Source organism: Natrinema salaciae (assembly GCF_900110865.1).
In the GTDB taxonomy this organism is placed as follows: Archaea; Halobacteriota; Halobacteria; order Halobacteriales; family Natrialbaceae; genus Natrinema; species Natrinema salaciae.
Map to the genome: position 1 here is coordinate 172,619 of NZ_FOFD01000005.1, position 114,303 is coordinate 286,921.

General features: G+C 61.5%; 106 protein-coding genes and 11 pseudogenes (2 of these 117 only partly in view). 50 read left to right on the top strand and 67 right to left on the bottom strand.

Going from position 1 to position 114,303, the window contains the following annotated elements; genetic code table 11:
• Positions 1-218 carry the 5' end (the start) of an MFS transporter gene (locus BMX07_RS17565; RefSeq protein ID WP_090620383.1) on the bottom strand. 1,003 nt of this gene lie to the left of the window's left edge, so only the first 218 of its 1,221 coding nucleotides appear in the window; its start codon is at positions 216-218; its stop codon lies beyond the left edge, outside the window.
• A 151-nt stretch (positions 219-369) separates the two neighbouring features.
• Between BMX07_RS17565 and ddh the strand changes: the two genes are divergently transcribed.
• The 6 genes from ddh to BMX07_RS17595 all read left to right on the top strand — a co-directional run bounded on the left by ddh (position 370) and on the right by BMX07_RS17595 (position 7,120).
• On the top strand, positions 370-1,299 hold the full coding sequence (gene ddh, locus BMX07_RS17570; RefSeq protein ID WP_090620384.1) for a D-2-hydroxyacid dehydrogenase: 930 nt from the start codon (positions 370-372) through the stop codon (positions 1,297-1,299).
• 141 nt (positions 1,300-1,440) lie between these two features.
• A complete protein-coding gene (locus BMX07_RS17575; RefSeq protein WP_090620385.1) occupies positions 1,441-2,610 on the top strand; it encodes an acyl-CoA dehydrogenase family protein in 1,170 nt (389 codons plus the stop codon).
• A gap of 108 nt (positions 2,611-2,718) precedes the next feature.
• On the top strand, positions 2,719-3,891 hold the full coding sequence (locus tag BMX07_RS17580) for an MFS transporter (protein ID WP_090620387.1): 1,173 nt from the start codon (positions 2,719-2,721) through the stop codon (positions 3,889-3,891).
• 178 nt (positions 3,892-4,069) lie between these two features.
• Entirely contained in the window at positions 4,070-4,762 is a 693-nt protein-coding gene (locus BMX07_RS17585; RefSeq protein WP_175480187.1) for a cysteine dioxygenase family protein, read from the top strand.
• Positions 4,763-5,675: 913 nt separating this feature from the next.
• The gene (locus tag BMX07_RS17590) at positions 5,676-6,671 is read left to right on the top strand and encodes a ParA family protein (protein ID WP_090620391.1); all 996 of its coding nucleotides are present in this window, start codon (positions 5,676-5,678) and stop codon (positions 6,669-6,671) included.
• On the top strand, positions 6,668-7,120 hold the full coding sequence (locus BMX07_RS17595; protein ID WP_090620393.1) for a DUF7970 domain-containing protein: 453 nt from the start codon (positions 6,668-6,670) through the stop codon (positions 7,118-7,120). The genes BMX07_RS17590 and BMX07_RS17595 overlap by 4 nt, the downstream gene beginning before the upstream one ends.
• 1,026 nt (positions 7,121-8,146) lie before the next feature.
• Here BMX07_RS17595 and BMX07_RS17600 read toward each other — a convergent pair.
• Both BMX07_RS17600 and BMX07_RS17605 read right to left on the bottom strand, forming a co-directional pair.
• Positions 8,147-9,793 carry a thiamine pyrophosphate-binding protein gene (locus BMX07_RS17600; RefSeq protein WP_090620395.1) on the bottom strand — a complete coding sequence of 549 codons (1,647 nt, stop codon included), beginning with the start codon at positions 9,791-9,793 and terminating at the stop codon, positions 8,147-8,149.
• A 176-nt stretch (positions 9,794-9,969) separates the two neighbouring features.
• Positions 9,970-11,646, bottom strand: a complete 1,677-nt coding sequence (locus tag BMX07_RS17605; protein WP_090620397.1) for a Na+/H+ antiporter NhaC family protein — start codon at positions 11,644-11,646, stop codon at positions 9,970-9,972.
• A gap of 413 nt (positions 11,647-12,059) precedes the next feature.
• On the opposite strand from BMX07_RS17605, the gene BMX07_RS17610 reads away from it, so the two are divergent.
• From BMX07_RS17610 to BMX07_RS17645, 8 genes and pseudogenes are all read left to right on the top strand, one after another.
• Positions 12,060-13,592 carry an aldehyde dehydrogenase family protein gene (locus BMX07_RS17610; RefSeq protein ID WP_090620399.1) on the top strand — a complete coding sequence of 511 codons (1,533 nt, stop codon included), beginning with the start codon at positions 12,060-12,062 and terminating at the stop codon, positions 13,590-13,592.
• A gap of 145 nt (positions 13,593-13,737) precedes the next feature.
• Complete coding sequence (locus BMX07_RS17615) at positions 13,738-14,538, top strand: IclR family transcriptional regulator (RefSeq protein WP_090620401.1); 801 nt, start codon at positions 13,738-13,740, stop codon at positions 14,536-14,538.
• Positions 14,539-14,835: 297 nt separating this feature from the next.
• Entirely contained in the window at positions 14,836-15,036 is a 201-nt protein-coding gene (locus BMX07_RS17620) for a hypothetical protein (protein ID WP_090620403.1), read from the top strand.
• 43 nt (positions 15,037-15,079) lie between these two features.
• Positions 15,080-16,036 carry an arginase gene (gene rocF, locus BMX07_RS17625; RefSeq protein WP_090620405.1) on the top strand — a complete coding sequence of 319 codons (957 nt, stop codon included), beginning with the start codon at positions 15,080-15,082 and terminating at the stop codon, positions 16,034-16,036.
• 1,107 nt (positions 16,037-17,143) lie between these two features.
• Positions 17,144-18,466, top strand: a complete 1,323-nt coding sequence (locus tag BMX07_RS17630; protein ID WP_090620407.1) for an aminotransferase class III-fold pyridoxal phosphate-dependent enzyme — start codon at positions 17,144-17,146, stop codon at positions 18,464-18,466.
• Positions 18,467-18,573: 107 nt separating this feature from the next.
• A complete protein-coding gene (gene gdhB, locus BMX07_RS17635; protein ID WP_090620410.1) occupies positions 18,574-19,863 on the top strand; it encodes a glutamate dehydrogenase GdhB in 1,290 nt (429 codons plus the stop codon).
• Between the two features lie 224 nt (positions 19,864-20,087).
• Positions 20,088-20,632: pseudogene (locus tag BMX07_RS17640) on the top strand (transposase); the annotation flags it as partial.
• A 362-nt stretch (positions 20,633-20,994) separates the two neighbouring features.
• On the top strand, positions 20,995-22,134 hold the full coding sequence (locus BMX07_RS17645) for a tyrosine-type recombinase/integrase (RefSeq protein ID WP_090620412.1): 1,140 nt from the start codon (positions 20,995-20,997) through the stop codon (positions 22,132-22,134).
• Positions 22,135-22,851: 717 nt separating this feature from the next.
• On the opposite strand, the gene BMX07_RS17650 is transcribed toward BMX07_RS17645, so the two are convergent.
• Positions 22,852-23,790 (bottom strand): dihydrodipicolinate synthase family protein, encoded by a 939-nt coding sequence (locus tag BMX07_RS17650; RefSeq protein WP_090620702.1) that lies wholly within the window; start codon positions 23,788-23,790, stop codon positions 22,852-22,854.
• A 197-nt stretch (positions 23,791-23,987) separates the two neighbouring features.
• On the opposite strand from BMX07_RS17650, the gene BMX07_RS17655 reads away from it, so the two are divergent.
• From BMX07_RS17655 to BMX07_RS17660, 3 genes and pseudogenes are all read left to right on the top strand, one after another.
• On the top strand, positions 23,988-25,175 hold the full coding sequence (locus BMX07_RS17655) for a UxaA family hydrolase (RefSeq protein ID WP_090620414.1): 1,188 nt from the start codon (positions 23,988-23,990) through the stop codon (positions 25,173-25,175).
• A pseudogene (locus BMX07_RS25795) lies at positions 25,172-25,480 on the top strand (UxaA family hydrolase); the annotation flags it as partial. The gene BMX07_RS17655 and the pseudogene BMX07_RS25795, both read left to right, overlap by 4 nt.
• Positions 25,481-25,549: 69 nt before the next feature.
• Positions 25,550-26,614: pseudogene (locus BMX07_RS17660) on the top strand (UxaA family hydrolase); the annotation flags it as partial.
• A 72-nt stretch (positions 26,615-26,686) separates the two neighbouring features.
• On the opposite strand, the gene BMX07_RS17665 reads toward BMX07_RS17660, so the two are convergent.
• The 5 genes from BMX07_RS17665 to BMX07_RS17685 form a co-directional block, all read right to left on the bottom strand.
• Positions 26,687-28,882 (bottom strand): ABC transporter ATP-binding protein, encoded by a 2,196-nt coding sequence (locus BMX07_RS17665; RefSeq protein WP_090620418.1) that lies wholly within the window; start codon positions 28,880-28,882, stop codon positions 26,687-26,689.
• Between the two features lie 2 nt (positions 28,883-28,884).
• On the bottom strand, positions 28,885-30,003 hold the full coding sequence (locus BMX07_RS17670; RefSeq protein WP_090620420.1) for an ABC transporter permease: 1,119 nt from the start codon (positions 30,001-30,003) through the stop codon (positions 28,885-28,887).
• A complete protein-coding gene (locus BMX07_RS17675) occupies positions 30,000-30,992 on the bottom strand; it encodes an ABC transporter permease (protein WP_175480188.1) in 993 nt (330 codons plus the stop codon). Before BMX07_RS17675 ends, BMX07_RS17670 begins: the two co-directional genes overlap by 4 nt.
• A gap of 175 nt (positions 30,993-31,167) precedes the next feature.
• On the bottom strand, positions 31,168-31,362 hold the full coding sequence (locus BMX07_RS17680) for a hypothetical protein (protein ID WP_090620424.1): 195 nt from the start codon (positions 31,360-31,362) through the stop codon (positions 31,168-31,170).
• Between the two features lie 82 nt (positions 31,363-31,444).
• Positions 31,445-33,259 (bottom strand): ABC transporter substrate-binding protein, encoded by a 1,815-nt coding sequence (locus tag BMX07_RS17685; RefSeq protein ID WP_090620426.1) that lies wholly within the window; start codon positions 33,257-33,259, stop codon positions 31,445-31,447.
• Positions 33,260-33,517: 258 nt separating this feature from the next.
• On the opposite strand from BMX07_RS17685, the gene BMX07_RS17690 reads away from it, so the two are divergent.
• Complete coding sequence (locus tag BMX07_RS17690) at positions 33,518-34,282, top strand: SDR family NAD(P)-dependent oxidoreductase (protein WP_090620428.1); 765 nt, start codon at positions 33,518-33,520, stop codon at positions 34,280-34,282.
• A 48-nt stretch (positions 34,283-34,330) separates the two neighbouring features.
• Here the strand turns inward: BMX07_RS17690 and BMX07_RS17695 are convergent, their stop codons facing one another.
• On the bottom strand, positions 34,331-35,317 hold the full coding sequence (locus BMX07_RS17695; RefSeq protein ID WP_090620430.1) for an LLM class flavin-dependent oxidoreductase: 987 nt from the start codon (positions 35,315-35,317) through the stop codon (positions 34,331-34,333).
• 164 nt (positions 35,318-35,481) lie between these two features.
• Positions 35,482-39,264 (bottom strand): fibronectin type III domain-containing protein, encoded by a 3,783-nt coding sequence (locus BMX07_RS17700; RefSeq protein ID WP_394328398.1) that lies wholly within the window; start codon positions 39,262-39,264, stop codon positions 35,482-35,484.
• Between the two features lie 844 nt (positions 39,265-40,108).
• On the opposite strand from BMX07_RS17700, the gene dgoD reads away from it, so the two are divergent.
• The gene (gene dgoD, locus BMX07_RS17705) at positions 40,109-41,284 is read left to right on the top strand and encodes a galactonate dehydratase (protein ID WP_090620433.1); all 1,176 of its coding nucleotides are present in this window, start codon (positions 40,109-40,111) and stop codon (positions 41,282-41,284) included.
• 209 nt (positions 41,285-41,493) lie between these two features.
• Here dgoD and BMX07_RS17710 read toward each other — a convergent pair whose 3' ends face one another.
• The 3 genes from BMX07_RS17710 to BMX07_RS17720 form a co-directional block, all read right to left on the bottom strand.
• Entirely contained in the window at positions 41,494-43,221 is a 1,728-nt protein-coding gene (locus BMX07_RS17710; protein ID WP_090620435.1) for an RICIN domain-containing protein, read from the bottom strand.
• Between the two features lie 296 nt (positions 43,222-43,517).
• Complete coding sequence (locus BMX07_RS17715) at positions 43,518-44,246, bottom strand: ThuA domain-containing protein (protein ID WP_090620706.1); 729 nt, start codon at positions 44,244-44,246, stop codon at positions 43,518-43,520.
• A 165-nt stretch (positions 44,247-44,411) separates the two neighbouring features.
• Positions 44,412-45,347 carry a dihydrodipicolinate synthase family protein gene (locus tag BMX07_RS17720; RefSeq protein ID WP_090620437.1) on the bottom strand — a complete coding sequence of 312 codons (936 nt, stop codon included), beginning with the start codon at positions 45,345-45,347 and terminating at the stop codon, positions 44,412-44,414.
• A gap of 785 nt (positions 45,348-46,132) precedes the next feature.
• Between BMX07_RS17720 and BMX07_RS17725 the strand changes: the two genes are divergently transcribed.
• Complete coding sequence (locus BMX07_RS17725) at positions 46,133-47,374, top strand: mandelate racemase/muconate lactonizing enzyme family protein (protein WP_090620439.1); 1,242 nt, start codon at positions 46,133-46,135, stop codon at positions 47,372-47,374.
• 59 nt (positions 47,375-47,433) lie between these two features.
• On the opposite strand, the gene BMX07_RS17730 is transcribed toward BMX07_RS17725, so the two are convergent.
• Entirely contained in the window at positions 47,434-48,366 is a 933-nt protein-coding gene (locus BMX07_RS17730; protein ID WP_090620708.1) for a dihydrodipicolinate synthase family protein, read from the bottom strand.
• A gap of 249 nt (positions 48,367-48,615) precedes the next feature.
• Here BMX07_RS17730 and BMX07_RS17735 point away from each other — a divergent pair, with 249 nt between their 5' ends.
• The 3 genes from BMX07_RS17735 to BMX07_RS17745 all read left to right on the top strand — a co-directional run bounded on the left by BMX07_RS17735 (position 48,616) and on the right by BMX07_RS17745 (position 51,178).
• Positions 48,616-49,749, top strand: coding sequence for a mandelate racemase/muconate lactonizing enzyme family protein (locus tag BMX07_RS17735; protein ID WP_090620442.1), 1,134 nt, complete (start codon positions 48,616-48,618; stop codon positions 49,747-49,749).
• Between the two features lie 81 nt (positions 49,750-49,830).
• Positions 49,831-50,289 (top strand): universal stress protein, encoded by a 459-nt coding sequence (locus tag BMX07_RS17740; protein WP_090620444.1) that lies wholly within the window; start codon positions 49,831-49,833, stop codon positions 50,287-50,289.
• Between the two features lie 49 nt (positions 50,290-50,338).
• A complete protein-coding gene (locus BMX07_RS17745) occupies positions 50,339-51,178 on the top strand; it encodes an NAD-dependent epimerase/dehydratase family protein (protein ID WP_090620446.1) in 840 nt (279 codons plus the stop codon).
• A gap of 133 nt (positions 51,179-51,311) precedes the next feature.
• On the opposite strand, the gene xacF is transcribed toward BMX07_RS17745, so the two are convergent.
• Positions 51,312-52,766: a 2,5-dioxovalerate dehydrogenase gene (gene xacF, locus BMX07_RS17750; RefSeq protein ID WP_090620448.1), complete on the bottom strand. Its 1,455-nt coding sequence runs from the start codon at positions 52,764-52,766 to the stop codon at positions 51,312-51,314.
• A 186-nt stretch (positions 52,767-52,952) separates the two neighbouring features.
• Between xacF and BMX07_RS17755 the strand changes: the two genes are divergently transcribed.
• Positions 52,953-53,264, top strand: a complete 312-nt coding sequence (locus BMX07_RS17755; protein WP_090620451.1) for a hypothetical protein — start codon at positions 52,953-52,955, stop codon at positions 53,262-53,264.
• A gap of 104 nt (positions 53,265-53,368) precedes the next feature.
• Here the strand turns inward: BMX07_RS17755 and BMX07_RS17760 are convergent, their stop codons facing one another.
• The 3 genes from BMX07_RS17760 to BMX07_RS17770 all read right to left on the bottom strand — a co-directional run bounded on the left by BMX07_RS17760 (position 53,369) and on the right by BMX07_RS17770 (position 56,621).
• On the bottom strand, positions 53,369-53,803 hold the full coding sequence (locus BMX07_RS17760) for a PPC domain-containing DNA-binding protein (RefSeq protein ID WP_090620710.1): 435 nt from the start codon (positions 53,801-53,803) through the stop codon (positions 53,369-53,371).
• A 119-nt stretch (positions 53,804-53,922) separates the two neighbouring features.
• Positions 53,923-54,987 carry a Gfo/Idh/MocA family protein gene (locus BMX07_RS17765; RefSeq protein ID WP_090620453.1) on the bottom strand — a complete coding sequence of 355 codons (1,065 nt, stop codon included), beginning with the start codon at positions 54,985-54,987 and terminating at the stop codon, positions 53,923-53,925.
• Between the two features lie 83 nt (positions 54,988-55,070).
• Positions 55,071-56,621 (bottom strand): glycoside hydrolase family 28 protein, encoded by a 1,551-nt coding sequence (locus BMX07_RS17770; protein WP_090620712.1) that lies wholly within the window; start codon positions 56,619-56,621, stop codon positions 55,071-55,073.
• A 692-nt stretch (positions 56,622-57,313) separates the two neighbouring features.
• On the opposite strand from BMX07_RS17770, the gene BMX07_RS17775 reads away from it, so the two are divergent.
• The 4 genes from BMX07_RS17775 (at position 57,314) to BMX07_RS17790 (ending at position 62,218) form a co-directional block, all read left to right on the top strand.
• Positions 57,314-58,087: an IclR family transcriptional regulator gene (locus BMX07_RS17775; protein ID WP_090620455.1), complete on the top strand. Its 774-nt coding sequence runs from the start codon at positions 57,314-57,316 to the stop codon at positions 58,085-58,087.
• Between the two features lie 185 nt (positions 58,088-58,272).
• A complete protein-coding gene (locus BMX07_RS17780) occupies positions 58,273-58,638 on the top strand; it encodes a hypothetical protein (protein WP_090620714.1) in 366 nt (121 codons plus the stop codon).
• A 162-nt stretch (positions 58,639-58,800) separates the two neighbouring features.
• On the top strand, positions 58,801-60,702 hold the full coding sequence (locus BMX07_RS17785) for a DUF8034 domain-containing protein (protein ID WP_090620457.1): 1,902 nt from the start codon (positions 58,801-58,803) through the stop codon (positions 60,700-60,702).
• Between the two features lie 145 nt (positions 60,703-60,847).
• Positions 60,848-62,218, top strand: coding sequence for a hemolysin family protein (locus tag BMX07_RS17790; RefSeq protein ID WP_090620459.1), 1,371 nt, complete (start codon positions 60,848-60,850; stop codon positions 62,216-62,218).
• 857 nt (positions 62,219-63,075) lie between these two features.
• Here BMX07_RS17790 and BMX07_RS17795 read toward each other — a convergent pair.
• Genes BMX07_RS17795 through BMX07_RS17805 form a run of 3 tightly spaced genes read right to left on the bottom strand, consistent with a single transcriptional unit; the run spans position 63,076 to position 65,891 of the window.
• A complete protein-coding gene (locus BMX07_RS17795; RefSeq protein WP_090620461.1) occupies positions 63,076-63,744 on the bottom strand; it encodes an FmdE family protein in 669 nt (222 codons plus the stop codon).
• Between the two features lie 21 nt (positions 63,745-63,765).
• Complete coding sequence (locus BMX07_RS17800; RefSeq protein WP_090620463.1) at positions 63,766-65,661, bottom strand: heavy metal translocating P-type ATPase; 1,896 nt, start codon at positions 65,659-65,661, stop codon at positions 63,766-63,768.
• 14 nt (positions 65,662-65,675) lie between these two features.
• A complete protein-coding gene (locus BMX07_RS17805) occupies positions 65,676-65,891 on the bottom strand; it encodes a heavy-metal-associated domain-containing protein (protein WP_090620465.1) in 216 nt (71 codons plus the stop codon).
• Positions 65,892-66,044: 153 nt separating this feature from the next.
• Between BMX07_RS17805 and BMX07_RS17810 the strand changes: the two genes are divergently transcribed.
• Entirely contained in the window at positions 66,045-66,560 is a 516-nt protein-coding gene (locus BMX07_RS17810; protein WP_090620467.1) for a winged helix-turn-helix domain-containing protein, read from the top strand.
• A 69-nt stretch (positions 66,561-66,629) separates the two neighbouring features.
• Here BMX07_RS17810 and BMX07_RS17815 read toward each other — a convergent pair whose 3' ends face one another.
• The 4 genes from BMX07_RS17815 to BMX07_RS17830 all read right to left on the bottom strand — a co-directional run bounded on the left by BMX07_RS17815 (position 66,630) and on the right by BMX07_RS17830 (position 70,824).
• Entirely contained in the window at positions 66,630-67,493 is an 864-nt protein-coding gene (locus BMX07_RS17815; RefSeq protein ID WP_090620470.1) for an ABC transporter permease subunit, read from the bottom strand.
• A complete protein-coding gene (locus BMX07_RS17820) occupies positions 67,490-68,410 on the bottom strand; it encodes an ABC transporter ATP-binding protein (RefSeq protein WP_090620472.1) in 921 nt (306 codons plus the stop codon). Before BMX07_RS17820 ends, BMX07_RS17815 begins: the two co-directional genes overlap by 4 nt.
• A 203-nt stretch (positions 68,411-68,613) precedes the next feature.
• Positions 68,614-69,525, bottom strand: a complete 912-nt coding sequence (locus BMX07_RS17825; RefSeq protein WP_090620474.1) for an ArsR/SmtB family transcription factor — start codon at positions 69,523-69,525, stop codon at positions 68,614-68,616.
• Positions 69,526-69,987: 462 nt separating this feature from the next.
• Positions 69,988-70,824, bottom strand: a complete 837-nt coding sequence (locus BMX07_RS17830; protein WP_090620477.1) for an RNA ligase family protein — start codon at positions 70,822-70,824, stop codon at positions 69,988-69,990.
• A gap of 371 nt (positions 70,825-71,195) precedes the next feature.
• Here BMX07_RS17830 and BMX07_RS17835 point away from each other — a divergent pair, with 371 nt between their 5' ends.
• From BMX07_RS17835 to BMX07_RS17850, 4 genes are read left to right on the top strand one after another with little or no spacing between them, the layout of a single operon-like run.
• Entirely contained in the window at positions 71,196-72,308 is a 1,113-nt protein-coding gene (locus tag BMX07_RS17835) for an amidohydrolase family protein (RefSeq protein ID WP_090620479.1), read from the top strand.
• Positions 72,305-72,667 carry a Rieske (2Fe-2S) protein gene (locus tag BMX07_RS17840; RefSeq protein ID WP_090620481.1) on the top strand — a complete coding sequence of 121 codons (363 nt, stop codon included), beginning with the start codon at positions 72,305-72,307 and terminating at the stop codon, positions 72,665-72,667. Before BMX07_RS17835 ends, BMX07_RS17840 begins: the two co-directional genes overlap by 4 nt.
• A gap of 7 nt (positions 72,668-72,674) precedes the next feature.
• Positions 72,675-73,070: a hypothetical protein gene (locus BMX07_RS17845; RefSeq protein ID WP_090620483.1), complete on the top strand. Its 396-nt coding sequence runs from the start codon at positions 72,675-72,677 to the stop codon at positions 73,068-73,070.
• On the top strand, positions 73,070-73,657 hold the full coding sequence (locus BMX07_RS17850) for a GNAT family N-acetyltransferase (protein ID WP_090620485.1): 588 nt from the start codon (positions 73,070-73,072) through the stop codon (positions 73,655-73,657). The genes BMX07_RS17845 and BMX07_RS17850 overlap by 1 nt, the downstream gene beginning before the upstream one ends.
• Here BMX07_RS17850 and BMX07_RS17855 read toward each other — a convergent pair.
• From BMX07_RS17855 to BMX07_RS17915, 15 genes and pseudogenes are all read right to left on the bottom strand, one after another.
• Complete coding sequence (locus BMX07_RS17855) at positions 73,646-74,392, bottom strand: class I SAM-dependent methyltransferase (RefSeq protein ID WP_090620487.1); 747 nt, start codon at positions 74,390-74,392, stop codon at positions 73,646-73,648. The two genes, BMX07_RS17850 and BMX07_RS17855, sit on opposite strands and share 12 nt — an antisense overlap.
• A 64-nt stretch (positions 74,393-74,456) precedes the next feature.
• Complete coding sequence (locus BMX07_RS17860; RefSeq protein ID WP_217643705.1) at positions 74,457-75,578, bottom strand: mandelate racemase/muconate lactonizing enzyme family protein; 1,122 nt, start codon at positions 75,576-75,578, stop codon at positions 74,457-74,459.
• Between the two features lie 162 nt (positions 75,579-75,740).
• Entirely contained in the window at positions 75,741-76,052 is a 312-nt protein-coding gene (locus BMX07_RS17865) for an AzlD family protein (RefSeq protein ID WP_175480189.1), read from the bottom strand.
• Positions 76,045-76,782, bottom strand: a complete 738-nt coding sequence (locus BMX07_RS17870; protein ID WP_090620492.1) for an AzlC family ABC transporter permease — start codon at positions 76,780-76,782, stop codon at positions 76,045-76,047. Before BMX07_RS17870 ends, BMX07_RS17865 begins: the two co-directional genes overlap by 8 nt.
• Before the next feature lie 112 nt (positions 76,783-76,894).
• A complete protein-coding gene (locus BMX07_RS23885) occupies positions 76,895-77,245 on the bottom strand; it encodes a winged helix-turn-helix domain-containing protein (protein ID WP_139210947.1) in 351 nt (116 codons plus the stop codon).
• 449 nt (positions 77,246-77,694) lie between these two features.
• Positions 77,695-78,984: an outer membrane protein assembly factor BamB family protein gene (locus tag BMX07_RS17875; RefSeq protein ID WP_090620494.1), complete on the bottom strand. Its 1,290-nt coding sequence runs from the start codon at positions 78,982-78,984 to the stop codon at positions 77,695-77,697.
• Positions 78,977-80,149 (bottom strand): outer membrane protein assembly factor BamB family protein, encoded by a 1,173-nt coding sequence (locus BMX07_RS17880; RefSeq protein ID WP_245742149.1) that lies wholly within the window; start codon positions 80,147-80,149, stop codon positions 78,977-78,979. Before BMX07_RS17880 ends, BMX07_RS17875 begins: the two co-directional genes overlap by 8 nt.
• A gap of 205 nt (positions 80,150-80,354) precedes the next feature.
• The gene (locus BMX07_RS17885) at positions 80,355-80,693 is read right to left on the bottom strand and encodes a DUF8158 family protein (protein WP_090620497.1); all 339 of its coding nucleotides are present in this window, start codon (positions 80,691-80,693) and stop codon (positions 80,355-80,357) included.
• A gap of 21 nt (positions 80,694-80,714) precedes the next feature.
• Positions 80,715-81,227, bottom strand: coding sequence for a PIN domain-containing protein (locus BMX07_RS17890; RefSeq protein WP_090620499.1), 513 nt, complete (start codon positions 81,225-81,227; stop codon positions 80,715-80,717).
• Positions 81,228-81,530, bottom strand: a complete 303-nt coding sequence (locus BMX07_RS17895; RefSeq protein WP_090620501.1) for a hypothetical protein — start codon at positions 81,528-81,530, stop codon at positions 81,228-81,230.
• Positions 81,531-81,601: 71 nt separating this feature from the next.
• Positions 81,602-81,968: pseudogene (locus BMX07_RS25225) on the bottom strand (DUF7558 family protein); the annotation flags it as partial.
• A gap of 8 nt (positions 81,969-81,976) precedes the next feature.
• The gene (locus BMX07_RS17905) at positions 81,977-82,267 is read right to left on the bottom strand and encodes a DUF8069 family protein (protein WP_090620503.1); all 291 of its coding nucleotides are present in this window, start codon (positions 82,265-82,267) and stop codon (positions 81,977-81,979) included.
• Positions 82,268-82,488: 221 nt separating this feature from the next.
• Entirely contained in the window at positions 82,489-82,659 is a 171-nt protein-coding gene (locus BMX07_RS24610; protein ID WP_175480190.1) for a hypothetical protein, read from the bottom strand.
• A 33-nt stretch (positions 82,660-82,692) separates the two neighbouring features.
• A complete protein-coding gene (locus BMX07_RS17910) occupies positions 82,693-83,091 on the bottom strand; it encodes a type II toxin-antitoxin system death-on-curing family toxin (RefSeq protein WP_090620505.1) in 399 nt (132 codons plus the stop codon).
• Between the two features lie 81 nt (positions 83,092-83,172).
• Positions 83,173-83,531, bottom strand: a pseudogene (locus BMX07_RS17915) (DUF7437 domain-containing protein); the annotation flags it as partial.
• Between the two features lie 249 nt (positions 83,532-83,780).
• Between BMX07_RS17915 and BMX07_RS17920 the strand changes: the two are divergent.
• Entirely contained in the window at positions 83,781-84,077 is a 297-nt protein-coding gene (locus tag BMX07_RS17920) for a hypothetical protein (RefSeq protein ID WP_175480191.1), read from the top strand.
• Positions 84,078-84,797: 720 nt separating this feature from the next.
• Here BMX07_RS17920 and BMX07_RS25230 read toward each other — a convergent pair.
• A pseudogene (locus tag BMX07_RS25230) lies at positions 84,798-85,121 on the bottom strand (hypothetical protein); the annotation flags it as partial.
• Positions 85,122-85,148: 27 nt separating this feature from the next.
• Entirely contained in the window at positions 85,149-86,012 is an 864-nt protein-coding gene (locus tag BMX07_RS25235; RefSeq protein ID WP_139210949.1) for a winged helix-turn-helix domain-containing protein, read from the bottom strand.
• Between the two features lie 130 nt (positions 86,013-86,142).
• Here BMX07_RS25235 and BMX07_RS24620 point away from each other — a divergent pair, with 130 nt between their 5' ends.
• On the top strand, positions 86,143-86,292 hold the full coding sequence (locus BMX07_RS24620; protein WP_175480181.1) for a hypothetical protein: 150 nt from the start codon (positions 86,143-86,145) through the stop codon (positions 86,290-86,292).
• A gap of 24 nt (positions 86,293-86,316) precedes the next feature.
• On the opposite strand, the gene BMX07_RS17930 is transcribed toward BMX07_RS24620, so the two are convergent.
• From BMX07_RS17930 to BMX07_RS17940, 4 genes and pseudogenes are all read right to left on the bottom strand, one after another.
• Complete coding sequence (locus BMX07_RS17930) at positions 86,317-87,369, bottom strand: M23 family metallopeptidase (protein WP_139210951.1); 1,053 nt, start codon at positions 87,367-87,369, stop codon at positions 86,317-86,319.
• A gap of 217 nt (positions 87,370-87,586) precedes the next feature.
• Positions 87,587-87,718: pseudogene (locus BMX07_RS24625) on the bottom strand (DNA-binding protein); the annotation flags it as partial.
• A pseudogene (locus tag BMX07_RS25695) lies at positions 87,713-87,838 on the bottom strand (PemK-like protein); the annotation flags it as partial. The pseudogenes BMX07_RS25695 and BMX07_RS24625, both read right to left, overlap by 6 nt.
• Positions 87,835-88,194 carry a MarR family transcriptional regulator gene (locus tag BMX07_RS17940; protein WP_090620514.1) on the bottom strand — a complete coding sequence of 120 codons (360 nt, stop codon included), beginning with the start codon at positions 88,192-88,194 and terminating at the stop codon, positions 87,835-87,837. The gene BMX07_RS17940 and the pseudogene BMX07_RS25695, both read right to left, overlap by 4 nt.
• 584 nt (positions 88,195-88,778) lie before the next feature.
• On the opposite strand from BMX07_RS17940, the gene BMX07_RS17945 reads away from it, so the two are divergent.
• Positions 88,779-89,495, top strand: a complete 717-nt coding sequence (locus BMX07_RS17945; protein ID WP_090620516.1) for a helix-turn-helix domain-containing protein — start codon at positions 88,779-88,781, stop codon at positions 89,493-89,495.
• 183 nt (positions 89,496-89,678) lie between these two features.
• Positions 89,679-90,413: an aspartate/glutamate racemase family protein gene (locus tag BMX07_RS17950; protein ID WP_090620518.1), complete on the top strand. Its 735-nt coding sequence runs from the start codon at positions 89,679-89,681 to the stop codon at positions 90,411-90,413.
• Between the two features lie 43 nt (positions 90,414-90,456).
• On the opposite strand, the pseudogene BMX07_RS25700 reads toward BMX07_RS17950, so the two are convergent.
• From BMX07_RS25700 to BMX07_RS17980, 7 genes and pseudogenes are all read right to left on the bottom strand, one after another.
• Positions 90,457-90,585 (bottom strand): annotated as a pseudogene (locus tag BMX07_RS25700) (ParA family protein); the annotation flags it as partial.
• Positions 90,585-91,305 (bottom strand): annotated as a pseudogene (locus BMX07_RS17955) (hypothetical protein); the annotation flags it as partial. The pseudogenes BMX07_RS17955 and BMX07_RS25700, both read right to left, overlap by 1 nt.
• A gap of 93 nt (positions 91,306-91,398) precedes the next feature.
• Complete coding sequence (locus BMX07_RS17960; protein ID WP_342708181.1) at positions 91,399-91,611, bottom strand: helix-turn-helix domain-containing protein; 213 nt, start codon at positions 91,609-91,611, stop codon at positions 91,399-91,401.
• Between the two features lie 200 nt (positions 91,612-91,811).
• Positions 91,812-92,315: a peroxiredoxin family protein gene (locus tag BMX07_RS17965; RefSeq protein WP_090620522.1), complete on the bottom strand. Its 504-nt coding sequence runs from the start codon at positions 92,313-92,315 to the stop codon at positions 91,812-91,814.
• Between the two features lie 467 nt (positions 92,316-92,782).
• Entirely contained in the window at positions 92,783-93,481 is a 699-nt protein-coding gene (locus BMX07_RS17970) for a DUF63 family protein (protein WP_139210953.1), read from the bottom strand.
• A gap of 82 nt (positions 93,482-93,563) precedes the next feature.
• Positions 93,564-93,902 carry a thioredoxin family protein gene (locus BMX07_RS17975; RefSeq protein ID WP_090620526.1) on the bottom strand — a complete coding sequence of 113 codons (339 nt, stop codon included), beginning with the start codon at positions 93,900-93,902 and terminating at the stop codon, positions 93,564-93,566.
• A gap of 139 nt (positions 93,903-94,041) precedes the next feature.
• The gene (locus tag BMX07_RS17980) at positions 94,042-94,536 is read right to left on the bottom strand and encodes a redoxin domain-containing protein (protein ID WP_090620528.1); all 495 of its coding nucleotides are present in this window, start codon (positions 94,534-94,536) and stop codon (positions 94,042-94,044) included.
• A 250-nt stretch (positions 94,537-94,786) separates the two neighbouring features.
• Between BMX07_RS17980 and BMX07_RS17985 the strand changes: the two genes are divergently transcribed.
• The 5 genes from BMX07_RS17985 to BMX07_RS18005 all read left to right on the top strand — a co-directional run bounded on the left by BMX07_RS17985 (position 94,787) and on the right by BMX07_RS18005 (position 99,055).
• Complete coding sequence (locus BMX07_RS17985) at positions 94,787-95,260, top strand: hypothetical protein (RefSeq protein WP_245742152.1); 474 nt, start codon at positions 94,787-94,789, stop codon at positions 95,258-95,260.
• Positions 95,261-95,436: 176 nt separating this feature from the next.
• Entirely contained in the window at positions 95,437-96,429 is a 993-nt protein-coding gene (locus BMX07_RS17990; RefSeq protein WP_090620533.1) for a sulfite exporter TauE/SafE family protein, read from the top strand.
• A gap of 151 nt (positions 96,430-96,580) precedes the next feature.
• Positions 96,581-97,441 (top strand): SDR family oxidoreductase, encoded by an 861-nt coding sequence (locus BMX07_RS17995; RefSeq protein WP_090620721.1) that lies wholly within the window; start codon positions 96,581-96,583, stop codon positions 97,439-97,441.
• Positions 97,434-98,471, top strand: a complete 1,038-nt coding sequence (locus BMX07_RS18000) for a patatin-like phospholipase family protein (RefSeq protein WP_090620535.1) — start codon at positions 97,434-97,436, stop codon at positions 98,469-98,471. Before BMX07_RS17995 ends, BMX07_RS18000 begins: the two co-directional genes overlap by 8 nt.
• Positions 98,472-98,485: 14 nt before the next feature.
• On the top strand, positions 98,486-99,055 hold the full coding sequence (locus tag BMX07_RS18005; RefSeq protein ID WP_090620538.1) for a carboxymuconolactone decarboxylase family protein: 570 nt from the start codon (positions 98,486-98,488) through the stop codon (positions 99,053-99,055).
• 21 nt (positions 99,056-99,076) lie between these two features.
• Here BMX07_RS18005 and BMX07_RS18010 read toward each other — a convergent pair whose 3' ends face one another.
• From BMX07_RS18010 to BMX07_RS18035, 6 genes are all read right to left on the bottom strand, one after another.
• Positions 99,077-99,592 carry a hypothetical protein gene (locus BMX07_RS18010; RefSeq protein WP_090620541.1) on the bottom strand — a complete coding sequence of 172 codons (516 nt, stop codon included), beginning with the start codon at positions 99,590-99,592 and terminating at the stop codon, positions 99,077-99,079.
• A 54-nt stretch (positions 99,593-99,646) separates the two neighbouring features.
• Positions 99,647-101,008: a dihydrolipoyl dehydrogenase family protein gene (locus BMX07_RS18015; RefSeq protein WP_090620543.1), complete on the bottom strand. Its 1,362-nt coding sequence runs from the start codon at positions 101,006-101,008 to the stop codon at positions 99,647-99,649.
• 359 nt (positions 101,009-101,367) lie between these two features.
• On the bottom strand, positions 101,368-102,162 hold the full coding sequence (locus tag BMX07_RS18020; RefSeq protein ID WP_090620545.1) for a DUF547 domain-containing protein: 795 nt from the start codon (positions 102,160-102,162) through the stop codon (positions 101,368-101,370).
• Positions 102,163-102,287: 125 nt separating this feature from the next.
• A complete protein-coding gene (locus BMX07_RS18025; protein WP_245742153.1) occupies positions 102,288-103,268 on the bottom strand; it encodes a prenyltransferase in 981 nt (326 codons plus the stop codon).
• Positions 103,269-103,377: 109 nt separating this feature from the next.
• Positions 103,378-103,980 (bottom strand): hypothetical protein, encoded by a 603-nt coding sequence (locus BMX07_RS18030; protein WP_090620549.1) that lies wholly within the window; start codon positions 103,978-103,980, stop codon positions 103,378-103,380.
• On the bottom strand, positions 103,977-105,059 hold the full coding sequence (locus BMX07_RS18035; protein WP_090620551.1) for a DUF3179 domain-containing protein: 1,083 nt from the start codon (positions 105,057-105,059) through the stop codon (positions 103,977-103,979). The genes BMX07_RS18030 and BMX07_RS18035 overlap by 4 nt, the downstream gene beginning before the upstream one ends.
• A 211-nt stretch (positions 105,060-105,270) precedes the next feature.
• Here BMX07_RS18035 and BMX07_RS25245 point away from each other — a divergent pair, with 211 nt between their 5' ends.
• Both BMX07_RS25245 and BMX07_RS25705 read left to right on the top strand, forming a co-directional pair.
• Entirely contained in the window at positions 105,271-105,486 is a 216-nt protein-coding gene (locus BMX07_RS25245) for a putative ATP-dependent zinc protease (RefSeq protein ID WP_245742154.1), read from the top strand.
• A gap of 91 nt (positions 105,487-105,577) precedes the next feature.
• A complete protein-coding gene (locus BMX07_RS25705; RefSeq protein ID WP_175480182.1) occupies positions 105,578-106,837 on the top strand; it encodes a plasmid stabilization protein in 1,260 nt (419 codons plus the stop codon).
• A gap of 65 nt (positions 106,838-106,902) precedes the next feature.
• Here the strand turns inward: BMX07_RS25705 and BMX07_RS25800 are convergent.
• Positions 106,903-106,986: pseudogene (locus tag BMX07_RS25800) on the bottom strand (DUF7559 family protein); the annotation flags it as partial.
• On the opposite strand from BMX07_RS25800, the gene BMX07_RS18050 reads away from it, so the two are divergent.
• Entirely contained in the window at positions 106,974-107,441 is a 468-nt protein-coding gene (locus BMX07_RS18050; protein WP_090620553.1) for a cupin domain-containing protein, read from the top strand. The pseudogene BMX07_RS25800 and the gene BMX07_RS18050 sit on opposite strands and share 13 nt — an antisense overlap.
• A 29-nt stretch (positions 107,442-107,470) precedes the next feature.
• Here the strand turns inward: BMX07_RS18050 and BMX07_RS18055 are convergent, their stop codons facing one another.
• On the bottom strand, positions 107,471-107,887 hold the full coding sequence (locus BMX07_RS18055; protein ID WP_090620555.1) for a CoA-binding protein: 417 nt from the start codon (positions 107,885-107,887) through the stop codon (positions 107,471-107,473).
• Positions 107,888-108,259: 372 nt separating this feature from the next.
• On the opposite strand from BMX07_RS18055, the gene BMX07_RS25260 reads away from it, so the two are divergent.
• From BMX07_RS25260 to BMX07_RS18065, 3 genes are all read left to right on the top strand, one after another.
• Entirely contained in the window at positions 108,260-108,583 is a 324-nt protein-coding gene (locus BMX07_RS25260) for a hypothetical protein (protein ID WP_245742156.1), read from the top strand.
• A 26-nt stretch (positions 108,584-108,609) separates the two neighbouring features.
• Entirely contained in the window at positions 108,610-108,756 is a 147-nt protein-coding gene (locus BMX07_RS25265; RefSeq protein WP_245742157.1) for a hypothetical protein, read from the top strand.
• 207 nt (positions 108,757-108,963) lie between these two features.
• On the top strand, positions 108,964-109,617 hold the full coding sequence (locus BMX07_RS18065) for a MaoC/PaaZ C-terminal domain-containing protein (RefSeq protein WP_090620557.1): 654 nt from the start codon (positions 108,964-108,966) through the stop codon (positions 109,615-109,617).
• Between the two features lie 348 nt (positions 109,618-109,965).
• Here the strand turns inward: BMX07_RS18065 and BMX07_RS18070 are convergent, their stop codons facing one another.
• The 3 genes from BMX07_RS18070 to BMX07_RS18080 all read right to left on the bottom strand — a co-directional run bounded on the left by BMX07_RS18070 (position 109,966) and on the right by BMX07_RS18080 (position 111,404).
• Positions 109,966-110,442 (bottom strand): universal stress protein, encoded by a 477-nt coding sequence (locus BMX07_RS18070; protein WP_090620560.1) that lies wholly within the window; start codon positions 110,440-110,442, stop codon positions 109,966-109,968.
• Between the two features lie 147 nt (positions 110,443-110,589).
• Complete coding sequence (locus tag BMX07_RS18075; protein ID WP_090620562.1) at positions 110,590-110,958, bottom strand: hypothetical protein; 369 nt, start codon at positions 110,956-110,958, stop codon at positions 110,590-110,592.
• Between the two features lie 14 nt (positions 110,959-110,972).
• Positions 110,973-111,404, bottom strand: a complete 432-nt coding sequence (locus BMX07_RS18080; RefSeq protein ID WP_090620564.1) for an HTH domain-containing protein — start codon at positions 111,402-111,404, stop codon at positions 110,973-110,975.
• 276 nt (positions 111,405-111,680) lie between these two features.
• Between BMX07_RS18080 and BMX07_RS18085 the strand changes: the two genes are divergently transcribed.
• Together BMX07_RS18085 and BMX07_RS18090 are read left to right on the top strand one after the other, a co-directional pair.
• Complete coding sequence (locus BMX07_RS18085; protein ID WP_090620566.1) at positions 111,681-112,055, top strand: winged helix-turn-helix transcriptional regulator; 375 nt, start codon at positions 111,681-111,683, stop codon at positions 112,053-112,055.
• A gap of 110 nt (positions 112,056-112,165) precedes the next feature.
• On the top strand, positions 112,166-113,425 hold the full coding sequence (locus BMX07_RS18090; protein WP_090620568.1) for an MFS transporter: 1,260 nt from the start codon (positions 112,166-112,168) through the stop codon (positions 113,423-113,425).
• 151 nt (positions 113,426-113,576) lie between these two features.
• Here BMX07_RS18090 and BMX07_RS18095 read toward each other — a convergent pair whose 3' ends face one another.
• The gene (locus BMX07_RS18095; RefSeq protein ID WP_090620570.1) at positions 113,577-113,933 is read right to left on the bottom strand and encodes a DsrE family protein; all 357 of its coding nucleotides are present in this window, start codon (positions 113,931-113,933) and stop codon (positions 113,577-113,579) included.
• Positions 113,934-114,124: 191 nt separating this feature from the next.
• A protein-coding gene (locus BMX07_RS18100; protein ID WP_090620573.1) for an SRPBCC family protein crosses the window boundary here: on the bottom strand, positions 114,125-114,303 show its final stretch. 292 nt of this gene lie beyond the right edge of the window; 179 of the gene's 471 nt are visible here — the last part of the coding sequence; the start codon falls outside the window, past its right edge; the stop codon is at positions 114,125-114,127.

Consider the following 114,303-nt stretch of genomic DNA (forward strand, 5'->3'; position numbering starts at 1 on the left):
GCGAGGAACAGCACCGTCAGCAGAAGGCCGGCCGTCGTCAGATCGAGTCCGTAGACCGACCGGAGGGAGGGGACCATCACCGGGTAGATCATCCGGACGCCGATCGAGAGGAACCAGCCGCCGGCGACTCCGGTCAGTATCTTCCCGCGTCCGCCGCTCCAGAGGTCGGCCGCGCCGGTTCTGGCCGCAGAGAGGGTCCCGAAGAGATTCGATTCCACGAGGAATCGGTTCCCCGCTGGCCACGATAAGGATTCTGCTCTGGAGCGACGACGCGTCGATCGGACCGCCGTCGGGCGTCGTTCGCGGCGACTCGAGGCCCGGTTCCCACCCCCGCAGAAGAGTAATGGGATCGCCGTCCCTGCAGTCGCCATGGCAGTCGAACTCGAACGACTCGGTATCCAGCAATCCGTCGACGCGATCTTCCCGCCGGCGGAACTCGCGACCGACCTCTCTGTCCTGCCGGTCGAGGTAACGGTCGTCGACGAGGCGGAAATCGCGGGCTGCGACGCGGTCGTCACGCGCAACCACTTCGAGGCGCTGTTCGACGTCGAGTGGGTTCACTCGACGCAGGCCGGCGTCGATCGCTTCCCGCTCGAGGCCTTCGCCGAGGCGGGCGTCGCGCTCACCAACAGCACCGGCATTCACGGACGAACGGTCGGCGAGACCGTCGCGGGGTACCTGCTCGCGTTCGCCCGTCGGCTGCACGACCAGCTCGCCAGCGCGACGGAACGGCGCTGGGAGCGCCCGGCGTGGGACGAGGCGTTCACGCTGCCCGGCACGACGGCCTGCGTCGTCGGGACGGGGACGCTCGGCCGCGGCATCGCTGACGTGATCGGGTCGCTCGGCGTCGAGACGGTCGGCGTCCGGCGGTCCGACGAGCCGCTCCCCGAATTCGAGGCGATGTACGCGGTCGCCGATCTCGAGCGGGCGATCGCCGACGCGGACTTCGTTATCGCCGCCGTCCCGCTGACGGAGACGACCCGCGGACTCTTCGGCGCGGCGGCGTTCGAGCGCATGCGATCGGAGGCGTACTTCGTCAACGTCGCTCGCGGCGCGGTCGTCGACGAACCGGCGCTGATCGACGCGCTCGAGGCCGGTCAGATCGCCGGTGCCGCGCTCGACGTCTTCGAGACCGAGCCGTTGCCCGAGGCGTCCCCGCTGTGGGAGATGGACGAGGTCGTCGTCACGCCGCACGCGGCGGCGTACACCCGCGACTACTATCGCGACGTGGGCGAGCTCGTCCGGGACAACGTCGGCCGACTCGAGCGCGGCGAGGCGCTGGCCAATCGGGTCGTCTGATGCCGATCGGTACCGCTCGACCGGCGTCGAACGGCGGTCGCGCCGCCGCGCGCTCGAGGGGGATGCTGCACGTTCGCTCCGACTCACGGACTGGACCAGTCGCGGGGGAAACGTTTAGCTGGCAGACGAGAAACACCGGCTATGGACTTCGAGCTGTCCGACGAACAGCGGCTGATTCGCTCGCAGGTGCGCGAGCTCTGCGACGAGTTCGGCGACGACTACTGGCGCGAGATGGACCTGAATCACGAGTATCCCGTCGAGTTCTTCGAGGCGTTCGCCGACGACGGTTGGTGCGGAATCACGATCCCCGAGGAGTACGGCGGGCAGGGATACGGCGTCCAGGAAGCGTCGCTGGTCCAGCAGGAGATCGCCCGGTCGGGGGCCGGGATGGCGGGCACCTCGATCACCGCTCACCACACGTTCAGCACGGAACCGCTCGTCGCGTTCGCCGACGAGGAGCACAAGGAGCGGTACCTCCCGGAGATTGCCGACGGCGCGGTCCAGGTCTGTACGGGCGTGACCGAACCCAACGCGGGGACGGACACCTCGCGAATCGAGACGACCGCCGAGCGACAGGGGGACGAATACGTCGTCAACGGGCAGAAGATCTGGACGTCGAAGGCCCAGGAGGCGGACGTCATCATGGTTCTCGTTCGGACCGAGCCGCGCGAATCGACCGATCGGTTCGGCGGCCTGACGCTCTTTTTCACCGACTTCGATCGCGATGCGGCCGGCGTCGACGTCGCCGAGATTCCGAAGGCGGGACGCGGGGCGTCGGACTCGAACGAGGTCTGGTTCGACGACTTCCGGGTCCCCGCCGACGACCGAATCGGGGAGGAAGGGGCGGGGTTCCGGTACCTCCTCCGATTCGCGAACACGGAGCGGATCGCGCTCGCGTCGAACGCCGTCGGCGTCGGACAGGCGGCAATCGAGAAAGCGGCCGCGTACGCCGACGATCGGGTCGTCTTCGGCAACCCGATCGGTTCCTATCAGGCGGTCCAGCACCCGCTGGCGGACTCGTGGGCCAAACTCGAGCAGGACGAACTGATGGTTCGGAAAGCGGCCTGGCTGTACGACGCCGACCGCGACTGCGGTGCCGAGGCGAACGCGGTCAAGCTTCGGGCGAGCGAGGACGCGCTCGAAGCCTGCGAGCGCGCCGTCCGGGCACACGGCGGCATGGGGTACGCGAGCGAGTACGACGTCGAGCGCTACTGGCGGGAGACGATGATCAACGTCATCGCGCCGATCTCCAACGAGATGGTGAAAAACTACATCGCGGAACACGTCCTCGGCCTTCCGAAGTCGTACTGACCCCGTTTCGGCTCCCCCGTCGCCGGCCGTCGGCTTTGCCGGAAAATCCACACTCATGGTGTCGACCCGAGTGGCCCCATCCATGTCCGGAGCGACGCGTGAGTGCCGATGACGTGGCGATACAGACACACGGTACTCGCGCTCTGTACGTTCGCGTTTTTCGCGACGATGGTCGCTCGGCTCGCGATCAGCCCGCTCGTCCCCGCGATCACCGACGACTTCAGGATCGGCAACACCGTCATCGGCATCGCACTCACGGGTATGTGGCTGGCGTACGCGGTGATGCAGTTTCCCAGCGGGATCCTCGCCGATCGGTTCGGCGAGCGATCGATCGTTCTCCTATCCGTCGGCGGGACGACCGTGATGAGTCTCCTCCTCGCGGTGTCCCCGTTCTACGCCCTGTTCGTGCTCTTCGTGATCGGACTCGGCGGGGTCGCCGGCCTCCACTACAGCGCCGCGACGACGCTTCTCGATCGGACCTACGAGAACCTCGGCTTCGCCATCGGCGTCCATACGATTGGCTCGTCCGCGGCGGGGTTGATCGCACCGGTCGCCGTCGCGTGGCTCAGCGTTCGGTACGGATGGCGTCCCGCCATCGCGTTCGGTGCCGCGATCGCGGCCCCGATCTTCCTGCTGTTCCTCTGGCGAATCCGTCCAGTCGATCCGCATCGGCCCGACCAACCCCTCCGGGAACGGCTGAAACTCCGGGAACTCACGACGATTCTGGGGAAACCGGAGATCGCGTTCACCGTCGTCATCGCGTCGGTCGGCGCGTTCGTCTGGCAGGGGACGGCCTCGTTCCTGCCGACGTTCCTCGTCGAACACCGCGGTCAATCGCCGACGACCGCCGGCGTCGTCTTCTCCGCGTACTTCGTCGTTCAGTCGCTCGTCAAGCCCGGAATCGGCTCGCTGTCGGATCGCTTCGGCCGGGACGTAACGACCTTCGGCTGTATGCTCACTAGCGTCGCGGGGCTGGCCCTGTTCGTCGCCGTTCCCGGATTCGTGGGCGTCGCCGGCGGCGTCGTGCTGATCGCGAACGGGTTGAGCTGGGCGGTCGCCGTGGAGCCTCGCTTCATGGACAACCTGACCGACCAGGAGCGCGGTGCCGGCTTCGGGCTCGTTCGGACGACGTACCTGTCGATCGCTTCGCTCGGCTCGGTCGCAGTCGGACTCTTCGCCGACCTCTTCGGCTGGGCCGTCTCGTTCGGCGTCCTCATGCTGCTCCTGACGTTCGTGGCCGTCGCGCTGGCCGTCAACTGGACGTTCGGTCTCGGCTACTGATCGGCCGACTTCGTCCCGACTCTCGTCGATACCAACCGGGCACTCGAGCGCCCGTCGGCTCGAGCCGCCGTCCCACCGAACGGTCTCCCGCCGAGACGAGTTCCGATCGAGTCGAAGCTACTGCGATGGCCGATCGAGGGGTGTGCTTATGCCCATTGATCACAAGTACCAATCCACGATGGCATCATCGAACGCGAACCCCGAGCCCGAATTCGTTTCCGACAGCGAACGACTCCGGGAGTTCGTCGACACCGTGAAGGCGACCGCCAACGAGCACGAATCGATCCCGGCGCTTCTCGAGGCGTTGGAGGAACCGTTCGAGGCCCTTCTCGCCGCCGACGGCTGGCTCGACCAGCGATATCAGCAGCTGCCCTCGGAGGAGATGGACGACAGCGGAAACATGGGCGACGATATCGCCCAGTGGCTGTTGTACCGGGAGGGAAACAAACTGTCGCTGTTCACCCTGGTCCTGCCGCCGGGTGCTTCGACGCCGGTACACGACCACCTAGCGTGGGGGCTCGTCGGAATCTACGGCGGCACCCAGCGGGAGGATTTCTACCGCCGCGTCGACGGGGCGACCGACGACGGCGAGGCGGAACTGGAACGGATTCGCACCGAGCAGATGGAACGCGGGGACTACTACGAACTGGTCCCGCCGAACAACGACATCCACTCGGTTCAGACTACGTCGGACGAACCCAGCGTGAGCGTTCACCTGCTTGGAGCCGACGTCGGCTGTATCGAACGGCACGCGTTCGACGCTGCGGAGGGAACGGTCGAACTCTTTCATTCGGGGTATACGAACGTCGAGTGCGAGGACGTCTTGGATACACCCACCCCAGAGCACGATCACGATCACGTCCACCTCTAGATCACGACCGATCTCCTGAGGGGTGAGTTTCTTCGCTGGCTGATGGGGCTCTCACTCAGGTACCCGTTTCGAACGGCTGTAACAGATAGTTCTAACAGAGGTACATAACAGATGTATATAACAGAACTGGGGTGGGCGAGTATCACCGCTAACAGTCTCGTTGCGGTGGACTCGGGTCTCTGTTATCGGGTTCCATACGACATGTCTGTGACGGACGACTGTAACAGATGTCTGTCACGATCCGTTGAGGCTGAAAACGCGGTCATCACGCACCACCGACCGGCAGTTCGTTGCGTTGTTCTGCCCATCTGTACCGGATTTCACTAACATACATCTGTTACATATATCTGTTACGGACAAATACAACAGACAAACGTAACAGATATTTATAACCGAGTGCTGTGCCGGGTCTCTGTCGGTAACGGCCGTCGATCCATACAGGTCCGAACGTCTGTGATAGATTCACTCAACAGATATCTGTAACAGACGTCTGTGACGGACAACCGTGGCGTATATTCGTACCGGGGGACGCGGTCGAACGGTCCGCTAACGGCAGTCCGGTCGAACTGGGCTGGTTCTCTGTGGCACACCTTTCTGATCGATGTCTGTAATGAAGTCCTGTAATAGACATCTGTATAGAATACCTGTAATAGATCGCTGTAATAGAATACTGTCGCAGAACGCTCGCTAACGGAGATGCGCGATAGGAATGCGGCAGCCGGCTGTCATCGGCGAACGGTTCGATTCGGCCCAGTCTCGAGCACGGCCCGCGCTATGCAGCGTCCGATCTTCCGGCCCCTCATTCTGATCGCACGCGGTCTCATTACAGATGTCTGTTACAGATATCTGTACTGGACATCAATGCCGACTCTCTGAAACAGATTTATGTACATGCTGCCTGTACTGTCTCTCTATGATCACAGTCGTCGTCTACTCCGAATCGGGCGGAACGTTCAAAACCACTACAACGGCGAACCTCGCGGTCAGCTTCGAGCGGATGGGGCTGGACGTCTGCGTGATCGATCTCGACCCGCAGGAGGGCAACCTGACGAGCCTGTTCGACGTGGGCGAACACCGAAGCGATCCGGACGCCGACAATCTGGTCAAACACATCCTCGAGATGCCCGACGGCGAGTTCGACGATCTCATCGAAACCTCGGACGAGGGCGTCGACGTGATCCCGAGTCACGACATGCTCGGCGATTTCACCTCGAACCTCGAGCAAAAGATCGCCTACGAAACGGGGATGAAGAACATGAGCAAAGCGGAGTTCCCGCGATACGAGCTCCTCTACGACCTGCTCTGGAACGAACAACAACTCAACGAGGAGTACGACGCCATCCTCATCGACCCCAACGCTCGAGCGGAGGACCTGTTGTACAACTCCATCTACGCCATGCGGACGCTGGTCGCCCCGGTGAAACCGGCCGGGAAAGGCAACCTGAGCCTCGAGGGACTCGACGAACTCGTCGGAAATATGGAGACCCGCCTGGACATCGAGGTCGGGCTGTCGTGCGTCGTTCCGTCCGGCGTCGGCCAGACGAACGCACACCAGCAGTACTCCGAGCAGTTCAAGAACACCGACGAGTTCGCGACGCCGGTCGCGATTCCGGATCGGGAGAGCCTGATGGATACGATGTGGGAAGCGCGCGGCTCCGCGTACAAAGTGATCGAGGAACGGTGGAAGACGCTCGAGCAAGACGGCGAAATGGTGAGCGAGCCCGGACAGCGTCGGATCCGCGACCGCGAACTCGAAACCGCTCGCGATATCTACGAACTGGCCGCGTTCGTCGCGACCGAGACGTTCGGCGTCGAGATCGAGCCGAAACTGACGCTCGACATCGCCGACCACGGCGCGCGATCGTTTGAGATCGGTGCGGGTGACGAACCCGAGGTGACTGTGCGATGAAGGACGGCGCTGGCAACCTCGATTTCGGCCAGAGCGACGACTCGACGGCGGCCACCGACTCCGAGCCGTCGGACGGCTCCTCGAGTGGCGACGGCCAGCAGGACAGCGACCGGTCGCCGTCCTCGGAATCGTCGCCGGCCCGGCCCGCCGACCGGGCGGAAGCACAGTCGACGGCTCCCGACGACTCGTCGGCGGACGAACACAAGTACCCGTATTTCGTCCGCCGGAGCAAGGTTCTCGACGAGCGGGACGAACGGATCGAGGCGCACCTCCGAACGGAAGTCACCGACCGGGAGTCGGACTTCCGGAGCGCGCTCGCCGACGAACTCGAGACGAACGACGATATTCCGAAATCCGACGCGCGGGAGTTCGCCCTGAAGTACGCCTTCGAGAACCCGGCGGGAGTCGCGGAACTGATGCGTGACGAAGGGTTCGGCGAACTCGACTAGAAACGAACGCACTTTTCCACGTTGAGCTCGATTCAACGCGTACAACCGCACTTGCTGAGATGGTTCTGCGTGAACTGTGAGAGAAATATGATATTGACGGTGCCGTGTTTTTCGTCGATTCAGCACCGTTGCTCGAAGCTGCATTCCATCATCTTGGACTCAGATTTGAGACGAAAACATGGAAATTGGAATGTTATCGAACATGTATACAAAAATATGTCTCAGCGAACTTCCCAATTTGGAAATCATTCAAGAAACGCTGATCCAGCAACTGCTGAGACATGGTTACAGAGCTACGTGTACTGTTGGAACCAGCTAATTTGAACACTGCCAGCCGTCCGGGTCCAAACGTACAGGCCGACCAGCCCCAATACCCACGGTTGCGATCCGCGACTCCCTTCGTGTGGAATACGTCTTTCCGCTGTCCCCCTTTGCGGTCGTGTCGCGGTAATCCTCGTCGGTGTCCTCGCCGACTCAGCGATCGCTGGGCCGCGGTCTATAGCCGGCTCCGCTGCTTGTCGGTCCGACTCACGGTTTCATCGAGTACACTGCGGTCAGACTGTTGCCATTAGGTGGCTGTCACGTCTCTCTCTGTAGCCGATCGTGTTCCGTCGTCCGTGCCTGTTCACTGCCGAAATCTATCCTACAGAAACAGTATTTGAAACCGATATGTTCGTATTCACACCCGACGCTCCGCTTGCCTCTCTTCTCCCCGTGTCTGCTCACGTGCCACACCATCGAGTTCGCTGTGAAGACCGGACCCGCTGACGCGGTCGAGTGCCGACTGGCCGGTACGAATTTCACCGCTTGCGCCGTCGAATGCCACTTCGACCAGTGCCAGTTCGACGTGCCCACTCGTATCCGTTCCCACGAGGTCGAGGGTCGACCTGGTATCGGTACCGATCCTGCCGACCCGCCGTCCTAACCGTTCGAGACGCGTTAGCCGGAGATGGGCCAGTGTCGAAATCGAACGGGAGCGGTAAGCCGGGGGACCGACGACGAACCCTCCGGGTCTCGTGTCGGTCGTCACTCTGCACTCATCCAGTCGCTCGCCTGTGGCTCCGACGGATCGGTGGGGACCTGAACGAGAACCGGTTCGTCCGCCGCGATTGCGGACTCGACCGCCGACCGAATCTCGGTTGGGCCTTCGGCGTACTCACTCCGCATTCCCATACTCTCCGCGAGTGATATGAACGAAATCGGCGCGTCGCTCCAGTTGTACTCCCTGTCGGAGAGCTCGTAGTCCCGCCCTGCCTGATCGCTGATAATCGCGTAGTCCTCGTTCGTGAACACGACGACCGTAATCGGAACGTTCTCCGCGACGGCCGTGTGGAGTTCGTGGACGCACATCAGTAGCCCGCCATCGCCGGTGAGTACGACGACATCTTCTTCGGGATTGGCGATCTGTGCACCGATCCCTGCCGGCAGACCGGTCCCCATCGTCGCCCACGACCCCGGGTTGACATACGACCGTGGACCGGCGGCCGCAAAGACGTTGAGCGCCCAGACGCGAAACCCACCGGCATCGACGGAGACTACTGCGTCCCGCGGAACGGCTTCCCGGACGCTCTCGAGTGCGCTCACCGATGTCAGCGGTGGCGACGAGTCCCGGAGTGCTTCGAGACGGTCGCTCGTCGCTTCCCGGACTGCCGCTGCCCGTCCTGTCCCGTCGCGGGCGCGAACCTCTCGATCTGCGAGTGTCGCCTCGATCTTCGACAGCGCCATTCCGGCATCGGCGATGATGCCGACCGTCGGATCGTAGCCGTTCCCGAGATCGGCAGTGTCGAGCGTCACGTGGACGAGATCCTCGGGAAGTTCGACGCTCCAGGTCCGAGTCGCGACCGCGTCGAAGTCCGTCCCGACCGCCAGTGCGGCGTCGGCAGTAGCGAGACAGTCGAGGAGTTCGGGGGACGCACTGCCGGAGAGCGTTCCGGCGACGTATCCGTCGGGATCGTCAGGTAGAACGCCTTTGCCCTTGTATGTCGTCACGATGGGTGCCTCGAGTCGGTCGGCTAGCCGTCGAAGCGAGTCGCTCGCGCTCGCGGCACGGACGCCGCCGCCGGCAACGATTACTGGCTGCGTCGCCTCGGCCAGCAGCGTCGCAGCCGCCTCGATGTCCGATTCGGCGACGCTCTCGACGTACTCTCGGTTGTACTCGCCGGGTGTCGCCAGCGGGACATCCATCGTCAAGAAGTTTTTCGGGATTCCGACCCGGACCGGCCCCTTCGGCGGCGTCTCGGCGATCGCGATAGCTTCCGCGATGACCGCGGTCGTGCTTTCCGGCCGCTCGACGAGCAGGTTCTCCTTCACCACGGTATCGTAGGTCTCCGGTGGCGTCTCGTGGATTCCGCCGCCCCCGCGAACCTCGGGATCGGTCTCGACGGCGATGTGGATGAGCGGCGTACAGTCGTTGAGCGCGTTTTTCAGCCCGTTCATCGCGTTCATATCGCCTGGCCCGGGGACGACAGCCGTCGCCGCCGGCGTGCCGCTCGTTTCCGCGTATCCCCACGCTTGATGGGACACTGCGGTTTCGTGGCGTGCGACTACAAACCGGATGTCGTCACGTGCACCGATCGCTTCGTTCAACGGGAGCGTCTGCTTGCCCGGAATACCGAACATCGTGACGATCCCATTGCTCGTCAATTGTTCTATCACTGCTCGGCTGACATCCATACTCTGTCATCGTAAACCAGGTACTTATGATCTCCCATTCCAGCTATACGCCTCGCCGGCTGAGATGGCTCTCACCCGCCAATTTCTACGCATTGCGTTCCGGAAACCGGGCGAAGGGAGCGGCTGATTCGGCTTCCAAACCGAGTGGAACGATACCGGGCCGGTCGTCGCTGACGTCAGTTGGAACCCTCCGGCGACTTGCCGTGATCGGCGTCGGCATCCTTCTCGACCAGGTCAACGTCGCGTGCCCCGATGTCGATCCCTCTTCGATTCGCGTCGAATTCCGACAGGCCGTATACGAGGCCGACGAGCAGAACGACTCCGACCGGCAAGAACACCAGTGGCGGCACGCCGAAGAACCCGTACAGCAGGTAGCAGACGACGACCACGGTCGCAACGGTCGTCGCGTAGTACGCTTGCGTCCGGACGTGGTCGACGAGGTCGGCGCCGGTAAAGGTCGACGAGAGAACGGTCGTATCGGAGATCGGTGACGTGTGGTCCCCGAAGATCGCGCCGGAAAACACCGCCCCCACGATGGCGGGAGCGAGCCCGAACCCGCCGGTAAGATCGAACGCGACGGAGAGCGCGACGGGTGTCAGCAGGCTCATGGTCGCCCACGACGACCCCATCGTGAACGAGATGAACGTCGCGGTGATGAAGACGGCAACGGGGAATACCGTCACCGGAATCGTGCCTTCGACCAGCGTCGCGACGTACGCCCCCGTCCCCAGCGCGTCGGCGACGGTACTGATCGACCACGCGAGGATCAGAATCGTCACCGCAGTCAGCATGAGCTCGAACCCTTCGAGGACCGCATCGACGCCTTCGTCGGCGGTACACAGGTCGTATCCGATGCCGATCGTGAACGCCGTTGCAACCATTGCGAACGATCCCCAGACCAGCGCAGTCGTCCAGGACCCGTTGCCGGCAATGGTCGTCGTCGTTTCGACGAACGTCGCGAACTCGCCTGCGAGCAGCGACTCGATCACCGGTTGGCCATCGTAGCCGGTCCGGAGCGCGCTTCCGATCGTAACGGCGACCAGGATTACGATCGGGAGCAGGAACGTTCGGAGCATGGGTCGGTCAGTGATCGGGTCACTGAGATTGCCTTCGACTTCCTGGAGCGGGTCCGCATCGTCGTCGTTGACCTTGCCCGTTTGCCAGGCACGGCGCTCTGCCGTGAGCATTTCTCCGTAATCCCGCTGTGTGACGACGATGACGCCGACCATGACGATCGCGAGAATCGCGTAGGCGTTGTACGGGATCGACTCGAGGTAGACGGTGAAGACGTCCGGTGTCTGTACGCCCGCTTCGGTTTCGATGTTGCTGAAGGCTTCGTCGATCATCGACAACTGGAATGCGACCCATCCGGAAATCCCGATCGTCGCGACGGGAGCGGCCGTCGAGTCGACGATGTAGGACAGTTTCTCCCGCGAGATGTTGACTCGGTCGGACGTTTCACGCATCGTGTTCCCGATGATCGCGGTGTTTGCATAGTCGTCGAAGAACAGTGCGATACCCAATAGCCAGGCTACGACCCCGACTTTCCGTCTGGTTTCGAGGCGCTTGCTCGCTACCTCCTGAATGGCGATAGCACCGCCCAGTCGCCAGATAAGTGCCACGCCCGACCCGAGGAGGAGCGTGAAAACCAGGATCTCCGCGTGAAACCCGCTATCGGCGATGATGGCTTCGATAATCCAGTCGAACGTCTGTCCAACGCCGAGCCCGCCGGTGTAGATGACGGCGCCGAACCAGATGCTAACGAACAGTGAGAGGATTATGCGCCTTGTGGTAACTGCTAACGTGATTGCTAAAAGTGGCGGTACGAGGGATAGTATCCCGAATTCACCCATGAGGCCTAATCTACCATGACACTTGATAAGTCTTTTCATGGATGGTGTACTATGACACAGATTCAATCGGTGACGGATAGGACGGGTTCGTTCAATTCCGCCGTGCGTGTTCGTGGCGTCGACGGCCCCGCAAATTCACATCACGATACCATTCTATTTCAGAATATCAAACCGTATGTATCGTTCTACGTTACAAGCATATGGCTGTAACTTCATTAGAGTCGTGTCACCGGTTACCGTCTGAAGAGTGACCGCTTACCACGCTCTATCGGTTTCGTAAGTCATTCTTGCAGCCACCGTACTCTCACGAATGTGTGTTTGATATATACAACGTACCGTCTCTCGGCGAGCCGCGCCACGGACCGTTCACTCAAAGATGAACAATTATATGGACCACAGGAGAAGGGTCAAGCGTGAGTCGATCAACAACAAGTGGAGCCAATCTCCACTATATCAATGGCGACTGGACGAGCGGAACCGGCTCCGAAACCTTCGAGAGCGAAAGCCCCGCCACGGGCGAGTCACTGGCGACGTTCCAGCGCGGAACGGAGGCAGATGTCGACGCGGCCCTCGAGGCGGCGGACGAGGCCTTCGACGAGTGGCGGGACCTGTCGGCGATCGATCGCGCGGAGTACCTGTGGGAGATCTACCACGAACTGCGGGATCGCCACGAGGAACTCGGCGAGATCGTCTCGAAGGAGTGCGGCAAGGAGATCTCGGAAGGGAAAGCGGACGTAACCGAGGCCTGGCATATGGTCGAGTGGGCGGCGGGGAACGCGCGCCATCCCCACGGCGATGTCGTGCCGTCGGAAATTCCGAGCAAGGACGCGTACATGCGGCGGAAACCGCGGGGCGTCATCGGCTGTATTACGCCGTGGAACTTCCCGGTCGCGATCCCGTTCTGGCACATGGCCATCGCGCTGGTCGAGGGGAACACGGTCGTCTGGAAGCCCGCCGAACAGACGCCGTGGTGTGCCCAGATCATCGCCGAGATGTTCGAGGACGCTGGAATCCCCGATGGCGTCTTCAACATGGTCCAGGGGTTCGGCGACGCCGGCGCGGCGATCACAGACGACGAGCGCGTCGATACGGTGCTGTTTACGGGATCGGCCGAAGTCGGTCACGAGATCGCCGGTAAAGTCGGCGGCGAGCCCGGGAAACTCGCGGCCTGTGAGATGGGTGGCAAGAACGGCATCGTCGTGACCGAGGAAGCCGATCTCGACATCGCCGTCCACGCGGCTGTCATGAGTTCGTTCAAGACGACCGGCCAGCGCTGTGTCTCTTCCGAGCGGCTAATCATCCACGAGGCGGTCTACGACGAGTTCAAAGAGCGGTTCGTCGATGTCGCTCAGGACGTCGCCATTGGCGACCCCCTCGAGGAGGAGACGTTCATGGGGCCGGCGATCGAGGCCGACCACGTCGAGAAGATTCGCCGGCACAACGAACTCGCCCGCGAGGAGGGCGCGAACGTACTTGTCGATCGGTTCGAACCTGCGGCCGAGGAGATTCCGGACGGCCACACGGAGGGCCACTGGGTCGGGCCGTTCGTCTACGAGATCGACTACGAGCCCAACCTGCGCTGTCTCCGCGAGGAGTGTTTCGGCCCGCACGTCGCCCTCCTCGAGTACTCGGGTGACATCGAGGACGCCGTCGAAATCCACAACGACACGCCCTACGGGCTCGCGGGGGCGGTCATCTCGGAGGATTACCGACAGATCAACTACTTCCGCGACCACGCCGATATCGGGCTCGCGTACGCGAACCTGCCGTGTATCGGTGCAGAGGTCCAGCTGCCGTTCGGCGGCGTCAAGAAGTCCGGCAACGGCTACCCCAGCGCTCGCGAGGCCATCGAGGCCGTCACCGAGCGTACCGCCTGGACGATGAACAACTCCAAAGAGATCGAGATGGCCCAGGGGCTGTCGGCCGACATCAAGACCGACGAATAACGTGGCTCGTGGGTCGAACCGGCTGCGAACCAGCGACGGTTTTCTCTTTCGTGGTCCTGTTTCGTGAGCGGTCCCGGCTCCGCGCTCGAATAAATACGTTTGATATATGCAAACGTTTAAGAGATGCCGCTATAGACGAAGGACTATGTTCGGAACCGCAAAGGAAACGAACGGTCGGCGGGAGATCAAATCAGTCCGCAAGATCGATGAAATACTCGCTGTCATTAAACGACTCAACGAGGGGACGCTCACGGAGATCGCCGAGGAAGTCGATCTGACGAAGGGGACGGTCCACACGTATCTCCGGACGCTTCACAACTGTGGCTACCTCACGGAGGTGAACGGCGTCTACCGACTCAGCTTACAGTTCATCACGGTCGCGGAACACGTGCGAAACGAAACCAGCCTGTACATGGCGGGCCACGATGAGGTTGACGAACTCGCCGAACGCACCGGCGAATACGCACACCTCGTCGCTGAAGAACGCGGCCGAGAGGTTACCCTCTACGAGAGTCGCGGCGAATACGCGATCGCGCCCGACTACCACCTCCGTCTGCGCGAGACACCACAGTACCTCCACCACAACGCCGCCGGCAAAGCGATGCTTGCGAACTTCGATGCGGACCGTCGAGACAGAATACTCGAAGCGCAGGAACTCGAAGCACAGACGGAAAACACGATCACGGACGAAGCCGAACTGCGGGAAACGCTCGAGACGGTGCGAGAGAACGGATATGCGATCAACGACGAAGAAGAGATCCGTGGCATGCGTGCCGTCGGCGCACCGATCCGCGTTCCCGACGATTCCATTTTCGGTGCAGTGAGCGTGAGCGCACCGGCCAGTCGGCTGAAAGGCGAGCGGTTTCGGTCGGAAGTCCCCGAAATCGTCATGGAGACCGCAAATCTCATCGAGGTTAACCTTGAGACGGCACAGCGTGACGGCTGACCCGTCTCGATGTCGGTCCGCGAGTTGCGAAGAGTATATATATTGCCGTAGAGTTATCACGATGGTACACGAAACTATGCCTGCTACTACCCGGCGACGGTGTCCAGCGTGTGGTACTGCCATTGACACGTGTGAACCGGAACCGAGATGCGGAAACTGCTACTGGAGCAACGGCACGAAACAGCCGAGTGATTGACACGTGTCTCCGGCAGCCTCACCGCTCGTAGCCGCCGATCGATTCGCTACCCGTAAACGCCGGATGTCTCCCCCACGCCCGCGAACGCGGGCGGCGGGACAGTGAGCGACATCGAGTGGCCCCAGCAGCTCACCCGTTGGAGCCGATCGCTCGAGCGCGGCCGCGACGAATGCGAGGGCGTCCCGTTCGATCCCCGACGGACGATTCGGATGGCGATCGAAAACCGAGACGTCTCGTGGCGAACTGTGTACGTCTCACTAGATCGCTTCGACGTCGCAACGCGCAGGGCACGAGAGCTGTAGCCCTGCTGACGAAACGGAACCGTTGACGAGTCTTCCCAACACCATGACTACACCGACCGACTCCAGGACCGACCACCCGAACCGATCGACGACTCGAACCGTTCGCCTGCTCGGCGCGCCGCTCGACCTCGGAGCGGATCGGCGCGGCGTCGATATCGGACCACGAGCCATCCGTTATGCGGACATCGCTGCCGAGCTCGAAGCAGCCGGCGTTAGTTGCACCGATTTCGGAGACCTGCGTGTCCCCCGACTCGAGCAGTGCGATGCCCCAGATACGGAGGACGATGCGAAGTATCTCGACGAGATCGCCGGTGTTACCGACGAACTCACGACCGAGGTTGCCGACGCGATTGCGGACGGCGACGTTCCGATCGCTCTCGGTGGTGATCACGCGACTGCAATGGGAACGATCCGCGGCGCAGCACGAGCGGCGGACATCGGGGTTCTCTGGTTCGATGCCCACGGGGACTACAACACGCCGAACACCTCTCCCAGTGGTAACGTCCACGGCATGCCCCTGGCAGCCGTCACTGGCTACGGCGAGTTCGACGACCTCGACTGGACGGCGACCCCGACCGTCGCACCGTCGAATACCGTTATTGTCGGCGCACGACGCCTTGACGACGCCGAACGACTCGCCCTCGAGGAAAGTGACGTAACCGTGTTCACGATGCTCGATATCGACGAACGGGGCATCACCGCCGTCGTCGAGGACGCCCTCGATATCGCAACCGACGGCGTGGACGGGATTCACGTCAGCCTCGATCTCGACTGGCTCGACCCGACGGTCGCACCGGGCGTCGGAACCCCCGTGCGCGGCGGTGTCGAATACAGGGAGGCCCACGCTGCACTCGAGTGCGTTGCCAACCGAGACCGCGACGCGGGGCTACTTCGCTCGGCCGATATCGTCGAAGTGAATCCGATTCTCGACAGGAATAACCGCACCGCGGAAGTCGCGGCCGAACTCGCTGCCAGCCTCCTCGGCAAACAAATAGCGTAACGCTTCGGTAGCCGTTCGACTGGAGCACCTGTTGCTTCGGTAGGGACGACAGGCACAGCCGAGCGGGTACTCCTCGGAGCGGCCCACCCGCCGGTCACACGCCGTCGATCACGAAGCAACTAGTTTGGTGAAACCCCGAGTTGTAAGGGAGAATCATGTGTAATCGGCCGGTTGGTTCACCATCGAGTCGGTCGAGAATCCGGTCAGCATGGCCAGGCCGCTTGTTTGAAATATACGAACTTGGGCCCGGTACGGCTCGCTCGAGTCCGCGTTCCGGGTCGCTTTCTGCTATCGCGGATGCCAGTGGCACTCTGGCTGCAGTTCGTTCGTGGGCTGGGGCGGAGCCGTTCCGGGGGTAGGTGTCACGTGCTCGGTGAACCGGTTGCAGCAAGCGACGGTATTCGATCGGCACGGATTTACATGGACCCGTATCGCTATTCCGGCCGGTCGTGCAACCGTGATCCGATCGAAAAACGGGGTCTAGAGCAGCCCCCGTAACGTGTGACACGATGATCGCCCAGTCGTCGTGCCTGCAGGTGTGCAGTGGCTGGTATCGCCTCCACTCGATTGACGATCTGTCGCTCTCCCCATCGGGACGGGTCTCGACATGCCAACCACTACCCTGGACCGTTCTCCCCCGTTTGGAATCGCTCGCGGCACTACTGAGTCGATGATGGATGTGACAACTGTTACTGGACCCGGACCAGTAGCGGGCCGAGCGATTGATTCGGTGGCTGGAACCATCTTACGGATACCCGAACGAACACCGAACGAACGGAGTCACAGCCATCGCCCGACGGTATCACCCGTTCCGCGTTGATCTGCGTCCGAACCCGTTCGTGACTGTCAAAACGGTCCCGTCCCGCGGTCGTCGATTTTCGCCCGTGATTCCGTCGGCGAGCCGAGACGGTGGGACCGACCGACCAAATTCATCCATTCATATGGTTGTAATGGATATCCCTCGTTCCGAATCGTGGTGATCGGCGACCGACAGATGCGTACGCGGAAGTGATTTTGATAATGTCAAATATATACTGCCGTTTTTCCAGCGTCGACACGCGGCTGTTATACGAAATGTTTTTATCGTGGTAGCGAACAGAACGGTATATGCAGCGAGAACAAGCTGAGCCAATAGTCCAAAAATTACCGGGACCAACGGCCCAAGAGTGGGTCGACTTTCACAGCGAGGCGGCAGCAACGAGCACGTACGTCTACGATTTCGTCTGGGACATCACCGAAGACGCAGTCGGTCCGTTCTGTACCGACCCCGACGGCAACGTTCTGCTCGACTTCACGAGTCACGTCGCCGCTGCTCCGCTCGGCTACAACAACCCGAAACTGATGGACAAGCTGCGGGAGTTCGACCTCGTCGATCCGCTGAAAATCGCAGGGCAGGACTTCTACGTCAGCACCGGTGGAACGCCGGCAGACACGGAACTTCCTGGCCCCGCCCATCTGATGGAGACGCTGACGGAGATCACCGATCAGTACGGAATGGACACCGTCTTCCTGTCGAACTCCGGGGCCGAGGCGGTCGAGAACGCGATGAAGGTCTGTTACGATAACTGTGAGCAACCAAAATACGGACTCACGTTCGAGGGGGCGTTCCACGGGCGCACGCTCGGGACGCTCTCGCTGAACCGGTCGAAATCCGTCCACCGCCGTGATTTCCCCGAACTCAGCGGCATCCACGACGTGCCTCACAGTATGGCCGGCGTCGAACGCCTCCGCGAGAAACTGGACCCCAAACGCGGCCACATCCCGCCGGAACAGGTCGCCTTCCTCATCCTCGAGCCGGTACAGGGCGAAGGGGGGTACCAGATTCCGGAGCCGGAGTTCATGCGCGCGGTCAACGGTCTCTGTGCCGAACACGACATCCCGCTCATCGCCGACGAGATCCAGTCCGGGGTCGGCCGGACCGGGAAGATGTGGGCGTCGGACCACTTCGACTTCGAACCGGATGTCATCACGAGCGCCAAAGCGCTTCGCGTCGGCGCGACGATCTCGTCCACGGATATCTTCCCCGACGAAAAGAGCCGTATCTCCTCGACGTGGGGTGCCGGCGACATCCTCTCTTCGATTCAGGGAACGCTTACGGTCGCAGCCATACAGGAACACGACCTTCTTCGCCACGCGACGCAGGCCGGCGAGCGGTTCCTGGGACAGCTCGCGGAGCTTCAGGACAGTCACCCCGAGACGGTCGTCGACGTTCGCGGACTCGGTCTGATGACTGCGGTCGAGTTCGATACGAAAGACCGTCGAGAGGCGGTCGTCGACGCTGCCCTCCAGCGAGGGCTACTGACGCTGGGCTGCGGACAAAAGACGCTTCGACTGCTCCCGCCCCTCGACGTTCGTGAGCGCGAACTCGACATCGCCGTCGACCTACTCGACGACGCGATCGACCGCGTAGAATCGTCATCGAGTGTCTAGTTGATGGGCACGCGGCTCTGTCGGCACGGTCCAGGCACGTGCCCACGCGTTCACGACGCCTATCTCCGCTCGATGACGGCTCTCGAAACTACCAACCGACTTCACTAATGACACAGAAACAGACCACCCACTCCGAATCGAACAGCGAATCGTCGACCGAATCGCCCCTCGAAACGGCTCGCCGGCAGCTCCGTACCGCTGCAAGCCGGACCGATGTCGACGCCGGCGTCATCGAGCGTCTCAAACACCCGACCAGAGTCGTCGAGGTCTCCATTCCGCTCGAGCGGGACGACGGATCCGTTGACGTCTTTACGGGCTATCGCGCACAGCACGATGACGTTCGCGGCCCGTACAAGGGTGGGCTCCGCTACCACCCCGAAGTGAACGCGGACGAGTGCGTCGGCCTCGCGATGTGGATGACGTGGAAATGTGCGGTGATGGATATCCCGTTCGGTGGCGGGAAAGGGGGGATCGTCGTCGATCCGAAGAAACTCAGCGACGGCGAAAAAGAGCGCCTCACCCGACGGTTCGCGGAAGAAATCCGAGACGACGTTGGTCCTAGCAGGGACATTCCTGCACCCGATATGGGCACCGACGCACAGACGATGGCCTGGTTCATGGACGCGTACAGCATGCAGGAAGGGGAAACGATTCCCGGCGTCGTCACCGGCAAACCGCCCGTTATCGGCGGTAGTTACGGTCGAGCGGAAGCTCCCGGGCGGAGCGTCGCCATCGTTGCGCGGGAAGCGATCGAGTACTACGACGAAAGCCTTGACGACGTTTCGATTGCGGTGCAAGGGTACGGGAGCGTCGGTGCGAACGCTGCCCGCCTGCTCGACGAGTGGGGTGCGGACATCGTCGCCGTCAGTGACGTCAACGGGGGTCTGTACGACGCCGACGGACTGCAGACACAGGACGTTCCGTCACACAGGGAGGAGCCGGAGGGCGTGATGCGTTACGACAGTTCGAACACGGTTTCCAACGAGGAACTCCTCGAACTGGACGTAGACGTGCTCATCCCGGCCGCCATCGGGAACGTCATCACGGCCGACAACGCGGATCGAATCCAGGCCGACATCATCGTCGAGGGCGCAAACGGTCCGACTACCTCGAGTGCGGATGCGATTCTTCACGAACGTGGCAAACACATCATTCCAGACATCCTCGCTAATGCCGGCGGTGTAACCGTCTCCTACTTCGAGTGGCTTCAGGATATCAACCGCCGAACGTGGTCCAAAGAGCGGGTCAACGACGAACTCGAGTCGGCGATGCTCGACGCGTGGGCCGACGTGAAAGCGGAAGTCGATGCACGGAACATGAACTGGCGGGATGCGGCGTACGTCGTGGCGCTCAACCGAATTGGCGAGGCAAAAGAGGCCCGCGGACTCTGGCCATAGGTCGGTCGATCGACGTACCGAATACACCGTCTCACGGCGTGATTGCCGACGACGATCCGTGAGAAACTCGTTTTCGACTCGACTCCCGAACGTAGCGTGGCTTCTGGACACCTGTCGTCTCGAGGTTCGCCACGATACTATTGGCAGTTCCATTACCGATCCGGAAACCTCTGATTTGCAGTAGTTCTCGGAACGGCGACTGGTCGGTGCTGTTACGCTGCTGCCAGCATCTTCTGGAGCTGCTCGGCCACCGTGGGCCCTCGTAATCGTGCCCAAGCGGATGCAGACCAGCGAGAGCGTACAGGCCAGACGATTGCACCGCCGTGATCAGGACAGCTACGAGACCGACCGGAAGCTGCGTCTCGAAAAATAACGAGTAGCACCAGACGACGCTGCTCTATTGTGGTACAGAGAACGCTGAGCACGGCGACCACCGGCAATACTCGGTGTGCATGTCGAATCGCGGGGGCGGGCATCTTATTGATACGGCCATCGGTGAGAGATCGAGAGTGGCTACACGTCGATCAAACGGGTCATGGCTGCGACGCCGTCGAAGGATTTCGGGCTCCGGTTCTTCTACTTCGCGTTCGCGTGTCTCCTGTACTCGATTTGGCGAGCGGTCGATCTGCTCGTGCAGGGCGAACTGATCGGAGAGTACGAACACTCGCCGATCCTGACGGCCGATACCACGCTCACGCTGCTGAAGAAGGAGACGGGAATCGGTAGTAGGCCGCTCAGTCCGGTCGAACACCACGTTTCCGAGTGGTAACACTGGTAGCCGTCTCGATTAATCGTCGAGATGATCGGTAACACACCAAGCGTTGCTGATAGTGCGGCGACTCGAGGTAGTCTCTGCTCCCTGGTTCGTCCACAATCACGCATTACAGCTCTGCGGAACCCGCTGTACTCGCAAGTTCGATTCCACTGAGTTCAATATAGCTGTATATACTTTATCCATCTGGGATGCGCCGCTGTCGCCGCCGCACCCTGCCGAAATCACCGGAATCGGTGGGTCTGCAGATCACACTTGATTAGCTCAATAATCACGCGTGGTTTTATGATGGTCCACTCCCTCTGTGAATCACGAGCGATGAAATCCAGCAGGAAACCGGCTCTCGAGGGTGACCACACGTGAATCCGGAATCGATCCCGATCGCGGAGCCGCTCGAGGAGTTCCTCCGATCGAAGTCGAAGGGTGGCGAGGGGAGCGGCAACTACCGGCGGAATCTCGAGCGCTGCGTCGAGGACTTCCTCGAGTGGCTCGAAACGGACCCGCAGTCGGGTGAGACGTTCGACGAGCTCGATGCGCGAACGTTCCGACGGTACGCTCGAGACCTCACCGAACGAGAGCTCACACCGGGGACGGTGCAGACGTATTACGCACAGGTCAGCGCCTACGTCGGCTGGTGCGTTCGCGAGGGGCTTCTCGAGGCAAACTACGCCCAGCGAAACGTCGCGAAGGAACCGCTTCCCGAGACTGACGGCCGGAGATCGGGCGACCAGCAGGCCTGGACCGACGAACATCGATCGCTGATCACGCGCTACGTCGATACGCGCGCTCACGATGCGGCCGACGAGAAGGGACTCGACGCGATCCAGGCGTTTCGTGATCGAGCGCTCGTCTACGTGCTTTGCTACTCCGGGGTCCGCGGTGGAGAAATTTTCGCGGATCCGAAAGACGAGCGTCGAAACGGGCTCATGTGGGGCGATATCTCGCTCGAGGACCGGACGATGACCGTCCTCGCGAAGAAACAGAACTGGTCCGATCGATCCCTGCCGAATCAAACGATAAATCCTATGGCGCGATACAGAAAAATTCTCGATCCGGCCGGAGACGACTGGCCGGTCTTCCCGACGTTCCACCTCCCGACGCTCTACGAGACGCTTCGAACGGGACTGCGGAACGAGTATGACCGGTCGCGGGGCGAGATCGAGGAGTTCGTCGACGAACTCACCGGCCAAACGGACGTTTTCGAAGCGCTCCGCGAGCACGGGCTCGTGCCGCCCTCGATCAACACCGACGGCGCTCGACGGATCATGCGACGGCTGTGCGAGGGTGCCGACATCGATCTCGACGATGCGCACGGGTACCTCGCACCGCACGGCGGACGCCGCGGAGCAGGCGAGGTGATGGTCCGCCAGCGCGGGTTTACCGCTGCTGCTCGTCTCCTGGATAACAGTGAAGCGGTCGTCCGAAAATCGTACTCGCATATCGAAGCGAAGGAAATGGCCAAAGACGCCGGCGATGCGTTCGCCGAACACGATGCGTGACCCAGCCGAGAATATCATTCCGCTGTGAGCACGCGCCGGCGGGTCCGAACCTGTCACGCGCGGCCCTCTCGGTATCCCATCGGCGTCGACTTCCCGTCGAACGGCGCGCAATCGGCGAACGTCGTGGAGCGGCGGCCCGCAGTCGGTTCTCTCTTCGCGAACAATTACACCCGTATGATTGTAATACAACGTGGGAACTGCGGAGTGGATCTCTTCGATCGGCCCGCGTTTTCCGCTCACAGTCGAACGTTCGTTCCGATAGAACCGAAGATGTTGGCAGTAACATGCACTCTATCGCTGCTATTCCTCACAGGGGAACGCCAAACGTTGATTCGCCTCGTCTCGCTGCGATCGGGGAGCTGCGTCGGCTCTCGGAAGCACCAGATGGGGATCCCGAGGTCGTCACGACGGCGGTCTGTACGCGCTTTCTTCCCAGCCGTCGCTCCATCTCCCGTCCTGCTACGAAGGAGACGACGAGATCGATCCATCGCGAGCGGCGACTCGGGCGGTGAAAGCAAAACGGTACATCGGATACCGTTCCCGATAGCGGAACCGGAGACCGACGATCGTGGGCGACGGATCGATTCCCACTGCGTGTTCCAGAAATTCACTAGCATTGCGAGCAGCCACGCTGGAACCGGCCGAACCAGCGTTCGCCGAACACCGGCGCTACTCGAGGCGACCCCGATCCGTACCGTCGGTCGGACTGCGAGCCCGTTACTCGATGAGGGATTCGATGTCGTCTTCGAGTTGACTGTACAGTTCCTCGGCTCGACGCTCGTCTTCGGACGAGAGCGGTCGAATCGGTTCTCGAACGCTACCACCGTTGAGTCCGGCAAGTTCGAGCCCTTTCTTCACCGCCGGGACGCTAATCGCACCCTGGATCTCGTTTTCTTGCCCGGTTTCGTCCCGGAACTGCTGGTAGGGAAGACAGATATTACGGAGTTGGCAGGCGCGTTCCCAATCGCCGTCTGAGAGCGCGTCGAACAGCTCGAGTCCGATCTCGGGGCGGAAATTACTGACCCCCGCCGAGAACCCCTCCACGCCCTCCGCCCAGAACGAGACGGCGAACGGTTCCGCGAGCCCGTCGATCCAGACGACGTCGTCGGCCCCGGCAGCCACGCCTGCGCCGAGCTTGACTGGGTCCTTCAGTGCGTACTTGATCCCGACGATGCCGTCGACGCGGGTGAGACTCGCGAGGTAGTCGATGGACGGATCGAAACCGCGGACGTACGGGACGAGCGGCGTCTCCGTACCCGAGGAGAGGTTTCGATAGTACTCCAGCAGGCCCGCTTCGTGCATATACGTGTGGTCGGGTGGCATGACCATCATCGCATCGACGCCGATGCGGTCGTACGAGCGGATCAACTCCCGGGCCTCCCCGGTGCTCCCGCCGACGCCGGCGAGCACGCAGGCGTCCGACGGGAGCGCGTTCACGCTCGTCTCGGCCACGTCGACGCGCTCGCTCCGGGAGAGGGAGTGGTACTCGCTGATATTTGCTGTCGCCAGAAACGTCCGGATTCCCGCGCCGTACAGTTCCTGCGCGTTTTCCGTGATCTTTTCGTGTTCGATCTCGAGTTCGTCGTCGAATGGCGTCAACAACCCGACGGCAACGCCACGGAGATGGCTCCGTACATGCTCGGCTGACGATGACATAGTAAATCGATGTATCGCATCGAATAAAAATCCACCGCCCAGTCCAGTTCTTGCGCGGGAACTCGCGGCTCCCGTCGTCGGGTTCTCGGCGGCGACGGTCGTCGTCGATTCGTCGCGTTCCATCTCCCGAGGAGGTCCACTCGTCGAAACGACCGCGGCAAAAGGCTCATACCGCTTTCGGTGGACTGTGTGTGTGTATGCAGACGTTTTCCGGATACCGGCGTGACGACGGGCGGATCGGCGTCCGCAATCGGGTCGCCGTCCTGCCGACGTCCGTCGCGGCGAGTGCAGTCTCCGACCGGATCGCGACCGATGCCGGGTCGAGCGTTACGGCGACGCCCCACCAGATGGGAACCGACCAGCCCGAGGCGGCTCGCGAGCGAACCGAACGCGTCCTCGCGGGAATCGGACGGAACCCGAACGTCGGTGCCGCGCTCGTGGTCGAACTCGGCACCGAACCGATCGACGCGGGTACTGTAGCGGACGACATCGCTGCCGGCGGGACGCCGGTCGAGACGCTGTCGATCCGCGACGCCGGCGGGACGAGGGCGGCAGTCGGTCGCGGCGTCGACGAAGCCACCGCGCTCCTCGAGGAGGCGGCGCGAGCCCGCCGCGAACCCGCCGACGTGAGCGAACTCGTCGTCGGCGTCGAGTGCGGTGGGAGCGACGCGACCAGCGGCATCGCGGCGAATCCCGCCGTGGGTGACGCCAGCGACCGTTTGGTCGCGGCGGGCGGCACGAGTTGTCTCAGCGAGACGCCGGAATTCATCGGTGCCGAGCACGTCCTCGCCGAGCGCTGTGTCGACGAGCCGGTTCGCGAGCGACTGCGAGAGCGCGTCGATAGGCGCGAGGCCGTCGCCGATCTGATGGGTGTCGATCTCAGGGGCACTCAACCGACGCCGGGCAATCAGGAGGGCGGACTGACGACCATCGAGGAAAAGAGTCTGGGCGCGATCGCGAAGGCCGGCACGGCACCGATCCGCGACGTCGTTGACTACGCCGACCGCCTCCCCGTGGGCGGCGGACTGGTGGTCATGGACACGCCAGGATACGACGTCGAGAGCGTCGTCGGCAAGGTCGCCGGCGGTGCGCAGGTGATCGCGTTCACCACCGGACGCGGCAGCACCACCGGCAATCCGATCGCCCCGGTACTCAAAGTTACTGCCAACCCGCGGACGTGGGCGAACATGGCGAGTAATATCGACGTCGACGCCAGCACGGTGCTGGACGGCGAGTCGATCGAATCGGCCGGTGAGCGCGTCTACGAGACCCTGCTGTCAGTCGCCGATGGAACTCGGACCGAGGCGGAGCGTCGGGGGATGGCGGAGTTCGCAATCAACGAGATCCTCCCTCGCGAGCTGGCGTCGTGTGGTGATCCGTCGTGAAGGGCGTCGTTCTCGACGACGCGGCGGTCCTGTTGGCCGACGGGGACACCGTGGTGACGGCGATCACCGATCTCGAGACCGGTCGATCGATCACGTCCGACGACCTCCCGGGCGCCCGATCGGCGGTCACACTCGCCGAATCGATCGAGTTCGGGCACACAGTCGCAGTGACGACGATCGAAGCTGGCGAACCGGTCTACAAGTACGGCGCGGTCATCGGACACGCCAGCGAACGGATCGAACCCGGCGAGTGGGTCCACACGCACAACTGCGAGAGCAATCGCGGCCGCGGGGACCTGGGGGAGGACGGCGTGACCCGGGACGGCGACGCCGACGTCACGAGTAGTGGCACGTTCGCGGCGTTCGAACGGGAGCGGGGCGGCGTCGGCGCTCGGAATCGGGTGCTGGTAGTGCCGTCGGTCATCTGCTCGCACACGGTCGCCGATCGAATCGCGAGCGAGGTTCCCGCTGCCGTAAGTACACCGCACGATCACGGCTGTGGGCAGCTCGGTAGCGACAGCGAGCAGACCGAGCGGACGCTCGTCGGCGTCGCGACGAACCCGAACGTCGCCGGCGCGCTCGCCGTCGGGCTGGGCTGCGAAACGGTCCAGAGCGACGGGCTCGCGAAGAGTATCGCCGACAGGGGCGTCCCGGTCGCGGCGGTCGAGATCCAGCGGGCGGGCGGGACCGATGCATGTCGCCGAGTGGGGATCGACCGCGCGACGGACCTGCTCGAGCGGACGGATGCAACGCGCACGACCGTCGGGCTCGACGCGGCGACGATCGGCGTCGTCAGTAGCGATCTCCGACCCTCGACGCTAGAGACGGCCGACCCGCTCGTCGGGCGGGTCGTCGAGCGAATCGTCGACGCCGGCGGCCGCGCGCTGATCGCGGGCAACGAGCGGATCGACGCCCACGCCGACGCCCTCCGCGAGCGCGCCGCGACGGGTGACGCGCGCGACCGCCTGGATGCCGTTGCGAACCGCGCGACAGATTCACCGACGGCCGTGACCGAAACGCAGCTGCGCGCCGCGGAGGCCACCGTCAGCGAAGTGAGTCGATCGTGGGGCGATCTCCCCGTTCGAGACGTGCTCGAGTACGGTCGACGCCCCACGCACGACACCGGCGTCGCGCTAGTCGACGCGCCCTCGGCGTTCGACGAAGCGGCCACGGCGCTCGCCGCCGCCGGCGCACAGGTCGTGATCCACGTCACTGCCGACGGAATTCCCGCCGGACATCCGATCGTCCCGGTGCTCAAGATCACCGGCGACCGGGATACCTATGACGCACTGCGCGACGATATCGACGCGTTCGCCGGAGCGACGACGTGCGACGAACTGCTCGAGACGGTACGGAGTGTACTGGACGGCGAGCCGACGTGTGCGGAGCGTCACGGCGTGACGTCGTTCGCGATTACGCGCGTCGGACCGTCGATCTAGCGGCGGCTGGCGCAAAAGGGGATCGGCGACGGTGTGATGGTTCCCACAGTCGATGCACCGAAGAGCCGGGGCTTACTCGCTTTCCGGCGTGATCGATTCGCCGTCAGTAATCGACTCGCTGTCCCAGTACTCGTGGTTGCCGTCGACGCGGAAACACGCGGCATCGTGTAATTCGTCGTCGGGGACGGCGAACGACTCCGGACTCCGGGTTCGACAGATCTCCCGCGCGTCGGCACAGCGCGTGTGATAGCGACAGCCGCTCGGCGGATCGGTCGGGTCCGGGATATCGATTTCGCGAATCGGGGACTCCCCGTCGTCGTCGGCACCGAGCTCGGGCGTCGCCCAGCACAGCGCCTTCGTGTAGGGGTGTTGCGGGTTGTGGATGATCTGTTCCGGCGGTCCGATCTCGACCAAGCGGCCGAGGTAGACGACGCCGATCCGTCCGCCGGTCTTCTCGGCGATGTACCGGGCGTTCGAGAGGTCGTGGGAGACGAACAGGTAGGACGTGTCAAACGTGTCCTGCAACTGGATCATGAGATCCATCATCTCGACGCGCAGCGACACGTCGAGCGCGCTGACTGGCTCGTCGGCCATGATCAGATCCGGGTTCATCAGCATCGCCCGAATGAGCGCGACGCGCTGTTGCTCGCCCCCGCTGAGCTGGTGGGGGTAGCGTTCGATGTAGTCCTCCGGCGGCGACATCCCGACGTGCTCGAGCAGGCTCAGAATGCGCTGTTTCCGGTCGTTCCCGTCGAGTTCACCGTTCCAGCGCTTGAGCGGCGCCTCGAGGCTCGATTTGACGCGGCGGTGGGGGTTCAGGGCGCTGCCCGGGTCCTGGTGGACGATCTGGAGCGACCGCCGGATCTCGTCCCACGAGCAGTCGCCGTCGCCGTTGCCCGCCTTGACGTCCCAGATGTCGTGGCCGCGGTAGTTGACGCTCCCGCCGGTCGGCTCCTGTAGTCCGACCGCCGTCTTGCCGAGCGTCGTCTTGCCACAGCCGGACTCGCCGACGAGGACGACGACGTCCGTCTCGTAGATCTCCATCGAGACGCCGTCGACGGCCGCGACGGTTTCGGGCTCGGCGAACATGTCGAGGAAGCCGTTCTCCTTCTCGAAGTGGACCTCGACGTCGTCGAGCGAGACGACCGGTTCGGCCGACGCGGTCCGCGATGGCGTCTCTCCCGGGCCGATCGTCGCCGTCTCGGAACCGGTATCGATGGACTCGAGGTCGTACGACATCGGGATCTCCTCGCGCGCGTCCGCCCAGTGATGGCAGTGAGAGACGTGGCTCCCGCCGACCTCGTACGGATCGGGATCGACGTCGCGACACTTCTCGGTGGCGAGTGGACACCGCGTGTGGAACGAACAGCCCGTCGGGACGTTCACCGGGTCCGGGGCCGATCCCGCGACCGGCTGCATCGTCTCGATCGGTGCTTCGAGGTTCGGCGTCGATTTCAGTAACAGCCGGGTGTACGGATGCGCGGCGTTCTCGAGGATCTCGTTGGTCGGACCGAGTTCGACGAACTCGAAGGCGTAGAGCACCCCGATGCGGTCGGCGATGTCAGCGACCAGCGGCAGGTCGTGGGTAATGAAGACGATCGTCAGATCGTACTCGTCTTTGATCTCCTGGATCAGCGAGATGATCGACCGCTGCATCAGGAGGTCCAGCGCGGCCGTCGGCTCGTCCATCACCAGCACTTCCGGCTCGAGCACCAGGCTTAGCGCGATGAGCGCGCGCTGTTTCATCCCCCCCGAAAGCTCGTGGGGGTAGGCGTCGAGGACGCGGTCGGGGTCGAGATACAGGTCCTCGAGGATGCCCCGCGTTCGCTCCATGCCCTCGTCGATGTCGTCGTCGTGTGCGTCGAGCGTCTCGACGAAGTGGGTTCGGATCTTGCGGACGGGGTTGAACGAACTCATCGCCCCCTGGAACACCATGGAGATCTCCTCCCAGCGGAGTTCCTTGAGCCCTTGCTTGTCGAGCTCGAGGATGTCGATCGGGCCGCCGTCCGGGGGGTGGTACGTGATGTCCCCGTCGAGGACGCCCGGGTCGACGATCGCGTCGAGCAGCGCCGACGCGAGCATGGATTTTCCGCTGCCGCTCTCCCCGACGATGCCGAGGATTTCGTTTCGCTGGACGTCCAGATCGACGTCGTCGAGAACGCGGGATTCGCCGCGGTCCATGTCGAACGTGACGGACGCGTTTCGGATTTCGAGTATCGAATCGTCTCGTGCCGGTTCGTGTTCGTAGTCGGTTTCGGATACGGTCATCTTCAGATACCCCCCATCATGTCGTTCGTCTGTGGTTCGTCCTCAGTCTCGGCGTTGGCGGTCGTCTTCTCGTGTCGAGCCCGGACGCGGGGGTTGAACACCCGGTCGAGGGACTGCCCGAGCAGGGTCAGTCCGACAGAGAGGAACACGATCGCCAACATGGGGACCAGGAACCAGTGGAGCGCGTCGGGACGGGCGTGCGCGTTCGCCCCGTAGGCGAGGTTCAGCATGCTCCCCCAGTTCAGGTCCTCGAAGGGGAGGATCCCGAGGTAGTACAGGGCGACCGCCTCGAAGATGACCTTTCGACCGGCGTTCGTGAGGTTGATTACCACGAACGGCATCAGGTGCGGAACGATTTCCTTGAAGACGATCGTCGGCGTCCCGAGCCCCATCGCCTGCGAGGCCTCGACGAACGACTCCTCCCGGAGCGTGAGCATCTGCGATCTGATCGCCCGGGCGAGGCCGCCCCACGACGCGATGCTCAGCAATATGCCGATCGCGATCGGGCTGCCGAGAATCTGGTCTTCGAACATGAGACCCAGCACCATCACGAGCGGGAAGCCGGGGATGTTGATGAACACGTCGGTGATCGAACTCAGGACCGTGTCGGTCATGCCGCCCTTGTAGCCGGCGATGGAACCGATAATCGTCCCGGTCCCGACGGTAAACACCGCACCCGCGAGGACCATCTTGAGGATCTCCGACGTCGAGTGGACCGCCTGCGAGAGTAGGTCACGCCCCTGATCGTCCGTCCCGAGGGGGTACTCCATGGTCTCGAACGGTGCGGCGAGCGCCTGCCCTTCGGCCATGGTTGGCGGTTCGACGACCATCGTTCCGACGGTCCCCATCAGCACGTACAGCACGACGATCGTGAAGCCGATTCGAGCGCGCCAGTCGCGCCAGATGATCGAGATCGGTGCGTAGACGTACGCGTCGTACAGCTTGCGATAGCGGTCCCGTCGCGTCTCCTCGTACTCGGAGACGACCTCGAAGGGCGTGCCGACGGCGCCGCCGTCGGTTTCGACCCGCTCGCCGGCGTTCGTGTCGGCACCGCCGATCGCGCTCTCGAGATCCAGCCGTTCGTCGGCGTCGTCCGTCGGGTCCTCGGGATGCCGGCTCATCGTGACCTCCGTGCTCGCGGGTCGACGTATCCGTAGGTCAGGTCGGCCAGCAGCAGCGAGATGACCATCGCGACCGTGATGACCATGAATCCGCCCATCATGAGCGGGTAGTCGCGCTGGTGTGTGGCGGACAGCATGTACCAGCCGAGCCCGTGGTACTGGAACACCCGCTCCAGGACGATCGAGCCGCCGAACATCTCGCCGATGCTGATCAGCAACGTCGTGTACATCGGCAACACGGCGTTGCGGGCGACGTACTGGGTCGAGATCGTGATGTCCGAGAGACCGCGGAGACGGGCGACGCGGAGGTAGTCCTCACCGAGAACGCGGATACTGTTTCCGCGCATCCCCAGCGAGGCGACGCCGGAGGCGACGAGCATGGAGAGGACTGGTAACATCGCGTGGCGGACGATACCGCTGATGTACACCAGATTGAATCCCGGTTCGACACCGATCGGCTGGCGACCGCCGGTTGGGAACCAGCCCAGTCGGTACGACAGGAAGATCAACAGGAGGATCGCGAGCACGTAGAACGGAATCGACCCCATCAGGACGGCGTACGACGTCAGACCGACGTCTAGCTTCCCGCCTTCCCAGTAGGCCATCAGTGCGCCGATGCTGATGCCGATAAAGAAGCTGATGAAGACCGCCCAGCTCAGCACGAACAGGGTCCACGGCGTCGCCTGCGCGATGAGATCGGCGACCGGCTCGCCGTAGTAGACGGACTGTCCGAGATCACCCTGTAGCGTGTTCGAGACGTAGTTGACGTAGGCGATCGGAATCGGTTCGTCCGGATCGATCGTCATTCGGAGTTCGATGAGTTCGCGGGCCCGCGACGGATTGATCCCCTTTCGGGCCAGTCGGGTGATCATGGCACCCATCATGTTCCCGGGCATCATCCGTACCAGTGCGAACGAGAGTGTGAGAACAGCCCACACTGTGAATACCGCTTGCCCGAGCCTCCTGATACGCCAGTCTATTGTTACCATAGTGGATGCGTATTTATTCAGACGGGTTCATTATCAAGGTTTCCCCCACATCGCCGAAAGATGGTGACCGTCGAGCTGTCCGTTAGTCTCATCCCACCACCGTCCATCTCCCCGCCAGAACTCTATATACTCTGATATTTTGCACGTCAAGTGGGATCGAACGGCACCCGATCGGTCAAAACGGGTCCCAGCCGGTGTAGATCACCGCGACACTCGCGACCAGCGAGAGCACGACGGGGATGAGCGTGAGTACTGCGACGACGTACGCCCCCGTCCCCGGTTCGAGAAAGAGAAAGGAAAATCCGAGCAGTAGCAGGAACAGGACATTAACGCCGAGAACGACTCGCGAAACGGACCGAAGGAATCCCATGCGAACTAGTTCTCCGAGACGCTCTTAAATCTTGATCTGTGGGACGGCGTGTCGACTGTTGCGGTCGGCGCTGGAACGGTCGTTAGCCCTTGTACTCCATACTCGCTTCGTCCGTCTTCGGGATGAGGTACAGCGCGTCCTCGGTCCCGTCGATGATACCGTCCGGCGCGTCGAGTTCCCAGCTATCGGCGTTGTAGGCGCCGGCGTCGGGCTGGAACATCGCTTCCATCTGCGGGACGTTCTGGTTCCACCACCACATGAGTTCCTTGTGGTACTGGTCCTCGTCGGTGACCTGCCACTGTCGGATGTGTTCTTCGACGCTGAAGGTCTTCGTGCCGTTGGATCCGTCGGGGTCGCCGACGGGCATCGGAATCTCTGCCTGGGGGTCGAAGTGCGTGATCGACTGGACCCAGTTCGGCACGAGGTCCAGCGCCCACAGCGCGCGGATACCGTTGGCGGACGAGCCGTCGGGCATCATGTCGTACTCGCCGTTCTGTCGGCGCTCGTCGAACGTCGCGTCGTCGACCTGCTCCTGTTTCGGCTCGATGCCGAAGTCCTTGAGGTTCTTCTTGAGAATATTCAAGTCCTTCCGCTCGGAGCCGTTCATGATATTGATCTCGAAGCGGTCGCCGCTCGGCGTGTACCACTCGCCGTCCTCTCGCGTGTAGCCCTCTTCCTCGAGGAGTTCGGTGGCACGCTCGGTGTCATTCTGGCCGTACTTGGTGAAGTCTTCGACCCAGTCCGCGGCGTCGTGGGTACCGCTCTCCAGGACGTTCCCCGGGACGCGACACGGCGGCCAGTCGAACAGCCGGTTGACGCCCTCGAGGACCCGGGTGACCTCCTGGCGGTCGAAGACGTGACAGACCGCCTTGCGGACGTTCACGCTCGAGAAGGGCGTGTCGTAGGAGACGTCGTGGCCGCAGTTGAACGTGAGCAGCTTGTTGGTCGAGAAGCTCTCCTTGATGAGCGTGTGCCCGTCGGGGAGCTGGCTCTTGACGTCGTCCTTCACGGGGAACTGGGTGTGTGCGGCGTCGACCTCGCCGTTGACGTAGGGCTGGGTCGGGTTGTTGTTCTGGTAAAGGTGGAACGAGTACTCGCTGAAGTTGATGTTGTCGGCGTTCGGGTGGTCCTCGTACTTCTCACAGATCATGACGTTGTCCCCGATGTCGGCGACCTGGAACGGACCGTTCCCGACCGCGTCCTCGAGCATCGGATACCCCTCCGTCGTTAGCTCGCTGAGGATGGACTCCATCTCGGAGTCGTCGGCGTCCCGGAGCCGCTGGTGCCAGTCACTCCACTGATCGTCGTCGTGTTTGGTGAAGATTCCACGGCTCTCGTCGCCCACGAGGTCGGCGGCGACGTTCTGGACCGCCACCGTCTCCGAGAGCGGGTCGTGGAGGGAGATCCGTGCCGTCTGTTCGTCGGGGGCCTCGGCGGACTCGATAAACTGGTGGGGTCGTGCCCCGTCCTCGGCCTGGTACTCCAGGATTTCCAGGGCCATCTGCAGTTGCATGACCCAGTCGTCGGCGACGAGTTGATCCCCGTTGTGCCAGGTCCACTCGTCGCTGAACGTCATCTCCAGGGTAGTGTCGTCGGCCATCTCCCAATCGGTCGCGATCAGGGGATAGACCGAGTCCTCCGCTGGACTGTACATGACGGGTCGATCGAAGATCAGCGCCCCCGGATGCCACGTCCCTCGCTGGGTCGGATTGAACGGGTTGCAGTGACGCTGGGATGGAAGCGTTCCGCTCGTCTCCGCGTCGAATACTCGAAACCGATCCGTGCTACTGCTGCCACCGAGACATCCCGCGACCAACGCAGTGCCGCCCGCTGCGCCGTATTTGATAATATCTCGACGACTATGTCTGCTGCACCGCCAGTTGTTACCCTCTGGCATACTCACTAGTGTTAGAAGATCCCATATATAGTTAACTATCCATCAGGACGTGATGGATCGAGGACGATTGCGGCTCGGGTCCCGCCGGTGGACTCCGCTGTAACCGCATGCGGGCTCGAGCATCCGTCTCGTTGGTACTGCCGGAACTGTCGTGGATGGGTCGCGGGTCGCGGGTCGCGGCCGATCCGTGGGCCTCGTGTCGCACTCGACAGCGTGCCGAAACGTTATAGCGGTCTTTCCCCAACGCTACGCTAACGGATGGACGATACCACTGTCATCGTCACTGGCTCGAGTACGGGAATCGGCAACGCAATCGCGACGCGCTTCGCTTCGGAGGGTGCGAACGTCGTCACGAACTCCCGGGACGCCGCTCGGGCCGAGGCCGCCGCCGAGGAGCTCACCGACGCGGGCGGTACGGCGATCGGAATCGGGGCGGACGTACGCGACCGTGACGACGTTCAGGCCCTCGTCGACGGGGCCGTCGAGGCGTTCGGCTCGCTCGACGTCATGGTGAACAACGCCGGTCACACCGTCGTCGATCCGGCTCTCGAGATGGATCCCGACGATTGGCGGCGCGTGATCGACGTCAACCTGACCGGCGTGTTTTTCGGGATGCAAGCCGCGGGTCAGCAGCTGGTCGAGCAGGGGACGGGCGGCCAGATAGTCACCATCAGCAGCATGATCGGCGAACAGGGGTTCGCACAGCGCGCACCGTACTGCGCCTCGAAAGCCGGCGTGAACAACCTGACTCGAGTCTTCGCGACCGAGTTAGCGGAGCACGATATTCACGTGAACGCGCTGGCTCCGGGGTTCGTCCGAACGGATATCACCGATCAGACGCAGGACGCCGCCGGCTACACCGACGACGACGTGCGACGGCGGACGCCGCTCGGTCGGTTCGGCACGATGGAGGAAATCGCGAACTGCGTGTGCTTCCTCGCGAGTGGCGATCACTATGTCACGGGAGCGGTCCTTCGCGCCGACGGTGGGTGGCTCGCCAACGCGTGGGGACCGGAGACGTGAGCCACTCGGCCCGGTCTCCGCTCGAGGGTGGGGTCGACTCGAGACGGATTACTCGAAGGCGGGGATGACTTCCTCGCCGAACAGGCGGATTTGCGCTTCGACGAGGTCCTTCGGCATTCCGGAGTGGTGAAACCGGAGCGTGAGGTGGTCGAGTGGGAAGCGGTCGCGAATCGACTCGATCTGCTCGACGATCTGCTCGGGCGTGCCGTAGATGAACCGGTCGTCGGCGAGCTCCTCGAAGTTCTCGACGGTGTCGGCGGTCATCAGCGGGTGTGAGAACTCGCCGCCGTACTCGTCGACGTAGGTGCGGTGGAGATACTCCTTGCGCTCCATCACTTCCGCCTCGGTCTCGGCGATGACTGCCTCGCGCATCAGGGGGTGTTCGATCTCGTCCCAGTTCTGTTCGCTGTCCTCGATGTGGTCGCGCTGTTTCTCCTTGCGGTCCTCGACGGCCTGCAAGTCCGCGACCACGCCGGGGACCCAGGCGTCGCTGAACGTGACCGACCGGGCGATCTGTTTGTCGCCCCAGCCGCCGACCCAGAGATCGGGACGTGGTTCCTGGACCGTCGACGGGAGCGGCTGCCACTCCGTGACTTCGAAGAACGGACACTCGAAGGAAATCGGCTCGTCCGCGGAGAGGAACTCGTCGAGGAAGCGCAGCCCCTCGATCATGCGCCCTGCGCGCTCGTCCATCGGTACGTCGAAGGCGTCGAACTCCTCCTCGACGTATCCGAGTCCGACGCCGAGCGTGAGCCGGCCGTCGGAGATGTTGTCGAGCATCGCCGCACGCTGTGCGACGTGCAGCGGATGGTACAACGGCAAGATCAACACCGACGTGACGAGCTCGAGCTCCTCCGTCGCGGTTCCGATACTGGTCAGGCGGGTCAGCGGCGACGGCCAGTAGTTGTCGCCCTCGGTCGCCTGGTGGTCGTTGACCCAGCAGGATTCGAACCCGACCTCCTCGGCCAGTTGACACTGCTCGACGACACCGGTCCATCGACTACCGCCCTCGATGGGGAAGATTCCGAATTTCATGCGCTACGGACCGAACGTCAACTCCGCTACTACTTACGTTTTTGCGTTAGTTCCGGCGACGGGACGCGTCTCGGGGTCGCTGGACCGGGTCGCTTCGGAACCGAAACCGGCCGCAGCGGGCTCGAGCGGTCGAACCCGTTGCAGCGCGTCAGCCGGTGCGGCCGTCAGATCCGCCGGAGCAGCTCGAGGACGTCCGTGAACCCGACCCGATCGTTCTCATCGAAGTCGAACCGCTCGGGATTGTCCTGCACGCCCTCGGACTCGAGGTTGTCGAAGAGAGCGTTGACGTCGCTGTGAGTGGTCTTGCCGTCCCCATCGATGTCGTTGTACAGCCCGTCGCCCGTCGTGTCCTGGGCCTCGTACTGGCCGACCGCGATCGCGTCGTCGCTGGTGCCGTCGTCGCCGGTGCTGTCGTCGCCGGCCGGTGCCTCGCCCGTGACGCTCCCGGACACATCGACGTCGCCGACGTCCTGGTTGTCGGTCAGTGTCAGACCGGACCAGCTATCGAACTCGGCGGTCGTCAGCGTGCCGGACGCGTGGCTCGTGACGGCGAGGCCGACGTGGACGTTCGTGGCGAGCGACAGCGACACCGACGCGAGGAGGGTCCAGTTCTGGCCGTTGTCCGAGCCGTACGCCCGGAGCGTGTCGCCCTCGCGGACGAGTCGCTGCCAGGCGTGGTCGGTCGTCCCACCGTCGACTTCGCTCTCGCTCTCGCCGGCGTCGGAGGTGAGACTCGTCGACTCCGCGCCCGTGGTGGGACGCCACTGGACGGATGTCGAGTCCGGCCGTCGCCGGATCATCAGGTTCGCGGCGTCGGCGTCGAGCGACTCGCGAACCATCAGCCCCGCCTTGGCGTACGCGTCGGTGTTCTCGAGCGCGTCGACGCGGACGGCGACGTCGAAGTCGCCGGTCGTGGCGCCGTAGTAGTAATGGAACTCGTCGGACGCGTTCCAGATGTCCTCGCCGCCGCCCTCGACCGTGATGGGGCCGGCGCCGCCGGTCCGATCCTCGTCGGCGCTCTCGGTCGACGCGGTGACCGTCGCCGTCTCGGACTCGTTGCCCGCGGCGTCGATCGCCCTGACGCCGATCTCGTAGTCGACGCCGCTCTCGAGGCCGCCGAGACGCGTCGACGTCGCGTCCGGCTTGACGGACGTCCGCTGCTGCCCGTCCACGAGGACGTTGTACCGCCAGATCCCGGAGCCGCCCGCGTCGGTGGATGCCTCCCAGTCGATTTCGATCGAGGAGAGGGTACTGTCCGTGACGGTGAGTCCGGACGGCGTCGTCGGCGCTTCCGTGTCGCTCTGCCCGGTGTCGTAATCGGGTTCGACCTGGGCCGCCATCTCGTCGAGCCACTGGCGCAGGCCGCTGTCCGGCACGTCGAGGGTGCGCGTCGTGCCGCCGTGGTCGGGGTAGCCGCCGGCTTCCGCCGCGCTGTCGGGAATGTCGGAGAATCCGGCGTTGTCCCGGTTGGGATCGACGTCCAGACTCCCCCAGCGATCCTCGATCTGCTGGACGATCTTCGCCTCCTGATCGATCCGCTCGGCGGGACGGGCGCCCGCGTTGGCCAGATTGTGGGCTTCGGTCTGGCTCGCAGGCAAGGCCTCCAGCCCGCTCGGCCACAGGGGCGGCGAGTCCAGTTCCGTACCGACGTCCGAGAACGGCCGCCCGTTCAGGGGCGGATCGGCGACGTAGTTGTCGTCCATGTGGACGCTGCCGTCGCCGAAGACGATCGGGTCGCGGAAGCTGAAGCGGTGGATGTAGGCGTTGCCGACGACGGCCGCCTCCGCGCCCTCGGAGATCCAGATGGCCTTGTCGTGATAGAAGTTCAGGCCGTTGACGACGACGGTCTCGGTATCCGGCTTCAGCCGCGGGTTACGATCGTTGTTCTTCGCGTAGACTGTCCCCAGGATGGCGACGTTCTTCGCGCCGTCGCCGACGAGCGTCCCGTTGGAGTTCTCCTCGGGGTCCTCGAGGCCCTCCGCGATCATACAGTTCGCGAGGGTTGTATCGGTCGAGTCGTAGCCGACCGAGAGGTTCTCGTCGCGGCCCCAGAACGCCGTACAGTGGTTGAAAATGACGTTTTCGGTGCCGTCGGAGCTGTTCATCGGGTCCGTCCCTTCGCCACCGCTCTGATCGCCCCGGAGACAGCGAACGTGCTCCATGACGACGTTGTCGGCATCGATCTGAACGAAGCCGTCGATGAACGTGACGCCGGGCGAGGGCGCAGTCTGGCCCGCAACCCAGCAGTTCGGTTCCGAGATCTCGAGCGTCTGGCTGTCGAGGTCGAGCACCCCGCTCTCCTCGAAGACGATCAGGCGCGGGCCCGCCGTCTCGAACGCCTGTTGGATGGGTTCGTAGGCCAGATCCGAGATCGTGATGACCTCGACGTCGTCGTCGAACCAGTCCGTGTCGGCGAACCCGTCCTCCGGCGCGAAGTGCGATCCCCTGGTTCCGCCGTCGGTCGAATCCTCCTCGTCGGTCGTCACGGTCGTCGTTGCGGCGTCGGACTCGTTGCCCGCCTCGTCGACCGCGCGAACGGCGACGTCGTAGGTCGTCTCCGGTTCGAGATCCGAGACCGTCGCGGACGTGGTGTCGGCGGGGACCTGCTGGCTGCGGTCGTCGACGGAGACGACGTAATGTGAGAGTCCGGAGCCGCCCGAGTCGCTGGCCCCGTCCCAGTCAAGGTCCACGCTCGAGGCCGTCTGGTCGGGCGACTGGACGTTCGATGGCGGCGATGGCGCCGTCGTGTCGTCCTCGGTGCCGTCGCCGGGATCGACGTTTCCGTCCCCGGCCTCGACTTGCGCCGCCCACTCCATCAGCCACTCGCGCAGGCCGCTGCTCGGCGGGCTCAGCGAGTGGGTGTTCTCGGGGAGTTCAGGGTAGCCGCCGACCGCATCGGGATTCGGGACCCAGTAGTCGTACGGCGAATCGAGCCGGTCGTTGCCGGCTCGATCCTCGATCTCCTGGACGATTCGCCGGTCGTGTTCGGTCCGGTCGGCCGGCCGCGCACCCGCGTTGGTCAGGTTGTGGGACTCGACCTCCGAGGACGGCATCGGCTCGAGGCCGTCGGGCCACAGCGGCGGCGAGCCGACGGTGCTCGGTTCGACGAAGTCGACGTCGGAATCGAGCGCTGGGTCCGCCGTGACGTTGTCTTCGCCGTAGACCGTCCCGCTCCCCTCGACGATTTGCTCGCCCGTCGCCGCGGTACCCGTGTACTTGTTGCCGACCCACGCCGTCACCGCGGAGCTGTCGGTGTTCGACGCCTCGTCGAAGAAGTACGTGAAGTTGTTGACGACGACGCTGCGCGTGTCGCTTTTGAGCCGCGGGATGCGGTTTCGGGCCTTCGACCAAATGTTTCCGAGCAGCGCGACGCGGTCCGCGCCGTCACCGACCAGCGTACAGTAGTTGTGGTCGGAGCCGTCGCCGTAGGGATCGTACAGCCCCTCGTAGATGAGACAGTTGGCGTACGTCGTGCGGTCGGTGTCGTAGCCGACGGACATACACTCGTCGGTCCCCCACGAGGCCGTGACGTGGTCGACGACGTTGTTCGTCGTCTCGTCTGCCGTATTGAACGCGTCGTTGCCCTGAATGTTGCCGTCCGAACCCGGCCCGATCCGCGACCGGATGTGCTGGACGACGCAGTTGCTAGCATCGACCTGGACCATCCCCCTGGTGAAGGTGATCCCGGGCGAGGGCGCGGTCTGGCCCGCCACCCAGCAGTTGTCCTCCGTAATCTGTAGCGTCTCGCCGCCGAGGTCGATCGTGCCGCTGGTCTCGAAGACGACCACGCGCGGGCCGCTGGCGTGGAACGCCTCCTCGAGCGCCTCGCGCGTCGGCTCCGTGACGGTGAGGACCTGCACGTCTTCTTCCTCGAGCCAGGACGTGTCGGCGAAGCCGTCGTCCAGGCCGAAGTGCGCGCTCGAGGCCGCACCGACCGTTCCGGTCATCGCCGAGCCGCCGAATCCGCCGAGGATTGCCCCGGCACCGGCGGCTTTCACGAACGAGCGTCGATGCAAGTTCGCGTCTACGGTGCTGTGCTCGTGTTCGTCCTCGTCGATCGATGGACGCTGTTCGGATCGGCTATTGTGTTCTCGTGTCATAGTAGTGTCTTGCTTCGCGGATCGTCAGACGAGTCGTCGACGGCCGACTTCGCTGGCCACCTGCTGCGCTCTCGGTCCTATGGCCCTGCCGTCCGAGGGAGGAAACCGAATTCGATCGCCGTTGGCAGCGCACCGCCGGAAAGCGGTGTGGTGAGTCGGTATCGTCCGGATCATCCCTGCCTCGTCGGCGAGCGACTGCCGATCGCGATGGCCTCGTCGGTGCACTCGAGGCCCAGGTCTCGACCGTTCCGTCGCTGACGACCGCCGTATCGCAACAGCGGCCGTGGGAATCGGGATGGTCGGTCGCGTCGCCGCTGTCGAGAGAAATCGGTGCTGCCGCTACAGTGGCCGCGCCCGGCCCCGCGATCGGTGAATCGCGATCCGCCGCACCGATCGCCCGAGTCGATTCGCAGCCATCTCGTCTCGTCATCATCCACGACATCTTACTATTTACCCGTCAGTAAATAAATTTATCTTAGCTCTATTTATGTTAACTAATAACCACTAACGGCTATGTTGATAGGACACTGCTGCGAGCGGCGAACGACGCGGCACACTCGATCGATCGCACACTGTACGCGGCGCTGATCGTGAACGCAGGCAGGTGTCGATAGCCGCCGTTGGCTGCGTTCATCTCGTTCCGATCGTATCGTCGTAACGTTGAATAGTCGACTGTGCACACACCGAGTGAATGCGAATCACGAGCTACGACCTCTACGCGGTGCCGCCGCGGTGGCAGTTCCTCAAACTCGAGACGAGCGACGGCCGCGTCGGCTGGGGCGAAGTCTACACCAAGTGGCACTTCGCGGGCGATAGCGAACCGGCAACCCGTAACGCGGTCGACCAGCTGCTGCACCAGTACGTTCTCGGCGAGGACCCGAGTCGCATCGAGTACCTCTGGCAGGCGATGTACCGCAGCAGCTTCTATCGGGGCGGTCCGGTCCACATGAGCGCGATCGCGGGCATCGACGAGGCGCTGTGGGATCTGAAGGGGAAGGCGGCCGGCATGCCGGTCTACGACCTGCTGGGCGGGGCCGCGCGCGACCGTGTCCGGCTCTACCAGCACGTCAGGGCACACAGTGGCGACGACGTCGCCGATCCCGCCGCTGCGGCGGCGACGGAGGCCCGAGAGCACGTCGAGGCGGGATACACCGCCGTCAAACTGATCCCGACGGCCGGACTCGAGCTCATCGATACGCCGGCGGCCGTCGAACGCGCACGCGAGATCGTCGGTGCCGTTCGCGACGCCGTCGGCCCCGACGTCGACGTCGCGCTGGACTTCCACGGGCGCACCTCGAAGGCGATGGCTCGCCGACTGGCGGCCGCGCTCGAAGAATTTCAGCCGATGTTCGTCGAGGAGCCCGTGACGCCGGAACACGACCACGCGCTCCCGCGGATCGCCGAGGCGACGTCGATCCCGATCGCGACGGGCGAACGGCTCTACGCGAGGGACGAGTTCCGCCCGCTTCTCGAGGCGAACGCGGTCGACGTCGTCCAGCCGGACGTCTCGAGCGCCGGCGGGATCACCGAAACGAAAAAAATCGCCGACATGGCCGAGACGTACGACGTCGCGATCGCCCCGCACTGCCCCATCGGTCCGCTAGCGCTGGCTGCCTCGCTGCACGTCGACGCGGTTGCGCCGAACGCCCTGATCCAGGAGCAGGTTGTCGTCGGCGACGGCGACGCGATGCGATACGTCGAGAACGACGAGCTCTTCGAGCCGACCGACGGCGCTCTCGAGCTGCCCGACGGCCCCGGGATCGGGGTCGAGATCGATGCGGACCGCGTTCGCGAACTCGCGGGAACGGCGCTTGGATTCGACCGTTCGCCGGGCCACCGCGCCGACGGGAGCGTCGGCGAGCGCTGACCGGCGCGGCGACGAGCTGTTTCTCCAGCCCGCCCGTCGAACCGGAGCCGGAACCTCGTGCGTGGTCGGGTTCCCGCCCGTATCCTCAGTTTCCCTTGACGGGCCGTGAGTGAACGCGGGGCGCGACGAGGAGCGCGCCCACTCGAACGGGTAGCCGTTGCCGGACTGCTACCGAGCCCTGCCGACGGGACACCGGGCGGGATCGTCGGTTACGGCGAGCTGGCGTTCGGGTCCTCGACGGCCAGCGCCCACTGCTCGACCCAGTCGCGCAGGCCGCTGCTCGGCGGGCTCAGCGAGTGGGTGTTCTCCGGCAGGCTCGGGTAGCCGCCGACGTCGTTGTGATCGGCGATCCAGTAGTCGTACGGCGAATCGAGGTACGCGTCACCGTCTCTGCCTTCGATCTCGCTGACGATTCTCGAGTCGTTGTCGGTCCGGTCCGCCGGTCGCGCCCCGGCGTAGGCGAGGTTGTGGCTTTCCACGCTTCCGGCGTCCATCGTTTCGAGTCCGCTCGGCCAGAGCGGCCGACTCGACAGTTCGCTGGTCCCGCCGGTCAGCGGCGTCGAACTGGGGTCCGTGACGTTGTCCTCGAGGAAGGCGTTGCCGCCCTCGATCGGCGTGTCTTCGACGTCCTGTGGGATGTAGAGGTTGCCGACGATCGAGGCGTCCGAGTCCCCGTCCATGGCGGTCGCCTCGTTGAAGAAGTACATCACGTTGTTGGCGACGACGCTACGCGTGCCGCCTTTCAATCGGGGGACGCGTGCTCGAATCTTCCCCCAGACGTTGCCTGCCAGCGTGACGTTCTCGGCGCCGTCGCCGATCAGCGAACCGTAGTTGTGGTCGGAGCCGTCGCCGTAGGGATCGTACAGCCCCTCGTAGACGAGGCAGTTGGTGACGGTGGTGTCGTTCGTGTCGTATCCCACCGAGAGACACTCGTCGACTCCCCACGAGGCAGTGACGTGGTCGACGACGTTGTTCGTCGTGTCGTCGGCCGTGTTCAGCGAGTCGTTGCCCTGAATGTCCCCGTCAGAGCCGGGCCCGATCCGCGAGCGAATGTGCTGGACGACGCAGTCGTTCGCGTCGATCTGGACCATGCCCTTGATGAAGGTAATACCGGGCGACGGCGCGGTCTGGCCCGCCACCCAGCAGTTGTCCTCCGTAATCTGTAGCGTCTCCCCGCCGAGATCGATCGTGCCGCTGGTCTCGAAGACCACCAGCCGTGGACCGCTGGTCTGGAAAGCGTCCTCGACGGCGCTGCGGGTCGGTTCGGTCACTTTGATGACCTGGACGCTGTCGTCGAACCACGAGGTGTCGGCGAAGCCGTCGTCGAGACCGAACTCCGACGTGGTGCCGCTGTTACCGCCGTCACCGCCATCGCCGCCGCCGTCGCCGCCGTCGCCCGAGAGCTTCTCGAGGTCGAAGCGCTGGTTGTCGCCGCCGTTGTCCTCCCAGGTGAGGACGTCGGCACCGTCGTCGGTCGACTTACCTTCGACGTCCACGACCTTCCCGGTGTGGACGTTTGTGATGCTGTACTGGCCGTTGCTATCCTGGGTGACCTCCCAGCGCTGCCAGTCGACGTTGGCCCATCCGTACTGGATGCACGAGGTGCCGTTCCCGTTACCGGTCCCCTCGATGTCCAGTACCTTGCCGCTGTGGACGTTGACGATTCGATAGACGTTCCCCGAGAGGTGTTCGAACCGCCAGCGCTGGTTGTCGCCGCCGTTCCAGGAGTACTGCTGGACGTTCGCGCCGTTTTCGGTGGATTTGGCCGCCAGATCCAGTGCCTTCCCGCTGTGGACCGGCGTGATGCGGTAGATTGCGCCGTCCTCGACGCCGGCGGCGTCGGCCGCCGCCGATCCAGCCGCACCGCCGAGCGCACCGAGGGCAATTCCTGTCGATCCGATCGCTTTCTTCAAGTATGCTCTTCGTGAGTGTGTCATAGCCAAACACCACCAACGACTATTGCTTCATTCATATTAAAACTTTATACCATGATAAATATGGTAAAATATGCGTATATAAAATTTACAATTTCAATATATTCTCCGATTTCAATATGCGCGGCAACCATCTATCAGGCCGACACTACGACCGCCGCAGCTACCGGCCGGGTCGGCTCTCGGCACCCGTTCTCGAGATCGGTCTGTTGCCCGCCGGCTTTCACCGTCGGCCCGTCCTCACGGCGGCAGTGGAGACGAGGGAATCGACGAGCGTTCGCTCGACGGCGGTCGTCGATTCAGTGGTCGTCCTCGAGCGGTTCGATTGGCTCGACGTCCGTGTAGACTGCCTGCGAACCCTCGGTGGGTGCGGCCCAGTCGACGGCGTTGTCCAGCACCCGTCGGATCTCGTCCTGGAAGAAGATGGGGTACTCCTCGTGGCCGGGCCGGAACGCGAAGATCCGCCCGCGACCGCGGCGATAACAGAGGCCCGAGCGGAACACCTCGCCGCCCTCGAACCACGAGATGAACACGGTTCGGTCGGGTTCCGGGATCGCGTAGGGCTCGCCGTACATCTCCGTCGAGGGAACGTCGAACGACTCCTCGAGGCCGTCGGCGATCGGATGGCCGGGGTCGGCGACCCAGATCCGTTCGGTCTCGCCGCCGTGGCGGTACTTGATGTTACACGTCGTCCCCATCAGGCGTTTGAACGGCTTCGAGTTCTTCCCGGAGTGGATCGGCACGAACCCCATCCCTTCGTGAACGCGATCGACGACCCGGTCTGCCACCTCGTCGCTCACCTCGTCGTTCGCACAGTGGGACCACCACAGAAGGACGTCGGTGTCCGTGAGAACTGCCTCGGTCAGCCCGTGTTCCGGCTCCTGCAGCGTCGCCGTTCTGACCGTCCGTCCGTCGCCGGCGACCGCGTCCGCGATCGCCCCGTGGATCCCGTCGGGATACCGTTCGGCGACCGCCGGCTGTTCTCGTTCGTGAACATTTTCGTTCCAGACTGTGACCGCTACTGTCATGTCCGGCTCGTTTCCGGTGGGTCGACATAAGTCCTCCGTCCGCGAGAGTGCCGGGTGCCGGTACTCGAGACGACTCGCCTGCACACTCCCGTCCGTCCCCACCCTCGAAGCGGCGGCTCCAGTCGGGCTGTCGGCCGCGGCTGAGACGACACGATGAGGCGGCGGTTACAGTCGATCGAGGTCCTCGAGTATCCGGCGGAGCTCCTCGCGTTCCTCGTGATCGATCTGCTCCTGTGGCGGCAGGACGGTGTCGTGCTCGAAGACGCCTTGCATCTTGAGCGCGGCTTTCGTGCGGGCTCGATAGCGCCCTTCGGGCTCGCCGAAGATGTGGTTGGTCAGCGGCAGCAACTGCTCGCGGATTTCGCGGGCGCGCTCCATGTCGTCGGTGTGGACTGCGCGGATCTTCTCGACGTGGAGGTCCGGCACGAGGTTCGCGTAGCCGATGAGGCCGGTCTCCGCCCCGAGCTGGTAGGCGTGTAGAAGGAACGTGTCGTTCCCGGTCATGATCGTGCACTGATCTCGAAGGTGATCGACCGCACGGATCGTCCGGTCGTAGCGGATGGGATCGAAGGAAGCCTCCTTGAACGCGATGACGTGTGGCAGCTTGCAGATCTCGACGTGGGCGCTGATCGGCAGCCCGGGACTCCCCCACGTCGGGAACTGGAAGTTGATCAGCGGTACGTCGACGGTTTCGCCGACGTACTCGAAGTGGTTGATCGCCTCCTGGGGTATCCGATGGGAGTAGACGTCCAGCGGCAGCAGCATGACGCCGTCCGCACCGGCCGCTTTCGCGGTCTCGGCTAGCTTGGCTGCCTCGATGGAGCTCTCGCCGTAGACGCCGGCGAATACGGGAGTGTCGCCGGCCGCCTCGACGTGGGTCTCGACGACCGTACGGTAGGTCTCCTCGTCCTGCATCTTCGTCTCGCCGGTGTGAGCGTTGGCGATCACGGCGTCGATGCCGTCGACGGAAACCAGCTCGTCGACGTGTCGGCGAAGGTCGTCGGTGGCCAGTTCGTAGTCGGGCGTCCACGGGTTCGCCGTCGCGGGGATGATCCCTCCGGAAATCCGTTCCTTGAGGTCGCGAAACTCGTCTTTCAGCATGTCCGACTGAAAAGAGACGATCGTCCAGTAAAAACGTTCGGTTCGTCACGGTACCGAGCCGCGTCTCACGGATCGACGTCCCCACCTGCTCGTGCCACACTCGTTCCCCAGACGGGAATATCACATGCAGATGGGCGCAACCCATATTACAGTAGTATGGATGTCAAATAGGGGTGTGTGAGTTAATACCGCGGATCGGCCGCTCGAAACGCAGACGGTAGTATCGACGAAAGGTGGCCTGAAACGGCTCGTGGGGCCCGGTACCGGCCGATTCGCGAGAGTCAAATCTCGAGTACGGCGGTTTTGTGCGGGCACTGAATCGGTCCCCGGTACGCCGTCGTCGACTGCAAAACGGCCTCGTTCCGGGTAGCGTGTCTGCCCGATCGGAGAGACGAGGGCCGTTGCGGACGACTGCCGATATTCCATTCGGCCTTCGCGAACGCCATGGTTACCGGCAATCCCGCCAGCCAGAGCGGTCTCGACGGTTCGATCGACGGAGTTGCCGTCAATCCGAACGGGATTCAGCCGTCTCGACGACCCCTTCCCGACTCCCTCGACGTTCCCGTAACGGGAACAAATAGTTCCTCTCGTCGTACTGATACCGAATTCCTCGGCGGCGTCCGTCGAGCGATCACCACCTCGCGACGAGTTCCGGCAGCGGTGTCGATACCTGGACCCGCTCGCTCGAGCGTCTGAGCGCCGGAACCGGGTCCGTCGCCCGCGGGCGACGGCTTTCGTGTCTGTCACTCGGATAGTTTATACGTCCGGCCGAAAATAGGCCGGGTATGGATATCGCCGATGTGAGCGGGTACGCTCTGTCCTCACCGATCGATCCGGTTCAGAACCGCGCGTTTTTCGGCGGCGTGCGACGGCTCCACAAGCGAGACGTCGTGCTCGTCGTCGTGGAAACCCGCGACGGTCGTCGCGGATTCGCGACGGCGGGCGCCAGCAGCTCCGCGATGCGCGAGTACTTCGAGGGCGACTCGCAGGGGACGTTCGCCGACGTCGTCGACGACTCCGTCGCCGATGCCCTCGAGGGCGAATCGATCGACGAAATCGCCGACGCTCACGAATTGATCGCCCAACTGCCCCTTCCCGCCCACCTCCGGACGGAAGCGATCTCGGCCGTCGACGTCGCGCTGTACGATCTCCGGGGGAAGGAACTCGGTGCGCCAATCTACGAGCTGTTGGCCGACGAGTACGGAACCGAGCCGACGACCGAACTGCCGCTGTACGCCAGCGCCGGGATGTACATGGAGCCGGCGGGCTACGTCGAGCAGGCCGCCGTCCTCGAGGAACAGGGCTTTTTCGGCTACAAGTACCGGCCCGGGATCGGTCCCGACGGCGACCGCCGGACTGTCGACCTGCTCACCGACGCGGCCGACGACATCGAGATCATGCTCGACGTTCACACGTGGTGGAAACTCCGCGATTCCTACGGTCGCGATACCGTCTCCGACCTGGTCGACCACGCGGCCGAACGGGGCGTCTACTGGATCGAGGAACCGGTCGCCCCCGACGACTACGCGGGGTACGCCGAGCTGGCCGAGTCCGGTGCTCCGTTGGCCGGCGGAGAGAGCGAATCGTCGCCGGCCGGGCTGGTCGAGTTGGCCGAGACGGGCGCGGTCGACTTCCTGCAGGGGGATGTCCGGCACCACGAGGGCTTTACCGGCTGTCGGGACGCGATCGAGTTCTGTGACGGCCGAGACGTCGAGTTCGTCCCGCACAACTTCGGCACGTGGGTTGGGCTACAGGCCAACGCCCATCTCGTCGCCGCGGCACCGGACGTCAGTCTGCTCGAGTACCCCGTCTTCGAAGACGATCCGGCGCTCCCCGACGCGGAGACCGATCCCGGCATGTATCCCTTCGATCTCGCCTTCGAGATCATCGAGGGACAGCCGGCCATCGACGACGGACACATGACCGTCTCCGACGTGCCCGGGCTCGGCGTCGACATCGACCTCGACGTTCGCGAGGACTACCCGTTCGTCGACGGCCCGTGGACGGCGTTTCACTACGACGAGTAGCCGATCCGAGACGTTCCGCTCGCTTGCTCGCTCGCAACGGCCCGTCTCCTGTCGCCGAGTCAGGTCGTTTTCCCCAGCGCCGTCGTCCGGAGTCGCTCGTAGTACTCCTCGAGACGCGCCGCGTCGTCGTCGTCGAGGTCGACCAGCGGGTCGCGGACCGCGCCACCCGTGTACCCCGCGAGGTCCATGCCGTACTTGACGACGGGGACGTTGTTCGCGGCCGGTAGCGTCCCCGTCCCGGACTCCTCCCGGAGGTCCTCGATCGGACGGAGCAGCCGCTGGATCGAGCGGGCCCGCTCCCAGTCCTCGTTCTCGACGGCGTCGAACAGTGCCAACGTCGCCGCCGGCGCGAAGTTGCCGAGGCCGGTGGTGTACCCCGCCGCGCCCTCGAGAGCGAACGCGAGGGCGTACCGCTCGGCGATCCCGTTGACCCAGGTTACGTCGCCGGGCGCGTCCGCGACGGTCTGGGAGAATTCCGCGATGTCGTCGACCGCGAACTTCACGGCGACGACATTCTCGCGCTCGCTCAGTTCGCAGATCACGTCCCGGGTGATCTCGGGGCCGCGCTTGTAGACGACCACGCCGAGGTCGGTCGCGTCGCAGATCCGGTGATAGTAGCTACGCAGTCCGTCCTCGTGGGCGTAGGTGTGGTCGGGGTGCATCACCATGACGGCGTCCGCACCGGCGTCCGCGTAGGCGTCGGCGAGCCGCCTGACCTCCTCGAGGCTGCCGCCGACACCGCCGGCGATCGTCGCGCCGTCGCCGGTCGCCTCGACGTGGGTCCGAACGATCCGGGTTCGCTCCTCGTCGGTGAGCGCGTAGTACTCGCCGGTGTTGCCACAGGCGATGAACAGGCGAGCGCCGGCGTCGTACTGCCTCGCGAGGTTGTCGGCGAGTTCGTCGACCAACACGTCGCATCCGTCGTCGCTGAACGGGACGGCGGTCGTGAACGCGACGTCCCGAAAGCTCTCTCTGAGGGTGGCTCGAGCCATGTCGTGGCCCATACTACGACGAACTGCCGTGATAAATGTACCTCACCGACGCCCGGCAGACGGGGCGGTGGGGCTCCGCGAGGGAACGCCCAGTTGCGGCCACGAGACCCGTCAGCGCGGCCGCCGTTTCCGCGATCGTGGCCGGGCGCTTCGGGAAGCGCATCGACGAGCGTGAGCGGCGCTGCCAGCCTCTCGTCTCGCACCGAGGTCAACGCAAGCTATATTGGTCACGAGTCTGTCGGCTTTGCCATGGAGATCACGGACATTCAGACGATTCCGCTCGCTCACTCGGTACCCGAGGGGCAGGGGCTCGGCGATGCCCGGGGGTTCGGCACCGACCGCGGAACGACGCTCGTTCGACTCGAGACCGACGACGGGACCGTGGGCTGGGGCGAGGCGTTCGCGCCGGGGCCGATCGCGACGGCGACGGTCGAGGAGCTGTTCGCCGATGCCGTCGTCGGCATGGACCCGTTCGCGGTCGAATCGCTGGCCGAGACGGCCTACACTGACCCGTATCACTTCGGCGGCGACGTGTTCGTCCAGAGCGCCGTCAGCGCGATCGACGTCGCCTGCTGGGACATTATCGGTAAGTCGGTCGGACGGCCGGTTCACCGGCTACTCGGCGGCACACACTGCGAGGAACTGACACCCTACGCCTCGACGATGTACTTCACCGAGGTGGACCGGCCGATCGACGAACCGATTCGCGAGGCCGTCGCAGCCGGGTTTTCCGCCGCGAAGATCAAGATCGGCTCCGGCCTCGAGGCGGACGTCGAACGCGTCCGTACGGCCCGGGAGATTCTGGGCGACGACGCCGACCTGATGGTGGATATGAACGGCAACTACCGTCCGCATCAGGCCCTCAGGTCGGCTCGCGCGATCGCCGAGTACGACGTGGCCTGGATCGAGGAGCCCGTTCCGCCGGAGAACGAGTCCGGATACCGCGAACTGCGCGAGAAGGTCGACGTGCCGATCGCGGCCGGCGAAGCGCACTACGGCCGCTTCGCGTTCAAGCGACTGATCGACGACCGGGCGGTCGATATCGTCCAGCCGAACCTCGGGCGCTGTGGCGGCCTCTCGGAGGCGCGATTGATCGCCGGCATGGCGTCGACCGAGAACGTGGCCGTCAGGCCCCACGTCTGGAACAGCGCCGTCGGGATGGCCGCTGCGATCCAGTTCGCTGCGAGCGTGTCGAACTATCCACACACGCGGCACGTCCCCGAGCCGATGCTGCTCGAGTTCGACCGCAGCGAGAATCCGCTCCGGAGCGAGCTGCTGGAGACGCCGTTCGACCCGTCCGGCGGCACGATCGACGTTCCCCAGGAGCCGGGGTTGGGAATCGAGATCGACCGCGACGCGCTGGAACGGTACCGCGCCGATTGACCGCCGACCAGCCGTCGCCGCTCGTCCGACCGGCGGTCGTCCGGAGGTAGCTTTATGTGACTTCCTTCCGAGATGATACGTATGGAGCGAGGACTCGTCGTCATCGACGATACGGACATCCACGGAGAACTGCTCGCCGAGGCCGCCGAATTCGCACGGAACGGGAACGCCGAACTGGTCGTCCTCGCGTGGACGACCCCCGACACGGCCGAGGAGAGCGTCGAGGCGCTCGAGTGGGTCGAGCAAATGGAGGGGACGACCTTCGACGAAACCGATCCGGCCGCGATGACGCGGCAGTTCGCTCGGGAGTTCAGCGAGAACGTGATCGGGGACGTCGACGTCGATACCGAGATCGAGGCGATCATCACCGAGGAGGGTGAGCGCGACGACGCGATCCTTGCGGCGGCCGATCGTCTGAACTGTGATCACGTCTTCCTCGTGGGCCACAAGCGATCGCCGACCGGCAAGGCCATCTTCGGCGATGTCGCTCAGCGGGTCCTGCTGAACTTCGACGGTCCAGTGACCGTCACGATGCAGTGATGGTACGAGAGACCGATATTTTGATGGTGAACCCGCGAGGGCTAGACGCATGGACGTGCTAGTGACTGGCGCGTACGGCCGGTGTGGAACCGCGATCATCGACCACCTCCACGACGACGATCGATACGAATTCACGTACTACAACCGATCGGGGCGGGCGGACGACGACCCCTACGGCGGGTACGAAACCGTCGTCGGTGACATCGCGGACTACGACACCCTCCGTGAGGCCTGCGAGGGGATGGACGCCATCGTTCACCTCGCGGCGTATCCGTACACCGACGGGGAGTGGTCCGACATCTTCGAGCCGAACGTCCTCGGGATGTACAACGTCCTCGAGGCCGCTCGCGAGGCCGAGGTGGAGTCGATCGTTTTCGGGTCGACCAACCACGTGATGGGGATGTACGAACTCGAGAACGCCCCCGAAATCTACGAGCGCGACCACGACCTCGTCGTCGACCACACCGACCCCGTCCGACCCGACTCCTACTACGGTGCGTCCAAGAGTTTCGGCGAGGATCTGGGCCGGTACTACGTCGAGGGCTATGAGTTCCCGACGCAGTTCTACGCGCTCCGGATCTGCAGCGTCCGGAGCGAGGAGTACGACCATCCCTACGGCGACGCCGAGATCGGCGTCGCGGCGGGCGAGTGGGAGCGTGGCAGCGACGAGTACGACGAGCAGGTCGCGCGGATGAAAGCCACGTGGCAGTCCCGCCGGGATTTCGCCCACCAGATCGACTGCTGTCTGCAGGACGACAGCGTCGCGTTCGATATCTTCAGCGGCGTCAGCGACAACCGCCGGCGCTGGTACGACCTCGAGCACGCTCGCGCGCGGATCGGGTACGATCCGCAGGACGACGGCGAGGAGTGGACCGCGCCGCCGGAGTAACGCCGCTCACAGCGAGTGCAGGGACCACCCCACGTGGACGGACCGTCGTCTCCGCGGCTGGCGAACCGAACTGACCGCCGAGCCGGTGCCGAACCGAAATCGAAGCGGATCGCTACGGGGCGACGGCGACCGTCTAGTAGTTCATGTAGACCGTCTTCGTCGAGGTGAAGAAGTCGAGGCCGGCGTCGCCCTGTTCGCGGTAGGTGTCCGTCGAGGAGTCCTTGTACCCGCCGAAGGGGACGTGGAGTTCGAGACCGGTCGTCTTTTCGTTGACCTTCGCGACGCCGGCCTCGACGGTCTCGGCGAACTCGTTGGCCTCGGCGAGATCCTGCGTGACGATGCTCGCGGAGAGGCCGTAATCGATGTCGTTGGCGACTTCGAGGCCCTCCTCGAAGCTGCCGACCCGCAGCACCGCCAGTACGGGACCGAAGACTTCCTCCTGTGCGATGCGCATGTCGTTGGTCACGTCCGAGAAGACCGTCGGCTCGACGAAGTAGCCGTCGTCGTACTGCCCGTCGGTGAGCCGCTCGCCGCCGGTCTCGAGGGTCGCGCCGTCTTCCTCGGCGGCGATCTCGACGTACTCGAGGGTGCCCTCGAGTTCGCTGTTCGTGACGTGGGGGCCCATGTCGGCGTTCTCGACGCCGGGAGCGATCTCGATCGACTCGGCGTAGTCGGTGATCCCCGCGACGAACTCGTCGTAGACGTCCTCGTGGACGATCGCCCTGGAACAGGCCGTACAGGCCTGTCCGGTGACGCCGAACGCCCCGGCACCGACGATATCGACCGCCTCGTCGACGTCGGCGCTGGGCATGACGACCGTCGGGTTCTTCCCGCCCATCTCACACTGGACGCGTTTGAGGTCGTCCGTGGCGTCACGTGCGACGGCGGTGCCGACTGCCGTGCTCCCGGTAAAGGAGACGGCGTCGACGCCCTCGTGGTCGGTCAGCGGCGCACCGACCGCGCTCCCGGAACCGGCGACGAAGTTGGCGACGCCGGCGGGCAGCCCCGCGTCGTCGAGCGCCTCGATCAACTTCCACGCGACGGTCGGGGCCGCCGAAGCGGGTTTGAGGACAGCCGTGTTGCCAGCCGCCAGCGCGGGGGCGAGTTTCCAGGCCGGGATCGCGATTGGGTAGTTCCACGGCGTGATCAGCCCGACGGTTCCCAGCGGCTCGCGTTTCGTATAGAGGGTCGTGTCCGTGCCGCTGGACGACTTGACGGTGCCGCCGAGGTCGCTGGCTTTCTGCGCGTAGTAGCGGAAGATGTCGATCGCCCGCTGGACTTCGCCGCCGGCCTCGTCGAGTGTCTTGCCTTCCTCGCGCGTGAGTGTCTCGGTGAGCTCGTCTTTCTGTGCTTCGAGGCGCTGAGCCGCCTCCTCGAGGATCGTTCCCCGTTTTGGACCGGGCGTCGACGCCCACTCGTCCTCGGCGGCGACCGCAGCCTCGATCGCCGCTTCGGCGTCTTCGGTGGTCGACGACTGGAACTCGGCGACGACCTCGTCGGTGTTCGCGGGGTTCAGTACCTCGAACGTATCTCCGGAACGCGATTCGACCCACTCTCCGTCGACGTAGTTGCGGTGCGCTATTGGCATTCGAACTAATCGTTTTGTGTTTCACTTTACGTAGATTGCGATTCCGGCAAGACTAACGTCGGCGACGGCGTCGGCGTCGGGTTCTTGGCGAGCCGATACCGGCGACCGAGACGCCGCTCGAGGCCGTCGGTTTCGAACGTGGGGAACCCGAACTAATTTATACGATTGTGACGAACCGACGTGCTAATGGGTTCCACGCAGCGAACGGACGATCCGGATACGATGTCTCGAGTGCGCAACACGATTTCTCGAGCGCGAGAAACGGGCGTCGAACCGGTTCTCGACGTTCTCGAGCCGGTATTCGACGCGCTCGAGCCGGTTTACGGGCCGATCCTCGACTCCGTACTGTTGAAGCTCGCGACGGCAGGAACGGCATTGATCGCACTCGGCGCGATTCTGAACGAGGGGGTCTGGGCGGCGATCATCGCCGTCTGGGGGGCCGGATTGCTGCTCGCCGGCCTGGTGCTCTACGGCCTCGTCTGGTGGCGACGGAACTGACTGCTCTCCCGGTACCGATCAGCGCACGTCGACCGCCGCGTTCGGGCGCGATTCTCTCGTCCAGTTCCATCGGCCGCGTTGCGGACACGCAAGCGACGCGAGCGTCAGCGGCGCACGAGCCGGGATACGTTCCGTTCGCCCGGTCGTCGCTCGAGCGAGAGTCCCGATAGCTTTCGGATCGTCACCTCGCCGAGCACGTTGACCTCACAGCCCGCCTCCAGATGGCCGCCGACGGTCCGCTCGCCGTCGAACGCAGTCACGTGGAGGTGCGGCTCGCCGTCCGCGATGACGCCGTTGATGTCGGTGACCTCCCACGCACGCTCCAGTTCGAGGTCGACGTTCCGGTCGACCTGGTCGTCGGGAAGGTTCGTTCGGTCGACGTAGTGGATGTTCAAATTGCTGACCGTCCCGATGCCGGTGACGACCGTCCCGGTGTCGACGTCGTGATCCTCGCAGGCCTGCGCTATCGACTCGAGAACCATGTCTCCTCGGTCGAGACGAATGATTACGTGTCCGTCGTCGGATTCGAACGATTCCATGTCGGCTCGTGGCACGGCCATCGGAATAAATCCTGATGCCGCGGCAGGTGGGGATCGTTCCAGTACTGCATCGTCCCGCGTTCCCGCTGGCATCACTTTCATGTCGTGCCCGGCGGCTATCAGTCCGATAGCCCGTCGTCGGGGAGCGAGTACCTGTCCGCGAGATCGATCCGCGCGTCGGCGCGGCCGGACTCGTAGGCGGCCATCGTAACGATCAGCGTCCTGAACGCGTCTCGGACCGTGATCGGCGGGTCGGCCCCCTCGCGGACCGCCTCGGTGAACGCTTCGGCCTTGGTCTGTCGGCCGTAATAATCGAGGGACGGGTCGTGTTCGGTTCCTTCGGCATCGATCGTGTAGCCGGTGCGCTCGTTCCACTCCCGTCCCTCCAGGTAGACTGCACCGTCGTCGTCCCAGATGTGGATGTGCTCACGCGTACACGCGACGATACCCGTATCCGAGACGGTGGCCACCGCACCGTTCTCGAACTCGATGGTGATCGAGGACTGTTCGTCGAAGCGCTGCTCGTCGTCGTGAAACTGGACGGTGGCGTCGACGTGTGTCGGCGTGAGTCCGGTCACCCACAGGATCGCATCGATAACGTGCGACCCGACGTTCAGGAGGTGACCGCCACCGCTTAGCTCGGGGTCCATCCGCCAGTCGTCCATGGTTTCGTAGTACGACCGCCAGTCGTGGGTGATCTCGCCGGTGATGAACGTCGGGTCGGCGTCGCCCGCCGCCCACCGCTCGCGGGCCCTGATGAACGCGGGGTTCAGGTGCCGCTGATAGCCCAGCATCACCACCCGGTCGGTTTCCCGATCGCGCCGGTAGAGATCGCGGGCGTCCTCGACGGAGGTCGCCAGCGGTTTCTCGCAGAGTACGTGGAGATCCCGTTCGAGCGCGGCGACGGTCTGGTCGTAGTGGAGCCCGTTCGGCGTGGCGATCGCCGCCGCGTCGAGGGGGCCCTCGTCGAGCATCGTCTCGTAGTCCGTGTACCGATTCGACGGCGCTACCTCGAGTTCGGTGCCCGCGTCGGCCAGGTTCGCCTCGTCGATGTCGGCTATCGCGACCAGTTCGGCGTCGGAAACGCCATCGAACTGTCGTCCGAGTCGGACGCCGAGGCTACCGAGTCCGACGAGTCCGACGCGGAGAGCTGCTGATGAGTTGCCCATGTCGTAGTCACGCATACAGGCAAATAACCTATAATTGTTTTGTTCGATCGTTCTTCAGCGGACGAATATCGATAGCGGACGAAGCCGTAGAATCGACGTCAGGAGCGTTCGATCGTCACGTCGCTATCGGCTGCCACCTCGACGTGTTCGGCCAGCGAGCCGTGGTTTCCGGCGAAGGAAATCTCGTCGGTCTCCGACCCGCTCGCCTCCAGGAAGGGGCCGTCGGACTGCGGCGCGCAGCCACGTACTCGCGTTCGACCGACGTTCGTCAGGGAGACGGCCGGGGCGGACTGCGAGTCCGGTACCCGAAGGCCGTCGATCGTCACGTCCTCGGTCTCCTCGAACCGCATCGCCGGGCTGCCGGGCGTTCGGAGCCGGACGTCGGTAAACGAAATGTCGGCGATCGACTTGCAAAACAGGCCGTGGGTCTGCTCGTAGTCGTCGGCCATCGCGGGATCAAGGTCCGTCGCGTCGAGCGATCGGGTCGCGTCGATCCGGACGTCGGTAAACGAGATGCCCTCGAAGTACTGTTCGGGCAGGCCGGCGAAGAAGCCGGCGGTTTCGACCTCGCGGGCGGTGATGTTGGTGAAGGAGACGTTCCGGACCATCGGCGTCCCCTCGTCGATCGGTTCGGGATCGCTGTCGAGCGGTGTAAAGTAGTAGCCGTTGATGACGAACGGGCAGGCGGTCCGCCGCATGACGATGTTGGCAAAGCGGAGATCCTCGACGACGCCGCCGCGGTCGCGCCGAGTCTTTATTCGGACACCGCGGTCCGTCCCGGTGAACGTGCAGTTGGTGACCGTGACGTCTCGGACGTCGCCGGACATCTCGCTACCGACGACGATGCCGCCGTGGCCCGCCTCCACCGTACAGTTGGTCACGGTGATCTGGGAGGCCGGTTCGCCGACGTCTCGTCCTTCGCCGTTCTTGCCGGACTTGATACAGATCGCGTCGTCGCCCGCGTTGATGTACGTATCGCTGATCCGGACGTACTGCGAGGAGTCGATGTCGATCCCGTCGCCGTTGGGCGCGTCCGCGGGATTCTCGATGGTTACGTCGTGGATCGTGACGTTCTTGGAGTAGACGACGTGCGTGTTCCAGAACGGGGAATTTCGGAGGGTGACGCCCGAGACGCTGACGTTTTCGGAGTCGACGACCTGGAACAGCGGCGGCCGGTGGGTGAAACTGCTGACGTCGTCTTGCTTCTCGTTTCGCTCCTCGAACTCGGCCAGCCGTTCTCGAAGGCCCTCCGGGATCGCCGACTCGGGGGCATCGTAGAACTGCCACCAGTACTGACCGGTGCCGTCGATCGTCCCGCGCCCGGTGATCGACACGTTCTCGGCGTCGTCGACGAGCAGGCAGGGGTGGAATCCGACCTGCTCCCATCCCTCCCAGCGGCTCTCGACCGTCGGATACGCGTCGTAGTCGTCGACGAACTGTAGCGTCGCTCCCGCGTCCAGGTACAGGGTCGTGTGGTCGCCCACCCGCAGCGGGGCGGTCACGTACGTGCCCGGTGGAACGTACACAGTCCCGCCGGACTCGGCGCACTCATCGAGCGCAGTTTGAATCGCATCGGTGTCGGGATCGTTCGAATCGTCGATCGCGCCGTACTCGCGGATATCGAACCGGCCCGTGTTCGGTACAGCCATCGTCTGCTCATTCAGGAGTACGAACATAAACGTTGCGTCGGCGGCTACCCCGAACTTCCGGGACCGGCTCACCGGTTCGACCGATCGCGTCCTCGCCGTGACTTCCTTTTGCCGAGACGGGAAGAACGGACGGTGCGGGTCTCGCGTTCGGTGTCCGATCCGTCACCGACTGCCGTGCGTGCGATACGTCGACGGACGGCGGAGTTCCGTCCGAGCGATCGCCGAACCGGCGGCGCGATCGGACGGACTACCGCTATATACGCTCGCCGTCACCTCGAGAACTCGCCCGGTTCCCCGCAGCCGAATAGTTACGGCCATAGTATTGTAATCCTCTGGCCGAAATCATTACATCTGTATGGTTGTAAAACTCTTCTGTCGTCTTTCCACGGCCAGACGAACTGAATCGGAATTCGACGCTTTTGGGGCTATATACGCCAGTACGTTGGACGTGAGCGGTGTTCGCGAGAGAGAAATGGCGGGTTCGGGTGCGGAAACACTCCGCAAATGACGGGATAGTTGAATGTGCCCGCGGTGGGTGGTCGAAGTGGGAACGATCGTCGTTGCGACGCGACGGCGGCGATCGTCCGCCACTCCCGGTTCGGACGTCGACGGAACTGCAACAGGTACTCGGGTCGCTGATAGTTCCTTTCTCGGGAACAAACTTATATGAACGAAACGTATTGGGTTATCGTATGGCAAACACCCCCAAAAAACCAACCGGACGCCGGATCCGATCAGTAGAGATCGCGTTCACTATCCTCGACGCCGTCCGCAACCACGACGGCATCGGCGTGACCGAACTGGCCGACGAGCTCGGCCACTCGAAGAGCACGATTCACAGCCACCTCCAGACCCTCGAGAGTCAAGAGGTAATCGTTCGTCACGGCGACGGCTACCGGCTGAGTCTCCAGGTACTGGACATGGCAAACGACGTCCGCGATCAGATCGCCAACTACGACGTGATCGTCGATGAGGTGGACGAACTGGCGACCGAAACGGGGGAAATCGCTCAGTTCGGCCTCGAAGAGCACGGGAACGTCTCCTATCTCTACAAAGCGATGGGGAATCGCGCAGTCGAAACGGCATCACGCGCTGGCGGGAAACAGCCCATGTACTCGACCTCCCTCGGCAAGGCCATCCTCGCGTTTCTTCCGACCGACAGACGGGAATCTATCATCGATGATGCGGCGTTCGCTTCGAAAACGCCCAACACGATCACCGATGCGAGCAGACTCTACGAGGAACTCGAGGAGATCTCCGAGCGAGGGTACGCAACCGACGACGAGGAAAACATCGAGGGGCTCCGCTGCGTCGCCGCTCCCGTCCGAAACGAGCAAACGGTGCTCGGTGCGATCAGTATCACCGGCCCGGCCAGTCGGATCACGGACGACTACCTTCACGGCGAGCTCGCCGAGAGCGTCCAACGGGCCGCGAACGTCATCGAACTCAACACCAAGTTCTCGTAATGGCGGTTATCCGGGCCTCCACGCCAGCGCCGCGTCTGGACGCCCCGCAGACCGGCACGCGCGACCGGTCGTGCATCGGCTCGGCCGGTCGAATAGCCGTTCCGGCCGGGCGCACGATCCGGGGTGTCGGAGCGACAGAGCACATCATTTATGCCGTCGTGTTCTGTGCCTTCAGTTACCACACGATGACGGACAACCCGCGATACGAACCCCGCATCACGAACGAGACGCTCTACCTCGAACACGACCACCACCGCCTCGAGGTCGGATCGATGGAGACAGTCGTCGAGTTGGTCGGCGGCGAAACGTACACCCTCGAATACACCGACCGGCAGAGCGCAGCCGCGTGGCTGTCGACGGGCGACGACAATACGGTCACGTTCGACGTCCGCGAGGTCGTGGGTGAGATGACCCACACCCGGGATTTCGTCACGAACCTCGAGAATTGTCCGATCGACGAGACGGATGCTGACGGTGTTCCGAAGCGAACGGCGCTGTTCGTCGACCTCCTCACCGACATCTGGGAGTCGAAGGGGAACCTCGACGGGTAGCACAGCCGTCCCGCTGAGGTGGGACTCCGACAGCCGGTCGCTGCGGCTGCAGCTCGGACGCTGGCGGCTCGAGGCCGAATCCGGTCGCGGGTAGCCACGCCCCGCGACTGCCTGTTCTGTCACCACCAAAATATTAATGCGTTCGACCGCCACCGCATAGGTATGTTCGAGATCGAGGCGAGTGAGTCGCTCGCACGGCCTCCCGATTGGGCCGTGTTGCAACGAACGCTGCTCGAGACGATGGCCGACGCCGTCGATCGGTTCGCCGACGGGTACTTCGACGAGAGCGGCGAGCCCTACTGGCCTCCCGACGACCACGTCGGGATCGACGGCTTCGACGATCTGCTCGAGGGCTTTTGCAATTGGCCGCTTGTGTACGCGATGGGCGGCGACGAGCGGTTCCTCGAGCACGCGCGGGAGGCGTACGAGGGCGCACTGAAACGGGGTCGCGAGACCGAGACCCCGTTCGGGCATCCGATGGTCGTCGACGAGTTCGAGCAGTGTCGCGACTGGTTCCACCTGGGCGAGGGCAACCGCTTTATCTACAACATGGGTCTAGCGGCGCCGGACGACGAGACCGTCGTCGACCGGGCCGAGCGGTTCGCGCACCTCTACTTCGATGACGCGGACGTGAACAACTACGACGGCGAGAAACGGCTCGTTCGAGCGCCCCAGACCGGGAGCATGGGACCGGAGTACAGCGACCTGTCCGCCTTCGGTGACCGGTCGACCTTCGGCGGCTACGGCTCCGACTACCGCTGGGCGAGCCACGGACTCCCGTGGCGAGACACGGCGTTCGACGAAGCGGCCGAACTGCTCGACCCGGCGAACGAGGAGCGACTCTACGAGATCTACCGCGAGCGCTGTTCCCGTGGCGACATCCCCCTCAACCTCGGAATCACGAGCCTGATGACGAACGCCTACCTCCACACCGGCGACGACCGGTACCGGGACTGGGTGATCGAGTACCTCGAGGCCTGGCGCGAACGCACGGCCGAAAACGGCGGTATCATCCCCGATAACGTCGGGCTGTCGGGCGAAATCGGCGAGTACACCGACGGGAAGTGGTACGGCGGTTTCTATGGCTGGTCGTGGGGCGGCTGGCACTACGTCGGCATCGGACCGACGGTCGCCGCGGAGAACGCTGTCCTGCTGGATGGCAACCGGGAGTATCTGGCGTTCCCGCGCTCACAGCTCGACGTATTGATCGAGAACGGCATCGAGGTTAGCGAAGGCCCAGTCCACGACACGCTGTACGTCCCGCACAAGTACGGCGACCCCGGGGATTACCACTACGACGCGTCGGGCGTACTCACGGAGGACGACGGCGAGGTCCTGTGGCGCGACGGCTGGTACGAGTTCAAGCCCCACAGGGACGATCCGTACGCGTTCCACCTCTGGTATCTGTCCCTCGCCGAGGGCGATCGCGAGCGCGTCGATCGGCTTCGCGACTGGGGCAGCCAGGACTGGAAGCAGGTCGACTTCCGGACCTCGACCAAGCACGGCGCCGGCGAGGAATACGCCTGGCTGGCGTATCTCGACGGCGACTTTCCCGACTATCCCGAGCGACGCATGGAAGCCGCCCACGCCCACGTCCAGGATCGGCTGGCTCTCGTGCGCGAGGATGGCGGTGTTCCCGCCGATCTCGACGAGGACTACCTCCGCAATCGAAACCCGGTCTTTCACCGGGGGTTGCTCCAGCTCACGATGGGATCGCCACAACCCGTCTACTACGGCGGTCTCGTCATGGCACAGGTCCGCCACTTCGACGCCGAGCGCGAGCGGCCGGGACTCCCGCCGGGCGTCTCCGCCCTGGTCGAGGACGTGACCCGTGAGGGGGTCTCCCTCACGCTGGTCAACGGTGGCGGCACGGACCGCGAACTGATCGTGCAGGCCGGCGCCTACGGCGAACACGAGTTCGCGTCGCTCGAGTACGGCACCGAGCGCGCGCGGCCCGCGTCAAACGCGATCCGTGTCTCGCTCCCGAGCGGCTCCCGCGTCTCGCTGTCGGCGGCGCTCGATCGCTTCGTGAACGATCCGACCTACGCGGTTCCCTGTGAGTAGTTTACGTGACTCCCCATGTGACCGACCACGCCATCGAAACCGCCGAACGCGGTCGCTACCGGCAGCGGGCGTCCGCCGTCGGTACAGCGGTCGCTTCGATGGCCGTCGGACCGACGACCACCGACTCGGTGGGTGACGAATCGCTATGATCGAACTCGCGACGACCCTCGTCGCCGCGGCCGCATTCGGGAGCGCCATCGCGACGGACCTCGTAGCCGTTGCCGGCGTCGGTGTGCTCGTGTCGCTGTTGGTTCTCTCGGCGTTTTTCTCCTCGGCGGAGATTGCGATGTTCTCACTGGCTCACCATCGTATCGAGGCGCTCGTCGAGGACGGCGTCGCGGGTGCCGAAACCGTCCAGACGTTGCAAGCCGATCCCCACCGGCTGCTGGTGACGATCCTCGTCGGGAACAACCTCGTCAACATCGCGATGTCGTCGATCGCGACCGGGCTGCTGGCGATGTACCTCCGGCAGGGGGAAGCGGTGCTGGCGGCGACGTTCGGTGTGACGGCCGTCGTCTTGTTGTTCGGCGAGAGCGCACCGAAGTCCTACGCGATCGAGAACACCGAGTCGTGGGCCCTCTCGGTCGCTCGGCCGCTGCAGGCCTCGAAGTACGCGCTGTACCCGCTGGTCGTCCTGTTCGATCGGCTGACTCGCATCGTAAACAGCCTGAGCGGTGGCGGTACCGCCGTCGAATCGTCGTACGTGACCCGCGAGGAGATACGGAACCTGATACGAACCGGTGAGGACGAGGGGATCATCGAGGCCGACGAACGCGAGATGCTCCAGCGCGTGTTCCGGTTCAACGACACCATCGCGAAAGAGGTGATGACGCCGCGACTGGACGTCACTGCCGTCTCTCGAACAGCGACCGTCGACGAGGCCATCTCGAAATGCGTCGAGAGCGGCCACACTCGAGTACCGGTGTACAGAGGAACCCTCGATACGATCATCGGAACCGTCGAACTCAGCGACCTCGTCCGCGGCCGTCAGTACACCGGGTCGAGAGACGACACGCTCGAGACGGCCCTCGAGGACACGCTGCACGTCCCGGAGAGCAAGCACGTCGACGAACTCTTTCGAGAGATGTGCCACGAGCGCGTCGAGCAGGTCGTCGTCATCGACGAGTTCGGCACGACGGAGGGTATCGTCACGACCGAGGACATCGTCGAGGCCGTCGTGGGCGAGATACTCGATACGCGAGAGGACGACCCCATCGACATCGTCGACGAACGGACCGTCCTGGTCGACGGCGAGGTGAACATCGAAGACGTCAACGACGTCATCGGCGTCGAACTCCCGGAAGGCGAGGAGTTCGAGACGATCGCCGGCTTCGTGTTCAATCGCGCCGGCCGACTGGTTGAGCCCGGCGAAACGTTCGCGTACGAGGGCGTCGATCTGATCGTCGAGACCGTCGATACGACGCGCATCAAACGCGTTCGAATCTCCGAACGAGAGCCGTCGGCCGCCGTCGACGACACCGGCGCACCCGAAGCCGGTCGAGCGAGCGATCCGTGAGCCGCACGCTCGCCGCGAACGTGACGGTCGATACAGCCCGCTCGCGACGGTGCGGCCAGGAACCCGTCGCTGGCCGATCGCGGCGCGGTGTCAATTTCGGGTAGCCACACACCACTATCGAGGTGTGATATCGACGAACAGCGGCTCTCGACCGGTATATCGGGAGCGCTTCGACGCACCGATTTCATTTCTCGAGACAGAGGTCGTTCGACGTGTCGAACGACCGGTCCTCGCGTCCCCGAGTTGATGGCTCAGCACGAGCCCGTGAGATCCGTCTGTCCCACTCTCGGCTGGACCTCCCTGCCGCTTCGACTCTCCGCTACCGCGGCTGGTGAGTGCGTCGTGGATTCGGAAGACGACCATTGGAACGGCCCCAGAGCGGCGATAGGTCGCTCGAGGACTGGACGATGACCGTTCTCGTAAAAACGCAGGCCGAGGCGGATCGCCGCCGAACTACAGTTTAAATCACAGATCGAATACAAGTGCTGGTGGAAGACTATATATGTCTTCATATTATGTAATTATTTGAATACTTTGGCGTTATATGTCTGTGATTTTGGATATAGTTCACGCCTGGGGAGAGTAGGTTCATAGGTGGGAAAAACTGGAGTCTCCCAACGGGACACGTCGTGTAGTCATCCTTCTAGACGTGACGGGAGAACTATATGTAGTATTGTATCGAATGTGGTATCTATGGTATATGGCCTCTAATTGCCTGTGGTGGTCGAATCATTCTATAGGCGAGTATATTGGTTACTTGATAAATTTGCATTATGGAAACGCATTCCATCCAGTAGTTTGACCCCCCACACTCGCATCGGGAATGTGCTGCAACGCCAAATTTATTCTCCAGATTTCTAGTCACGAGTAACCGTCCGGGCTCCGTCTCCCGTCCGTTCGACCGTGAACAGGTCGTCGTCGGTCAGCACGGTCCGGACGCGGCCGTGCCAGGCCTCGGCGAACGCCGCTCGCTCCTCGGCAGTCGCCTCTCCGTCGATACACTTCCCGAGATACTGCGTGGTAGGCCCCGCATCCGGAACGTCACTGACGTGGTAGGTGACCCGGACGACGTCGTCCGTGTCCGATCGCTCGAACGAGAACGTCAGGCCGTCGGCCTCGAGGTCGTCGAAGTGCAGGTGATTCCTCCGGTCGCCGTACCCGCCGGCGAGTCCGCCGAAGCCGTCTTCCTCGGCTGCGCCCGTGACGTACGAGACGAGACGGGACATCACGCCGTAGGCGGCGTCGTCCTTCGGTCCGCCGGCCGTGACGACGATGTCGCTCCGGACCGGGAGTTCCGTGCCCGGGTACAGCGCCTCGAGGCCGAGCTGTGTGATTCGGTAGGCGCCCGCGGCGGTCGGACACGAGTGGCCGGCGGCGGTGACGACGTCCGCGTAACTGATCACGAACGGCTCACCCGGCTCGAGGACTGCTAGTGCCTCGGCGACGGGGTCTCGGATCCGAATCGGGTCGATCGCTTCGTAGTCGATACTCCAGTTCGTCTGGTTCGTATGCGTGGGCTGGCTCATGTGAATACACTCGTCTGATCGTCAGTATCGCAGTAGTCGCATTCCGTTGAGGATGACTAGCAAGACGCTCCCTTCGTGAACGAGCATGCCGCCGGCGAGGTGGACGGTGCTGGTCAGCACGCCCGCCAACAGCACGACTACGGTGAGGACGGCGAGCCCGACGTTCTCGTACACGTTCAACCGCGTCGCCTTACTCAGCGAGACGGCGTCGGGGATGCGCTCCAGGTCGTCGGCCATCAACGCCACGTCGGCGGTCTCGATGGCCGTATCCGTCCCGGCCGCGCCCATCGCGATCCCCACGTCGGCGGTCGCCAGTGAGGGCGCGTCGTTGATACCGTCGCCGACCATCGCGACGACGTGGCCGTCCTGTCGAACCGTTTCGATGGCGGTACGCTTGTCCTCGGGCAACAGCTCGGCGCGGTAGTCGTCGATACCGACCTCCTCGGCGACGGCGCGGGCGGTCCGCTCGTTGTCACCGGTCAGCATCACCGTCCGAACGCCCGCCGCTTCGAGGGTCCGGACGACGCCGGGTGCCGCGTCGCGACGTTCGTCGCGGAGCGCGATGACGGCGACGACGGTGCCGTCGCGGCACACGTGGACGGCCGTCTCGCCGGCGTTCTCTCGCTTGCGGACGTGCGCGGCGACTGCGTCGGGGATGTCGATCCCGCGGTCGTCGAGGAGCGCGCGGTTGCCGACGACGATCTCCGTCCCGTCGGCGTGTGCGACGACGCCCTTCCCCGCGACGACGTCGAAGTCGTCGGGGTCGGGGATGCGCGCTCGAGAGACGACGCTTCCGCCGTCCGTCGCGGCGCCATCCTGCGAATCGCGGTTCCGGGCGGCAGTGCGGATGGCATCGGCGAGGTGGTGCTCGCTGCGCTTCTCGGCGGTCGCGGCCAGGCGGAGCGCCGCTTCCGGATCGAAGTCGAATCCCTCGACGTTCGCGACGGCCGTTTCCCCCTTCGTGAGCGTCCCGGTCTTGTCGAACGCGACCAGATCGATCTTCCCCGCGCGCTCGAGGTGCTCGCCCCCCTTCAGCAGGACGCCCTTGCGAGCGGCGTTCCCGATGGCGGAGACGATGCTCACCGGCGGCCCGATCACCAGCGCCCCGGGGCAGCCGATGACCAGTAGCGTCAGCGAGAGCAGCGGGTCTCGCGTGACGGCGTAGGCGACGACTGCAAGCAGGATGATCGCGGGCGTGTAGTACGTCGCGAATCGGTCGATAATACGCTCGGTCGGGGCGCTCTCCTCTTGGGCTTCCTCGACGCGGCGAATGATGCGCTGGAGCGTGGTGTCCGTTCCGGAACCGGTCGTGCGGACGTCCAGCGCGCCCTCTCGATTGACCGTCCCGGCGTACACCTCGTCACCGTCGGCTTTGTGGACGGGGGCGCTCTCACCGGTGACGGGTGCCTGATTGACGGCGCTTTCACCGTCGACGACCACGCCGTCGACGGGCAGCTTCGCGCCGGGGCGAACGACGACGACCTCGCCCTCCTCGACCTCGCGGGCGGGGACCTCGACTTCGTTCCCGTTCCGGCGCACGATCGCGGTGTCGGGCGCCATCTCGAGGAGGTCCTGCAGCGCGCTGCGCGTCTTGCGCATCGTTCGCCCCTCGAGGTAGCTGCCGAGGCTGAACAGGAAGACGACGGCGGCGGCCTCCCAGTACTCGCCGATGGCGATCGCGCCGATGGCGGCCACCGTCACCAACGTCTTGATGCCGACGGTCCGGCTTCGGAGCTCGTGAGTGGCCGTCTTCGCGATGTCGTACCCGCCGACGATCGTGGCGAGAATCAATATGCCGGCGCTGGCCGCGTCGACGGACGCGACGGCGCCGAGGCTCCAGCCGCCGACGTACAGCAGCCCAGTCGTCCCGGTGACGATGGCCGTGCGGTGGTTTCGAACGTACCGTGGAAGATCCATGAGAGAACTCTCGATTACGCGGGCCGGGGTGAGTAGCCCTGATTCTCGATTGCGGTCTGGAAGTCGTCCGGGGTGGCGAGCTCGGGGTCGTATTCGATCTCGACGCGACCCGTCGTGTAGTGGACGGTGACGTCCCTGACGCCGGTTCGCTTCTCGAGCGCTCGTTCGACCGTGCTCGCACAGGTCGGGCAGTCGAAGTCCATCACGCGGAGTTGAGTGGTCGTGGTCATGGGTTCTTTCCGGCTGAGTCTACACGCCGGGTCGCCTAAAGTATTGTTTATATGATGTATTTGGATACAGATACGACCGATGCCACCGGTTCAATGGATCGTCTAGCGGGTTCGGACCAATGCCTAAACCCCCCGAGACTGTACCGTTACCGCATGACCGAGTTTGGTGCCGACGTGCAGTTGCGCGATATCGCCGTCCGGGACACCGACGTCTCCGACGCAGTCGACGAGCCGGTTCGGGCGACGATCCTCGACATGCTGACCGACGACGCCCTGACCGTCACGACGATCCACGACCGGCTCGCCGCCCGCGGCTACGAGCGGACCGAAAACACCGTACGCCACCACGTGAACGAACTGCGCGACGCCGGGCTCGTCGAGGTGGCCCGGCTCGAGGAGCGCCGCGGCGGGACCGCGAAGTTTTACCGCGCGAATACCATCGTCCTCTCCTATTCGGTTCCCGAAAGCGCCGAAAACCGTCTCGACGAGATGGCCGCATCCATCGCGCCGGGCGTCGGCGAACTCGTCGAAGACGTGCGTGAGGAGTACGACGACGAGCTGGCCGAAATCGTCGACGAAATGGCCCCGTGTACGCACTGTCGCACGCAGAAGTACGAAACGTACCTCCTGTTGACCGTGTTACGCCGGGCGTTCGTCGACACGCTGTGACCTGTCGGGAGGACACTTGGCGACCGAGCGGAATTCGGGTTCGTGGGTAGTGAGTGAGCGGATTGCTCCTCACAGATCGGCAGAATTGAATCGGTGATAGCCGACGACGAACGGAACCACGAGCCACAGCACGAGAACGATGATCCCGACCGTAGGGGTCACGTAGAACGGGTCCGCTTCGACCCCCGCCGCTCGAACGCCGGTCTGGGCGGAGCTGCCACTGGCGTTCGCGAGATCGGGCAGCAGCGCAACGATCGAACTGAAGTACGCTGTCGAGGGCGAGAGCTGGGTGACGAGAAAGATCCAGTCGGGCGTCTCGGTCGGGAGTCGAAACCCTTCGACGACGTAGAGAACGCCCATCGGAACGACGTCCCAGAACAGTTCGAAGATGACGAAGAAGCCGAGCGACAACGTCGTCGCCCGTGAGGTGGACCCCGTCGTTGCAGACAATCCGACGATAATTCCCGAATAAACGGCCGCGAAGGCCATCGTAGCGAGGATCACTAGCAGCGCCGACAGCGGCTCGAACTCGCCGAGCAGCACGGAGCCGAATCCGAGGCCGATGACGAGCCCGACGGCGAGACCGAACGCGAGCACCGCCCCCCGCCCGACGAGTTTTCCAGCGAAGACGTTCGAGCGAGTCGTCGGCAACGAGAGCAGCAACTTGATACTTCCAAGTTCGCGCTCGCCGGCGAGCGACTTGTAACAGACCACGATGGCCGCGATCGGGACGAAGAGTCCGATGAGGCCAACCATGAAGAGGATCAATCCGCCGAACGTCGCCCCTCCCGGTTCGCCGAACAGCTCGGGAACCTCGACGTATGCGTACGACGAGAGTACCGAAAGCGAAACGAATACCGCCACGAGCGCCCACAACGCCCGCGATTGTACGGCGTCGCGGAAGTCTTTCTTCGCGATTGCAATCCAGGTCATTCTGCCACCTCCTGTTCGTCGTTCGTATACCGGACGAACAGATCCTCGAGCGAGGACTCGACGACTGTGAAGTCCTGGATCGGAACGACGTCGGCATCGATCGCGTGTAGTACGGCGAACTTCGAGACGCCATCGACGGTGACGCGAAGCCGACCCTCGGTGATCGAGGCGCTCCCGACACCGTCGAGTTCCAGTACCCGATCGACAATTTCGTCGGTGAGCTCGGTGGTGTAGACGTACAGCGTTTCGCCCGTTTCCGTGGCGTCGCGGAGCCCGTCGATCGTATCGACGGCGACGAGCCGTCCCTGGTCGATGATCGCAACGCGATCACAGACCGCCTCGACCTGTTCCATGACGTGACTGGAGAAAAACACCGTCGTCCCACGCTCGTTCTCCGCTCGAATAATCTCGCGCATTTCGCGGGCCCCGTTGGGATCCAGTCCGGTCGAGGGCTCGTCGAGGACGAGGAGATCGGGATCGCCGATCAGTGCCATCGCGAGGACGAGCCGCTGACGCATCCCCTTCGAGTACCCACCCGCCTTCCGATCCGCGGCATCGGCGATCCGAACCCGCTCGAGGAGTGCCATCGGATCTTCGTCTACAGCTTTCATCTCCAGAGCGAACTCGAGGTGTTGGCGACCGGTGAGCCGATCGTACACGTGGTAGCCGTCCGGGAGGACACCCGTTCGTCGCCGGACCGTCTCCCCTTCCGTCTGTGCATCGTGGCCGAGAACGGTTACGATCCCCTCGGTCGGTCGGATAAAGTCCAGGAGGATATCGATCGTCGTCGACTTCCCCGCGCCGTTCGGGCCGAGAAACCCGAAGATTTCGCCTTCTTCGACTCGGAGCTCGAGATCGTCGACCGCGACGACGTCGCCGAATCGTTTCGTCAGCCCGTCAATTTCAATTGCAGCCATCGTCCCCTCTCATACGACCGTTGTTTCCGTCCGTAGTTATACTGTCAACTGTCACGTAGATCCATAGCTATCGTCGTCGCATAAGTATTGTTGTTTCTTTTACATTTTGACAGCGGGTTTACTCAAAGATATTTGAGACGCGTTGCCGCGTTCTCACGGCACGTGAGTGCAACGAGAGTATCGCGTAGAACGGGAGCGAGCAGCTACTCAGTGGCTCCATCGTCAGCGGACTGTTCGAGTGTGACCGTCGCTGTATCGTCCATGCTGAGACGAAGCGGCTCGTCGCCCAGCGTCACGTCGAACGTCGCAGCGAACGGATCGTCAGCGATGATATCAGTCGCGATCACATCCGTTGTAATATACTCGAAAAATTCCCACAGTGGAACGTCCAGTAGCGAAATGTCGTGCTCCCAGAACGAGTAGAGCACTGTCGGGTGGAACGCGACCGGCACTTCGACCGGCAAGCTGATTCTGTGTCGGCATTCACGACACGAACTGACGTGGAGATGAACCGTTTTCCCGGTATGTTCGTACACGTCGACACCCGTCTCCACCGGGCCGAAACACTCGGGGCAAACGTCCCCTCGTAGCTGAACGTACATACTCCAGATGCGGTAGCCGAAGCTCTCGATGATCTCCGACGATGTCCGGCCACGCGTTTGACTCTGCGGGAAGAAGTCGGTAACGAGGATCGCGTCGCACGAGGTGCAGCGAACGCGGAACTGTTCGGCGTCGAGCGTCGCTAACAGTGACGATCCGTCACAGAACAGACAGACACCGGATACCGACGTGTCTTCGAACGTCGACGTACTCTCGTACACCTCGGAGAGGACCGTCCGAACGATTTTGTGACCGCTATACGTCAGTCGGTAGCCGTCGGGAGTCTCACTGACGAACTGGTCGACGAGCCGGTCGAGGTGATACGAAAATTGGGACGAGCTCCCGACATCGACTGCGTTGTACAGTTCGGTAAAGGACATCGTATACCACGACTCTTGATGTTCTCGATCCGCGTTGTCCAATGCCAGTAATATTTGCAACCGATGGGCGTTTCCGAGCGAGCTGATCGCGTCGACCACGTTCTGATCGATCTGAGCGTTTTGGTCCACTCCCATGTTCAGTCACTACCGGTCTCTTCTCTCTCGGCCGAGATAAGGGCGCTTGTCGACATCCTCCTCTATATCGGGAGTCGTGGACTTCGTCTCGTGAGCATCGACTAGCAGACGGTGAATCCCGTCTACCGTTTTGATGCGAAACACATCGGTGTCTGCATCCGGGGACGGATCGATGCGGACTGTTATCTCTTGGTTCGTCATTCCAGACGCTGTTTGATTTTGTGCAAGGAGGGACAGATGCCGTGCTTTGCTCAACCGGGTTCCGTATCAAATGGGGACCGCTCTCGAGAACGGAATCGTGATGACGACGTCGAAGTATGTGTAACAGACGTCTGTAACAGATAGATCTGGGTATCGTCTTTCGCCTCGACTTCTTTCTATACCCGGTCGCGACGTTTCTCGCTCCGGTTCGTACGGTCCTCGCTCCTTCGGGCGGGGAGGATGTCGAGACTGTCGCCCGGTTCAGTCGTTGAGGAATTGCTGCGTGAGCGCACCGACTTCTGATCGGAACGTCTTCGTGTCGACCGATGTGTCGCCGTGATAGAGCCGTTTGTGTTCTTCGCGAACGATATCCTCGAGGACGCGCTCGTAAAGCGTTTCGAACGTGACGGGACGCTCCTGATCCTCGAGCTTGCTCGCGAGTTTTTCGAACCGACGCTCCGTCGCATATCTCTCGGCTAATTCACTCGCGGAGGCGTCGACTGGAATCGTCTCGTCGACCTCGCGAAACGAGGGATGGAGCAGCTTCGCCCGCTGGCTGCGTTTGTTTCGGACGACGACTCCCTCGGCAGGGCCGTCGTACCATACGGATTGGGGGATCGAATACGAATCCGGGTCGAAATCTCGAGCGCGGCGTTCCCGTTCGAAGACGTTCACCGACTGGAGACCGATCCGATCGAATATCCGCTCGACGGTATCGACCGGGTAGAAACTGTCTTTCTGGGCGGACCAGACGTCGAATCCGAGAACCGATGGCGTCCGCTCCCAGTCGTAGTCGATTGCGTGCTGGTGCATCGCCTCGCCGAAGAAAACGAGGGTCTCGACATCGTCGACGGCATCCCGGAGCGCCGCTCGGTCGAGGTTCGATCTCACGTGGCGAACAGCGTGTTGATACGGCTCGGGAACGGTTTCCGGGTCATCGTAGACACGATTCCGATCGCCGAATCGTATCAGTCCCGACTCCCGGAGTTGGAAGCGAAAGTTCGCTCCGTCGACCTTCTCGAGGAGCCACAGGTGTCCCTTCTCGAAAAGACCGTCGGGAGCGTCCGCGACGCGAGGAATCGATGGAAACGTCTTCATTTACTATTAGTCACTGCCTCCTCACACTTAGTCTCGAGTTCGTCCTGTGGGTGTGAGTCGTCGTCGACGACCAGCGGGTTGCGGATGTCGTCGGTTCGTCTGCCGTCGGGGTGATGGCTTCCGCAGGGCCAGCGAGACACTCGTAGAGACGCTCTTCGACCGATGGCCCTCCGCGGCAAGGGTAGCGGATTTGGCCGCACTCGCGATAGTTGTACCGTGATACTCCGCGAGTTCAGATCCGTCGTGATAGTCCGACGGTTTCTCTCAACGAATTTTATCACCTATTGGGTCTCGTTATATATTATATCTATTTATTTTCAAGTTATGTATGGTCAGTTAACTTTATTTACTATTGCCATGTGGGAACGAATATGGAGGAACAAAAACAGGCAGTCTCCTCAGTCGATGACTTCACAGTCATAGATACTGATCTCCATCTGACGGAACAGCAGGAAGACATCCTACCATACCTCGAAGAACCGTTCAACAAGGTTCTCAACGTCAACAATCAGGAAAAACGAGGACAAGTAGAGGGCGGATATCTGAGCCAGTTGTACCCTTCCGCAGGCCACCTCACTCCAACTGATACCGGTCGAGCCGAGACTGACGACGTTCGGAGTCCCGAAGACGTTGAGCGCGCGATGGAACTACTCAGTCTTGATGACGCCATCCTCACGCCTGGCCTGAATCTCCGCCTCGGGTTGGTCCACCACGACGAACTCGCAGCAGGATTCATGACCGCATACAATAATTGGATCATGGATACGATTCTCGATGAAGGGTACCACGGTTCGATGGTTGTCACACCACAGAAGCCCGAAAAATCAGCCGAGGAAATTGATCGACTGACTAGTGAATCCCAAATAAAGGCGGTTATGATTCCTGGCGGTGGTGTCCACCCTCCGCTAGGCCGCGAGAAATATTTCCCTATTTACGAAGCCGCCGAGGACGCCGGGCTCCCAGTGATGATTCATAATGCTGCGACTGGCATCGTTGGTAACTACCCTATCCAGTGGCGCGGCACGAAACGCTATATCGAGGTCCATGTTCCTTACCACTCTGCCGAACAGATGTGGCACCTATCAACTATGCTCACGAACGGCGTCCCGGTCCGCTTCCCTGACCTTGATTTCGTCATTCAGGAGTCCGGAATTGGATGGATTCCGTACTTCATGCGGCGGTACGACAACGAGTACGGCAAAAAGCAGAACGACGCGCCCTTGCTGGAAAAGCGCCCAAGCGACTACATTCGCGACCAGTTTTTCTTCACCAGCCAACCGACTGAAGGGATCGATGATCCTGAATACCTTTGTCACACTATTCGGATGTTCAGCGGTGCCGAGAACCTCATGTTCTCAACCGACTATCCCCACTACGACTTTGACTACACCGATGCACTGCTGAGTTCACTCCGCACCGAGTTCAACGCCGATGAGATACAGAATATCTACGGCCAGACTGCTGCAAACGTATTCGATCTATGAGCGAAAAACAAAAACACTTTGTGACAACCGCAGACGAGCTCGACGATGGCGAACACGTTATCGTGGACATCAAGGAGCGCGAGATAGCGGTATTCAACCTTGACGGAGACTATTACGGTCTCCTCAATTACTGTACCCATCAAGGAGGTCCTGCCTGCGAGGGTCGACTAACCGGCGAACTCACTGAAGATGAAGATGGGGAACTCAGCTACGAGCGTGATGGCGAATTCGTCTGCTGCCCCTGGCACGGCTGGGAGTTCGATATCAAGTCAGGCCACAACCTCGCGCGATCCAATGAGTATCGAGTCCCCACCTACGAGGTCGTTGAGGAGGGCGGTGACCTCTACGTAACCCTCTAATCGTAGAATGGCACGGGACACATCCATCGCCGTTGCGGCTATTGCAGACCGAGATCCCGGAGAAGATGACGACCCCTACGATGACGTTGAGATAGCATCTCTTCCTGATTGGTGGGCGGACGCAGTTCAGGAGTTTGAGTCTTACAACCTTCGGGCGTACCGACCGCCACGGTTCGCTGATGGAACGCTCAAGCACGCCGTCGTCAAGAAACTAGAGACGAAGCTCGGAGTTTCCATCCGGTTCGTCGGCCGAGACGTCTCGTATCGGGACGACTGGGAAGTCCAAATCGACGGCGAAAAGATGATCGACATTGGCCGACACCGGAATCCAGATGGCTACACCGTATTCGAAATTGGAGCTGACGAGTTCGTCGACAAAGTTACGGAGGCACTTGAAGAGTAATGTCTGATGATATCCCAGGCTCTACGTTTATTGAGGGTGAGAGAGTCCGATTAAAGACCGTGGAGGAGGGTGATTTCGACTTTTTGCGGAACAATATCAACGACGCTCGGATTCGACGGGCGATGCTCGGTGCCGGCCCAACCAACACTAGGCAGTTACGTAACAACCACACAGAGGAACGTGATTACCAGTTTGTTATTGCCACCGCGGACTCCCGCGTCGGATACATCTCTATCCATGACGTGAGTTACACGCACGGCACGGCAGCTATCAGTTACTGGGTTGCCCCTGAGAAGCAGGGGCAGGGCCACGCAACCGAAGCTATCCAGCTACTCGTTCAGTACGCGTTCGACCAGTTACGACTGCACAAGCTTCGGGCCGATGTGCGAGAATTCAATAATCCCTCGCGTCGCGTCCTCGAGAAAATCGGGTTCAAGCACGAGGGCGTACTCCGGGAAAGTCGATACGTGGACGGTGAGTATTGGCACCGCCACCGATATGGCGTCCTAAGACACGAGTGGGATGCCACAACGGTGGAGTGCCAAGAAGTTTCGACTACCGGGGAGTGGGGAGATTCACCTGATTAACCCAGCACCCAACTTATCATTCTGAACGATACCGCCGTCGCGCTGGAGTGACTTCTTCGCGTTAGTGAGTTTGGAGACGTTTCGGAGGTTGTCCTCGGCGAAGTTCGCGAACGCATCGTTGTACTCGACGTTGTCCGCAAGGAGTATCGCGTTTGACTCCATTCCTTTGGCGGCAGCATCAAACTCGAACGCCATGTGGTCAGCATCGTGGTTGGAGTCATGGAGGAATAGATCTATTGCGGTCTCAGCTGCGACTTCAGGTAGAATTTCACGGGTGTCGCCAATTCGAAGGTCCCAGTACGGCTGTAAGTCATCGGGCACCATCCAGCCTGGAGTAGAATCTTCGATGTCGCTCGGCAGAATTTCGAGGTCCTTAATGTCGATAGAGATCAGTGATCCCCCTCCGTTCACGTCAAGTGCTCGGAGTAAATACGCTGAGCTCAGTCCGTCGAAGACGCCAGTTTCAACCACAGTATCAGGCGCTTGGTGACGGACGAGAACGTAGAGCACGTCCCGCCAGTTCGGTCCGAGATCGTCGGGTCTGACGCTAGTCACAGCTAATCCAGACTCAATAACGTCATGGAACGTCTCGTCGTCTCGAATCTCTCTATACAGCTTTCGAACACGGTCGGGATCTACATCGAGCAACGACGTAACGAACTTGACGCACTCCTCTTCGTCTATCTCGCGCTCGAAATTATAGAAACAGTCCGAGTATGGACTATCGTTATCCATATTGTTTAATTGTTATGACGTCTGTTTAATCTTTTGATGTGAACTATTGTACATTTTCCGGGTGCTATCGGTCGATTCGATATTTTTCGACGTTGGACTCATCGACGGTTATACCGAGGCCGGGCGCCTCAGGTATTGGTAGTGTCCCGTCGGATAAATCGAAGGGTTCTTCGATAATGTGCTCGTCCCAGGCGTAGTAGACACTGTCCGGTGGCAGGTTAATTGCGGGTGTAGTGGCGACGAGGTGGGCCAGTGCTGCGGACTTTATGCCAAGATCAAACGCACAGTGGTGGGACAGGGAGATTCCAGCGTCGTCGGCGATACTTGCAAGCCGCTTAGCGGCCTGCAATCCGCCCGCGGGAACCATATCGATAACGCCCGCGTCGATGGCATCTCGCTTGACGAGCTCGAGCAGATTGTGCCGGAAGTACATATCCTCGTTAGCGGCGATAGGTGTCCGGAGGCGCTCACGCAGGCGCTTGAATGACCCGAAGTTATCGATGCGCAGCGGCTGTTCGAGGTACTGGAGGTAAATTCCCTCGTCTTCGAGTGAGGCAGCGACCCTGACGGCTTCCTCGGTGGTCCAGCCCTCATTAGGGTCAAGTCGGAACTCTAGTTGGCCGTCCACCTCATCGTGCATTGCCACGATGCGTTTGACATCCTGTCGCCAGTCGCGGCCTGCTTTGGTCTTGAGTACGTCGAATCCGTGTTCGAGGGCTGTACGGGCATGTTCGCGAGACTCCGCCGGTTCAAGTACGCCGAGGCAAAACGAGACATCGACCGTCTCGCGGACCTTTCCACCGAGGAGATTGTAGAGGGGTTGTTCGAGGTACTGCCCCCACGCGTCCCACATTGCCATCTCAACGCCACCGAGGAAGGGATCAATGTCGAAGTATTGAAACGAATCGAACCGCTCGGGAAGTGACTCAACGGCTGAAACGGGCTCATCGATGAGTTTGTCTGCAATATCAGTCTCGATGATCGCCTTTGTGGAGTCAGTCGAGAGAGTTGAGCGCATTTCTCCCCATCCGGTGATATCGCTATCGGTGTCGAGTCGAATGAGGACTCGCTCCATGTCGTAGAATTCCGTGTACGTTGTCACGTAGGGTGCGATTCCGAGTGGTTCTGAGAGGGGACGTATGTCTAACCGGACTGGTATCGCTTCGATTTCTGTAATCGTGATCATACATCTATACTATTCTTTCTCCATTACTTAAATTTATTGATTGACACTTAAATTGTGGTATTAGCATCTATTGTCGCTTCCTTCATCGGCTGTACGCATCACATCTCGGCTGCTTTTTCTCTCATCTTACTGCCGGTCTTGGCGATGCGACTTCTGGAGGGCCTATGAGATCGTTCGAAACAGTAGAACGGCCGCAACCCCACAAACGAGTGCAACAAGGACGTTCTCCGTTCGCCACATCACTAATAGCACGACAGCAGCAGCACTCCACTCCGCGGGACCAGCGCTAGTCAATTCAGGGCCAAGAATCGAGATTATAATTGCACCCGGTAACACCTCGAGTCCGGCTTCAGTCCGGTCTGAAACGTTAATACGACCCAGAAGCCAGAGCCCGCCGGCCTTTGTCACATAGGTAGCGACACTCATTCCGATGATGACGGCAACGACTAACGGATCAAGTCGAACGCTACCCATCAAAGCGAATCACCTCAACGAGACTACCGGCCACGCCTCCAAAGAGAATGTACCAACGCCCAGGCAGAAAGTGCGCGCTGAGAACAGCAATACCGAAGGCGGTTATCCAGGGCAGAAAACTCGACTTCCCCTCCCAAAGCCCGACAGCAATCGCAACAAAGACCGCCGTCAGAACGAAATCAAGTCCATACTGTGCTGGCTCTCCTATCACACCGCCAGCTATCGCACCGAGAACCGTCGCAACAATCCAGAACGACCAAATTGCGAGCCCACTTCCGAGAAGATACGCACCCTGGTGGCTCCCCGATTTGAGCTTCCCCATGGTAAGTGCCCAATTCTCGTCTGCCGTGAAGAAGACGCTTCCATACGCTTTCAACGGGGAGAGCTTGCTGAACCAGGGACGTAACGCTGCACCCATCAGCACGTAACGTAAATTAACGATAAACGTCGTTCCAATAATGGTGAGTATCGGAATTGGTGTTTCCCACAGCTCGATTGCGATTAACTGAGCTGCGCCTGCAAGGACGGTTGCGCTCATGAATGCTGCTTCTGCAACACTTAATCCGGCTTGCTGGGCGAGGACTCCAAAGACGATACCATATCCAGCCACGCCGAGGGCGATCGGAACACACTCAATATAGCCATCTCGCACACCACTAAGTGAAAATTCCACAGTAGATCCTTCCGGTTCCTCCGATTGGTGTGCTGAATCAGCGGACCTATTCCCCATCTATGCCCCCCGTGACATATTCCACTTGTCTTCAGTTGGGACTACCATAGGTACATATTAGACACGAGCAGGTCTAAAAGTTCGGAGAAATTTATTTCTCCCCAACTGCCAGTTATTCGCGGTTAAGGACTATTTCTTCAGATATAATCCTCTGTATGAATGTTTCACCACGGTTCGTCAGCGTGTATTCTCCATCCTGGGTACAGACAAGGGGTTCTAGTTTTCGGAGGTGATAATTGAATTTTCCCTTATCATCGACCGATACGACTTCTCGAAGCTTCGTGTAAGAGAGTGATCCGGATCGTTCATGAAGTGCGACGAGAATTTCCAACCGGGTAGTATTCGATAGCACCTCAAATACGCTGGTCGCGTGCTCGATCTCTAATCCTTCGACCGAAGGAGAGTGATGAACCTCCCGATCTCCATACTGATTATCAGGCCAGATCCAACCAGGTATTGCCATCATCTGATTATTTTCTACAACGTTTATAAAACTATACTCGAAGCTTGGCCGATTAGAATACTACAGTAGAAAACGGACCACCCATCCAAACATATACGTTGGCCTCACCGGGAGTAGACGAGCTTTCGACACTCATCTCCGGGAATGATCGTTCGTGAATGCGTCGTCAGTCGACCGCTCGCAATGTGTCTCACTCTGGATCGGTCGGTCTGTGCTCACCACGGATCTCGAGACAGCGCCCATCAGAGGGGACAAACCGGTTCCGCCCCCAGGCCGAGAGCGGTATGGACAAGAGTTGCTCGCACGGCACTCGGTGGGCTGTGGCACTGCCGCGGGTGCGCCCGCCCTGTGGCAAGTCATCGTTGTCTGGGCTCCAGGGACAACTCTCACCGCGTCATCAGAGCAGATTCCAATGCGCTGTCGACCGAATAGGACACGGTAGCTCCGGGTCAGCTCGTCGGAAGCCGCGCCACGCCACCGCGGTTGCGGGAAGAAATGTAGAGCGCGCCATCAGCCGTCGTCACACCGATTCGGGAGGACTCTGGATCGTACCGCCACCGGCGCTTTCCGGTAGCAGGGTCGTAGGCGGCGAGTTCGTTGTCGCTGGCCGCAAAGAGGATCTCACCGGAACGCCCGAGTGCCTCGACTGTCCCGCCGATCGAGATGTCAGTTGTCGTCTGCCACCGCCGGTCCCCATCGAGGGCGAAGGCGTCTAGCCGGATTAGGACGCCACCGTCGGGGTTGTCGACCGAACTCGCAGCGAACACACCTTGTGAGGTCGCCGTCACCGTCTCGAGTTCGTACCCGACGGCCCGGCGCCACCGTATGGTTCCCCCATCGCGCTCGATGGCAACCAGCTCGTCCGAGCGATCATCACGGCGGACACGCACGTAGACGTGCTCGCCGAGCCAGACTGGCGGATCAAAGTAGCTAGTCACGTCGTCGTCCACTGCGGTCCGCCACAGGACGTGCCCGTCGCGGACCCGGCGCATCCGCACGGTAGAATTGCGGACCGTCACGATCCGATCGCCAGCAGCCACGACGTAGGGGTAGTCATTACGATGTGGCGACTCCCACAGCAGCTCACCGGTCGCCGGAGCGAGCGTAACCAGCTTCGTGTCGTCATCCGCGTTCGTGACGGGGAAGATACAGGCCGAGTCACTGAGTGTCGGGGACGGATACTCTCGACCGGACCGCTGGAAGCGACGTGTGCCGTCGCGCGCATCGTAGCCGGTGACCACACCGCCGACCGGATCGATACCGACCAGCAGCGAGCCGCGTCGACCGAGCCACCCGTTCCGGGCTTGTCCCTCCACGTGCCATAGTCGCTCCCCCGACAGCCCGACCGTGTAGAGGTCGCCGTCGGTGCTGTGGACGTGGACCGGGCCGCCCGATGACGGGACAGCCGGTCGCGCCTCGATGGGACCACCGGTTTCGACGGTCAGAATCTTCTCCCCGTCGGCCGTGAACCCGTGGAGGCGTTTGTCCTGTCCACCGACGAGGACGTGTTCATCGGTTGCGGACGGTGGACTTGCCGCCGTTGCGGTCGAGAAGTCACGCTCCCAGAGGGGTTGGACGCTGGACAGCGCCGACCGCAGGCTACACCCTGCTAGCGCGAGCGTGCCCGCCGACGCGAGCGAAGCGAGCGCCCGGCGGCGCGACCAGTTCCGGCTGTCCTGTCGCTCGGTCGCGTACCGCGGCGGATCGTGCTTGTCGACAGCGGTGTCGGGGTCACGCATCGCTGATCGCCTCCGGAGCGACCCGTGTCAGACCGTACATCTGTCCCAGATAGACTGTCTCACCGGCCGCCTGTGCCCATTCGATGCTGCCGCCCTCGAGCGACTTATCATCGAATCGGACTTCACGGATGCGTGTTCCGTCTTGCTCGTGGAGATAGAGTACAGTCGGGTTGAACGGGATGGTGCCGCTCGGGCCACGGACGCGGTGCGTCCCACCGACTAGCGTCACCAGGCGGTCGCCGACCTGCATCGGCCCGTGGGTCACGGCGTTTCCGAGGTCATCGCTCCACAACTGCTGGCTCGAGGCCGGGTCGAACGCCCGGAGGGTGTAGTCCGCGCCGCCGACGTACACCCGATCGTCGGTCACCAACGGTCGTGTGAATACGGTGTTGGCCAGCGAGCCGCGCCAGGCGACTGTGCCGGTCGCGGTCTCCAGCGCCAGCAGCTCCTCGGTGGCGGCACCGAGGTATGCGGTCCCGTCAGTAGCCCCAACGGCCGACAGTGTAGCGCCAAGATCCCGTGTCCATCCGACTTCGCCGGTTCGGTCGAGGAAAACCACACGACCGTCGATCAGGGGCGCAACCACACCACCGGATGTCGCGCCAGGAGCGCCTGATAGCGATGCGGACAGGGCGTGGGTGAACAGCGTCTCACCGTCCGCCCGGGCGACACCGACCAGTCGGTCGGGAACGTCATCTTCGGTGCCCGAGATTGGGACCACGATGCGATCACCGAGCGGGATGGGGGCGAACTCGACGACCCCAGGGTCGGCCGCGTCGATCGGTGCGAGCCGACGCTGCCAGACGGATTCACCCGTGGCTGCGTCGACAGCGACCATCGTTTCGGCCTTCGAGATAGCGTAGGCTCGCCCATCACCGACGCCGAGAGGCGACTTCTCGCCCTTCGCGACCGTCACGGTCCAGGTGGTCTCACCGGTCTGGGTGTCTAGACCGGCGACGATCGGCCGATCGCGGAATGGGCTGTGCGAGCCAGCCACGAGCTGCCCGGCTGCGGTCATGGCGACAGACGATGGATCACGGAACCCCGTCTGCCACGACCGTTGGATGGGGAACGATTCTCCATCGAGGAGACCAGTGCAACCCGCGACGCTGCCAACGAAGCCGGCGACTGCGCCAAGGGCCGCACGGCGTGTCATGGAGGGCATCTATTCACCGTTGCGACGGCGATGATATCAGTCTTGATCTTTGGGCGACAGATCTGCAGGTCGGGGCCATAACAGTACGCTCTCCCTGGCCGTGCTCACACCGTCGCATCCTCTCGGGTGGTGCGAGCAGTGCTTGTACGTCTGGAATGGGCGGTCACGAGCGGTCGCGGGATGCCGAGCGTCCGAGGGCTTTTGATCGACCGGTTCAGCTGTCTTGGGCTGCATTCAGCTCCTCAAGGAACTGGCCAGTTGTCGTCCCGATTCGAATGCCACTGCTGTTGCGCATCTCGAGGTCGTTCGTGGCAGTCCGAAAGGGGTAGTGGTCGACGAGGATTCGATAGACAACGGTTCGGACGGGGTCGGTCCCGTACCTGTCGACGACAGTAGCCATCATCTCGTCGAGATGCGCGTCCCGGTGCTCCGTCCGGGGATGCTGTGCGCGTTCGAGCACGAGTTCGACCACGTCGTCAACTGATGCGTGCTTGGGATTCTTGGTTCGTTCACGAACGTCGTAGAGAGCGTCGTTTTGGGCATTCCTGTTCACTTCGAAGTATCCTCCGCGGTGTCAGGGCTCCGTGAGCAATGAGCGAGCTCGCTGCACGTAGCTGTTCGCGCCCCAGCTACGAGCGTCGCTAATCTCATCGAGGAGCAGCCGCGCATCGGCAGCTGATAGGTGTTCAGTTCGAACGAGAACCGAGAGCAGTGTCGGTGTCGTGACGAGCCGGGTATCGGCGAGTGAGGCGTGGATCAAGCCAAGTTGGTTGAACTCGTCACAGAGGAAGAGCGCAGCATCGAGACCGTTCGCGAGCGTGACCGCCGCGTTCTCACCGTCATCGAGCGGAAACTCGGCATCGAGGTCGACCGACTGTGTCGTGAATGACTCCGCTTGGTCGAGTACAGCGGACGCAGCATGCCCATGGACGGCATCGTAGGAGGCGATCTCGTGGAGTTCATCGATGACCGCCGTTGGGACGACGACCTCGTACCGGGATAGACAGAGTGCGAGTGGATCGGAGTCGTCGTCAGTAACGATCCCGAGACTCACGAGGGCGGAGGCGTCTGCGATAAGCCGCGACATCTATGCGTCGGCGGCCTCGTCGATGAAGTCCTCGTCCAACTGCTGTTTCAACACTCGGAGGTTTGCCGCCTCCTCGGCGCCGACGAGCGCTTTGAGCTGCTCGAAGGTGATCTCGTCGTCGTAATAAGCGGCGGCGATCTCTTGGGTGAGTGCGTCGTCGTGAGCGGCGTCTTGGAGGTACTCTCGAAGCGCGGTCACGAGGACGTCTGTTCGGTCTTCCCCGAGGACTGCGGCCAGTGCGTCGGCCCGGTCGATGAGCCGATTGGGGGCCCGAAACTGCACGCGCTTCTTATCGGTGCTCATGATGTGTACATTGTGAGCCAACGCACTTAGCCGTTTTCGTGTGTACGATGTGAGCCTCACTCGGCCGAGCGTCACTCGTCCACGAGATGCTCCTCGAGGTCACGCGTCCAGTGCGTGGTGGGCCCACCGGGGCTACAGCGAGCACAAAGCTGCAGCGGCCCCTCGAGATGGCCAAGTTCGACACGGAATCGCGTAAGCCGGGCGGGACCTTCGGTCCCGCTGGAAGCCGGCGTGAAACGCCGGCGACGCTGCGAGCGTATCAACGACGAGCCCACACCCGTCGCAGACGTGGTGATCGCGCTTATCGGGATCGGGTCGCGCCTGGATCGCACAGTCGACACAGATCTGGTGGGTGACCTGCTCTTCTTTCCTCCAGGTATGGGCTTCACCGGTCTCTACGCCGGGCCGCGCCTCACAGAAGGTACATCCGGAGAGTGTTTACTGCATCAGGCAGTCTCCTCGCCGGCGTTGTAGGCGGCCGTCCAGCCTTTGTGGAAGACGGCGAGCTGGGTGACCGATTCGAACGCTTCACTACTCGGCTCGTGGATGAACACGCACTTTTCGGCGATTGGGATGACGATGCCTGCGTCGACGAGGTCACTGACGAGTTGACGGGCTGTCTCGTCGTCGACGTCCGCCGTTGCGACGCGGGCGGCATCCTGATCGTGAGTGATGAGTTTGGCTTCGAATCGTTCGTGGTCGGCTGACGTGTCGTTGACTGCATCGGGGCCTGTCATGGTAGATCTCGCAGGACGCGCGAGAGCGCCTCACGCATTCTGGCGCAGATACACAGTCACAGCTGCTGGATTGCCTACTCGTCTCACAGGGCCGCGATCCGCTCTTCGACCTCGTCGAGGATAAGCGTCAGTACGTCGCGATGGTCGGTCGGCCAGGATGCGTCGTCACTGGGTAGCAAAGCAGCTATTGATGGCTAAGGAGGCGCTGAGAACCCTGTCGCTCACTCGTCTTCGAGCGCAGCGTAGATCTCTGCGTGGCGGCGTCCATCAAGCTTCCCCATCTCGAGGGCGATCTGGTGGCGTTCGGCGTCGCTCTCGGCTGCCTGATACCGCTCGTAGAGCTGGCGGACTTCGTCGTCGATCGCCGTCGAGGAATCGGTGCTGGACGCCATTGTTCTGTTGAGCATACGCTGTGTGTCCCTTTATCAGTTGCGACGAGCACAGGCCCGGAAGTAGATGACTGCAGTATCTGTGTCGACCGCGGCTTCGTCGGTTGCAAAGCGGTGCAAGAGGGCCCGAATTTCATCACCGTAGTCGAACGTGTACCCGTTCAGCATATAGAACACGACCACCGTTCGGAGCGCTGTTCGTTTGTTCCCGTCGACGAATGGATGATCCGCAACGAGCAACCGCATCAGATGGACTGCTTTGTGATGGATCGTCTCAGGCACCTCCCCGAAGAACCCCTCCGAGATGTACTGCAACGCGGAGACAATCGCGTCTTCTGACCGAACTCCTGGTTCCGTGGTGTCGCCTTCTGCCACGATCTGTTCGTGGAGATCCAGAACGAGTTCGACAGAGGGATACGCGAGATCGTCAGTCACGTACCCGACTTTTTCACGCCGCCCGTTAACCGTTTCTCAACTGTCGAGATCAGGCCTCGTCGACAGCGTGGGGCGGCCCAGTTATCGGTTGTCTCCGTCAGCGTTGTCGACAGTCATCGCGTCACCGCCGTCGATCTCCAACTCGTTGAGCGACGCGCCCGACACCTCGATGGCACAGTGCTCGTGAACGACGGGCTGGATCGCCTGCAGGATCCTCTCCGCAGCCAGCAGTGAGACCTCGAGATCTTTGGCCATCAGGCGCGGGTCATCTCTCCTCGTCCGCGAGCGACCACGTAAGTGAGCGCCGTCGCGAGGCCGGTGACGCCGTGGCGGTCGATGTCGGTATCAATGTTGTCGTTGGTTTCTCGACGCCCGACCGCGTCGATCAGCGCCGACATGATCGTGTACTCGCCGTCACCCACGGCCGTCGTCACGGTCAGATGGGACACCTACATTCTCTCGCGTGAATTCACGCTCGAGCCACGCACGCAGGTCACGCTTCATGCTGGCAGCGGAACAGACTCCCCGATCGATCTTTACTGGAGCATTGGCAGTGCAATCCGGAACGACGGCGGTGACACGATTATCGTACAAAACAACAGCGGGACAACCGTCCTTCAGAAGAACGGCTACTGACGACTGATGGAGTATACACGCCGGCTGTAGATCGATTCGAGGACAAGCTCGCTGTGCTCTTGCTCGAAGCTAATGACAAGACAGTCGGCGAAACCGTCATCGGTCGAAAGCAACTCCTCGACGACGGACGACACGTCGACGCGGTGTTGAGCATCGAACACGGGGACGATGAGGTGGTCACAATCACGTACGACACAGACAGGCAGTGGACCGTTCAGAAGAGATCCACCAGCGATTCGACGACCGCTCCCGGCGGCTATCATCACCAGAAGACGACTCAAACTCGACCTGCTCGAACTTTTGTAGGCGAAAGAACCCCGCCGTTTACCGCGAGGAGGCTGTTACTTTGAGTCTTCCATATCATCCACTCGCTCCCGAAACTGTTTACATTTCTCTTCGATCTCGTCTTCGCTATAGTGATCCAGCATCGCGTCGTGGTCGTACTCGAGTCGAATCGAAATATAACAGGTGTCTCCGTCGTCGACTAGCCAATCGGGGAGGTGCTCCGGATGAAGCTGTATCTGAGCCGCTGAATCTCCAGAGTCGATGTGGAGAGTTCGAACGCTCGGTTGCTGAATTCAAAGCCAAAAATTTCTCCTTCGAACTCATGAGTCGAGACGGTCTTATCAAGAGATTCAACCGTGTCGAGACGGCAGTCAGTTACTGCCACTTGGACATCAGAAGATGCGGTGAAGTAGCAGCCGTCAGTCGGTAAAAAGCGGGGTGGATAGTAGATCAATTCGGAGTGTTTCTCACCCACAGTTGGGTGACGTGGGAGATCGGCCACGATGCCATCTTATTTATCTGACGCTGCTAGTTCTTCGATGCTTGCTCTGAATTCAGGCATATCGTTCTCACATCTCGCGGCGGTCGGAATCACTCTTGGCCGCTTGGTATCCCTCGTACGGCTGGCGGACTTCGTCATCGGCCGCCGTCGAGGAATCGGTACTGGACGCTATTGCCCGGTTAGACACACTCGCGGTAACGTTTTCGTTATTGATGACCCGCTGAGACGATTAAGAGAACGATAGCCGCTTTCTGTCGTAGCTTCCGTCATACAGGTAGTGACGCTACCCGTCTAGAAGCGCCAGCAACTGGGTGACGTACGGACTGTTGTCCCAGCTTCGATGTGGGCTGATCGCGGCAATCAGCGTTCGCGCCTCCCCGTTGGTCATGTGGCCGTTTCGGGCGTAGTCACAGATGAGACGCGGCGTCGGCACGATGCGCGGCCCCTGCAACACTGCGTAAATCAATGGGAAATTCGTCCCGCCAAACTCGTCGGTGAGGAAGCCGTCGACAGCGAGAGCGTTCGCGAGGACGATTCCATCGGTTTCGCTACTATCGAGGCCGAACGTCGGCCGTGAGTCCGGGGTCTCCACACGTTCGTATGGGTCCCCAGTTCGTTCCCAGCAATCAGGAGGTTACTGATCGATGACAACTGAGCAGACGTCGAGGCTCTCATCGATAACGATTGCTGCTGTTCTTTCCTCTCCATCGATCTCGACCCGCACACGGAGCGGATTCGAGGAAACAATTCGTATTCTTGGGTCCGGGAGTTCCCACTCGTACTGATCGATATCGATCCCGATGTCGGTCAGAGCCGTCGTTGCGCTCGGGTCAAGCAAGAGGAGAAACAGAATCCGGGGGCCGACGCGAAAGGAACACGAGTCGCAGTCGATCGTCACCGTAGGCTCGTTCCCCTCCTCGAGGGCGTCCGCTCGAATCTGGGACGTCGTCGGCCCCGCGCAGAACGGACATTGGCCGGAGTGCGCCAATTGGACGTGGTGTTTACAGCGCCTGTGGGCGACGCGAACGGCGTCGTCGTCGCTTCGGTTCTCGAACCCGTGCTTCGGGAACGGGTACGAAAACCCGACCCACTCCGCACAGGAGTCACAGTCGACCGATAAGAAGCCTCGTTCGTAGGTCCCGACTGGCTCACTGCCACAGCTTGGACACGCCGAATCAACCGTGAACCGTGTTCGGTCGATATCTTGATTGGGCTGGTAAGCGAGGACCGTTCGATACAACGCAGTCGTGGCCGCCGTCGGCACATATCCATCGTCAACCTTCTCGACATATATCCCTCGGAGCTTCCCGAGGTGGTAGTTGAACTTCCCACTGTCCTGCATGTCGACGGCGTCCATCAACTCTGCGTATGTGCAGGGTTCGGTGTACGCCGCTACCCACTCGTCGATCAGTGCCGCTAGGATCTCCAGGCGGATCTCGTGACCGAGCAACGAGAACGCCTCTCGCATCGGCGGGTGCTCTGCACGATCATCTGTCATACTGGCTGTTCACTCGAGTCCACAATGGGTGTTCTGCCTCGTCGTCGATGCCTCCCTCGTGTGCGACTGTGTCTCGTGAAACTGGCTTCGCAAAACAGCTACTACTATACTCGTCCTATCAATAATCGTCATGTCAGAAACAGTTGAACCTGATGACTACGGGATGCTCGTGTATTTTCTGTTTTTTCTCGGTGCGATCTTTGTCGGACCGCTCGAAGCAGTGCTCGGTTTGGCGGCCTACTGGTTGCTTCGAGGCGACGACGAGGTCTCGGTCAACTAGCCATCTATCCGGTCAGACCCGTTCTCAATCTCGATTTGAAACGTGATCTCCCGCCCAGAGATACTTACTTGGTTCATCACGCATTGATCGGTAGAACTCGTGGGTATTCCTGCGGTCGTCCTCACGTAGTACGGAGACCTCTTGAAATCGTGGGACGAGGCTGGCAGCGGTCCAGAAGTTCGGGCGATCTTGGAGCTGGAAGTGGAGGTGGGGTTCGCCGGAATGACCTGAGTTACCACATTCACCAATGACCTCACCGCGCTCGACGTGATCGCCCGGAGAGACAGAAACACTCCCTTCTCGGAGATGGGCCAGGAGGCTATACTCGTCGCCAGCGTGCTTGATCACGACGTGATTGCCACGAATATCCCAGGTTCGCCACTCCAGCCACCCGCCTCCCGGTCGCGGATAATCTCGGAGACAGTCTTTTGTTTTCACGACTGTGCCGGCAGCGGGCGAACGGATTGGCTTGCCAAACACATGGTACTCCGCAAGTTCGATGCCGTCGCCCGAGTGGGTCGCTCCGTCCTCGTCGGTAATGACGAAATCGTAGGCGTAGCGTTGTGCGACGAGCATCCACGAGTGTGAGGTCGCCTCAGTGACGCCGCCGTTGATGACCGTCCACTGACCGTCGAACGGGAGCGCTAAATCCGTCTCGGGGACGTAACGCTCTCGATTCGGATAGCGCCGTCGGTAGCGCACCATCGCAACCGACTGACCACCGAATTGGAGCGCCTGTGTGAGAATCCCCCAGGGTGTAATACTCCAGCCAAGTGCCGAGACTATGTACCTAACTTTCTCACCGCTGCTGGTCTCGTAGGCATAGCCATGCCCATCTTCTTCGTCACTCTCGATGGTCTGGAAGACCACCGGCAGAATCCCAGCCAAGAGGAAAAACACTAGTGCGAGGGAATCGAACGTCTCGGTCCGCATCACCAGCAATCCCGACGCGCTGAATCCGCCGAACACCACCCAGAAATTGAGATTAGCCATCCAGAGGACGGCACGACGGGGGAGCGACCAGAGGGACCGCTGCCCATCTGATGACTCTGTGGCCCCTGTCGTCCGGTCGGCCATATGGGTCAAGTACCGCTGCTCCACAATTAGTGATTTGCGAAACCGATCTCACGAGACGGAGTACCACATTCCCGTGCTTGTATTCCCTCGACGAGCGTATCTCCTGAAAGGCCCTCCTGGTCGTGGCTGCGCGCGAAGCAAAGTGAGCACGGAGCGGAGGGTGTGGCGGTGGGGTCTGGACCGGTCCGGTATACAAAAAGAGGACTGCGTCAGCTGGCTACTCTTCCCACCACCGACCGCGCTCCGGGAACTCGATCCGCGACCACCCGGTCAGCGAGAGTGAGCACCGACCTTTGTACCAGTTCTTGGCTGCTGCCTGGAACCTGACCGTCTCCCCTTCACGCACCACGTGTACACCGTGGTTTGGGAACCGAGGTGTTTCCAGAACGAGCATCGGACGACCTTTGTCCGAGAGCGGATCGGTCCCCCAGATAATGTCGCCGCGTTCCAGTTCCTCGAACGCGGTCACCGAACTTCCTCCATCTCGTCAGTTTTCAACTCCTCGAGATTTTCCTCGCCGTACTGCTCGTTTGCAGTCTGGTGGTGCTGGTGAAGCCGGTAGGCTGCTCGAAGCCGGTCCTCGTTGTCTGTGATCGCCCAGTACGGGCGCTTGTGCCGCACAAGACCCCGTTCCTTCAGTCGCGAGAGGATCGCACTGACGGCGTCCGTATCCAGTTCGAGTTGGGTAGCGATCGTCGCCGCCTTCCACGCCCGGTCGTCGTTCTCGTCGAGGAACAGCACGATCCGCTCGGTGTCGTTTCGGTCCTCGAATTCATCGTCGTCGGCGTTCTCGAACTCGTCGATATCGATGGTGCCGCTCGACATGAACTAATGTTGGTACCGTGGTTGCATAGCTGTTTTGGGTGTTTGTTACAGGAGGATCACACTCACGTCTGAAGGCCGGTCTGGTTCTGTCATTCACTCGGTCGGCATGATAAACTGCTCCTCGAGGTTGCGCGCTCAGTACCTCGCCGGGCCTCCGGAACTACAGTGCCACGCACCTGGTGCAGCGGGCTTCGTCCTCCAGTTCCACGATGGTTCAGAATCTCCTCATCTACTGATAACCGGCGATTTCACGAGCCGGTCTGCCGCGGAATATCCGAGTCTTCCGACGGACTTTCCCGTCGACATTGAAGGGGTATTCCCCATAGCGGCATCGGCTTCAGATCCGACAAAAAGACTGAGTGACTCGATCGAGACTATTCGAGAGCGAGCACACGCAGGATCAACAATACTGACGACTGCTAGTAGCCTAACTGGTGTCCACCTCGCGTACCTTCTCTTTCAGCTCAACGATCATGGTGCAGGTACTAGCAGGAGATCGATAACCTGAACGAGGTGACGCTAATTGGGATTCGATCTTCGGCCCGTCCAGAGGGCTTTTGATCCGATATCTCTATGTGCTACCAATGACCGATTCCGATCAGGAACGAGAATTGCTCGAAGTGACGCTCGACATTTGGCATCCCGAGTGTTGGGGAATCGCTTCGACGGACGAAGTCGGAAGTGGACTCGTCGGTCACGGTGCCGCGGTCGACGGAAGGTCTGGATACGAACGGTGCACAATCTATGGTGATTCCAGGGAACACGTCGAGCAAGCAATCGACGTGGCATACGAGTCACCGTTCATCAGGACCATCAGACAAGTTGAGGACGCCGTACCTCATTACGGCCGGCAGTCACTAATCGGCCGGACGGCACAGGACGTGTTCATCGAGTACGATGCCACCGAGGGAATGGGCGCTGCATTTCTCTCTCAGGGCTTCGTGCTGAACAGTTCCTATCGAATCGAAAACGGGCTCGAAACGTGGGAGCTGCTGGTCTATACGACGCGGTCGTCGTTCGAGCGGACGCTGGATGATATCCGGAAGGAACGTGACGCAGACATTACCCTTACACGCCTCTCTCCAGCGTCATCTCCATCGCCAGTAACATCTCGTCATCGTCAGCAGGAGCTTACTCCCCGTCAACGCGAAGCGCTCACGGTGGCTCGAAAGCGGGGATACTACGAGTGGCCGCGGGCCGTGTCTGTACAGGACCTGGCGACCGAACTCGACGTCTCGAAAGCGACGTTTCTCGAGCATTTACGCAACGCCGAAGCGAAGTTGCTCGGTGATGGCCACTAAGTGCTGGCTCGTATTCTATCCTCATCCATCTGTTCCGTCCACACCCTTCTATGTGAGGATGGCAGCCATGGGGGTTGTCGATGATCTGTTCGACGTGTCCCGGTCCCACGGGTCCCGCCAACCCGAATCGTACGCGTGAGTGAGCGGGTCCTCCCCGGGAACATGCGAACGAGTGGTGAGTCAATGACTGCTATCGAACCTCAAACCATCGGCGTTCTCGGCGGGATGAGTAGCCAATCGACCATCGAATACTATCGTCGCATAGACGAAGGCATCAACGAGGCCGTCGGTGGACACAACGATGGTGACCTGTTAGTTCGGAGTGTAAATTTCGGCGACATCGAACGGTTCATTCGGACCGACGCCTGGGAGTCAGCAGGCGAATATCTGGTCGAAGCGGCCCAGGGACTAGAGGCGGGGGGTGCCGACTTCGTCGTCATGGCGACGAATACGATGCACAAGGTCGCACCCGAGATTACTCAATCACTTTCCATCCCGTTCGTCCATATCGTCGATGTGACGGCAGACGCCATCCTCGAATCGGGTGTCGAGACTGTCGGGGTACTCGGCACCCGGGCGACCATGGAGCAATCGTTCTATCGGGAGCGATTCGCTGAGCACGGCATCGACGTCGTGGTCCCCGGGCCGGCGGCTCGCGAAGCGGTGGATACGATAATTTTTGAGGAGCTTACGAAAGGTGTCGTTCGAGCGGACGCTCGGGAGCGGTATCTCGCGGAAATCGATACCATGGTCAGCGAGGGTGCAGCGGGAATCGTGCTCGGATGTACCGAGATTGACCTGCTGGTCGAACAGGCCGATCGGCCGGAAATTCCGATGTTCGATACGACTGCACTTCACGTCGAGCGGGCTATCGAGCTCAGTCTCGGAGAAACGACCGGTATCGACGATGGGCGCTGATGATTGAGGGCGAGCCCTGACGATCTCCCACCCTTGAACCCGGTCATGCATCCACCTCGAGCGTGCCGGGTTCTGGCGGGTTGGGTGCTTTGACGTCGGCTTCGTCCTCGAGGTAGCGAGCGATCCGATCGTCCTGTGCAAGCGTCTCGATCTCGTAGTCACGCTGCCGATTTCCATTGGCGCCTGTCCGCTGAATGACTGGTGCGGTCGCTGTGTGCTATAGTAGTGGACAAACTGTTCAAGCCAGTCTCTGGTACTGGCTCGACTGCCAACCCATGAGTTATGGAAGCGGTCGATTCGCATTTTGAGGGTATGAAACCACTTTTCGATCTGGTTTCGATCGACGTAGCCGAGGTGACCGCTCAACCCTAATCGAGAGAGGGAAGTCAGATAGCGATAGTTATCAACGAGAAACACGGTGTTGGAGAGACCGTGTTTCTCGGTCATTCGATGGAAGAACACAGCAGCTGGATCGGTGTCTCGTCGTCCGAACTCTGCGACATCGAGAATGATCTGTGAATCTATGTTTATTGTGGTATACTCCCAAGACTAGTCGCCGTTAATCTTGACAGTAGTCTTATTAATTGCGATTCACGACGGCTTCGCCGTCCGCAGAGCGCTCCACGTTCTGATGGGCCGCACGAGAGCAAAGCTCTCGTGAACGTCGGCGGGTCTGGAACGCTGTCAGCTAGCCGATGTACCCAGTGTAAAATTTTTTATTAGTCCGTTCTCCGCCGACCAAGCAAAGAATCACTTGTGTCCTTCGAAATGAAAAACCGGTCGCGTGAAGACGGATGGCGACACCTGTCAGGGTGTTCGCCGTCCGCTCACCCTCCCAACATTCATCAAATTCTGCCGCGCAGCACTCGCTGAGCAGGTCTGCGAGTTGCATGCCAAACCAATTCTACGACCTGCTCGTTTCTCAAACCGCGCTAACTAGACGGTGTCTCTCGAACGACCCTGTAGGTGGTTATGGAGAACAAATCTAATCGCTGGCGTTTGCCAGCGTGTCGGTCTCTCTCGATTCGGGGATCGAATAGAGCGATTTTCTCGCATCGCGGAGCGAAACGCGTTCGTCGAGGGTATCAGCGTCACGAAGATTATCGAGTGCTTGCCGGACTGTCCGTTTACTCAGCCGCGATTTGGTTGCAATCTGGCTCTGCGTCATCGTTCCGTTGATTTCGAGCACTTTGAACACGAGTTTTGCGCTCGGGGGGAGTTCGTAGAGTCGATCAGAGCTGTGAGTCATACTGTTTTCTTGATTACAGGGATGCATTCTTTTTGACCGGTACTGCAGTTTTTGTACATGACCGTGAGTTCGAACTAACTACTGCTATATTCGATGCCGCTTCGTTGTATATCTGGCTACCCGAACGGCGCTGTACGATCGTGAGCCCATCATACTCGTGTGGGCACAAGCCCGTCGATGCGGTCGAGAAGATCGTCGACGGTCGGTCGGTCGGCTGGCATTTTGCCGCGATGGACATATTCGATCGACGGCTGTTCACCGGTTGCGTCGATGAGGATCGCTTCGGGCATTCGCCCGACCATGTCGTGAAGCGAGCCAAAGACACCGAACCGGGTCGGCTGATCGTATTGATCACTCGTCGTCTTCGATTCGTCAGCCAGTAGCGGAAACGGAATCTCGTACTGCTCGTTCCACTGGCGTGCTCGTTCGAGCGGTTCGGGGAGGATCGAAACTACGTCGGCTTGACGCGATTCGAATTCGTCGTATCTCGAGGCGATTTTCTGGACTTGCTCTCGACACTTCGGGCAGTGATAGTCCCGCTGAAACAGCAGAACGATTGCGTCTCGTTCAGAATTTGATGCATATTCGCTCAATTGAAACGGATCTGGTCCCGTTGTGGCGTTCGGAAGTTCGAAATCTGTAAGTTCGGGCATGGGGTAGGGTATAACCGTATTTTGGGTGAGCGCTGTCCGGAGGTGTCGGCTCTAACAGATCGCTCGAGGATCTCTCAGAGATCCCATTCTTTCTGTGGGATGTGGAGGCTCCGTACTGGTGGTGTGCAATGGTGATCGCGAACCGCCCTGTTATCCTCTTTCAGATCGTCCCATCGCTTTGTCCCAGGGTAGCGATAGGGTCCGATACACGGGTGGTGTGATCGGTCTCGAGTCCGAAGCAGGGTGGTGGTTACGATCGCATGGAGCGCGGGTCACGGTGCCTCCAGTCTATATGTTGTACTGCAAGGATATATATTACAATCTAACCGGTTGGTTAGCGGATTACCAGTTCGTAACCGCTAGACAGAGACAATCGTCATGAATCGCTCCAGTAGTGATGTGCCGCCCCCCTTTCGTCAAAACTCGATCGCTCGTCCGTTCCGTCGAATCGCCTCTCCGCCGTAATATTAGGAAAGTAACTGAAGCACGAGATTATTGACTGCCGGAATCAGTCCCGTGGCAGTGGCGATACTGAGTATCATCTGCCGTTCGAACGACGTGAGATCGTGAGCGGTTCCGGTCCAGACCACGATACCGACGGTCAATCCACCTTTCAGGAGGACGAACAGCCAGGTCGTTCCGAGAAACGGTGTAACTGGGAGAGACGCTGTCACGTTAATGAGCAGTCGAGAGAGTGTAACCTGTTCGTAGAACCCGAGAATATCGATTCCGATTATCGTCGTAATCGCATCCAGTAGCTGTCCGAACAGCAGGATACCACCGGCAAGTCCCGTCCGTCTCGTAACCGCTGGACGGCGTCGCTCGAGGAGCGCCCAGACCCCGAACGTGAGCAATACTGCTGCGCCGATCGAAATCGTGGGCCAGAATAGAGACGCGGGTCCACCTATCGACCGAGAGAGGGAACTCGCTGCCGCAATTACGAGCAAAACACCGGAAGTCATGATTACTGTCGGTGGAGTGATCGGGATACGATCGGATCGAAGCGATCGAGAAAGTGTCGATACGACTGCAACACCAGCGCCAAGTACCACGTATAGAGTGCTCCCCGCGAACGTGTGCCCGAAACCGATTCTCGACCCAGTCGAAAGCATCGCTACAGCGACCATCCACGGAACGAACGAGGGACCGTATCCATGCCCGCTCACGAACTCATGTCTCGAACCCACTCTGATCGTTGTTCCGGATCGGTCTTCGGGTGAATTCTCTCGGCGACTGGGTCACAACTGATCAGTCGACGAGCTGTCGTATCGCTTCCGCATCTTGCATTCCGATAAGGCGGCCAGCAGGAACTTCCTGATCGAATCCGATAACAGTTGGAATCGAACTCACGTCGAAGCGGGCAGCGATTTGTGGGAACGTATCGGTGTCCACTTTGACCACGGGGGCATCGACCGTTTTCGAAATTGCTTCCATCGTCGGTTCCATCATCTGACACGGACCACACCAGTCCGCATAAAAATCGACGAGTACTCGGTCCTCGCTTGTCATGAGATTATCAAATTCGGATTCTGCCTCGAGTTCGATAATTCCCGTCACCGTATCGGTCGGTTCCGTTCGTTCAGCCATATCGAATACCTGTCTTATTCCATCTTAACTGTAAGCGAACCGTCCGGTAAGGGAGTTACGTGTGAGTTATCGGCTCTTGGAAGCGTTTTCGATCTTCGGGCCCCGCTTCAGAGACACGAAATATCCATCGTGGCACCACTCAGGCAGCCCGGAGTTCGTCAAGCTCCAACAGTAGCTCGTTGATTTCGGGTCGATCAAACGTCGACCGTCCCCGGTGGGCGGAGACGAGCGTCGGCTCGCTGGTCCGACGGTCGATAATGACGACTACGGGCATTCGCCCGAAGAAATCGCTGAACTTGCCGAGGATTCCGAACCGAACGGGCTGGTCGTAGGCGTCACCGACCGCAGTGTCAGGATCCGCGAGGAGTGGATAGGGGAGGTCGTACCGGGACTGCCACTCTTCGACGCGATCGACCGGTTCGGGGACGACCGAGACGACTTCGGCGTCCCGATCGTGAAAGGCCTCGATCCGGTCGGCGAGCTCCTGTACCTGGTCGCGGCAGTTCGTACAGTAGTAGTCCCGCTGAAGGAACAGCACGACGAATTCGACGTCGTCGGGGAGGGCAGATAGGGAGAACGGGTCCGGTCCTGCCGCCACGTTCGGGAGCGAAAAATCCGGTATTTGCCTTTCCATACCTCACTCGAGGAGTTGTTACAACAAAATCGTTAGGTCCCGATGCCTTCCTCGACGCGAACGCTCGCGGCTATCGAAAGACAAATCGAATCCGTCACCGGCTATCGATGCAGCTGAAAACCATTACACACCTGATTGCATGGCCGCGTTGTCAATAGTGTGTAACTCGTTTCAGTAGCTACTATATCGACCAGTGTAGAAATCGTTTCGATCAGTATTGTAGCACGGTGAAATCGGATATGTAGTCGAAATGCACTACCGCGGAAGGTATTCTTTTTCCCTGTTCTTCTGTCGGTGTATGGTATCAATACTTGCTGGACTCGTTGGCGGCGTAATTGCAACGATTGTCATGACGATGGGAATGATGAGAATGGGTGACGGCGGGCCGCCGCCGACGGCCGGACTCGTCGCGAAAACAGCGGGCGGAGAGCCCGCGGAGTACGAGATGCCGGGGATGCTCTTGCACATGCTCTACGGCGTCGGTGCCGGTGTCGTCTTCGCTCTGGGGGTCCCCCTAGTCGGTTTGAATTTCGACTCGCTCGTCGTCGCGGCGGGCCTGGGACTCGTCTACGGGATGGTTCTCATGATCGTTGGGATGATGTTCTGGATGCGAATGGTGCTCGGAATGGAGGCCGACCGCGATACGATGGTGATGTTCGGCACTGTCCACGCCAGTTACGGGATCGTCCTCGGTGCCGTTTTGGGGTCCGGTATCGTTGCCTGAGTAAATTTCACACGTAACGACGAACAGATTCTTACAGCCATCGATCCATAGGCACACTGACTCAGTAAATCCGTATCCAGTTACATGACACGACTGCTACCGTTCGAATGCGAGGCCAGCTTCACGTCGCTCACGTCGTATAGAGATCACACCCCGAATTCACAGCCGGTACTCGAATGAGTAGTGTGTCTCCCAAACGGGTCATCCTGGGCAGTGTCGGGCTCTCGGTCGGCTTCCTGCTCCTCGCTGACTCGATCGGGGTTGCAGCGGCGTCCTTCGAGGACTCGGTAGTCACACAGACACTACCTGCATCGTTCCCGACGGAGGCGTTTCTCGCGCACTGGTGGGTTTTTCCTGCGTCAATCGTCTTTTCGATAGTTGCGCTCGCCTCGGGCGTTTCGGGGGCTCTCTTTTTCAGTCCGTTCTTCCTGCTGGTCGTCGGGCTACAGCCCGCACAGGCGATCGGTGCCGGACTCCTGACGGAGGTCTTCGGGATGGGGAACGGCCTTCGATCGTACGTCAAACAGGGGCTCGTGGACTACGCGACGGCTAAGTGGCTCCTGCTCGGTGCCGTTCCGTCCATCGTCGTCGGCGCGTTTGCCGCGCAGTACGCACCAGAAGCGGTTTTGCGGGGCATCTTCGGCGTCGGATTGGTCATTCTCGGTGGGTTCCTCTTTTATTACGAACCGCCGGAGAAATGCGTTCCCGGCGAGAGCGAAGGACGATATCTGGCGAAAAAGAACGCAGGCCGAGGCAAGACGGTCGTCGAGGCCGCCGACGGCGAGCGATACGTGTTCGACACCTGCTGGCGACTTCCCGGCGTGGCACTGGCGACGATCGGCGGGTTCATAACTGGACTCATCAGCGCTGGACTGCCGGAAATCGTCACGACACAGCTCGTCATCCGGTGTCGCGTTCCGCCTCGAGTCGCGATCGCAACCTCGGTGTTCGTCCTCGCCGTGGCCGCCGTCGCCGGAGCGGCTATCCACGCACTGAGCGCGACCCCTGTCTGGTACGTCGTCGCCTGGTCGATTCCGGGGGTCCTGATCGGGGGGACGGTCGGCACTCGCGTGGGGAAATACGTTCCGAGTGACGTGATGGCGGCAGGTCTCGGCGTTATCTTCGGACTCGTCGGTGGAATCGTCCTCGTAACGACGTTCTTGTTGTAAGAAACTGCTAGTCGTGGCGGACAGGATCGACGACCGGCACCGCTCTCTGATGCGCCTCCGAAATGAATGAGAATATAATTATTTCGGCGCCGTGTACTGTCGGTGCCTGACCGAGTGAGTTATATAATGACTCTCGAAGTACGGGTCTATGATGAGCAGTGAAACCGAATTGACACCACCGGAGCTTTCGCCCGACGACTTCGTTCGCATTCCGGACGACCGTTTCACAGCGGATACCGTCGCAATCGTCACTGGCGGTGGATCAGGGATCGGTCAGGCCACGAGCATCGCCCTCGCGAGCAACGGACTGACCGTCGCCGCCGTCGACATCGACGAGCAAGGGCTCGCGGAAACCGCCGACATGGCGGCGTCGTTCGATGCCGACGGGCGCATCGTTCCAGTCGAGGAAGATCTGACCGACGACGATGCCGTCGCGGCGGCCGTCGACGAGGCCGCCGATCTCGGGACGGTACGCTACGCCGCGAATATCGCGGGAATGCAACACATCGCCTCGTTCTCGGAGTTTCCAATGGAAAAGTACGATTTCATGCACGACCTCATGCTTCGGTCACCGTTTTTGCTTTCAAAGCGGGTCATGCCACATATCGAGGCGACGGACGACGGCGTCGGCGCCATCGGGAACATGTCCTCGGTACACGGTCACTACGCGACGCAGAACAAACCGGCGTACATCACGCTGAAACACGGACTCGCTGGACTCACTCGAGCGATCGCGGCCGAAGGCGGTGGGACGCTTCGGGGGTTCTCCGTGAGCGTCGGGTACGTGCTGACACCGCTGATGGTCGATCAGATCGAGGACACGGCCGACGAACGCGGTATCTCCGAGCGGGAAGTGATCGAGGACGTGATGCTTGGCCAAGCCCGCACCAAAGAGATGATGACGCCTGCCGAAGTCGCGAACCTGTTCGTCTTCGGCTTCTCGAGCCACGCGAAACACCTCAACGGCGCCGACTTGCTCTGGGACGGCGGGTACACCACGACCTATGAGTGAGACCGCTGACGACGGAGACGCCCCGACGAGGGTCGCCATCGCCTGTCAGGGTGGCGGCAGCCACACGGCGTTTACCGCAGGCGTATTGAAACGGCTCCTCCGCGACTGGCCCGACGAGTACGAACTGGTCGGGATCAGCGGAACCTCCGGTGGTGCTTTCAATGCACTCGCGGCGTGGTACGGACTGGTCACGGCCGACGAGGACAGGGCGATCGAACTCCTCGACGCGATCTGGGAGGATCTGTCGGCATCCGACCTCTCGGACCGATTCGCGAATGATTTCGTCGTCGGACTGTCCCGGCTCGGAAGCACGGGCGTTCCGATGCCGCAGATCAGTCCGTACGCTATCCCTGGTTCCGAGGCGGGGAAAGACGAAATCAGAGATACCCTCGAACGGCATATCGAATTCGAGGCGATCCCGGACTACTGTGATAGAGAGGCACCGGAACTCGTCGTCGGGACTGTCGACATCAACGCGGGCGTCTTCGAGACGTTCGTCGACGAGCAGGTGACGACGGACGCAGTGCTCGCGTCGGCCGCCGTTCCGACGCTCTTCGAGGCCGTCGAGATCGACGGGCACCGCCACTGGGACGGGCTCTTCTCGCAGAACCCGCCGATCGACGACCTCATGACCGTCGATGCCGATCGCAAGCCCGATGAGCTCTGGGTCATCCAAATCAACCCCCAGGAGACCGAGGGCGAACCCACCTCGCTCGCGGAGATCGCCGATCGCCGTAACGAACTGGCGGGCAACATCTCGTTGAATCAGGAACTGAACGTTATTCGACGAGTCAACGAGTGGATCGACGCGGGACACCTCCCCGAGAGCGACTTTTCGAAGACTGCAATCCGACGGCTATCGATGGGCAAATCGTACCACTGTTCGACGAAAGTCGACCGCCGCCCGTCGTTTATTCAGGAACTGATGGCTCTGGGAGAGGAGCAGGCGACTTCGTTTCTCAAGAGCAGCGAGCTCGACGAAAGCAATTACGTCACCGCGGAGCCACGACACAAACCATCGGCTCAGTAACCAACCAGAAGACAATGTCACGACTCCCACTGCTCGAACTGGACGACATCTCCGAAGAGTACCACCACCTGTTCACCGACGAATACCTCGGCGACCGCCACATCTTTCGTGCATGGGCGCACAATCCTGCGGTACTCGAGGCAACCCTGGAGTACCTGAACACGCTCTACGACCAGCTCGGCCAGCGGCGAACGGAGCTGGTCATTCTCACCGTCGCTCGAGCGCGCGGTGCCCGCTACGAGTGGCACCAACACGTCGATATCGCTCGCGACAAGGGCATCACCGTCGAGGAGATGCGAGCGATCGGCGGCGGTGACTTCTCGTCGTTCGACGACAGCGAGTTCGTCCTGCTCCAGTACGCTCGAGCCGTCGAATCCGGAACGGTAACCGATCAGATTCACGACGCGCTCGCTGAAGCGTATTCCCCGGCGGAAATCGTCGCAGCCGGGCTGTTGATCGATTTCTACGTCGGCCTGTGTAATTACATCGCGTCCGTCGATCTGCCCTTCGAAGGGGGCGAGTTCGTCGGATGGATTCCGGACGACGAGACTGTCATACGGCTCTTCAACGAAGAATCGTCGTAGACTGGCGACCCGAATCCCGTCTCAGGGACAGTCAGTTTCGTCGATGGGCCGAGGATCGGACCCCTGATTCACCGACTGCGTCGCAGTGGATTCGAGATTCACGAGCATCAGTTGCCCGCCGTACCCGTGTGTCCGATCGTGGCCTCGGACGACCACGCAGGTCACGTCGTCGGGAACCCCGATCGTCTCCGAGCGCGTGAACGGTTGCTGAGCGTGTGCGTGGCGTAACTCGCGCCGTCCCAGTCGCGTCCCGTCGAGACGCTCGACTTGCCACCAGTTCGCGAACCCGTCTTCTCCCTCGTCGTCGTGATGGAGCGTCACGTCGAACGTATACGCATCGCTGTCGCCCTCGAACGCCACCTCGACGACGTTCGCCTCTCGGAGATCGAGATCCGTCTCCGGCTCGGCGTCCGATCCCGGCGACGCATCGTCAGTCGAATCCGAACTGTCGCTACAGCCAGCCAGTAACCCCGACACGAGTACGCCTGCCAGCCCACCGAGGAGCTGTCGTCTCGAGGGCAACGGATCGCTTTTCATAGTTTCTGCTTCACGCCAGTGACGGAAACGTCCTCGGTGTGCCGCCGTCTCGAGCTATCTCGGGATGTCCCGGAACGCCGCCTCGACGACCTTGCCCAGCGTCGGGTGGGCGTGGATCGTGTTCGCCACTTCGTCGACGGTAACGCCGGTTCGCATCGCCACGACCGCCTCGTGTACTAGCATCGACGCCTCGTACCCCATGACGTGACAGCCCAGGATCTCGCCATCGGGGCTCGCGAGCACCTTGACGAAGCCGTCCTCGAGTTTCTTTGCCCGCCCCATCGCGGAGTCGGCGTAGTCGGCGCGGCCGACGACGTACTCGCGTCCGTCTTCCTCGAGTTCTTCCGTAGTGGCGCCGACGCCGGCGATCTGGGGCTCGGTGAAGATCGTGTGTGGCATCGCGGTGAGATCGAGTGCCCGCCGATCGTCGCCGACGACGTTGTCGATCACGTGGCGCGTCTCGTAGTCGCCGGAGTGCTTGAACAGCGCGTTTCCGGCGACGTCACCCTGGGCCCACACGTTCTCGGCGGACGTCTCGAGGTACTCGTTCGTCTCGACGAAGCCTCGTTCGTCGACTCCGATCCCGGCAGTCTCGAGGTTCAACGAGTCTGTGTTCGGCCGTCGACCCAGTGCGACGAGGACTTCCTCGCCGTCGACGGCGATCGTCTCACCGCTCTCGGTTTCGGCATGAACGCGGTTCCCATCGTCCACCGCTTCGACCGCCGTGACGCGGTGACCGGTGTACACGTCGTGTCGCTCGCTCGCGAGTTCGGTGAACGTCGCGGAGACGTCGCCGTCCTCACGGGGAACGAGCGAGTCCATCATCTCGATAATAGTGACGTCAGTTCCGATCGATTCGAAGACGTACCCGAGTTCGACGGCGATGTAGCCGCCACCGAGGATGACGAGGCTTTCCGGCGGATCTGTCAGGTACAGCGCCTCCTTGCTCGTCAGGTAGTCGACTTCGTCGAGGCCATCGATCGGCGGCACGACGGGGCGGCTACCGGTCGCAACGACGACCTTGTTCGCGGTCACGTCCTGCCCATCGAGTTCGACTGTTCGTTCGTCGACGAATTCGGTTCGTTCCTCGAAGAGCGTGAGGTGATCTCTCTCCCGGTATCGCTGTTTCATATCCGCGGCGATTCCGCCAAGTAGCTCGTCCATCTCGCCGACGACGGTTTCCCAGTCGACTCCCTCGAAGCTCGCGTCGACATGGAACGCTTCCGCGTCTCTGACGTGGTTGATCGCGTCCGCAGCCTGGATAACCATCTTCGACGGATTACAGCCTCGATTGAGGCAGGTTCCACCGAGCGGTCCGGGCTCGACGAGCGCCGTCTCGAGGCCGTGATCCGCTGCTGCCGCGGCGACGTTGTTGGCGGTGCCACCACCGACGACGATGAGATCGAAATCGGTCATTCAGGGGGAAAGACGACGAACGATTATAAATAACGATCGGGGGTGTTCAGTTCCGAAACACGATCGACAGGATCGGTTTCACGTGTGGTCCGAGACGTATCGTTCCACGTTCTGTCGTCCTGGTCCCGGACTGCTTTACAGACATATGAATGTTTGTTGCTTGTGTATCAGTAACGAATGACCGCCGAAACGAGACACGATTGATGGGACGGTAACAGATTGATTCCATTATCAGGAGTGATTCGCGATCGATCTGGACCGCAGAAGTACGTCGTTTTTACCGCGGATCGAAATCACGTACCGGGCTCGACGAGGTTTCGAAGAGGGCGTCACGACGCGTTCGACGAACTCGTCGACCACTACGAGTCGAATTTCCGTGGCGTTTTCGTCCAATCGTAGTCCGCAAACCGGAGTGATGGCGACGAATTTGGGGGGATCTGATCGAACTCTCGCAATAGCTGGCGGAGGCCAGCCCGACCGCCGAAGTCACCGATGAACCAGAGGCATGTCCGTGGAACTCGTACACGATTGCTGTCGGAATCGTATTCGACTGTCTGATCCAGATACGATCGCGTCGCAATGTCGAGCGTTTCGTCGACAGTCTTCGGGTCGTACGCGAGGACAGCTGGACAGCTCGCAGCGCCACAATTGAGTGCGAAGTGGATCCGAGGATCAACCTCGAGCTGATAGGACCCGTCCAGTCCCGTGCGCTCGAGCCGCGGAAGATATCCGAGACCGTATTTCGACCGCCTGTCGCGGAGAACGCCGTGTTCGATATCGTCGAGACTGAGTTCGGTGCCCGCGACGGTCACTGCACGTGTACGAAAGAACCGCACGCGCGATTCGAAGAGTGTCGGCCGGTGTTCGAGCAAAAGCTGCGTTGCTGCGTTGAAGACGTTGAGCCAGAACGCGAGGCCAGCTCGTCGATCAGTCCGAACTCGAGCGAGGTCATCGGTACTGGCCTCAGCGATGCGATGCAGAAACGGGTCGGGCGGTTCCTCGTCTCTGACACACTCCAACAGGCGACGAGCGGTGGTCGTCGGCAGTAGTTCCGCTGATGGTGACCCGCCGTGCTCCGTCTCGGTGGGCCCCTCTCTGGACGGGGTAGGGCTTCCAGAATCCTCGTTCGCGTCCGGTTTGGACGAGTCTACCATACGTAAACACACCAGTCGCGGTACAAAACGGTTGTGCGGTTCGGGACGAAGTCCGGGTAAGCGCTCGGGGAGTTGCTAGCTGCAGCAGGACGAGGCGGACGCCTCGAATCAAGCGCTGTGACGATTCATGACACGACACCGATCCACCACCATGCGATCGTTTCGGAGACGGCGAGAACGACCATCGCGAGGACCGCCGGGAGCGGCGAGCGTTGGCGCGTCAGTACGATCCCGCTCCAGAGGAGAAACGGGGTCGGGACGAGATGAGCTAACGCGACGATAGCTGGGAACACGCCGACAGCCCACAGCACGGCGGCGGCGGTCACAGCAGTACTGGCAAGGATGGCAAAGGCGCGCCTGATCCGTGCTGGCGACCACCGGACAGCGAGCGTCCGTTTGCCGACCGTCGCATCCGCGACTCTGTCCGGCCAATGCGTTGCGAAGAGATTACAGCCGACCAACAGCGTGAACGGGACGACTGCCAGTGCCGCAGCACCCGTCGGGGATGCGACGACAGCGACACCGTACAGCGGGAGCAACACTCCACCAAGCACTGCGTTTATCGCTTCTCCGACGCCCCGCCGAACGAACGCGATCGGCGGTAACGAATACGCCAACCCGAGACCGAACATCGTTACGAGAAGCGCAACTGCATCGCGCGGAAGTCCGGTAGAACCGCCGATACTCAGCACCACGACCGACGCGACCGCGACCGAACCGATCACTGCCGGGCGCAGGAACGATCGCGGCAGGCCGGTCTGGACGAGCGCACCGCTGCCGCCGGAAAACGGTGTTCGATCCGTCAGCGCATCCGTCTCGGCGTCGACGTACTCGTTGGCGTAGTGGATCGCAACTGCGACAGGGAACAGTGCGATTGCCCCAGCCAGAACCGGCTCGAGGAACGCGGGAGACCTCACGTCGACGGGTGTCTCCGGATCGCTCGCGATCAGCGGTGGCCCTGCAGTCGCCATTCCGACCCCGAGAGCGTAGACCAGCACGATGAGTGCGAGCTGACTCGGGCGAGCGGCCGCCCAGAGCGCCCAGAGTCTCGGGACACGATCGATGATCGCCGAACTCGAACCCGAGACGGTATCTGCGAGATTCACATCACGAGCCATGTCCTGATCAACAGTAGTCTTGGGGGGGAGAGACCAGTTCTCGAAAGTGGCGCGCTCTGTCCCCGAGTTCAATGCGAATCGACTCCCAGCCAGGCGCTCATGCCGTTGTCCCGGCGACATCGATCTTGCCGGCGACGTACACTGGGCTCAGGAGCATCAGAACGATCCCCAGCGGCAACAGCCACGTGAACATCGTCAGCAGGAGGCTGCTCGCCTGAATACCGAGAGCGATCAGGACGACGGGTCCACAGCAGACCGTGCCGGACAGCAGTGCGGGCAACGACGCGAACAGGCCGGATCCTGCGCTGATCCCACAGGCCGCCGGCTGCACGACCGCGAGGTAGGTCAGACCGAGGTTGACGCCGACGAGTCCAGCGATCAGGAGCCCGATCGCGACGTTGACTGGCGACACCAGAATTCGAACGATCCCAGTGTCGAGGAGCGCGACGGGTTCGAAGGACGCCGGGCCAGTCCGCTCGAACATTCGGACCAGCGGATCGTCGACCACGATCAGGTTCGTCGCCACGTCGGGTCGAAACGCGAGGTCACCGACGACCCAGAGAAAGGCTGCGAGATAGCCGATCGCGATGACGGCTGCGATCGCCATCGAGTCGCGACGGCGAAAGACGAGCAGCGTCGTGATCAGCGTCTCGTTGATCCGTCTTTTCGGATCCATGTCGAATCGACTGACGATGCTCATTCGTGGACCACCGTCGACGGATAGTACCCATACCAGGCGAACCACATCGCGTCGAATCCGAGCTCGCGCTCGAGGGGCAGTTCGTCCGGAGCGGATTCGGCTCCGTCGACGGTGAGGTCGCCGTCATTGTACTCGACTGTCTTTTTATCGGGATTGTGATACACATGGCCCGTGTCGAGCGTCTCGTCGTAGACGGTTACGTACGGCACATCACTCATCGTCCCGTCGACGACTCCCCGCTCGCGTAACGTCGACTTGGGGACGGCCATGGCACCGTCAGCGTTCCGTGCTCCGACGACGACCGCCTTCGGGTAGAATCGGTCGTCAGTCGCCAGCGGCCTGAATAGCGTATTCTCGTTGTCATAGTATCCGCTTCGAGGATTGTACCCCCCGTAGGGGTCGTCGCCGTAATTACGGAGGTGGCCGGTATCTTCCGTGAGTACGACCGTATCCGGATACTGTTTGCGCCACCGCTCCCACGTCGTCCAAATGACCTGAAATTCCTCGAGGGACGTCCCCTCGAGCGGGCCGCGGATACCCTGTGCAAGTATCTGGGGCCACCACGTCTCCGTCCCGCGGTCGAACATGACGAGGTTGCTGTTGATCAGTCGACCAGAGACGCCGAATTCGCTCTCACCGCGGTAGAATCCCTGTGTAGTTCCGGTCAGGGGACAGTACGTCACTGCGACTGACTCCCCGCCGACGACGTCGTTCGCGACCTCGTGCCAGACGAGATTGTACTGCGGGTAGGCCTTCGCTTCGCCGTTCAGCTCGACGCCGAATACTGGATCACCGGGGGCCAGATTCGCCGGTGGATCGTCTGAGGAAGTGAATTGTGGGTCATCGATGGACGGAATTCCATCTTGCCCCGGACCACCGGAGAGAATCGCATCGTTGAGCTCCTCGGTCGTGTATTCTTCTGGAAGGGACCGCTCAACTGTCGGTGGACCGGCGCTCGGATCGCCCTCAGTGCTCGATCCGCGGTCGAGACAACCCGCCAGAGCGGCGAAACCGACAGCCCCGACCGCACCGATGAAGTTACGCCGAGTAGTCGATCGCCTGTGGAGCCTGTCTCGCATACATACAGGGACGATCTGTTCCCTAATAACGGGCTATCGGTCGTGTGGGACGACTGCACAGACGGTTTCCGGACTGGTGGTCATTTGCGTGTTCACCAATTAGTAATACGAGTCCTGAGAACGAGCCCGAAGTCGCAGGGTCGGTGAAATTGCGGTAGATCCATTGGGCGATCCGATTCGAACTGGTACTGTTCTGTTTCCCTGGAAAAGCATGATTGAGATCTCGCTCGTAGATCGGCAGATACCGCTCTTGGGCGACGAACTCCTGTACGTTCGCACGGAGACGAGACCGCTCGTCGATATCGACCTCTGTCTGAACGGCCGGTGGCGAACGGTCACGGCCAGTATCACCGATCGTTCGGAGATGACCTATCCAGCCCTTCTCGCCCGAAACGTTCCGGAGGCACACACGCTCGATATTAGCTGAACCGTCGAAGATTGGCATCCTCCTCCGGCTAAAGCCGGCGGAATCCCAAGCCTTGGGATATTAAGGTTCGCAGACTCCCTGCTCTCTCGGTGTGAACCGTCCGCTCTCGCGGTCGAACAAGAAGACTCCGGGCTGTGCCAACCAGCCGCTACTCATATCCTCCGGTGTGGTCAGCCCCTCTTCGCTGGCGTGGACGCATCTCAAAGGCGTTACGTGGGCGAAAAACTTCGAGGCGCACTTCGCCATTCTGCCGGCGGCTCTCGCGGCGGAGTTTCGCTCGGAACTGCTCTCGACGCTCGCACAGATCGGGATCAATGCGGGACTCATCGCTGGTGGACCAGAAGAAAACGGTTCTCTGACCGCCGATGGTGACTCGTTGCAGCTGATTTCAGGATTCAGGCCCGGCGGCCCGGAAGTCGTCGATCCGACGCCCCGAGTACACCACCACTCGGCGATGCTCTGGTTCCTTTCGGAAATGGTCGGCCTCTCTCAGGGTGGCTGGTTCGGGTACGAGAACCCAGAACCGCTCATTCCGGCGGGGAAAATTCAGCAGCTCGCCGATGGAATGTTCCAGTCGACTGCCTCTCAGTTCTCACCGGCAGACGTCGCGAGCCAGTCGACACGGCAACTCGGTCAGACGCTCGGAGCGGTCGGATGGTACGGTACTCACGCCGGCAGCGATCGGTTGCAGTCGAACGCTGTCGAATACGCGAACGAGCTTGCCGATCGGGTCGACAGCAACCTCGACGGTAACGGAATGGTCGAAAACGGGGCCGTAAATCAGGCTGCGACACAAGGTATCGTTGGGCAGGGGCTACTGTGGGCGTCCGAGCTCGATGGTGTTGATCGTTCCGACACCGCCGAGACTGTGCTCGGATACATGCTCGACGAACTCTGGGATAGCGACGCGGGAACGTTCAAATCCGGAGCGAGCGCGAGCACGTATGCAATTACCGCACGAGATGCTGGCGATATCACCGGCGGGCTCAACGCCGCCGATGCCGTTCTCGAGATGAACGGCGTCAAGGACACGTTCGCCCAGTTCTTCAATCAGACCTTCAATCGTGGACGACTGCAGCGTGCTGAGCGTCCACAGTCCAGGAGTGAGGACGCCGAGTACACACTCCCATTGCCGCCCGAGGCTGGCGGCGAATACGGTCAAGCGGCCGTCTACAACGCTGCGGTTGAGTACGACTCCAGCGCAGACGAATGGACTGTGACTGACGACCGATTCGACACCGAATGGTCCCTCTATCTTGCTAACCAGGACATCTGGATCGGGCAGTGGGGTGGAGACTTCTATCAGGGTCGCGGTCGGCCAGGTCACTCCGATTCTCCGCCGGATAGCTAATACCGGTACGTATTCGACTTGGCGCTCAACTGATGAGACAGAGGAGTCGGCATTCCCTCTCCTGAACTGACGGCCTCGGGCATATCGTACGTGTAGTGGAGTTCGGCCATATCTATTTCACAATCACCGTTCTCACATGCAATTTCAATCGTCGCAGGCTATCGATGAACGAATCGACTCGGCGACGGTCAAGCGGCCTCTGACTGACGCAATCAACGCCGCCAACGTGGCACTCAATTACTACGAACTGGCACCGGGAGATAGTTTCGTATATGGGTATCATATGCACGAAAACCAAGAGGAACTCTTCGTTATTCAGGAGGGACGGGTCACCTTCGAAACGGAGGACGGCGAAGTCGTTGTTACAGCAGGGGACGTCGTTCGGTTCGCGCCCGGTGAGTACCAGCAGGGTATCAACAGGGCTGACGAGCGGGTAGTCGCCTTAGCAATCGGTGCACCACAAGAAACGAGCGGCTCAGAAATTCTCCGCGATTGTGATGCCTGCGGCGAGCGTACGCCCAATACAGTCGAACGAGCCCAGGATGGCCAGGCCAAAATCACCCGATGTTTAGAATGCGGCAACAAGACAGGACGGTTCGATTAGGACTGCATCTCTCAACACAACCCCGGACATTACGCTGAGGCGACCAGTCGCTGGTGCTCGGGTTTCATACACCGGTCTTGGACGACGCGCAGACCAGCCGCTTCCGCCCTAGCAACGGCCTCGTCGTCGTGAATGCCGAGCTGGAGCCAAATGACATCTACGTCGTCGCGGGCGAGAGCTTCGTCGACGATCCCAGCAACTTCGGGACTTGGCCGAAAGACGTCCACGATCTCGATCTCCTCCTCGACGTCGGAGAGTGAATCGTAGGCAGATCGTCCCAGAATCTCATCTGCGGTGGGATTGACCGGGATGGTTTCGTCGCCCTGTGCTTGAAGATCTTTCGGGATTTCGTGGGCGTCCTTTCCCGGCGTTGACGAGCAGCCGACGACAGCGACTGTTTTGTGTTCGAGTCTGTTTCGGACTTCGGTGTCTGTCTCAACAGGCATATGATTCGTACGGTTTCGCCTATGAAAAGGTTATTCTCGCGACGAATCCGATTCAACGGAGTTCCTCACATCGGGCCAGACCATTTGTCGATGCTTCCCCCACGCTTATGCAGGGACAATCCGTACTCGTTGACGGCGACTCGATCGATCTCGCGCATCCCTTCGGCGGTAACTCCAGTCACGTCCTGGCCAGTCGTTGTTCGAAATGCATTCGGATCTATACGGACGGTACCGTATCGCGGGTGAGCGATCTTTGGCGGGGACGTTCTGCACCCCCCTTCTCGACGTTACGTCAAGGTAATCCCATTACCTTTCGCTTAGCTTACAATTATGGGGTGTCGAAGCGCACCTGATCACAGAAGGTAACCACACATGGCTACTGAAACACAAACGATAACCTCAGTTGGTACCGTCACGTCCGCAGACTGGGCGGCAGGCGCGATCGGCGGCTTCGTCGGTAGCGTTCTGTTCGGACTGATCATGCAGTACGTCATCCCGGCGCCGATGCTCGAGATGGCGATCCCCGCGATGTACGGTATTGAGGGTCCAGCGCTGCTCGCTGGGTGGGCGATCCACCAGTTCCACGGCGTCGTCCTCGGCTGGCCTACGTCGCGCTCGTTCAAGTCGGTCCGCTTCGCGCACCTGCGAAACGCGTCGGTCCGGCGATCGGGCTGGGGATCGGCTACGGCGTCCTGACGACCGTCGGACTCGCCGTCCTCGTGATGCCGATCTGGCTGTCAACGGTCGGTTTCCCCGGTGCACCGCCATTCCCGAACGTCGCGGTTCCCGGCACGATCGTGAGCCTCGTCGGCCACGTCGTCTACGCCGTCCCCGTGGCGCTGGCGTACGCGCTGGTCGCTCGAAACTAGCTCCGTCGTCGGCTATCGTCCGGAACCGAATCCTCCGAATCGATTCGGCCCGTGACGCAGAGAGGTCCACTATTCCATTTTCGAGCGTCGACCGCTGAGCGCTCGCAACCGTTCGAGTCGCTCGCGTTTCTCGAAGGAGTGTGCGAACTCAGCGCACGACCGAGAGCGGGTTAAGATGAGTCATGCCCTACTCTCGAACGAGAATATATGGTGACAGATCCTGCCTGCGGTATGGAAGTCGATCCGCTCGCGGCCAGCGTGACAGCCGAATATGATAGCCAACTGTACTACTTTTGTTCGGACGGCTGTAGAGAACAGTTCGAAAAGAGCCCACAACGATTCGCCGAGAGCGCGATCCCGGCGATCGGCCAGCGGGACGGCGTTCGATCGCCGAGGCTCTCTTCCGGGTCGGCCGGCGGATCGTTCGAACTACACGTCCATCACGACGACCACGTCGACGTCGGGGACGAGGTGGTGCTGACGAAGACGATTTCCGAGGACGATGTGAACCGGTTCGCAGTGGCGACGAGCGATACTAACGCGTTGCACCTCAACGAAGTGTTCGCGAGTCGCACGCGGTTCGAGAACCGAATCGTCCACGGGACGCTCGTCGCGGGTCTCATCAGTGCCGCACTCGCTTCGCTCCCGGGAATTACGATCTACCTCTCTCAATCGCTCGAGTTTCACGGGCCCGTCTTTATCGGGGAGTCGGTCACGGCAAGTTGTCAGATAGACGAACGGGTTGACGAACGCAGATATCGTCTCACAACTCGGGTCGCGAAGGAAACCGGTGAAACGGTTATCGACGGAAGTGCAACCGTTCTGATCGACGAACTGCCGCTCAGTACACGTGACGAGTGAACCTCGGAGACGGTTACCGGCGAGTAAGATACTAACCGATATGTTAGAAGTTCTTCGGGGCCGTCGCCCGTGGCGATCAAGCGCTCAGAGACCATCTAGCAGTCGAAGTCAGTTGTCTGTTCGCGCTCCACTTACTTGTGTTCGCTCTCGTTTCGGCAGTTATCCTCAAAAGGGGAAAAGAAGGCTCGAAAAGAACGGAGACGAATGGCCCCGTCGGGGAAATCGCTACCAGAATCCCGCCGTCGGAAAACGACGACAGGACCTGTCACAATCGATCGACGGAACGGAAACAACGCGCTCTCGCGTTCGATCGCCGCACAGGATCGGGGACCACTCGGGCAGTAGTCGTCAATCGGCTGCCGGAATGATGATCAACGGCTGATCGACATTTGTGGCTAGCGTCGCGAGCACATTCTGCGAGAGCAGTCTGCGCCAGATCGATCGCTCACGCGGCGTCAGTACGATCGCGTCGGCCGAGTAGTTGTCGGCGGCGTCAAGGATCGTTCGACCGACGTTTTTTCCGTATCGGATGTCGGTCGAGACGGGGATGTCGGCGGCGTCGAAACACGCTGTCGCGATGTCAAACACCTCGTTCACGCGGTCTTCGATAGGCCCTCGATCTCCGTCAGGTTCCACTCCGTGAACGACGTGTAACACGTGTACGCGGCAGTCCTTCCCCTCCAGGTACGGGAGCGCCGCGTGACAGGTATTGCGCGCGTCTGTTCGATCCGCGAGCGGTAACAGGACGTCTATTTCGACGAACGAGCGTGGCATAGGATGATGATGATCCGCGGAGTACGCCGATGCGTGACGCAGGAACTCCATCACAAGTTAACACTGCCCGAAATATAGCGGTGTCGTTCACGAGTTCGAGACGGTCTGTATCGCCCGAATTGGCTGTCACTTGAGGGATCGTACCGTTGCTCGGGATGCCGCGCCGTATTAAAAAGGCACCGTCGGGTCGCCGCGCCGTTATCCCGTAACGATCGAGAGGAAGTTCTCGACTGCTGTGTCGATGCTCGACAGCACAGACTCGTCGATCGACAGGTCGCTGCTGCGAGTGTCGACGTCGTGGTCGAGCTCGCTGTCGCTCTGGCTGTCGTCAGCGTTCTCGCTCAGATCTCGTTCGTTCACGTCGCGATCGGTCGAACTCTCGCGGTGATCGTCGTCGCTTCGCTCGCGATCACTACTACTCCCACTGTCTCTCTCACTGGACCCTTCGAACGAGTCCGCCGCTTCGTACGTGTGTTCGCCTTCCGCACATTGGTCGTCGACCTGCTGGAGACCCACCTGGGTGGAACCGACTGCGACGCTGTCCGGCTCGTTCTCCAATCGATTCACACCGGTTTGAACGGTCAGTACTCGGTCACCGTCCGACGGGGAAACACCCCGACGAGTCGATCGGCATCGTAAACAGCGAGACAGATGGTTGGCAACACGATGACCGGAGTCCGTTCATCTGAGACCATCGACGTCCGCTCGCGTCGTTTGAACACGGGTACGAGCGAGTACCCGTTCTGACTAGCCCAGCACTCGAACTCCGAAAGCCGGTCGCGGATCCGTTCGACGTCGTCCCCACCGATGACGGAGGAGCCTGCAGCGATCTGTCGCCCCCAAACTCGGAGCGTTACGTCGGCGAGAGCCCCTGTCAGCCGTAACTCTTTCAACGGGATGAGCAGCTCGCGTTGATCGGGGGAAGGGGCGAATTCGCGAAACCAGACCGTCACACGCAATCGATCGTTCGAGATGTCGCCCGTCGGTGTCTTATCGCTGTTTTTCGAATTCATGTCGTTGTGAGCGGCACTGCCAGTGTTCACGAGACCGTCGTTCGTGTTGCCTCAGTTCGATCAACTCTCGAATACGTCAGGTTAATTCGTCAGCCATTGGCCAGATCAGTGTCCCACACTGCTCGTACGCACAAAATGCCGGCCCGATCAGGCAACGTATGTGAACAGACGCCGTATGCGACTGCTCGGTCGGTGACGAGAGACGGGTGAACAGATAGCTATCGTAACTGAATATCAATACGTAACTATATGACGTGCTAGCACTACTACACGGTCATGGTCGAGTCGACAGAGCAACTGGCAGTATGGTGTGCTGGCGAAGACTGGTGTCCCGTCACGTCCACCGCAATGTTGATCGGGAAGAAGTGGCACACTGTCGTTCTCCATCGACTGCTCGCCAACGGGCCGCTCGGATTCAATGCGCTGAAAGAGGAAGTCGGCGGCATATCGAGCAAGGTCCTCTCCGACGTCCTCGAGGACCTCGAGTCGAAACATCTGATCCAGAGGGAGATCGTCAACGAAAAACCGGTCCGCGTCGAGTATTCGCTGACCGAACTCGGCGAATCACTGGAGCCGGTTATTCAGGAAATGGCCGCTTGGGGGCAAGAGCATCTGATGCCTGCAACGGACGAGAGTAGTTCGATCGCGTGATGAACCGGGATGAAAGTGATCGTGCAATAATTGACTACCCGCAGTGTGCAATACGTTTGAATCCCCGCCAGCATTTTTATCACTTTGACTAATAAATCAGCGTAGTGGATATGGGTGCGTTGAGAAAAAATGATAAACAGGGACCAGAGACGAAGCAGGGACAGACGAAAGCAAGCCGATATCGTGTCCTCCTCGTCCTAGCTGTTGCCGAACTGCTGGCGATGACGCTTTGGTTCAGTGCCTCGGCAGTCGGGCCGGAACTCACGGCGCTCTGGAATCTCTCGAGCGCTGAGACAGCCTGGTTGACGAACGCGGTGCAACTCGGCTTCGTCGTCGGTGCCGTGCTTTCTGCGACGCTCACCCTCGCGGATACGATTCCGCCGCGGTACCTGTTTGCTGTCTCAGCTGCCATTGGTGCAGGGGCGACTGTACTTATTGCTCTTGTCGTGTCGTCGTTTCTCCCGGCCGTTCTGTTACGATTTCTGACTGGTGTCGCACTGGCCGGTGTGTATCCGACCGGTATGAAAATCATGGCTGGCTGGTTTCGGGAAGGACGAGGTTTCGCTATCGGCACTCTTGTCGGTGCACTCACGATCGGATCGGCGATGCCGCATCTACTTCGGGCGATTGGTGGCGTCGGCCGTCCGCGTCTCGTCTTACTGGGTGCGGCTGGGCTCGCGGCAGTCAGTGGTGTGCTCGTTCTCTTTGTGCGTCCGGGTCCCCACCAGGCTCCGGCAGCCCCATTCGATCCCGGAGCGGTTCGCCGGATGCTCGGTGACCGCGGGACGATGCTCGCCAACCTCGGATATTTCGGTCACATGTGGGAATTATACGCCGTCTGGGCGTGGATTCCCGTCTATTTAGCTGCGAGTTTCGCTGCCAGCGGCGACCCGGCACCAACAGTCGCTGCTCTGCTCGCGTTCGGAACTATTGCCGTAGGGGGTATCGGCGCCCTCGTCGCCGGTGTGTTCGCAGACCGAATCGGACGGACGACCGTTACGAGCGTAAGTATGATCGTCAGCGGCACCGCCTGCATTGGTGCTGGCTTCGTGTTTGGTGGTCCTCTTTTTGTTCTCGTCCCGTTCCTATTGATTTGGGGGTTCGTTATCGTCGCCGACTCCGCGCAGTTCTCGGCGGCCGTCTCCGAACTCGCCGAGGACAGTTACGTTGGGTCAGCCCTGACGCTGCAGACTGCCATCGGATTTCTACTCACGGTGGGATCGATCCAAGTCACGCCGATCATTGCCGGTGTCGTCGGCTGGCAGTGGGCCTTCGCACCACTGGTTATCGGACCGTTCGTTGGGACAGCCGCTATGTTATGGCTCCGACGGCTTCCCGAGGCAAATGCACTGGCTGGCGGTCGCGGGTGACCCCGCTCCACTTTCACGCTGCGAGGATGACTTTATTGTAAACCAACCGACCAAGCGTGTTCGCGTAAGAACAATACAGACCAGCGCGATAAGACTCACCCTGGAGTATATTCGTATACTGATTCTGCAACGGGATCAGCCGTTCCGAACGTCAGAATGTGATGACTTCGTAGCCGTCGTCGACGAGCGAACGGATACTGGAGTGCCCGTCGTGGTCGTCAAGCCGAACCACGCCGGAATCGTTCACTGCATCATCGACACCGAACGCCCCGGAGCAGAAATCACACGCGGACGCATCATCTTTGACGGCCTGGTAGCGTTCGTGCTGGTCACTGTCCGGATCTTCGAGTTCGGGAATCCACTGCGTTCCAGCTCCGTCGAAAATGAGCTCCAGCTCGTCTCCGTCAGTCTCTGCGAACTCCTTCGCCGTCTCGAGAGCATTAACGAGGTAGCCGAGGTTCGCATGTCCTTCTGTTCCCGCCAGGATCACAACTGCTGTTTTTGTCATAGCATCCGCTAGTACAATTCCAGAGAATATAATCCGTCTGCGGCCGTGCAACGATGATACGCCTGCGAAGGTGGTTTATACACTCCGGTGCTGTTCGCTGAGATCAGCGGCAGCAAAATTCGCTCCGAGCAGCCGTCACAGGATACACCCTCCAGTGGTGGGGCAACTGGTCACTCAGAAGCGACATCGGTTCAGACCCTCTCCGTATTGCCCTCTCGATCAGCGATGACGTACGCTTCGAGGCCATCGAGGACTTCCTCGAACGTCTTCCGGAAGCGAGATTCCATCATCAATTTCGCCATTACGGTCCCGAAGAATCCGTACTTTGGTTTGAACGTGGCGGCCATCGTGACCGCCGTCGCATCACCTC

Bases quoted from the DNA above. Each gene is read 5' to 3' on its own strand.
- BMX07_RS17595 (WP_090620393.1), top strand. From the start codon at position 6,668: ATGAAGGACGGCGCTGGCAACCTCGATTTCGGCCAGAGCGACGACTCG.
- BMX07_RS17800 (WP_090620463.1), bottom strand. From the start codon at position 65,661: ATGGATCTTCCACGGTACGTTCGAAACCACCGCACGGCCATCGTCACC.
- BMX07_RS18095 (WP_090620570.1), bottom strand. From the start codon at position 113,933: ATGACAAAAACAGCAGTTGTGATCCTGGCGGGAACAGAAGGACATGCG.
- BMX07_RS17930 (WP_139210951.1), bottom strand. From the start codon at position 87,369: ATGGCCGACCGGACGACAGGGGCCACAGAGTCATCAGATGGGCAGCGG.
- BMX07_RS18030 (WP_090620549.1), bottom strand. From the start codon at position 103,980: ATGAGCATCGTCAGTCGATTCGACATGGATCCGAAAAGACGGATCAAC.
- rocF (WP_090620405.1), top strand. From the start codon at position 15,080: ATGACTACACCGACCGACTCCAGGACCGACCACCCGAACCGATCGACG.
- BMX07_RS17780 (WP_090620714.1), top strand. From the start codon at position 58,273: ATGACGGACAACCCGCGATACGAACCCCGCATCACGAACGAGACGCTC.
- ddh (WP_090620384.1), top strand. From the start codon at position 370: ATGGCAGTCGAACTCGAACGACTCGGTATCCAGCAATCCGTCGACGCG.
- BMX07_RS17670 (WP_090620420.1), bottom strand. From the start codon at position 30,003: ATGAGCCGGCATCCCGAGGACCCGACGGACGACGCCGACGAACGGCTG.
- BMX07_RS17575 (WP_090620385.1), top strand. From the start codon at position 1,441: ATGGACTTCGAGCTGTCCGACGAACAGCGGCTGATTCGCTCGCAGGTG.
- BMX07_RS17995 (WP_090620721.1), top strand. From the start codon at position 96,581: ATGAGCAGTGAAACCGAATTGACACCACCGGAGCTTTCGCCCGACGAC.
- BMX07_RS17870 (WP_090620492.1), bottom strand. From the start codon at position 76,782: ATGGGGAATAGGTCCGCTGATTCAGCACACCAATCGGAGGAACCGGAA.
- BMX07_RS17865 (WP_175480189.1), bottom strand. From the start codon at position 76,052: ATGGGTAGCGTTCGACTTGATCCGTTAGTCGTTGCCGTCATCATCGGA.
- BMX07_RS17785 (WP_090620457.1), top strand. From the start codon at position 58,801: ATGTTCGAGATCGAGGCGAGTGAGTCGCTCGCACGGCCTCCCGATTGG.
- BMX07_RS17715 (WP_090620706.1), bottom strand. From the start codon at position 44,246: ATGACAGTAGCGGTCACAGTCTGGAACGAAAATGTTCACGAACGAGAA.
- gdhB (WP_090620410.1), top strand. From the start codon at position 18,574: ATGACACAGAAACAGACCACCCACTCCGAATCGAACAGCGAATCGTCG.
- BMX07_RS25245 (WP_245742154.1), top strand. From the start codon at position 105,271: ATGATTGAGATCTCGCTCGTAGATCGGCAGATACCGCTCTTGGGCGAC.
- BMX07_RS17765 (WP_090620453.1), bottom strand. From the start codon at position 54,987: ATGCGTGACTACGACATGGGCAACTCATCAGCAGCTCTCCGCGTCGGA.
- BMX07_RS17890 (WP_090620499.1), bottom strand. From the start codon at position 81,227: ATGTCGCGGCTTATCGCAGACGCCTCCGCCCTCGTGAGTCTCGGGATC.
- BMX07_RS17945 (WP_090620516.1), top strand. From the start codon at position 88,779: ATGACCGATTCCGATCAGGAACGAGAATTGCTCGAAGTGACGCTCGAC.
- BMX07_RS18050 (WP_090620553.1), top strand. From the start codon at position 106,974: ATGCAATTTCAATCGTCGCAGGCTATCGATGAACGAATCGACTCGGCG.
- BMX07_RS18035 (WP_090620551.1), bottom strand. From the start codon at position 105,059: ATGCGAGACAGGCTCCACAGGCGATCGACTACTCGGCGTAACTTCATC.
- BMX07_RS25260 (WP_245742156.1), top strand. From the start codon at position 108,260: ATGGCTACTGAAACACAAACGATAACCTCAGTTGGTACCGTCACGTCC.
- BMX07_RS17725 (WP_090620439.1), top strand. From the start codon at position 46,133: ATGGATATCGCCGATGTGAGCGGGTACGCTCTGTCCTCACCGATCGAT.
- BMX07_RS17675 (WP_175480188.1), bottom strand. From the start codon at position 30,992: ATGGTAACAATAGACTGGCGTATCAGGAGGCTCGGGCAAGCGGTATTC.
- BMX07_RS18055 (WP_090620555.1), bottom strand. From the start codon at position 107,887: ATGCCTGTTGAGACAGACACCGAAGTCCGAAACAGACTCGAACACAAA.
- BMX07_RS17690 (WP_090620428.1), top strand. From the start codon at position 33,518: ATGGACGATACCACTGTCATCGTCACTGGCTCGAGTACGGGAATCGGC.
- BMX07_RS17685 (WP_090620426.1), bottom strand. From the start codon at position 33,259: ATGCCAGAGGGTAACAACTGGCGGTGCAGCAGACATAGTCGTCGAGAT.
- BMX07_RS18090 (WP_090620568.1), top strand. From the start codon at position 112,166: ATGGGTGCGTTGAGAAAAAATGATAAACAGGGACCAGAGACGAAGCAG.
- BMX07_RS17875 (WP_090620494.1), bottom strand. From the start codon at position 78,984: ATGCGTGACCCCGACACCGCTGTCGACAAGCACGATCCGCCGCGGTAC.
- BMX07_RS17790 (WP_090620459.1), top strand. From the start codon at position 60,848: ATGATCGAACTCGCGACGACCCTCGTCGCCGCGGCCGCATTCGGGAGC.
- BMX07_RS24610 (WP_175480190.1), bottom strand. From the start codon at position 82,659: ATGGCGTCCAGCACCGATTCCTCGACGGCGATCGACGACGAAGTCCGC.
- BMX07_RS17710 (WP_090620435.1), bottom strand. From the start codon at position 43,221: ATGACACACTCACGAAGAGCATACTTGAAGAAAGCGATCGGATCGACA.
- BMX07_RS17985 (WP_245742152.1), top strand. From the start codon at position 94,787: ATGCACTACCGCGGAAGGTATTCTTTTTCCCTGTTCTTCTGTCGGTGT.
- BMX07_RS17905 (WP_090620503.1), bottom strand. From the start codon at position 82,267: ATGACAGGCCCCGATGCAGTCAACGACACGTCAGCCGACCACGAACGA.
- BMX07_RS17840 (WP_090620481.1), top strand. From the start codon at position 72,305: ATGAGCGAAAAACAAAAACACTTTGTGACAACCGCAGACGAGCTCGAC.
- BMX07_RS18070 (WP_090620560.1), bottom strand. From the start codon at position 110,442: ATGGAGTTCCTGCGTCACGCATCGGCGTACTCCGCGGATCATCATCAT.
- BMX07_RS17940 (WP_090620514.1), bottom strand. From the start codon at position 88,194: ATGTCGAGCGGCACCATCGATATCGACGAGTTCGAGAACGCCGACGAC.
- BMX07_RS17745 (WP_090620446.1), top strand. From the start codon at position 50,339: ATGGACGTGCTAGTGACTGGCGCGTACGGCCGGTGTGGAACCGCGATC.
- BMX07_RS17695 (WP_090620430.1), bottom strand. From the start codon at position 35,317: ATGAAATTCGGAATCTTCCCCATCGAGGGCGGTAGTCGATGGACCGGT.
- BMX07_RS17820 (WP_090620472.1), bottom strand. From the start codon at position 68,410: ATGGCTGCAATTGAAATTGACGGGCTGACGAAACGATTCGGCGACGTC.
- BMX07_RS18080 (WP_090620564.1), bottom strand. From the start codon at position 111,404: ATGAATTCGAAAAACAGCGATAAGACACCGACGGGCGACATCTCGAAC.
- BMX07_RS18015 (WP_090620543.1), bottom strand. From the start codon at position 101,008: ATGACCGATTTCGATCTCATCGTCGTCGGTGGTGGCACCGCCAACAAC.
- BMX07_RS17810 (WP_090620467.1), top strand. From the start codon at position 66,045: ATGACCGAGTTTGGTGCCGACGTGCAGTTGCGCGATATCGCCGTCCGG.
- BMX07_RS17760 (WP_090620710.1), bottom strand. From the start codon at position 53,803: ATGGAATCGTTCGAATCCGACGACGGACACGTAATCATTCGTCTCGAC.
- BMX07_RS24620 (WP_175480181.1), top strand. From the start codon at position 86,143: ATGTCAGAAACAGTTGAACCTGATGACTACGGGATGCTCGTGTATTTT.
- BMX07_RS17590 (WP_090620391.1), top strand. From the start codon at position 5,676: ATGATCACAGTCGTCGTCTACTCCGAATCGGGCGGAACGTTCAAAACC.
- BMX07_RS17740 (WP_090620444.1), top strand. From the start codon at position 49,831: ATGGAGCGAGGACTCGTCGTCATCGACGATACGGACATCCACGGAGAA.
- BMX07_RS17720 (WP_090620437.1), bottom strand. From the start codon at position 45,347: ATGCTGAAAGACGAGTTTCGCGACCTCAAGGAACGGATTTCCGGAGGG.
- BMX07_RS17795 (WP_090620461.1), bottom strand. From the start codon at position 63,744: ATGAGCCAGCCCACGCATACGAACCAGACGAACTGGAGTATCGACTAC.
- BMX07_RS17615 (WP_090620401.1), top strand. From the start codon at position 13,738: ATGTTCGGAACCGCAAAGGAAACGAACGGTCGGCGGGAGATCAAATCA.
- BMX07_RS18020 (WP_090620545.1), bottom strand. From the start codon at position 102,162: ATGGTAGACTCGTCCAAACCGGACGCGAACGAGGATTCTGGAAGCCCT.
- BMX07_RS17835 (WP_090620479.1), top strand. From the start codon at position 71,196: ATGGAGGAACAAAAACAGGCAGTCTCCTCAGTCGATGACTTCACAGTC.
- BMX07_RS25265 (WP_245742157.1), top strand. From the start codon at position 108,610: ATGCCGATCTGGCTGTCAACGGTCGGTTTCCCCGGTGCACCGCCATTC.
- BMX07_RS17585 (WP_175480187.1), top strand. From the start codon at position 4,070: ATGGCATCATCGAACGCGAACCCCGAGCCCGAATTCGTTTCCGACAGC.
- dgoD (WP_090620433.1), top strand. From the start codon at position 40,109: ATGCGAATCACGAGCTACGACCTCTACGCGGTGCCGCCGCGGTGGCAG.
- BMX07_RS17630 (WP_090620407.1), top strand. From the start codon at position 17,144: ATGCAGCGAGAACAAGCTGAGCCAATAGTCCAAAAATTACCGGGACCA.
- BMX07_RS18000 (WP_090620535.1), top strand. From the start codon at position 97,434: ATGAGTGAGACCGCTGACGACGGAGACGCCCCGACGAGGGTCGCCATC.
- BMX07_RS17825 (WP_090620474.1), bottom strand. From the start codon at position 69,525: ATGGGAGTGGACCAAAACGCTCAGATCGATCAGAACGTGGTCGACGCG.
- BMX07_RS17735 (WP_090620442.1), top strand. From the start codon at position 48,616: ATGGAGATCACGGACATTCAGACGATTCCGCTCGCTCACTCGGTACCC.
- BMX07_RS17730 (WP_090620708.1), bottom strand. From the start codon at position 48,366: ATGGCTCGAGCCACCCTCAGAGAGAGCTTTCGGGACGTCGCGTTCACG.
- BMX07_RS17805 (WP_090620465.1), bottom strand. From the start codon at position 65,891: ATGACCACGACCACTCAACTCCGCGTGATGGACTTCGACTGCCCGACC.
- BMX07_RS17965 (WP_090620522.1), bottom strand. From the start codon at position 92,315: ATGCCCGAACTTACAGATTTCGAACTTCCGAACGCCACAACGGGACCA.
- BMX07_RS17830 (WP_090620477.1), bottom strand. From the start codon at position 70,824: ATGAAGACGTTTCCATCGATTCCTCGCGTCGCGGACGCTCCCGACGGT.
- BMX07_RS17815 (WP_090620470.1), bottom strand. From the start codon at position 67,493: ATGACCTGGATTGCAATCGCGAAGAAAGACTTCCGCGACGCCGTACAA.
- BMX07_RS17880 (WP_245742149.1), bottom strand. From the start codon at position 80,149: ATGCCCTCCATGACACGCCGTGCGGCCCTTGGCGCAGTCGCCGGCTTC.
- BMX07_RS17655 (WP_090620414.1), top strand. From the start codon at position 23,988: ATGCAGACGTTTTCCGGATACCGGCGTGACGACGGGCGGATCGGCGTC.
- BMX07_RS17580 (WP_090620387.1), top strand. From the start codon at position 2,719: ATGACGTGGCGATACAGACACACGGTACTCGCGCTCTGTACGTTCGCG.
- BMX07_RS17680 (WP_090620424.1), bottom strand. From the start codon at position 31,362: ATGGGATTCCTTCGGTCCGTTTCGCGAGTCGTTCTCGGCGTTAATGTC.
- xacF (WP_090620448.1), bottom strand. From the start codon at position 52,766: ATGCCAATAGCGCACCGCAACTACGTCGACGGAGAGTGGGTCGAATCG.
- BMX07_RS17855 (WP_090620487.1), bottom strand. From the start codon at position 74,392: ATGGATAACGATAGTCCATACTCGGACTGTTTCTATAATTTCGAGCGC.
- BMX07_RS17850 (WP_090620485.1), top strand. From the start codon at position 73,070: ATGTCTGATGATATCCCAGGCTCTACGTTTATTGAGGGTGAGAGAGTC.
- BMX07_RS23885 (WP_139210947.1), bottom strand. From the start codon at position 77,245: ATGGCAATACCTGGTTGGATCTGGCCTGATAATCAGTATGGAGATCGG.
- BMX07_RS18065 (WP_090620557.1), top strand. From the start codon at position 108,964: ATGGTGACAGATCCTGCCTGCGGTATGGAAGTCGATCCGCTCGCGGCC.
- BMX07_RS17980 (WP_090620528.1), bottom strand. From the start codon at position 94,536: ATGGAAAGGCAAATACCGGATTTTTCGCTCCCGAACGTGGCGGCAGGA.
- BMX07_RS17600 (WP_090620395.1), bottom strand. From the start codon at position 9,793: ATGGATGTCAGCCGAGCAGTGATAGAACAATTGACGAGCAATGGGATC.
- BMX07_RS17605 (WP_090620397.1), bottom strand. From the start codon at position 11,646: ATGGGTGAATTCGGGATACTATCCCTCGTACCGCCACTTTTAGCAATC.
- BMX07_RS17990 (WP_090620533.1), top strand. From the start codon at position 95,437: ATGAGTAGTGTGTCTCCCAAACGGGTCATCCTGGGCAGTGTCGGGCTC.
- BMX07_RS17895 (WP_090620501.1), bottom strand. From the start codon at position 81,530: ATGAGCACCGATAAGAAGCGCGTGCAGTTTCGGGCCCCCAATCGGCTC.
- BMX07_RS17845 (WP_090620483.1), top strand. From the start codon at position 72,675: ATGGCACGGGACACATCCATCGCCGTTGCGGCTATTGCAGACCGAGAT.
- BMX07_RS18005 (WP_090620538.1), top strand. From the start codon at position 98,486: ATGTCACGACTCCCACTGCTCGAACTGGACGACATCTCCGAAGAGTAC.
- BMX07_RS17700 (WP_394328398.1), bottom strand. From the start codon at position 39,264: ATGACCGGAACGGTCGGTGCGGCCTCGAGCGCGCACTTCGGCCTGGAC.
- BMX07_RS17650 (WP_090620702.1), bottom strand. From the start codon at position 23,790: ATGTCATCGTCAGCCGAGCATGTACGGAGCCATCTCCGTGGCGTTGCC.
- BMX07_RS18010 (WP_090620541.1), bottom strand. From the start codon at position 99,592: ATGAAAAGCGATCCGTTGCCCTCGAGACGACAGCTCCTCGGTGGGCTG.
- BMX07_RS17860 (WP_217643705.1), bottom strand. From the start codon at position 75,578: ATGATCACGATTACAGAAATCGAAGCGATACCAGTCCGGTTAGACATA.
- BMX07_RS17770 (WP_090620712.1), bottom strand. From the start codon at position 56,621: ATGGCTGTACCGAACACGGGCCGGTTCGATATCCGCGAGTACGGCGCG.
- BMX07_RS25235 (WP_139210949.1), bottom strand. From the start codon at position 86,012: ATGACAGATGATCGTGCAGAGCACCCGCCGATGCGAGAGGCGTTCTCG.
- BMX07_RS18085 (WP_090620566.1), top strand. From the start codon at position 111,681: ATGGTCGAGTCGACAGAGCAACTGGCAGTATGGTGTGCTGGCGAAGAC.
- BMX07_RS17775 (WP_090620455.1), top strand. From the start codon at position 57,314: ATGGCAAACACCCCCAAAAAACCAACCGGACGCCGGATCCGATCAGTA.
- BMX07_RS17950 (WP_090620518.1), top strand. From the start codon at position 89,679: ATGACTGCTATCGAACCTCAAACCATCGGCGTTCTCGGCGGGATGAGT.
- BMX07_RS17975 (WP_090620526.1), bottom strand. From the start codon at position 93,902: ATGGCTGAACGAACGGAACCGACCGATACGGTGACGGGAATTATCGAA.
- BMX07_RS17755 (WP_090620451.1), top strand. From the start codon at position 52,953: ATGGGTTCCACGCAGCGAACGGACGATCCGGATACGATGTCTCGAGTG.
- BMX07_RS17665 (WP_090620418.1), bottom strand. From the start codon at position 28,882: ATGACCGTATCCGAAACCGACTACGAACACGAACCGGCACGAGACGAT.